The organism is Clostridium sp. AT4 (genome assembly GCF_001517625.2).
Taxonomy (GTDB): Bacteria; Bacillota; Clostridia; order Lachnospirales; family Lachnospiraceae; genus Enterocloster.
Window position 1 is genome coordinate 461,373 of the sequence record NZ_LN999827.1, and the last position, 115,343, is coordinate 576,715.

Sequence of the window (115,343 nt, forward strand, 5' to 3'; positions counted from 1 at the left end):
AGCATCGGAACAGAGCGCCATAGCAGTTTCCAAAAGCTTCTCATCATCTGCCACATGCTCCACAACAGTCATCTTATTCTGTGTCAACGTACCCGTCTTATCCGAACAGATAATCTGTGTACATCCCAGAGTCTCTACTGCAGTCAGCTTACGGATAATGGCATTTCTGCGGGACATATTTGTAACGCCGATGGAAAGCACGATGGTAACAACTGCAGCCAGACCCTCAGGAATTGCCGCTACTGCCAGAGAAACAGCTACCATAAATGTACTTAAGATCGTATCGCCGGTAATGCCTTCTGCGCTTCCCTGTGCACGGAACAGGCCTACTGCAAAGATAACCACACAGATTCCCACAACCAGCATGGTCAGGAACTTGCTCAGCTGATTCAGCTTGATCTGGAGAGGTGTTTCCTCATCCTTAGCCTGAGCCAGGGCATCTGCAATCTTACCCATTTCCGTATCCATACCGGTCGCTGTGATAACAGCTTTTCCACGGCCGTATACAACGGTGGAGCCCATGTATACCATATTTTTGCGGTCGCCTAAAGGTACGTCCTTTTCACCGCCCAGATTTAACACTTGGATAATCTTGTCTACAGGAACGGATTCTCCGGTAAGGGCCGCCTCCTCGATCTTCATGCTGGCGCATTCAATAATACGGCCGTCCGCAGGAACGGAATCGCCTGCTTCCAGAATCACTACGTCACCCGGTACCAGCTCTTCACTCTTTAATGTAACAAGCTTTCCGTCACGCAGCACCTTACTGGTAGCTGCCGCAATTTCCTGCAAAGCTGCGATTGCCGCCTCTGCCTTGCTTTCCTGAACAACGCCCAGAACTGCATTGATAATAACTACCGCCATAATGATGATCACATCTGCAAAGGACTCACCCTCGTAGTAAGCGGTAATACCTGAAATAACAGCTGCCACGATCAGAATAATGATCATGGGATCTGCCAGTTCATCAAGAAATTTCTTAAGAAGGGAATCTTTCTTTCCTTCCTTCAGCTTATTGTGCCCGAATTTTTCCAGACGGCTGGCAGCTTCCTGAGAAGAAAGTCCCTCTTCTGAAGTATTCTGCTCCTTCAGCACATCCTGAATACTGGACAGGTACTCTTTCATTGCTTTTTCCTCCTTATTATCATATGGAAGTGTCTCTCTCATCATTCCCGTACTGCAGGTGCACTATACATCTGTCTCACAGGCGCATCTGTGCATTTCCATTTCATTGGTGCAAACAAAACGAGACTTACCAGAAGTCCTCCCCTCTGCTGAGAAGACTCCCGATAAGTCTCGTCATTTAAAACCAAGCCACGGACACGCTCCGATGCTGTTGACTTCGCTACACGGTTCCCGGCCTGAAAACTGCCGGTCAACTGCGCTGACTACTCCCTTACTGCCAATAATGCTATCACGGACATGGGAAACTGTCAAGATTCTATTTTCAGGAGTTTTTATGTTCCTCTAAAAAGCGGTCAATTTCTTCCCGTACAGGCATAGAAAGTGTTGTCCCCATCTTCTGTACGGATAATGCAGCAAGACCACTTGCAAAACGGACTGCCTCCCATATATCCCTGCCTTCTGAAAGTGCAGCCAGAAGGCCTCCGTTAAAGGCGTCACCTGCTCCTGTGGTATCTACTGCTTCCACCTTAAAGCACGGAATAATTTCCTCTCTTCCTCCGGATGAAACAAACACACCTCTTGAGCCAAGAGTAATCAGAACCTCTTTAACACCTCTGTCATAAAAATAGGCTGCTGCCTTTTTCGCAGACTCCAAATCTTTTACAGGGACTCCCGTAATCTCTTCTGCCTCTACTTCATTAGGCGTTACCATATACGCTTTTGATAAAAACTCATCTGTAACCGGCGCATAAGGAGCTGTATTTACAATCACCTTACAGCCATGTTTACATGCCAATTCAGCTACAAGCTCATTGGCCTCTTGATTTACCTCCAGCTGCAGCAGTACATATTCTGCTTCCTTAAGCACCGCTTCAATGTTCTTTACTTCCTCTTCTGTTATAGTACTGCACGCTCCGGGAACAATGATAATCTCATTCTGGCTGGTCTTTTCATCTACTAAAATCAAAGCACATCCTGTTTCTGTATCATCCGTTACAAACATATGAGACGTATCCATCTGAAGCTCTCTCATCGTATTGAAAGCAACCTCTCCAAAACTGTCCCGTCCGACTTTCGATATCATAGTTACATCGGCGCCTGCTTTATGGGCGGCAACTCCCTGGTTAAATCCCTTTCCTCCCGGTCCCATTTTAAAAACGGAACCCTTTACCGTCTCTCCCGGTACAGGAAGACGAGGGCTTCTTGCCATCAGATCTACTACAAAACTTCCAAAAACCGCTGCCTTACTCATATTCTTTCCTCCAATCCCCAATATCATTCTTTTGATTTGTCTGTCCCCTATCGTACCTTCTCTCTGATTTCCAGCGTCCTCTCCAGCCCCGGATACAGCACTCCCGCAATCACCAGTCCGCTGATCCCCTGGATCCCATTGGCAGGGAGACTCAAAAAAGCGGCTGCCGGACCATAGAGAAGGCTTTCACAGAGAAAGTATCCGCCTGTCACCAGCAAAATATCTGTTATGCCACCATACAGCACTGCCAGCTTCCCGCTTTTTCCTTTGCTCACTCCATGACAGTATACCACAGATGTGACTGCAGCCACAAGGCCTTTGACCACGAATGTAATGGGTACATAAATAAAATATCCGCCCAGGAAATCAGCCATACAGGAGCCAATTCCCGCGGCCAGAAATGCAGCCACCGGATCCAGAAAAATCCCCGACAGGATTACCGCGGCATCGCCCGGATGAATATATCCTCCGGTACCTGGTGTAGGAATTCGGATTGCCATGGTAAAAACACAGCTCAGCGCTGCAAACAGGGCTGCTGCTGCCAGATTTTTTACAGAATTATTCCGCATCATACGTTCCTCCTTGCTTTTTCATCATTTCCCGTATTATAGCAGAATTATGGACTGGTTAAAATAACCATTTTAGCTATTTTAAACCAGTCCAGTTCTGTATTTCCTATTATCTTTTCATCCCTGTCTTTGCCACGTTTTTCATCCTGTCCATACAGTGCTCAAAAAAACTCTTATATGCCTGACAAAAATAGTTCTTATAATAATTGCTTCCCTCCACAGGATCCCTGTAGCGCTGGCATCCGCCCCGGCAGAGGAAGAAATAGGGACATTCCCGGCACTGGGGATCCAGCTGGTGGGAGCGCTTTATAAAGCCAGTCTCCTGACGACGTTTATCCATCTCTTCCATCGTATTCTCATTGAAATTCCCCAGACGGTATTCATCCAGCATATAAAAATCACAGGGATAGACACTTCCGTCCGCTTCTACCACATACTGGATCCCGCACTCGCCTCTCTGGTCGCAGGCCTCAGGGTAATACCCCATCAAAAGGGCAATGTAATTTTCAAACTGGCGGATATAGGGCTGACGGTTTTTCTGCCAATCCTTATACCAGAGATCAAAGAGCCGGGTGAGGAATCTGCCATAGGTCTCCGGCGAAATAGCATATTCTGTCTTCTGATGGCCTTCGCCCAGAGGATCCAGACAGGCAATATACTGCTGATAGTTCCAGCCTCTGCGGCTGTACGCCTTATAGATCTCATCTATCCCTGCAGCTGTTTTTTCTGTCACAACCGTAAGAATATTATACTCCACGCCATAAGCATCCATAAGCGCTGCAGCTTTTGTCACCACATCATAAGTTCCGCTGCCCTTTTTATCATGGCGGCAGGCATCATGGGTTTCCTTCGTTCCGTCAACCGAAAGTCCTACCAGAAAATGATTCTCCGCCAGAAAACGGCACCATTCTTCATCCAGAAGATACCCGTTGGTCTGGAAGGCATTATGTACCTGTATTCCTCTGCGGTTATACTTGTTCTGAAATTCTACCGCTTTTCGGAAAAAGTCCAGCCCCCGCAGCGCAGGCTCTCCCCCCTGATAGGCATAATTAACCTGTCTCCGGGCATGGACCATTGTCCTGCGAATCACATTTTTTAATGTTTCCTCAGACATAAAACCATAGGATTCCTGCTCTCTTTTCTGCATTTCATCACAGTAAAAGCAGTAATCACAATGCATATTGCACATTCCCGATGAAGGCTTCATCAACACGCTCGAATCCGGCATCTTTCTCTCCCTGTCGCTTCGTTAGAATACTTCTTTAAGCACCAGATCCACTACCTTCTCAAAGGTCTGCTTTACCCTTGCGGCAGTTTCCACTACCTCTGCATGATTCAGTGGCTGATCCAGAATGCCTGCTCCCGGATTGGTAACGCAGGAAATCCCCAGTACCGGGATACCGCAATGGCCGCATACGATTGCCTCCGGTACGGTAGACATTCCTACAGCATCCGCCCCCAGAAGCCCTGCCATGCGGACCTCTGCCGGTGTCTCATAATTAGGGCCGGAGAACATCATATATACGCCCTCCTCCAGATGAATTCCATTTTCCTGTGCTTTTTCCTTCAGACGTGTTCTGAATCCTGCATCATATACGCAGCTCATATCCGGAAAACGGGGGCCATCCTCCTCAAAATTAGAGCCAATCAGAGGATTAGAACCGGAATAATTGATATGGTCTTTGATAACCATCAGTGTTCCCGGCTCATAGGACCGGTTTACGCCTCCGGCTGCATTGGTAAGAAGAACCTTTTTAACGCCCAGACACTTCATAATCCGAATTGGAAGAGTGATCAGTCTCTGACTGTAGCCCTCATAATAATGAACTCTGCCCTGCATGGCGATGACTTTCTTTCCCATGCAGGTTCCCAGCACGAACTGCCCTGCATGGCCTGCCACTGTGGATACCGGGAAATCCGGGATATCATGGTAGGAAATCTTTACCGGATTTTCAATCTTATCCGCATAATCCCCCAGTCCGCTTCCCAGAATCATGCCGATCTCGGGCTCAAAATCCGTCTTTTCGCGGATGATGCGGACAGAATCCTCAATGATCTTGATCTCTTTTTCAGTTGTCATGGCTAGCACCTCTTTCTAAGCTATTGCTTTAAATCCACCATAAAACAATATATGGACTCCATAGCTTGTTTTCATTTTAAACATTAGAAAGCCTTTTGTAAAGATTTGGCCTGACAGCTTTTTAATCCGCTACTCTCCCAGAACTCAATCCCTCCTTTTTCCTCTTGCGCCAAGATACTGTTTCCGATATTCTCCAGGCGTAACGGACATAAGCTGTTTAAACACCCGTTCAAAATAAGTCAGACTGTTGAATCCAAGGCGATTGGCTATTTCCGTCATAGTCATCTCACGATTCAGAAGATATTCCCTGCTGGCTGCGATTCTGAATAAATTCACATATTCGGAAACTGTAAAATTTGTTACCTCTTTAAAAATACGGCACAAATAGGATCGGCTCATATAAAATCTTCCAGCCAGTTCATCAACATTTTCATGCTCCTCATAATGACCGGCAAGATAATCCGCAATCATACATACCCTTTTCTGCTTTTCCAAAGACCCCTGCATTGACGCTGAGTGAAAATTCTTTTCTCTGAATTTTTCCAGCTGGCTGCTACACACCAAGAGATTTAAAATCAACATTCTCAGCCTCAATTCTCTCTGTTCAGTTCCCCGATCCGTAATCGTTTTTTCTATTTTTTCAAAAACATCACGAATCTCCTCACATTTTCCTGTCTGAAAAACACCACAGCGCTGGGAAAACACCCGTTCCATATCTATACCCACCGCCTGACAGATTGGCGCAAATTCCGCCTCCTTTATCTCAATCAATATCCGGTCATGATATCTTCCTCCGATTATATTCAGCTTTGGAATACGCCTTTTATCTATAAAGGCAACACTTCCTGCCGCCATTTTTACACACCGGATTCCCGATTCAAAATAATACCTCTCTCCGTCTATTATATATTGAATCTGGTACTCGTTTCTGAAATAACCTACATTTTTTGTAAAATCTCTGTCTCTTTTCACTCTGCTGACTGCAAATCCTGAAAAGCACTCCCTGTATATGATTTGAAACACAGCAAACCCTTTCTTTTACCATCCAGCATGCAGCTATCCTTTCACACCCCCTGCAGATATTCCCTCCACAAATTCATTCTGAGCCAGGAAAAATACAATCAGCGTAGGAAGAAGAGCGATTATCGAGCTTACCAATACCCTGTTCCAGGCCGTTCCTGCATCTGCATCCATAGACATTTTCATAAAGATAGATGCCGGATACCGGCTGACTGTCTTTACATAGATAAGAGGCCCCTGAAAATCATTACTGGACCACATAAACTGAAACAAAGCGCAGGAGACAAGAGAAGGCTTCAGCATGGGCACAATTACCCTGCATAATGTCTGAAATGTATTGCATCCATCAATTTCCGCAGCCTCTTCCAACTCTCTGGGAACCCCACGCAAAAACTGGAGCAGCATAAATACAAAGTATGACTCAACTGCAAATAAGGTAGGAACGATCAAAGGAGCATATGAATCCGTCCATCCCCAACTGCTGAACATAATATACTGCGGAGCATTTAAAACAACCTGGGGCAAAAACAGTGTAGCAACCATTAAACCGCACATAAGATTACGGCCCGGATATCTGAATCTTGAAAAACTATATGCGGTCAATACAGAGGAAATCAGTGTGAAAACCACCTTGGGAATTACAATCATATATGTATTGAGCATAGATTTCCACAATGTAATCTGCCCACCCACCGGTTTTCCCAATCCGTCAAAGGCATCAAATACCCACTTTTTCGGAAAGATAGCCGCACTCGAAAAAATTTCTGCATTTGTCTTAAATACGGCGAAGCACATCCACACTAGCGGATATACCATAATAATTCCAACTATGATCAGAATAGCATACTGAACTATATTTTTCCATGTCTTTTTCTTCATGTTCAACTTCATCAGCGTCCACCATCCTCATCTGAATAATATACCCATTTCTTTTGACTCATAAAAGCTACCAAAGACAGTCCGCCTACTACTGTAAATAATACCCAAGCCTGAGCCGATGCCATTCCCATATCAAATTTAAGGAAAGCATTGTTGTAAATCAGAAGCGAAATCAATGTAGTGGCTCCGTTTGGTCCTCCATTTGTGATAACATACGGACCGTTAAATTCCTGAAATGCCGCGCAAAGCTGTGTAATCAGGTTATAAAAAATAACCGGACTTATCATTGGAATTGTAATTTTAAAAAACTGCTTCCATTTGTTTGCTCCATCTATACTGGCCGCTTCATACAGATCCCTGGGCACTCCTTTTAAGGCAGCGAGAAAAATAATCATAGAAGAACCAAATTGCCAAACTCTAAGAAGACAGATTAAAAACAACGCATATCCCGGATCTCCCAGCCATGATGGCCCTTCAATCCCCAAAACCATCAGCAGATTATTAATTACGCCCTGTTTCTGAAACAGAGCTTTCCATAATACAGCTACTGCAATAGAACCGCCTAAAACAGACGGAATATAGTAAGCGGTTCGAAAAAATCTTACCCCTTTTAAATTGAAGCAAAGAATATACGCTATAAACAATGCTGCCGTCAGTTTTAATGGCACTGTCAAAAATGCATATTTAAAGGTTATGGTTAAAACCTTCAGCATCTGAGGGTCTGTAAATATCTGCCTGTAATTGTCCAGAGTGTACCAATATGAGCTTTTCTGCAAATTCATATCTGTAAAACTGTAATATAAAGATGATAAAAACGGATATCCCTTAAACACCAAAAAACCAATCAGCCAGGGGACTGCATACAAAAATCCGATCCTCATCCTTCTTCTTTCCCTGGCAGAATACAAACTTTTGTTCTGTTTCTGTATTTTCACACCGATCCTCCTCTTAATTATGCATGGTGGCACATCATATGATTGATGTGCCACCAACACCTGCATAATACCCGGTTTTATTCTGTACTATTTGGACATTTTGGCATTCATGCCATCCAGAAGCATTTTAGCTGCCCCCTTAGCATCTGTCTCTCCATATGCAAATGCATTAAATACTTTATCGTATAAGCCTTCTGTTGTCGCCTTGTACTCGCTGCACTCGAAATACTCATCCATCGGGAATGTATTATCTTCAAGAGCATACTCTGTTGCCATTTTAGTCAGCTCATCCACATTTCCAGATGCTTCCAAAGCTTCCAGACCTGCTTTCGAATAAGGGATTCCTCTTTCATTTGCCATAAGAGCTACACCCTCAGGATCGTTTAACATGAACTCAAGAAGAGCGGCTGCTTCCTTGGGATATTTACAGGTTTTGGTAATTCCGAATGTCATAGATGCTCTGAACATACCGCCTTTATGCGGGAATCCTTCAAACATATGGGAAGTTACCATAGCCTCCGGATTAGGAAGAGCAGCCTTGGGATTTGCAGAGGATGTATTCCATGTGTATACGCCTGCCCATTTTCCCCCTGTCCATACTGGCGACTGCTCAACAGGATTGGCTGCATTATCTGCAATCATCTGCAGAGTGGGAATTACATGGGCTTCCTCCAGAGACTGAATCATCTCAAAGCCTTCTGCAATTTCCTCCTCGGTATAATTGCACTGATTGCCTGTTACCCACTCTTTTCCATACTTTGACTCAAGATACCATACCATGAATAAAGAGCGATCCAACGTATTAAGCATCATTGGATAATATTCATCACCCAGCTTTTCTTTAAAGGCAGAGCCGGATGCCAAAAGATCATCCCATGTTTTCGGAATAGGAACTCCTGCCTGATCAAACGTATCTTTATTCCAGAACATCACTCTAGCTGCCATGGAAACCGGAACCGCCCTCAGTTCCCCGTCTACTGTATAGGGTTCAAGGTTTTCAAACTGGCTCAAATCCAGATAATCGGACAGCTGATTTAAGTCGTAGAAAACTTCTCCATCTCCGCCAAACATAGTATGCCAGAACGGCCCCATCTGCACAATATCGTCTGCCTTTCCCTGAGAAAACGCCAGTCCCATTTTAGATTCCCAACCAGTCCATCCGCCAAAGCTTGATTCCACCTTAATATTGGGATATTTTTTCATGAATGCCTCGATTGCCTTCTGCGTAGCTTCATGACGGCTTTCTCCTCCCCACCAGCTGATAGTAAGGGTTATGTCCTCTGTGGTAAGTCCCTCTTCCCCTGCTGCTTCCGACGTCTCCACATTTGCTGCCGCAGCCTCACTGGTCTTTGCCTCACTCTCTTCGCTTCCCGGCTTTACCGCCTTACCGGCACAGGCTGTCATAGACATTGCCATTGATGCAGTTAATACTGCTGCCATAGATTTCTTTAATAATTTTCTCATTGAAATAACCTCCTGCTTTATCTCTTTGCGGACATTCTGATTCCGCATTTAATACAACGCTTTAATCCCTTCTGCCCGTACTGTCCAGTTTTCAGGAAAACCCGGCATTTTTTTTCCACAGCCTCTGTAACCGGCTGCCATCATGGCCAGAGCATAGAGAAATGATCCATTACCCGGAAGGTACAAAGGAAGATCCTTCCTGTATCCCTGTTTATTGTGACCGTTTAATACATATTCATTTTTCTGTGTATCTTTCAAAAGAATATCTACAGCCAGATCCCCCAGATCCAGACGAACGGCTGTCATTGCCATTACGGCAAAATCCCACCCCCAGGCAGTGTTAAAATCCCAGACCTCGAGAACCTTCTGAAGCGTCCGTTCTACCGTTTCCCGATCCAGGCGGTCGCCCCTGAGTATTCCACAGGCCATCAGCATGGACGGATGATCCTTTGCGTGATTTATATAAGTATCGGCACCATTCTCATGGGCAAGATAAACTCCCTCCGCAGATGCCGGAAGCGCCATAGCCTCGCTTACCATCCCCCATCTGCTGTTCCCCTTTCTTCCAGAACGCTTTGCCCATTCATCAGCAATATTCAAAGCTTCTCTCCAGTATTCCAATTCAAATACCGGATTAAGAGTTGTTTCCGGATCGTGAGTTTCCTGTACCGGAATCAGCGGAGGCCGCAGCTCATATACGTTTTTCTCACTGTTCCATTCTGCAAAATCTGCCATAAAATCAGCGGTTTCTCTGACAATTCCATAATATTTTTCCACCAGCTCTTCAGATGGTTCTGACTGATAAAGCAATTCCAGCATAAAAATAATGTGGGGCTGCTGCCAGATCAACAGCGGAGCAATCGGAGATGGCGAATCTTCTCCATCACAGCCTACCATCTTGGGCCAGCGTATCCCCTTATATCCGTTTCTCTCCGCATTTTCTTTTGCTTCATCCCGGTGCTCTATGTACCATTCAAAGGATTTTTCAAGCAGTCTCCCCTGAGAATAGGCCGGTAGAAAAGCGCTATGCCAAAAATGCATCTCAAGATGAAACTTACCGTACCAGCTGTTGCAGCTCAATCCCGTTTCAGCCGGCGGAAGGCTTCCTGTGCATTGCAGCCGAAGAAGATACAATGAAAGAATTTCCCTGCGCTCCAGTTCATGAGCTCTGGTATCCTGTGTTTCCCCAAAATCAATCAGGCCGGTATTTTCCCAGTAATCCCTCCAAAACACTTCGCTTTCTTCACAGCACTTATTAAATGTCGCGAACTGCCTGGGCACTGCGCGGTCAGTTAAAATAGTGATCTCCGCTTTTGCTGCATCAAATCGAATTGAGAAACGATGTTCCTCCTCCTGTATCATCTGCGCTCCATCCAGTTCTATCATAACCTGATACAGTAAATCATCCATAACACGATTTATCAGATACCGTTTTTCTCCAAGAGAAACCAGATAGCTTCCATGTCTGGATGGAGAAGTCCAGTCCGAACCTGTTATATCCGGAGAACCGTAGGGAAATTCCAGTTCCAGGCTCATATTTTTTTTCAACGATTCCCCTGCTTCTATCCTCAGTCCAAGCCGGTTGCTGTTTCCGCTGCATACAGTCTGTACCTTTACCGCTTCCCTGCTGAGCTGAAAACAGCTATTTAAAATACCCGTATACAAATCCAGTTCCTGATGGACCTCTGTAATCTGCCCCGAGGAAATCCTTCGTCCATTTACCCGGAACCCCAAACGGTAAAGATTTATCTTATGAGGATTTTTTCTCAGCCAGTCATAAACCTTCTCGTTCTTCTCCGTTTTTTTCACCGGATAGCGAAATGTACGTCCTTCGCGTTTATAGGAAGTCATCTCCAGATCTTTAAGACTGTACACACGTCCATGGTCACTCTCTGTATGCCATCCAAAATTTCCCATTGTACAAAGAGGAAATGCATCTCTATACTCTTCATACAATGTTTGAACTCCCGTTACATCCGCTGTAAAAACGAACTCTCCATTCCCCACGGAAAGCGGAGAATCATATGCTGGTTCGTACAATATTATGTTGTGTTTTTTTATCAATTTATATCGGTTTATCATCTATTTTTTAGAGTTTTTTACTGTTTTCTCTTTCCTTTCTTTGTTTCCATTAGTATATATCGTCATTTTTATTTTTTCAATATTCCCGCCTCATTGTGGCCCAATACTGAAAATCCGCATCAAATTCAAACTATATTTACTGCCTCTTTCCAAAAAAAGAACGGTCATTTTCACAAAAGAAAAGCCGTTCTTTCCAACACTCAGAAGAAAATCTCTGCCTGTATATTTCTGATTTTACCGATTCTCAATCTCCATCAGCATATTCACCCGTCTCTCATGTCTGCCGCCTTCAAACTCAGCGTCCAGCCATGCTTCGGTGATCATCTTTGCCATCTCGCTTCCCACTACTCTGGCGCCAAAGGCAAGGACGTTGCTGTTATTGTGCATACGGGACAGCTTTGCGCTGTAGGGTTCGCTGCATACACAGGCGCGCACGCCCTTTACCTTATTAGCTGCCAGTGAAATGCCTACGCCGGTGCCGCAGATCACGATACCCAGATCTGCTTCTTTGGAAGCCACAGCCCGTCCTACCTTTTCACCATATACAGGGTAATCGCAGCTTTCTGTAGAATTGGTACCCAAATCAATAACCTCGTAGCCTTTTCCCTCTACAAACTCCTTAATAATATTTTTAAGCTCAATGGCTGTATGGTCGTTTCCCATTGCAATTTTCATTTTCATTTTCTCCTCATTCTCTCAAAAAATTCCTCCATCCGGTCAAGCCGGGAGGTCATGGACATAAGCAGCAGATCTGCCGCAGTAAGCGCTGCCATGGCTTCTGCCACCACAACTGCCCTTGGAACGATAATGGGATCGTGACGTCCATGGATCTCGATCTCCCGTTCTTTCCCGCTCCGGTCCACCGTGGACTGAGGCTGGGCAATGGACGGAGTAGGCTTAAAGGCCGCCCGTATTACAACCGGGCTGGAATCGCTCATCCCTCCCAGGACGCCACCGGAGTGATTGGTTCGCTTGGCCGGGTGGCCCGCACTGTCAATGCAGAAGCTGTCGTTATCCTGTGAACCGGTGGATACTGCCGCCTCAAATCCGTCTCCGATCTCAACGCCTTTCACTGCTCCAATGGACATCATGGCTTTTGCCAGAGCCGCATCCAGCTTGTCAAACACCGGCTCTCCCACGCCTGCGGGAAGCCCCTCGATCACACACTCTACCACACCGCCGCAGGAATCCCTTCGAGCCATCATATCCTCTAAATAACTCTCTGCTTCCTTTGCCGCAATGTCATCAGGCATATAAAGACGGTTTTCCCACATTTTGGAAATCTCCATCCGGGACCGGTCGATGCTTACAGGGCCGATTGCGCTGGTATAAGCAAAAACCCTTACCCCAAGGCGCTCCAGAAGCTTTGCGGCCACTGCTCCGGCTGCTACCCGGCCAATGGTCTCCCGTCCGGAGGAACGGCCGCCTCCTCTGTAATCCCTGAAGCCATACTTTTGATCAAAGGTGAAATCTGCATGACCGGGGCGGTATACATCCATGATATTGCTGTAATCGTGGGATCTCTGGTCTGTATTCCGCACCTCCAGGGCAATCGGCGTTCCGGTTGTCTTTCCTTCAAAGACGCCAGAAAGGATTTCCACCTGATCGCCCTCCTGTCTGGCTGTGGTAAAGCGGCTCTGCCCCGGCTTTCTCCGGTCTAAATATCTCTGAATATCTTCTTCATCTAAGGGCAGACCTGCCGGACAGCCGTCTATGACCACGCCAATGCCCTTTCCATGGGACTCTCCCCAGGTGCTGACGCGAAAAAGCGTCCCGTAAATTGAACCCGCCATGACTAATCTCCAATCTTTACAATCGCACAGCAGTTTGGTTCATTAACCGGAATGCTTCTTCCGCTCATGACCAGAAGTCCCTTCTCATAGTCTACCTTAAAGAAGGAAATGCTGCCGCTGTCATGGTTAATGGACGCAATATGCTTCCCATCCGGGAAAACAGCCACGTCCTTAGGATATTCGCCGCTGATCGGCAGGCAGCAGATCATGGAAAGAAGTCCTGTTTCCTCATCCCTGCTGTAGATACTTACCGTATTCTCTCCCGCATTGGTGCAGTAAACATACTTCTCATCCCAGGACATACGCATCGCGCAGGCTGCCGTAAGATTGCCCGGATTTTTCGTCGAGGTAGTAGAAATCGTCTGGATCTTCTCGATTACGGGAGCTCTGTCCCCTGTTTCATAAGTAAATACATCAATTACATTTTTAAGCTCGTACATCAGATAAAGGAAGCGTCCGTCCCTGCTGAACCGGAAATGTCTGGGCGCAGATTCCAGGTCGCAGCGGATGGCGTCTACCTGAACCATCTTCTGCTCCTTATCATTAAAGCGGTAAATCTTTACCTGATCCACTCCGTTGTCCACACTGAGGATGTATTTATTGTCCGGCATCCGGCGGGTGCATGTCACGTGAGGGCGGAAATTACGCTCTGCCACGCTTCCATATCCTTTATCATATACACCGTCCACGATCCCCCCTACAGAGCCGTCTTTGTTCAAGCTCAGGATCGTGGTCTTTCCGTCATGATAACCGGATACGAAGATAAACTTGTCCTCCAGATCGCTGCACAGATGACAGCCCCTCATTCCGCGGATGGGCGCGCTGTTTAAACGCGCCAGGGCGCCGTTCTGCAGGATCCGGAAAGACACCACTCCTTCATCGGCAATGGAATACAATGTCTTTCCATCGCTGGAGGCAATTACATAGGAAGAATTATTTACCTCCATCTCGCAGCGCTCCTTAAACGTTCCCTTCTCCACATCTACGTCAAATACTGTGATTCCCTTTGCTTTCCCGGTATAGGAGTAGGATCCCACATATGCCATATATCTGCCGCTCATACCTGTATTTACCTCCTGAATATAAGTCCGATTTTGTTAAAACCTATCATATCATAATTTTTATTATTTGTTAACCGCTAACTTTCAGAAAAGGTATTGACACCTGATTTATTTCATGTATAATGAAATTCGCCTTGTTTATTATTACTAAACTTTTTGATTATTTATATATTGGGTTAGTATTGCTAAACTTTTTGTATATTTTGCAGCCGTGCAGGGAGGAATTGTATGGATATCGGAAACAGACTGAAGGAGCTTCGTGTCTTAAAGGGACTGACTCAGGAGGAGCTGGCCGACCGCTCGGAGCTTTCCAAGGGGTTTATCTCTCAGCTGGAACGCAATCTGACCTCTCCCTCTATCGCTACTCTGATGGATATTCTCCAGTGTCTGGGAACTTCTATCGGGGAGTTTTTTACGGAAGAGCCTGAGGAACAGATCGTATTCGGCACTCAGGACTACTTTGAAAAAGTAGATCCTGAATACAACAATGAAATCAAATGGATCATTCCCAATGCTCAGAAAAACACCATGGAACCCATTCTCTTAACGCTCAAAGCCGGCGGTTCTACCTACCCGGATACACCTCATGAGGGAGAAGAATTCGGCTATATTCTGAAGGGTTCTGTTTCCATCCATCTGGGAAAAAAGACATACCATGCCAAAAAGGGAGAATCCTTCTATTACACAGCAGATAAAAAACACTATCTTTCAAGCAAAAACGGCGCCATGCTCATCTGGGTAAGTTCACCTCCCAGTTTTTAATACGGCCTCCGTTGTAAAAAAGACAATGTTATGACCCACTTCACTTTATAAAGGAGAAAAGACAAATGAGCCAGCCATTGATTGATTTACAGCACATCTCAAAAAGCTTTGACGGCGAGCTGATCCTGGATGATCTGAATCTCTCCATCAAGGAAAACAGCTTCGTCACCTTACTTGGCCCCAGCGGCTGCGGAAAGACCACTACTCTGCGTATCCTGGGAGGCTTTACCAGTCCCGATACCGGAAAGGTTCTCTTTGATGGTCAGGATATCACAAAGCTTCCGCCCAACAAGCGGCAGTTAAATACGGTTTTTCAGAAATATGCCCTGTTTCCTCATATGAGCATTGCGGACAATATTGCCTTTGGCCTGAAAATAAAAAACAAGCCCAAAAGCTATATTGATGACAAAATCCGCTACGCATTAAAGCTGGTCAATCTCTCCGGCTACGAAAAGCGCGATGTAACCTCTCTCTCCGGCGGTCAGCAGCAGCGTATTGCCATTGCAAGAGCCATTGTAAACGAACCGAGAGTGCTGCTCCTTGACGAGCCTCTGGGCGCTCTGGATTTAAAGCTGCGCCAGGATATGCAGTATGAACTGATCCGCCTGAAAAATGAGCTTGGCATCACTTTTATCTATGTAACCCACGATCAGGAAGAGGCTCTTACCATGTCAGACACCATTGTTGTTATGAACCAGGGCTATATCCAGCAGATGGGATCTCCGGAGCAGATCTACAATGAGCCGGAAAATGCCTTTGTAGCCGACTTTATCGGCGAAAGCAACATCGTCCACGGCATCATGCTTCAGGACGAGCTGGTTGAGATCTTTGGGGCAAAATTTGCCTGTGTGGATAAGGGCTTTGGCACAAATAAGCCAGTGGATGTCGTGATCCGTCCTGAAGATATCGACCTTGTAGAACCGGAAAAGGGCACGCTTGTCGGCACAGTGACCCATCTGATCTTCAAGGGTGTTCACTATGAGATGGAAGTTACTACCCCGGACGGCTTTGAGTGGCTGGTTCACTCCACTGATATGTTCCCCGTTGGAAAGCAGGTGGGAATCCATGTAGATCCCTTTGATATCCAGATCATGAACAAGCCTGCGTCTGAGGATGAGGAGGCGCTGGGAGTCGATGAATAAGGAAAAGAAATATCTCGATCTGGGGAAATCCCTTCTCTCCGGCCCCTATCTGGTCTGGATGACCGGTTTTACTATTATTCCTCTGCTCATGATTCTCTGGTATGGACTGACGGGACGTGACGGAGCTTTTACATTGGAAAATATCCTGTCAATCGCAGAACCGGATCATATGAAGGCTCTGGTGCTGTCTCTGGGTTTATCCCTGATCAGCACTCTGCTTTGCCTTTTTCTTGCATATCCTCTGGCTATGATTTTAAGAGGACGGGGAAATAAGGCCGGCAGCTTTATCGTATTTATTTTTATCCTCCCCATGTGGATGAATTTTCTGCTGAGAACCCTTGCATGGCAGACGCTTCTGGAGAAAAACGGCGTAATCAACGGAATCCTTTCCTTTTTCCATCTGCCCGGTATCTCCATTATCAATACTCCGGCAGCTATTGTACTGGGTATGGTATACAACTTCCTGCCCTTTATGGTTCTTCCGATTTATAATGTACTTGCCAAGATTGACGACAGCGTTATCAATGCGGCTCAGGATCTGGGAGCCAATACCTTCCAGACCTTTATAAAGATCTGGCTTCCTTTAAGCCTTCCGGGAGTCATCAGCGGAATCACCATGGTATTTGTGCCTTCTCTGACCACATTCGTTATCTCAGACCTCTTAGGCGGCAGCAAGATCCTTCTCATCGGAAATGTAATCGAGCAGGAGTTCACACGCGGAAGCAACTGGAACCAGGGAAGCGGTCTTTCCCTGGTGCTGATGATCTTTATTCTGATCAGCATGGCTATGATTGCCAAATATGACAAAAATGGAGAAGGGAGCGCATTCTGATGGTAAAAAGCAGAAAAATGATACGGAAGATCATTTCCGATTTCTATATGGTGCTTATCCTGATCTTTTTGTACGCACCCATCCTCACTATGATGATATTGTCCTTTAACCAGTCCAAATCCAGAGCACGGTGGGGCGGTTTTACTCTTGACTGGTATCTGCAGATGTTTGACAGCCGCTCCATTATGAGCGCCCTGTCAACCACCCTGATCATTGCCTTTGTTTCAGCCCTTGCGGCAGCTGTTATCGGAACAGCGGCAGCTATTGCCATTCAGTCTATGAGGCTGGTTCCCAGGACAATTATTATGGGAATCACAAACATTCCCATGCTGAATGCAGATATCGTTACAGGCATTTCACTGATGCTGTCCTTTATTGCCTTTGGCGTATCATTAGGCTTTAAAACCGTGCTGATCGCTCATATCACCTTTAATATACCTTATGTGATTTTAAGCGTCATGCCCAAGCTGAAGCAGACGGATAAGAGTACCTATGAGGCGGCTCTGGATCTGGGAGCCACTCCCCTTCAGGCATTTTTTAAAGTGGTCTTCCCGGATATTCTGCCCGGAGTGCTGTCCGGCTTCCTTTTATCCTTTACCATGTCTCTGGATGATTTTATTATCACCCATTTTACAAAGGGCGCAGGCATCAATACTTTGTCTACGCTGATTTACAGCGAGGTACGCAGGGGCATTAAGCCATCCATGTATGCCCTTTCCACAGTCATTTTCCTGACTGTACTGATCCTTCTGCTGATCGTAAATTTCCGTTCCTTTAAGAAAAAGGACTGAAATAATTCATTACTATTAAAAAGGAGAGCGACCCATGAAACGAACACCCATCCTCCTCACAGCAGGAGCACTGGCTGCCCTGATGACCGCAGGTCTTCTGACCGGCTGCGGCGGTTCCGGCAAAAATGGTTCTTCGGGAGATGACAACAAACTTTATGTATACAACTGGGGCGAATATATTGACGAAAGCGTCATCGACGACTTTGAAAAGGAAACCGGTATTCAGGTGGTCTACGACGTATTTGAAACCAACGAAGAAATGTATCCTGTAATTGAAGCCGGAGGCGTAAGCTATGATGTGGTATGTCCCTCCGACTATATGATCCAGAAGATGATCGAAAACAACCTTCTGGCTGAAATCAACTTTGACAATATCCCCAATTACAAAGAAATCGGACAGGAATATCTGGATATATCCAAAGGTTTTGACCCGGAAAACAAATATTCCGTTCCCTACTGCTGGGGTACCATGGGAATCCTCTACAATACGCAGATGATCGAGGAGCTGGGCGTTCCTGCTCCCACCAAATGGGCCGATCTGTGGGATGAACGTCTGGAGGGAGAAATTCTCATGCAGAACAGCGTCCGCGACGCCTTTACCGTAGCTTTAAAGAGCCTTGGATATTCCTTAAATACCCAAAATCCTGATGAACTGCAGCAGGCAAAGGATGAGCTGATCCGCCAGAAGCCTCTGGTTCAGGCTTATGTAATTGATCAGGTAAGAGATAAGATGATCGGCGGAGAAGCAGCCGTGGGAGCCATCTACTCCGGAGAAATGCTCTATATCCAGAATGCAGTTAAGGAGCAGGAAGCTGATTTTACTCTGGAGTATGTAATTCCGGAGGACGGAACCAACTACTGGGTTGACTCCTGGGTCATTCCCGCCAATGCAGAGCACAAAGAAAATGCAGAAAAATGGATTGACTTTCTGTGCCGCCCCGATATCGCAAAGAAAAATTTTGAGTACATTACCTATGCCACTCCCAACAAAGGTACCTATGAGCTGCTGGATGAGGAGCTGAAACAGAATAAAGCTCTGTTCCCGGATCTCTCCGCTCTCACCAACTGTGAAATCATACAGTACCCCGGCGAAGAAGCCGACGCCCTTTATAACGAGCTCTGGAAAGAGGTCAAGGCAAACTGACGGACTGCTGCGGCTGTCCCATCTACGCGTTTACTAATGGAGGATAAGAATGAAAAAGAAAACAGCTGTTTCACTGGGCATGCTCTCTCTGGCCCTTGCCGCCGGTCTTCTCACTGCCTGCGGTTCCGGCCAAAAAACCGGGGCTGAGGAAGGCTCCGGCGAAGACAACAAATTATATGTATACAACTGGGGGGAATACATTGACGAAAGCGTAATTGACGAATTTGAGGAAGAAACAGGAATCGAAGTCGTATACGACCTTTTTGAAACAAATGAAGAAATGTATCCCATCATAGAAGCGGGAGCGGTAAAGTACGATGTGATCTGTCCTTCCGACTATACCATCCAGCGTATGATCCAGAATAACCTGCTGGCTGAAATCAATTTTGACAATGTACCCAATATCAAAGAAATCGGCCCGGAATATATGGATATGGCAAAGGATTTTGATCCGGAGAACAAATACGCAGTTCCCTACTGCTGGGGTACGGAAGGAATCCTCTACAATAAGCAGCGCTTTGATGAGCTTGGCATCCCATATCCCACCAAATGGGCAGATCTGTGGAATCCTGAGTTAGAGGGCGAGATCCTGATGCACAATACCCTGCGCTATGCATTTATGGCCGCATTAAAGATCAAAGGCTACTCTTTGAATACCACAGACCCGGATCAGCTGGCTGAGGCCAGAGATATGCTCATTGAGCAGAAGCCCCTGGTTCAGGCCTATGTAATCGACCAGGTAAGGGACAAGATGATTAACGGCGAGGCTGCTGCTGCCATGCTTTATTCCGGTGATCTCCTTTATATTCAGGATACCGCAAAGGAGCAGGGTTCTGAATTTGATCTGGAGTATGTGCTTCCCGAAGAGGGAACCTCCTACTGGATCGATTGCTGGGTCATCCCTGCCAATGCAGAGCACAAGGAAAATGCCGAGAAATGGATTAACTTCCTGTGCCGCCCTGACATTGCAAAGAAGAACTTTGAATACATTACCTACGCTACCCCTAACAAGGGCGCCTTTGAGCTGCTGGACGAGGAGCTGCAGAATAACAAGGCTGTGTTCCCGGATCTTTCCCAGCTGAAAAACAGCGAGAGCGTTCAGTATCTGGGCGAGGAAGTAAATGATATGTACAATGAGATGTGGAAGCAGGTAAAAGCAAACTAAACAGCTGTCTGTGAAAGAGCCGGGCATATCATCAGTGGACAAAATGAATCATGGTTTGCTTGTCAATCCTTTTCTTCTATGATACACTGAAGAGGTAGCAGTTCCCGTTTTTCAGGCAGACGGGAAAGAAAACCGTAAGGGGGAATGTTTGTTTTGAAAATACAGGAATCCGCTGAAAACTACCTGGAAACGATCTATATGCTGAGCCGCCATAAACCCTATGTCCGCTCCATTGATATTGCAAATGAACTGAGTTTTTCAAAGCCCAGTGTCAGCGTAGCTATGAAAAACCTGAGGGAAAACGGCTATATCCGCATGGATGAACAGGGTCACATCACACTTACTGAGACTGGACAGTCCATTGCTGACGTTATGTACGAACGCCATATTCTTTTGTCCAACTGGCTGATCTATCTGGGTGTGGATCCTCAGACAGCTGCAGAGGATGCCTGCCGTATGGAGCATGTAATCAGTCCGGAAAGCTTTGAAGCAATTAAGAAACATATTACCCAGGGAAATGAGCTTCCAAAGGAGCTTAAGGAGGAATCTATTCATGCTTAAAGACCTTGTAAAAAGCTGCCGCTCCTATCGGCGGTTCTATGAAGATATATCCATTCCGCAGGAAGAGCTGACAGATATGATCGATACGGTGCGCCTTACAGGCTGCACAGCCAACTGTCAGCCCCTAAAATACCGCATCATCCGTACTCCGGAGGAATGCGCGGCAATTTTTCCCAGTCTTTCCTGGGCAGGCGCCCTGAAAGACTGGGACGGACCGGAAAAGGGAGAACGGCCCTCTGCCTATATCGTCATTCTCTGTGATCTGACTGTGGCCAAAAATAAACAGTGGGATGAGGGAATCGCCGCCCAGACGCTCATGCTGGCAGCTGCAGAAAAGGGCTATGGCGGCTGCATGATCGGAAGCTGCAGGCGCAGTGAGATTCTGTCCATTTTAAAGCTTAATCCGGAAAACTATTCTGTGGGCCTGGTTCTGGCCCTGGGAAAACCCAAAGAGGAGGTCCGGCTTGTACCTGTAGGGGACGATGGAAGCACAACGTACTACAGGGATGAAAATCAGGTGCATTATGTTCCCAAGAGAAGTCTGGAGGATGTGCTGGTTTGATTTCTTCCGTTTTACAGAGATGAATTCTGCTTTTGACATTTTCATATGACACCTAAAAAGGACGCCGTTCTGCCTGAGCAGATGCGTCCTTTTTTCATTCCATTATATCGTTTTTATCTACCAATCAGCTTCATAACCAAAGGAATCTGTCTATATAATTACCCCTTCAGAGCCCTCATGGCATTCAAAATCGCGATCACGGACACTCCCACATCCGCAAACACAGCTTCCCACATATTAGCCGCGCCAAAGGCTCCCATCGCCAGAACGATCAATTTCACGCCCAGGGCAAAGACGATATTCTGCATCACAATTCGGAGTGTTTTACGAGAAATACGGACAACGGCTGCAATCTTTCTGGGATCATCATCCATAAGGACAATATCAGCCGCCTCGATAGCTGCGTCCGATCCCATGCTTCCCATAGCGATTCCCACATCTGCACGGGAGAGCACCGGGGCATCATTGATGCCGTCGCCTACAAAGACCAGCTTCTCCTTTCCCTTGCATTCTGCCAGCAGTTTTTCTACCATATCTACCTTGTCGCCGGGAAGGAGTTCTGCATGAACCTCATCCAGGCCGATTTCCTTTGCCACTGCTTCCCCGGTTTCCTTTCGGTCTCCGGTAAGCATCACTGTCTTTGCAGCACCGGCCTTTTTAAGATCACGCATTGCTTCAGGAATGCCTTCTTTTATTACATCGGAAATAAGAATGGAACCCAGAAAGTTTCCTTCCTCTGCCAGATAAACCACCGTTCCCACGCCCGGACATGGCTTATAGGCAATATTTTCCATCTTCATCAGACGGTCATTTCCTGCCAGCACAGTGCGTCCGTCTGCCTTTACACGGATTCCATGACCGGGAATCTCCTCTGCATCTGCGATCCTCGTATGCTCAAAAGAATGCCCCCAAGCTTCACGGATAGACCTGGAAACAGGATGGTCGGAGGAGCTTTCTGCCAGGGCTGCCAGTTCTAACAGAGCCAGCTGGGAAGCCGACCAGCCGTCAGCTTTATCTGTATCCTGCCTTTTCTCTATTGTTTCCTGATCCGCATCCCCGGACGGATAAATGCCTGTCACCTTAAATTCTCCCTTAGTAAGGGTTCCCGTCTTGTCAAATACCACTGTATGGACATTTGCAAGAGCCTCCAGATAATTACTTCCCTTTACCAATACACCTTTTTTAGAAGCCGCTCCGATTCCGGAAAAGAAGCTCATGGGAACGGAAATGACCAGTGCACAGGGACAGGAAATCACCAGGAAAGTACAGGCTCTGCGTATCCCTTCGCTCCATGTCTGTCCAAAAAACAGCGGAGGAAGAATAGCAAGAACTACTGCCGCAATCACCACAACCGGGGTATAATACCTTGCAAACCGGGTAATAAAGTTCTCCACCGGCGCCTTTTTGCTGCTGGCATTCTCTACCAGTTCCAGAATACGTGCTACTGTGGAATCGTCAAATTCTTTCGTAACCTCTACCCGCAGCAGTCCGCTTCCATTGACGCATCCACTGATCATCTCATCTCCTGCTCTGACTCTTCTCGGGACGGACTCTCCTGTAAGAGCAGATGTATCGATCATGGAGTCTCCGGAAATAACCCTTCCGTCCAGAGGGATCCTCTCTCCGGCCTTTATGACAATTATATCCCCCACTGATACATCATCCGGATCCACCTGCTTTAGCTGTCCGTCTTCTTCAATATTGGCATACTCCGGGCAAATATCCATCAGGTCTGAGATTGACTGGCGGGAACGGTTTACGGCATAATTCTGAAACAGCTCCCCTACCTGATAAAACAGCATCACCGCAACTGCTTCTGAGTACTGTTGTACCGCAAATGCTCCTACTGTAGCCAGAGCCATCAGAAAGTTTTCATCAAACACCTGTCCGTTTCTGATATTGCGCAGAGCCCGGTAAATAATGTCCCATCCGATGAAAAAATAGGGGATCAGATACAGCGCCGGCCATACCGGGCTTTTCTCCCTAAACGGCAGAAGTCCCAAATGCTCTGTTACTGTGAGGGCAATATAGATTCCAAAGGTTCCAAGGATACGTATAAGCATACGCTTCTGCTTTACTGTCATGTTCCGTTATTCCTCCTGATGCATCATTCTCAACGGCTCTACATCTGAATTGTACAGTCCGGCTCTACTTTTCTGCATACAGACTGCACTTCCTCCATAATCTCATCAAAACGGCTGTCATCCGCTTCAATCGTCATCTTCTGAGTCATAAAGCTCACATTGGCATCCCTTACCCCGTCAATCTTTTTAATGGCGTTTTCCATCTTTGCAGCACAGTTCGCACAGTCTAAATTAGTTAATTTGAATTTCTTTTTCATGTTCTTATTTTCCTCCATTTTTATATTCTTACTCTGATATGTGATCCATACCCTGACTGAGTATGGTCTTTACATGGCTGTCTGCCAGAGAATAAAATACGGCCTTTCCTTCCCGCCGGTTCTTCACCAGACGGTTCTGCTTTAAAATCCTAAGCTGATGGGAAATAGCGGACTGATTCATGTTTAAAAGCTGGGCAATATCGCACACGCACATCTCTGATTCAAACAATACATACAAAATCTTAATCCGTGTGGAATCGCCAAACACCTTAAAAATCTCCGCCAGATCGTACAGCTGATCCTCATCCGGCATCTTATCAGTCACGGACTTTACCACATCCTCATGAACCTGATAAAAATCACAGCACTCTACATCATTTAATGCCATCTTTTTCCTCCTTTCCTCTCCTTCGGCCACTTAACATATGAATAAATGTTCATATGCTTATATAAACAGTATAGTTCTTTTTTTCTGAATGTCAATAGTTAAATTTAAAAAATAAAAAAGCAGTGCCCTGAGATCTCATTTCTCAAAAGGCACTGCCTCAAATTTTAAAATATTACTGTTTTTCTTCTTCCGCAACCTGGATTCCCAGTTCTTCCAGCTGTTTTCCATCTACAGGAGCAGGAGCTTCCGTCATCAGGCAGGATGCGTCCTTCACTTTAGGGAAGGCAATCACATCACGGATGCTGTCTGCGCCTACCATCAGCATAACCATACGGTCAAGACCATATGCCAGACCTGCATGAGGTGGAACACCATACTTGAATGCCTTTAACAGGAAGCCGAACTGTTCCTGTGCACGCTCAGGAGTAAAGCCCAGAACCTCAAACATCTTTGACTGGATATCGGCCTGATGGATACGGACAGAACCGCCGCCCATTTCCACGCCGTTTAATACGATATCGTATGCCTTTGCACGGACACGGCCTGGATCAGAGTCAAGGTACTGCAGATCCTCCTCCATCGGCATGGTAAATGGATGATGCATTGCCACATAGCGGTCCTCTTCCTCAGAATACTCAAGAAGCGGGAACTCAGTTACCCACAGGAACTTAAAGTCATCTTTTTTCAGCAGATCCAGCTGTCTTGCCAACTCCAGACGCAGGTTGCCCAACACGTCGAATACAACCTTGTCCTTATCTGCTGCAAAGAGAAGGAGATCGCCCGCTTTTCCGTCCATGGCAGCGATCAGGGCAGCCATTTCCTCTTCCTTCATAAACTTTGCAAAGGAAGACTTAAAGGTGCCGTCCTCATTGATGGCAATGTATGCAAGACCCTTTGCCCCAAAGCCCTTTGCATACTCTACCAGAGCGTCGATTTTCTTTCTAGGCATATGGCCCTGGCCCTCAGCATTGATGCCGCGGACAGAACCGCCATTTTCCAGAGCGCCCTTAAATACCACAAATTCGCAGTCCTTCACAACCTCGGAAACGTTCTTTAATTCCATTCCAAAGCGCAGATCCGGCTTGTCGGAACCGAAGCGGTCCATCGCCTCTCTCCATGTCATGCGCTGGATGGGAAGCTGCAGCTCATAACCGCAGATTTCCTTAAAGAGCTTCTGTAAGAGACGCTCATTTACATCCAGAACATCATCTACATCCACAAAGGACAGCTCCATATCGATCTGTGTAAATTCCGGCTGGCGGTCTGCACGCAGATCCTCGTCGCGGTAGCAGCGGGCCAGCTGGAAATAACGGTCATAGCCGGATACCATTAACAGCTGCTTAAACAGCTGGGGAGACTGGGGCAGAGCATAGAAGGAACCGGGATGCACACGGCTGGGAACCAGGTAATCTCTTGCGCCTTCAGGGGTGCTCTTAATCAGAGTAGGAGTCTCAATCTCAAGGAAGCCCTCTTCTGCCAGAAATGCTCTTGTGAGAGTTGCCACGCGGCTGCGGGTAATCAGATTGTGCTGGATATCAGGCCGTCTCAAATCAAGGAAACGGTACTCCAGACGCAGCTCTTCCTTTGTCTTGCTCTTCTCCTCAATAGGGAAGGGCGGTGTCTCAGACTCAGCCAGGATCCGCAGGGAATTGGCACGGATCTCGATGGCTCCTGTAGCCAGATTTTCATTTACAGCGCCGGAACGGGCCTCTACGCGGCCTTCTACTGCCACTACAAACTCGCTTCTTAACTTCTCAGCCTTTGCGAAGTTCTCAGCGCCGCAGTCATTTTCCTCGAAAATCAGCTGTAAAATACCGGAACGGTCTCTTAAGTCTACGAAAATAATGCCGCCTTTATTTCTGCTCTTCTGAACCCAGCCCATAACGGTGACATTTTCACCGATCTGCGCTGCAGTTACCTCTGTACATCTGTGGGTACGCTTCAACCCAGCCATTGATTCTGCCATGATTATTCTCCTTTATCATCGTAAAGATTTATCGCATTCGCGCATTTTCGCCCTTAATGCTTCAGGCTCTCTCTGTAAAACTCCTTAAACTCACCATAGCCCTCTTTGCCAAGCTGCTCCTTCTGGAACTTCTTGTTTTTATTCATCTGGGCTACCAGCACCTGAACGCCGTTCTTTCTCTCCTCCATGGCCTCACGGATCACTGCTGCCAGAGCTGCGGAATCGATGCCCTTTTCAAAGAGATATGCCTTCTTTTCTCCGGCTCCCGGAACGGTAAAGCCGTTATCTAAGAGGATGGTGACAATGCGCTCAAAGCCGATGGAAAAGCCGCAGGCCGGCGTTTCCATTCCGGTGAACTTTCCGATCATCTTATCGTAGCGTCCGCCGCCGGCAACAGAACCGCCGAAGCCCTCCATGGATACCTCGAAAATAGTGCCTGTGTAGTAGGACATACCACGAACCAGAGTGGGATCAAATACAAGTCCAAACTCAGTTTCAGCCACATCCTTAACGGTCTCCATAATGTGTACCAGTCCCTGGCACACTGCCGGATCCATTACATCCTTTAAAGTCTCGCCCAGAGCCTTCACGCCCTCTGCGTCTCTCGTAACGGTGCGGAGAAGTTCCAGATAACGGTCTACGCTTTCCTTTGCGTTTCCATTTTCCAGAAGCTCCTTCTCCACGCCCTCAAAACCGATCTTGTCCATCTTATCCAGGGTGATGAGCACACTGTCCATGGCCTCCTCAGAGAAACCGCAGTAGCGGGCCATGCCAAAGAGGATGCCACGGTCATTGATGCGGACGGTAAATCCATTGTCCGGGCAGATCTTTCCAAGAGCGGTTGTGGTCGCTAAGATCAGCTCGATCTCTGCCAGATTGGTAGCGTCGCCTAAAATGTCAATATCGCACTGGGTAAACTGGCGGAAGCGGCCCTTCTGGGGACGGTCTGCCCTCCACACGCTTCCCATCTGCAGCGCCTTAAAGGGGCTTGGAAGGCTGGATGCATTGTTTGCATAATAGCGGGACAGCGGCAGTGTCAGGTCGTAGCGCAGACCGCTGTCGGTTAGATCATTTTCATCCTGTGCGGTTTCCAGATTTAACTTGTCGCCTCTTTTTAATACCTTGAAAATCAGTTTTTCATTGTCTCCGCCCTGCTTGCTGGTCAGGTTCTCAATGTGCTCTACACAGGGAGTTTCGATCTGGGAAAAGCCAAAGCTCTTATAGGTTTCACGGATCTGGTTCATAACATACTCACGGATCTGCATCTCGGCAGGCGTGATATCCTTCATTCCGGTTACTGGTTTTTTCGTTAACGGCATAGTATTTTCTCCATAATTTGCGTTTTGTTTCGTGATTACTATTGTAGTGTACTTTTTCTATTTTGCAAGTGTTTTGAGGAAATTCGCGGGAAATCAGGGCTGGAATATACCGTTTACCCCAATATCCTCTCCTTCCGCCCGATCATCTCATCAATCCTGCTGATATACTGCTCTACTTCCTTCACATTCTCGCACCGTTCCCTGCGGTTTTCTGCAGGGAATACAACCTTTGTGGTGGTGCCTGCGCCGCAGGCGGCGATGGTCTGAAGCTCCTCCATGATGAGGATATTGTAAATGCAGGCTTTGCCGGGAAGGGAATAGCCTACGTTTTCAAAATTTCCGGCCATGTTTTTCTGGCGGTAAAGATAATAGGGTTCCATGCCAAGGCGACGGGCGCAGGCCTCGCTCATGGCGATCATCTCAGGTGTATTGTTTATCTTTAAGCCGCCGTACTCTTCCTTAAACATATTTAAACGGGCAGCCCGCTTGATGGCCAGGGAATGAACCGTAAGAGAATCGGGCCTGAGAGCCTCGATCTCTTCCAGTGTGTGGCGTACATCGTCTAAATCCTCCTCCGGAAGCCCCATGATCAGATCCATATTGATATTGTCAAAGCCCAGCTCTCTTGCCATGAGGAACTTTTCCTTTACCATCTCCACCGTATGGCGGCGGCCAATGAGGTCCAGAGTCTTCTGGTTCATAGTCTGGGGATTTATGGAAATCCTGGTGATGCCATGATCTCTCAGCACCCGAAGTTTTTCCTCTGTGATACTGTCAGGCCGCCCTGCCTCCACCGTAAATTCCAAAGCATTCTCCGTATCAAACAGCTGATCCAGCTTTGTCAGGATCGCATCAATGTCCTCTGCTGGCAGAGCAGTCGGGGTTCCGCCTCCAAAGTAGATAGTATCCAGAGGGCGTCCCTTCATCTTGTCTGCCACATATTCCATTTCCTTAAATAATGCTTCCAGATAAAGGCCGGTGCGCCCCTTCCATTTGCTGATGGGGTAAGAGGTAAAGGAACAGTAAAGACAGGTGGTGGGACAGAATGGAATTCCCACATACAGGCTGTATCCCCTGTCATAATCCAACGGCTCTAAAAGCATTTTCTCCCTTGCGGCAATTTCAATGCTCAAATCAATCTTTTCATCGCTCGCCAGATAGTTTTTTTTCATAAAGGAGCGGATCTCTTCCTCCTTCCAGCCCTCCTCCAGACGGCTTAAAGCAATCTTGGTGGGCCGGATTCCCGTGAGGGACCCCCAGGGCAGCTCATGGCCGGTGCGTTCTGTGAGCATACAGTAAAATAGCTGCTTTACCACATTTTTCGTCTCGCTGTGATCGGAAAGATCCGAATATCCTCTGGAGGATGACGCAAGGTGAAAGTCCTCCAGTCCTTCCGGCACTGGAAAATAAGGACTGCAGCCTGCGGCCTCTCCCTCTTTTATCTGTTCCCAGAGGGCAATCCCTACATTCCATTCCTGTCCAGCCGCATCCTCCTCCGAGGCAGTGCAGCCGTCCTCTTCCTTCTGTATGAGACGGGTCTGCACATAAAAATCCACTCCGTCTTTTATTTCATGGGCATATGTTTCGCCCGGATAAAAAGACATCAGAAGTTCTCTGATGTCCTGTTCGTATGCATTATCCTGTATCAGTAAACCGATCATTTTGTTCCTGCTTTCTACTTTCTATCTATAGCATGCAATAGGATTGTTCTGCGCCTCATAACCAATGGTAGTGGGCTCTCCATGGCCCGGATAGACCATAGTATCTCCCGGCAGTATAAACAGCTTCCTAAGTACAGAATCCACCAGCGCTCTGCTGCTTCCTGTCGGCAGATCTGTCCGTCCATAGGAATCCTGGAACAGAGTATCTCCAGACAGAAGCACCTCTTCTTCCGGCAGATAATAGCACACAGAGCCTGCGGTATGGCCGGGAGTTGCAATGACTTTCCACTTATATCCCAAAAGCTCCAGCTCATCCCCGTCATGTACCAGCCTGTCTGCATGAAAACTCAGAGAATGGCCTGTAAAATGAGCGGTCAGATTCAAAGACGTATCCGCCAGCATACCATCCTCGGTTTCCGATGCATAGATGGGAATGGTAAAGGCCCTTGCTATCTGAAGAGCCGCTCCGATATGGTCAAAATGCCCATGGGTCAGAAGCACAGCCTGAAGCTTTATCCCAAGCTCACTGCATTTATTTAAAATATAATCTCCGTTGTCTCCGGGGTCTACTGCCACAGCCTCTTTGGTTGTATCGTTGTAAACCAGGTAACAGTTCGTGCTTACCGGCCCCAATACGCAGGTTTTGATTCTGAAATCGCTCATACGCATCCTCCTTTAGCCCGTGGTTCTCTGGATATCCAGCACGCCTTCAATCTGGCGGATCTTATCTGTGATCCGGTTCAGTTCTTCCGTGCCGTGAATGTCAAAGGTCATGATAATGGTTGCCTTGCCCTGCTTGCTGGTTCTCACATTCATAGAAGTAATATCAATCTGCTTCTCTGTAAATACCTTGGAAATATCCGCAAACATGCCAATGCGGTTATTGGCGAAAATCTGAATTTCCGTAGAGTACTGCTCCGTACTTCCCGCTGTTTCCGCCACCTGCCATTCTGCATCGATCAGACGAACTCTCTCTTCCTGAGGAAGATTGATCACATTAATACAATCTGTACGGTGGATCGACACACCGCGGCCTCTGGTGACAAAGCCTACGATCTCATCGCCGGGAACCGGATTGCAGCAGCGTGAAAAACGCACTGCCAGGTCATGAAGTCCCTTCACCACAATGCCGCTCTTATTTTTGCGCACCGTCGCTTCTCCGGAGCGGCCGTCTGTATCGGCAATGCCGCCCAATACGTCTGCATCTGTGATCTCACGCTTGCGCTTCTTCTCCCGCTCCTCCATCATCTTATTGATGACCTGGCCTTCCTTCAGGCCGCCGTGGCCGATGGATGCCAGCACGGAATCCCAGTCCTTAAAGGCATACCGGTGCATAACCTTTTCCATAAACTCCGGTTTTCCAAGCTCCGCCCAGTTGATGCCCTTGGCCTTGCAGTAGCGCTCTACCGCCTCACGGCCCCGGATGATATTGTCCTCCTTCATCTGGGTCTTAAACCACTGGTTAATCTTGTTTTTGGCCTGGGTGCTCTTTACCACCTTCAGCCAGTCGCGGCTGGGACCCTTGCAGTTCTGGGAGGTGACAATCTCGATCTGGTCGCCGTTCTGGATCACATACTCAATGGGAACCAGCTTTCCGTTTACCCTTGCTCCTACCATCTTGTTGCCAACCGCACTGTGGATGCAGTAGGCAAAGTCAATAGGCGTAGAGCCGCTTGGAAGGGTCTTTACATCACCCGAGGGCGTAAAGCAGTATACACTGTCGGAAAACAGATCCAGATCGCCCTTTACCATATTTAAGAATTCTTTGGAATCATCCGTATCCTTCTGCCACTCCAGGATCTGGCGCAGCCAGCTCATCTTTTCTTCTTCCTTGCCTGCTGCTACCTGTCCGCTGCCGCTTTCCTTATATTTCCAGTGAGCCGCAATACCGTACTCCGCCGTGCGGTGCATTTCGTAGGTACGGATCTGGATCTCAAAGGGCTGTCCTGTGCTGCCAATGAGCGTAGTATGGAGAGACTGGTACATATTTGGCTTCGGCATGGCGATATAGTCTTTAAAACGACCAGGTATCGGCTTATACATCTCGTGGATGACACCAAGAGCCGCATAGCAGTCCTTTACCGTTTCTACCATGATGCGCACGGCAAAAAGATCGTAAATCTGATCCAGGGTCTTGTTCTGCTTGACCATCTTTTTATATATGCTGAAGAAATGCTTCACCCTGCCGCCTACGGAAGCCTCGATGCCCGCCTCGTCCATATGCTCTTTTACCTCAGATACAATGGACTGGACAAAGGCCTCTCTGGCGTCCTTTCGCAGATCCACCTTTTCTACCAGATCGTAATACACATCCGGATGGAGGAATTTTAAGGACAGGTCATCCAGCTCGATCTTAATCTTGGAAATACCCAGACGGTCTGCAATGGGAGCATAGATCTCCAGTGTCTCTCTGGCCTTTTCCTTCTGCTTCTCCGGCTTCCAGTATTTTCCAGTCCGCATATTGTGGAGACGGTCTGCCAGCTTGATAATGATGACGCGGATATCCTTTGCCATGGCAAGAAACATCTTCCGCAGGTTCTCCGCCTGGATCTCCACCTTATCCTTGTCCCAGTTTAACTGGGTCAGCTTGGTAACGCCGTCTACCAGAAAGGCTACCTCAGAGCCAAACTCCTTTGTCAGCTGCTCAAGGGTCATAATGGTGTCTTCAACCACATCATGGAGAAGGCCCGCTGCAATGGTCTCCTTATCCATTTCCAGATCAGCCAGAATGATCGCCACGCAGAGCGGATGGATAATATAGGGCTCTCCTGATTTGCGCTTCTGCTCCTTGTGAGCCTCATCAGCGATTTTATATGCCTTTTCGATCATGGTAAGATCATCCGACGGATGGTACTTTCGGATGGCGCGGATCAGATCCTGATACAGTACCTCCGGACTGGTAAAATCAGCCGGCGCTTCCAGTTCAATATCCAGTTTTTCTTTTGTTCCCTCTTTTCCCATATGTGTGGTCACCTTTTTCTTAGAAATAATTAGTTATCATTATAATTTTATTTCTGTGAAAAAGCAAGGCCGTCCTTGAAAATATGGCGTCCATGACCGAAACAAATAAAAATTCAGGGATATCCATACATCCTTTTCATGTACGGTTATCCCTGAATCCATATGTTTATTTCATGCTGTCAGCGCCAAACGGGTCTTTATGACAATTCCAGCTTTCCCGTATAGAGCTGATAGTACGTTCCCTTTAAGCGGATCAGATCCTCATGGTCTCCCCGCTCGATGATCCGTCCATGATCCAGCACAATGATCGCGTTGCTGTTGCGGATGGTGGACAGACGGTGGGCGATCACAAATACGGTGCGCCCCTTCATCAGATTGTCCATACCTTTCTGCACAATACTCTCGGTTCTGGTATCAATACTGGAGGTTGCCTCGTCTAAGATCAATACTGGCGGATCTGCCACCGCAGCCCTGGCGATAGATAAGAGCTGTCTCTGGCCCTGGGACAGCTCCTCGCCGTCTCCGCTTAACATGGTATCATAGCCCTGAGGCAGCATACGGATAAACTGATCCGCATGGGCCAGCTTTGCAGCCGCATATACCTCTTCATCTGTAGCATCCAGCTTTCCGTAGCGGATATTTTCCCGGATCGTTCCTGTAAATAAATGGGTATCCTGAAGCACGATTCCCAGAGAACGCCTTAAATCGTCCTTCCTGATCTTCGTAATATTGATGCCGTCATAACGGATCTTTCCATCCTGAATATCGTAAAAACGGTTGATCAGGTTGGTAATGGTGGTCTTTCCGGCTCCTGTAGAGCCTACAAATGCCAGCTTTTGACCAGGCTTTGCAAACAGGCTGATATCATGGAGGATCACCTTTTCATCATCATAACCAAAGATCACATTCTCAAACCGAACGTCGCCCGTAAGCTCTGTATAGGTCACACTGCCGTCGCCGTGGGGATGCTTCCAGGCCCACATGCCGGTACGCTCCTTACATTCAGAAATCACCCCGTCCGCATCCTTTCTGGCATTGACCAGAGTTACATAGCCTTCATCCTTTTCCGGCTTCTCATCAATCAGGGCAAAAATACGTTCCGCGCCTGCCAGAGCCATGATAATGGCGTTAAACTGCTGGGCCACCTGCATAAAGGGCTGGGTAAAGCTCTTTGTAAACTGCAGGTAGGAAGCCATCACACCCAGGGTAATGCCGCCGACTCCCAGCACAGACAGGAAACCTCCCAGCACTGCCGTAAGCACAAACTGCATATTTCCAATGTTTCCGATCACAGGCCCCATAATGTTGGCAAAGGTATTGGCCTGAGAAGCACATTCAAAAAGCGCTTCATTTAGTTTGTCAAACTCCTCCTCGGATTTGCGCTCATGGTTAAATACCTTAACCACTCTCTGGCCGTTCATCCGCTCTTCCACAAAGCCTGTTATGTCCGCTACAGCCACCTGCTGGCGCACAAAATATTTTCCGCTGTTTCCTCCGATCTTTCTGGATACGAAAAGCATGACAACAATAACCAGTACAGCCAGCACCGTAAGAGCAGGGCTTAACACCAGCATGGAGATAAAAGTTACTACGATCGTAAAAAAGGAAGACAGCGCCTGGGGGATGGACTGGCTGATCATCTGGCGCAGCGTGTCTGTATCGTTGGTGTAAAGACTCATGATAGAGCCAGTTGTATTCTGATCAAAATACCGGATCGGAAGGGTCTGCATGTGCTCAAACATATCGTCACGGATCCGTTTTAACACACCCTGTCCGATATAGACCATCAGTCTTGTATAGGTAAAGGTGGCAAGTACGCCCGCAACGAAAATACAGGCCAGCGTTCCCAGAGCCCGGTACAGCCCGGCAAAATCCGGCGTCTGCTGTCCGATCAGCGGGATAATAAAGTCGTCCAGCAGAAATTTCAGCGACAGAGATACGGAAATGCTTGCTCCTGAACTGATAAAGATACAGATAAATACCAGAAAAAAGCGCAGCTTATACGTTTCTGTCACATATTTTAAAAGACGCTTTGCGGTCTGAGCCGTGTTTTTGGAAATCTGTAGTTTCTTACTGCTCATTCTCTTCGCCTCCCTTCATCTGAGACTCATATACTTCACGGTAGATCTCATTGGTGCGCAGAAGTTCCTTGGAGGTACCTACGCCCACGATCCGTCCTTCATCCAGAACAATGATCTGATCTGCATCCTCGATCGAGGAAACCCGCTGGGCGATAATGATCTTTGTGGTATCGGGAATCTCCTCCCTGAAGGCCTTTCGGATAAGAGCATCCGTCTTTGTGTCTACCGCACTGGTGGAATCATCAAGGATCAGGATCTTGGGCCGTTTTAACAGTGCTCTTGCAATACACAGACGCTGCTTCTGACCGCCGGATACGTTATTTCCGCCCTGAACGATCATGGTATCATAACCGTGAGGAAACTCCTTCACAAATCCGTCTGCCTGAGCCAGACGGCATACCCGCTCCACTTCTTCATTCGAGGCCTTTTCATTGCCCCATCGGATATTTTCATAAATACTTCCTGTAAACAGCACATTTTTCTGAAGTACCATAGAAACCTGATCTCTCAGAACCTCCAGATCGTACTCCCTTACATCGATTCCTCCTACCTTTACGCTTCCCTTCGTTACATCATAAAGTCTCGGGATCAGCTGGACCAGAGTAGATTTGGAGCTTCCGGTTCCTCCGATGATGCCTACGGTCTGTCCCGGCTTAATGGAAAGGTTTACATCCTTTAAGGAAAGAGGGCCGCCCTCGCCGGCATAGCTGAAATCTACATGCTCAAAGGTGATGCCTCCATCTGAAACCTCCTTCACCGCCTGCTCCTTTTCCTGCATCTCAGGCACTTCCGTAAGAACGCTGGTAATACGGTCTGTGGATGCCTCAGCAATCATGATCATAACAAATACGAAGGTTACCATCATAAGAGACATCATGATCTGCATGGCATAGACGATTACGCTTGTCATCTCTCCGGTCTCCATGGTTCCAAAGACGATACTCTTGCCGCAGATCGCTACCAGAAGGATGATTACCGTATAAACTACGGTCTGCATCACCGGAGCATTCCATGCCACAATCCCTTCAGCCTTTGTAAAAAGTCTGTAAACGTATTTGGAAATGTCATGGAACTTTCCGATTTCATGGTCTTCTCTTACAAAGGATTTTACCACTCTGGAAGCGTTTACATTTTCCTGTACAGAATTATTTAAAATATCGTATTCATCAAAAACCTTTACGAAATGGGGATGGGCCTTCTTTGCAATAAAAATCAGGGCGCCGCCCAGAACGGGGATCACAACTAAAAATAAAAGCGCAACCCTGGGATTGATGGTCAGAGTCATAACCCATGATAAAGCTACCATGATGGGCGCTCTGGCTAACAGGCGCAGGCTCATCATATAAGCCATCTGAACATTGGTAATATCCGTAGTCATACGGGTTACAAGACCTGAGGTAGAGAAATGGTCGATATTCTTAAACGAAAACTCCTGAACCCTGTAAAATATATCATGGCGCAGATTTTTTGCATATCCCGCCGCCGCGATTGCCGCCGTCTTTCCGGCTGTTACGCCGAAATACAGGGCAAGCATTGCCATCACAACCAGTATGAAGCCCCTCTGGATGATGTAAGGCAGATTGCCTCCTGCGATTCCAATGTCAATGATCTTTGCCATTTCCATGGGGATCATAACTTCTAACAGCACCTCCAGCAATACAAATATGGGAGTCAGTATAGACTGCTTTTTGTATTCCCGGACCGATTTTAAAAGTAATTTATTCATCCTTTTCCTCTTCCTCCTTTATGTTTTTATTTGTTTTAGACGCTTCCTCCTCCGCTCTTACAAGATTGCCGAACATCCGGCACATCACACTGCGCCAGATATGAAGCTCTTCTTCCGGGATTCCCTCCATAAGAAGAGCTTCCGTTCTCCCCAGCTGCTCTAAAATCTGGGGACGCAGTGCCTCTGCCCTGGCTGTCGGCACAATGCGCTTGAGCCTTGCATCCTGAGGAACGCTTTCTCTCCTGATGAATCCATTTTTTTCCAAAAGTTTCAGGATCCCTGTTACCGTTGATTTGCGGATACGGAACTCTTCCTCGATATCCTTCTGATACACATCCGTATGAAGGGTCCGCAGAAGGATAAACTTCATAATATGCCGCTGAGACCCGGTCAATCCCTCATCCATCAGCTCCTCCTGGATGTTCCTGCGCTTTAACTGATGAGAGAGCATATGGATCATCCTTCCCATATGCATTGTTTCCATTCTGCATTCCATATCCTGCATCATTTCACCTCTTCGTATGCACTGCTTTCAGATAGTTAGCGTCCTAACTTTTGGTATTATACAGACTTAAAAATTTAATGTCAAGATAGTTTCACAGGGGAAAATGTGAAAAATATGTGTTCAAAAAAGCGTCCATCCCATTTTTCAACAGAATGAACGCTTCTGGACGGAAAATTACTTTCCCTCATAAACGATTGCAGAGTCCACTGCATAATCCTTTAACTTCTCTCTGCCCTTTAATCCGGCCAGTTCCATTACAAAACAGATTTTTACCACCTGGCCTCCCAGCTGTTCGATCAGCTTTATGATCGCCTCTGTAGTGCCTCCGGTGGCGATCAGATCGTCTACGATCACAACCTTCTGGCCCGGACGGATGGCGTCCTTATGGATCTCGATCTCTGCAGTTCCGTATTCTAGTTCATACTCTGCAGAAATGGTCTCGCAGGGAAGCTTTCCCTTTTTGCGCACAGGCACAAAGCTCTTATGCTCTGCATAGGCCACCGGTACGCCGAAAATAAAGCCTCTGGACTCCGGCCCAACGACTACGTCATAATCCAGATCCTTCACCATGGCGCGCAGGCTGTCTACCGCCAGCTGCAGTCCGTCTGCATCCTGTAAAATAGAGGTTACATCCCTGAAAATGATTCCAGGCTCCGGGAAATCGGGAATGCTTCTTACATATTCTTCCAGTTTTTTCATGTCTGCCTTCTCCTTTTGTTTGATCTGCAATCGGTTCACGGACTATTCTTCCTTCAGGTTCCGTACCGTATCCCGTATGATAAGCTTATTATCCAGATAAATTCTCCTGTTATCCACAATTCCATCGTCCAGACGGCGCAGAAGCACTCTGGCGCCCTCTCTGGCGATATCGCCCATGTTTCTCTCCACCGTAGTCAGATGCATATCGGAATAACCGGACAAATCCCAGTTATCAAAGCCGATCAGAGAAACATCTCCCGGCACAGACAGCCCCGCCTCATCGATCGCTGTCCTTGCTCCAAAGGCCATCTCATCATTAAAACAGAGAATTGCCGTAGGCTCATAGGAAAGGAGCTGTTTTGCTGCGCTGTAGCCGCTTCCGTAACGATAGTTTCCATTAATCATAGGCACCTGATCGGGATCCAGCCCGTGCTTTCGCATGGAGATCCGCCAGCCTCTGTGGCGCAGGCGGGTAGAATCCAGCTCTGGCCTTCCCTCGATGACTGCCAGCTTCCGATGGCCATTATCCAAAAGGTAATCCATGGCCCGTTCCATGGCCCTGGCCTCGTCTGTTGTCACATTGGGCGCATCGATATCCACGGAACGGCAGATAACCGTCATGGGAATCTTCTTTGACAGAACCTCATCCATAAATTCCATATCCTCATTTTTCTGGGACAGGACAATGATCCCGTCAAAATAGCTGGGATTTAAGGTACCCGGTTCATGCATATCAATACCCTTTACCACTACATTATACTTGCTTCCCGTAATACTGTAAACCCCTGTAAGTACATCGTGAAGCACATAGGGAGAAGTCATTTTGCTGATCGTTGAAAAATACAGTCCGATCACATAGGAACGTGATTTTTTCAAGTGGATCGCTGCCTGATTGGGTACATATCCCATTTCAGACGCCAGACGGCGGATCCTGTCTCTTGTCTCGGAATATCCCCCCACTCCGTTTAAGGCCCTGGAAACCGTTGAATAGGAAACCCCCGCCTTTTTAGCGATATCCTTGATCGTTACTGCCACTTTATCCCCTCCGTTTTACATATTCCCGATATTTTCTGTGACAACTGCAGGCCCTTCCTGGCCGCTTATCTCCACATCCTTTAATATAAGCTCTTCGATATTATTTGCATAGATTCCCTGGCGGCAGGTGGTCTTACTGCAGCCCTCCATCATGGCCGGCTGGCCGCACATAGGTTCATCTGCATAAGTTACCCGCACATGCTCCATCTCTACCCGTCCGATCTTCTTTTCCGGCAGGCCGTACATATAGGCAGCAGCCACATGGCAATTTCTGGCCTCAATATTTCTAAAGGTAAGGGTAGCGATCTCCGGCAGGCGGTCATCCACCGGTCCGGCTTCCTTGCTGCGAACATACTCAGAATGGCCATCCGGATCGCAGAAATAGAAACAATTGATCACAAAGGGAGTCATTACATGATCCATTGTGATATTTTCAAATAAAATACCCTGAACTACCGCATCCTTTCCACGTCCTCTTCTGGTCTTGATCCGCAGTCCCCGGTCCGTATGAAGGAACATACAGTCTCTTACGGTCAGATTCTTCACGCCTCCGGCCATCTCGCTTCCGATGGTAATGGAGCCGTGGCCGTCGCGCATACAGCACTGGCGGATGGTTACATTTTCACAGGGACGCTTATAGGTAGATCCCATATAGATTTTTCCTGATTTTAAAGCAATACAGTCATCGCCCAGAGAGAAATACACACCTGTAATTTCCACATTTTTACAGGACTCCGGATCCAGGCCATCAGTGTTGGGAGAATCCTTTGGATTTAATACCTTCATGTCCAGGAAACGAAGGTTGTCGGAAAAATAAGGATGGAGATTCCAGCTTGGGCTGTTCTGTACCGTGATACCCTGGAGAACTACATGTTCACACCGCTCTAAAAATACCATTCTGGGGCGGAATGCGCCGTTCATGATCTTGGGATCCTTCCACCAGTTCTCTCTGTCTGCATTTCCATCTATCGTTCCCTGTCCGTAAATCGTTACATTTTTTACGTTCACACCTGTAATAATAGCTGTAAACATAGGAAGAGGATTTCCCTCCCAGGTACCCAGATTGTACTCATCCTTTTCATTATAACTCTGGATCATCCCTTTGAACACAGGAAAACGGCTGCGGTCTGTAAAAGCAGACAATACGGCTCCCTCATCCAGCTCAATGGAAACATCATCCTTAAGGAACAGAGAGGAGATCCGGTAGGTTCCTGCCGGGATCAGCACACGGCTCTCTTTCGGGCAGGCCATGATCGCTGCCTGGATAAAAATCGTGTCATCGCTCTCCCCATCTCCCTTTGCGCCAAAGTCACGGACATTTAAGGTAACAAACTCATAGTCTGTAGCAAAGTAGGACATAATCCTCTCTCCGGCCTCATTGACCGCCTCTACTTCGTACTGGGTATCGGGAGTCAGATGATACAGGCTGGTGACCGCCTTGTCTGTTTTTGCCGCCTCTTTGTGATTTAAGTAGATAGTCCAGGAAGAGGCTGTATGGTAGCGTCCTCCGTCTTCAATTTCAATTACCGCACATCTTGCGTTCTTGTAGATTACTTTTAATTCCATAGCTTTTGTCTCCTTTAACAAAAATAGAGGAATCCCCCGAAAGAGAATCCTCCGTTTTTTAATGTACCATGCAACATTTAACCCTTTACACCGCCGGCTGCGATACCGTCAATAAAGGAATCCTGGGCGCAGAAAAATACCACCAGGGAAGGAATAATGGAAATCAGGGACATTGCCAGAATCCGGTTCCACTGGAAGCCTACGTCGCCGTCCATAGACATACGCAGATATACGGAGTTGGTATATTTATCCATATCAGCGATATAGATCAACGGGCCCTGGAAGTCATTGTTGGTCCACATGAACTGGAACAGCGCACAGGATACCAGTGATGGCTTTAACATAGGCACGATTACATACCACAGTGTTTTTAAGGTGTTGCAGCCGTCAATCTTAGCCGCCTCCTCCAGCTCTTTTGGTACGCCTCGTAAGAACTGGATCAGCATGAATACAAAGTAGGTATCAGCTGCAAATAAGGACGGGATAACCAGAGGCAGGTAGGTATTTACCCACTTCCAGTTGTTGAACATGATGTACTGAGGTGCGTTTAATACAACCTGAGGAAGGAACAGGGTAGACATCAGCAGTGCAAAAAAGATGTTCTTTCCTTTAAAGTTGAAACGTCCAAAGCCATATGCTGTGATCGTTGCGGATACAACGGTAAAGATAACCTTCGGAATAACGATCTTGTAGGTATTGATCAGAGATTTAACCAGATCGATCTTTCCTCCGTAACTCTTAAATGCATTGTCATAGCCGTCGAATACAGGATTCTTCGGGATAAACCATGCGCTGGTGAAGATCTCGGAGTTGGTCTTAAAGGTTGCTCCCACCATCCAGATCAGAGGATACACCATGATAATCCCTACCAGGATCAGAAGGGTGTAGCGGATCACAGTACTGATTTTTCTTCTTGTCTCTCTTGTCATCTGATTCTACCTCCCATCCTCATCTGAATAGTAAACCCACTTCTTCTGGCTGACAAATGCAACAACGGTCATAGTCATAGTAATCAAGAACAGGATCCACGCCTGGGCGCTTGCCATACCCATCTTGTGGCGGAGGAATGCGTTGTTGTAGATCAGCATGGAGATCAGTGTGGTTGCTCCGTTTGGTCCGCCCTTGGTTACAAGGAACGGTCCGTTGAACTCCTGGAATGCCTGGCATAACTGGGTAACCAGGTTGTAGAAAATAACCGGTGTGATCAGGGGTACGGTAATCTTAAAGAACTGTGTCCACTTGCCGGCGCCGTCGATAGAAGCCGCCTCATAAAGATCCTCAGACACACCCTTTAAGGCTGCCAGGAAGATAACCATGGCGGAACCGAACTGCCATACACGGAGAAGTACGATCACCATCAGGGCGCTCATGTCTCCGGCCATCCAGTTGATCTCCGGGATACCGAACGCGCCTAAAACGGTGTTGATCAGGCCGTCTGTGTTAAATACAGCTCTCCACAGGATAGCGATCGCGATGGAGCCGCCCAGAATGGAAGGGATGTAGTAAGCGGTTCTGAAGAAGTTTACGCCCTTTAACTTAAAGTTTAAGATGTAGGCAATAAACAGAGCGAACATCAGCTTTAAGGGCACGTCAAAAATGGCGTATTTAAACGTTACCACAAAGGCGCGGATGATATCGGGATCCGTAAAGATCTTCTCGTAATTCATCATGCCGTACTTGGTAATGCCATTGAAAAGGTCGTAGTTGGTGAAGCTGTAAAAAAGGGATGAGAGGAAGGGATATACCTTAAACAGGATAAAACCAACCAGCCAGGGCAGAATGTACAGAAGGCCGATATTCAGCGCCCAGAATCCTTTCTTGTTTTTCATACGGTTACCTCCATAATATTTCGTACTTTTATACGCGGTCCGCATACTTTTCTGCCAGGAGAGTGCCCAGGGCGCAGCCCTTTTTTATGGCGTATGCGAGCTGCTCGCCGGAAGCCTCTTTGGAAGCTTCCAGATGTTTTCTTATGCCTTCACGGAACATGTCCTGGAGCGCTCTGTAATGCTCATAGATCTCCGGAGACATCTCCTCTATCATGTCGATCAGCAGGACCAGATCTGCCTCGCTGAGAGTTTTCTGTGTTTTAAAATAAGTAACAATACTGCTGTAATTTTCTTTGTTTTTAACTGCTTCTCTGATTTCTTTTTCTGTCATATTCACTGTTCCCCTCAAAGGGAGGCAGCGTCTGAAAGGGACGCTGCCGTTTATTTCTTGCGGATTAGTAGTTGCTGTAGCACTCATCAATGCCCTTAAGCAGTTCCTCGGCAGCCTCGGCAGATGTCGTGTTGCCTGCGGACAGCTTACCGAATACCTTGTAGTATACGCCGTCAGGGTTAGCCTTTAAGTCATTATGCTCGAAGTAGGGATCCAGAGGGAACTTGCTGTATGCAGTCACCTTGGAGTTTGCTTCCTTAACCATCTCATCGCCGATTCCCTTCTCATTGAGAATCTCAATTGCCTTCTTGGAGCAAGGGATACCTCTCTCAGTACCGGAGATTTCGATGCCTTCATCCTCATTTAACAGGAAGTTGATCAGCATGGCTGCTTCCTTCGGATGCTCAGAATTTGCTGCAACTGCAAATGCCATGGATACCTTGGTAAATCCGCCGTTGTGATCGCCGAACTTGATGAAGTCGCCGATTACCAGCTCCTGTCCAGGCTTATCTGTACTCTCTGCGATCGCCTGCTGGAACTTGCTTACAGAAGAATCCCACTCAAGGATACCTGCATACTTACCGTTGATCCACTTAGCGTTCTTGTCAAGAGAGTCTGCCATATCGCCCTGAAGTGTAGCCAGAGTAGGAATTACATGATTCTCTTCCAGCTTTGTGATGAAATCCATACCTTCCTGGATCTCTTCCTTTGTATACTGAACAGCTCCGTCCTCTACCCAGGCCTTGCCGTACTTGCTCTCTAAGTAGTATACCAGGAAGATCGCACGGTCGTACTCGCCCAGTGCCAGAGGATAATAATCGTCGCCGTATGCCTTAAATGCCTCTCCGGCTGCCAGTAAGGATGCCTCGTCTGTAGGAAGCTCGCATCCGATCTCATCAAATGTGGTCTTATTCCAGTAGAACAGACGGCCTGTCAGAGAAATCGGAACTGCCATCAGCTTTCCGTCTGCCTTACACTGATCCAGAACCTCCTGGTCAAACTGTGTCAGATCGATCACATCGCTGTACTCGTCCAGATTTACGAAATTCTTGCCGTTTCCGCTGTAGGAGGTAATCCAGTTCCAGTTGATCTGCATTACGTCAGCTGCATTGCCGCCCTGGATTGCCAGAGCCTGCTTCTCTTCCCAGCCGGTCCATGCGCCATACTCAGCCTCAACCTTGATGTTTGGATACTTTTCCATGAAAGCTGCGATTGCCTTCTCAGTTGCCTCATGACGGGCATCACCGCCCCACCATGAAAACTTTAAGGTAACTTCCTCATTGCTTGCTGCGCCATCGCCGCCCTCAGCTTTACCTGCTGCAGTTGTATCTGTAGATGCGGACGTACCGCCGCAGGCTGCCAGAGATAATGCCATGGTAGATGCCAGAGCCAGAGATACTGCTTTTTTGAAATTTCTCTTCATTTTACTCTCTCCCTTTCTTTTCCCCTTCGCATACACATTTTGCAAAGGTTTGCAACATTGTTCTGAAAATTGTGCACATCCGCTAGGTAAGCGTTTACAAATTTGTATACTTTTAAGCAAACGTGCTTATTTCTCATGGTAATTTCATAATATCATTAACCCTATCAGTTGTCAATTATGTATTGTGTATATTTTTACACTTTCTTTTTATGCAATATGTCTAGTTTTCTTCTCTGTTTTTTTGTGATAAGATGGTTTCAAGACAGAAAATGATATTTTTGGTGGTAATGCAAGTATTTTTTACCAAATTAAGGGAGAATAGATCCAGACAGTCATGGCATTTATTACCCGTTTTTGGGCTGCAAACGTTTACATATCATTTTCTTTCATACTGTCTTTAAAAACCCTTATATATGTGTTACTATTTTTAAAGGATAAAGGAGAATTATATCATGATGAAGATTTTGGACCATTACATTGACCAGCTGTTAGACAAGAGTACGCCTCAGGCTCCGGTCTGGAACATCGAAAAGATCAAAAACGGCGGAGCTTCTACCTGGAACTACATTGACGGCTGTATGATCAAGGCCATTCTTGAACTGTACCATATTACCAAAAATGAAAAATACCTGGAGTTTGCCGATGCCTTTATCGACTACTTTGTACAGGAGGACGGCTCCATCACTTCCTATGATCCAAAGGAATATAATCTGGACAATGTAAATGCCGGCAAAACCCTTTTCGATCTCTATGAGCTTACCGGACGGGAGAAGTACCGCAAAGCCATCGACACGGTATACAGCCAGCTGAAAGGGCAGCCAAGAACCACAACAGGCAACTTCTGGCACAAGATGATCTATCCAAACCAGATCTGGCTGGATGGCCTGTATATGGCCCAGCCCTTCTATATGCAGTACGAAGTAACCTATAATAATGGTGCCAACTGCCGGGACTCCTTTGAGCAGTTCCTTCATGTATATGACCTCATGAAAGACACACGCAACGGCCTGTACTACCACGCATATGATGATTCCAGAGAATCCTTCTGGTGCGACCCCGTCACAGGCCTGTCAGACAATTTCTGGCTGCGCGCACTGGGCTGGTATGCCATGGCCCTGATCGATACCATGGAGGTAATGCCGGGATCCATGGCCCAGGAGAAGGAAAAGCTGGGCGCTATTTATAAGGAACTGATCGATGCCATGCTGCCCTATCAGGACAAGGAAACCGGTATGTGGTATCAGGTTGTAAACAGAGGCCGCATTAAGCCAAACTATCTGGAAACCTCCGGCTCCGCCATCTTCGCCTATGCGATCATGAAGAGCGTGCGTCTGGGCTATCTGGATGAAAGCTATTTTACCTTTGGAGAAAGGGCATTTACCGGCATCTGTGAAACATATCTCTCTGAAGAAAACGGAGAACTTCAGTTAGGCGGCATCTGCCTGGTTGCAGGACTTGGAAATAAAGAAATGCGGGAAGGCACCTTTGACTACTATATGAGAGAACCCATTGTAAAAAATGAGGCAAAAGGCGTAGCCCCTCTGATCCTTGCTTACATTGAAATCCTGCTCCGCGAAAAGGCAGGCACACAGGAGTAGATTTTATGCTGAAAGAAGAACGACAGGCACTGATCTTAAACAAGCTTCATACATCAGGAAAGGTTGTGGTAAGCCAGCTGGCAGCCGACCTTAAGGTTTCCGAGGATACAGTCCGCAGAGATCTGCTGGATCTAGATCAAAAAGGACTGCTAAAACGGGTGTTTGGAGGGGCAATCCCTCTGGAACGTCCGGTCATCGGTTTTTTCGACCGGGAAGAGGCAGACGTAGAGCTGAAGCAGAAGCTCGCCGAAAGAGCCCTGGGCTTTCTGGAACCCGACCAGCTGGTAGCCATTGACGGCAGCAGCACCAATCTGCAGTTTGCTAAGAATATCCCTCCCGATATGAAACTTACGATTTTAACAAACAGCTACAGCATCGCCCATGTGTGTTCCATGAAGGAGCAGGTAAAGGTGATCGTTCTGGGCGGGGATCTGTTAAAGGATTCCATGACAACCGTAGGTGAAACGGCAGCTGCTCAGGCAGCCGCCTACCATCCGGATCTGTGTTTTATGGGCGTTTATGCCGTACACCCCGAATACGGCATGACGATTCCCTATCCTGAAGAGGTAAGTATCAAGAGCCAGCTGATCCGATCCTCCAGACGGGTCATCGCTCTGGTGGATCCCGTGAAGCTGAATACCGTATCACGATATCATGTATGCGGGATTGAAGCCTTTACAGCCCTTATTACAGACGGATCTGTGGAAGGCGAGATGGCTTTGGGATACCGGAACCGGGGACTGGATTTTATATAAAAACGGCCTGCAAAGCCTCTCTTTGCTCTTTTTGCGTTTGTTTGCGTTAGTTTTTCTTTAATGCGTGCGTTAGTTTGCGTTTTTAATAATTTATGTATTCACATGATTTTATTTTTGCGCAAATTAACGCATTTTTTTGCGATATTATGCTTGACATTGTGCTGTATGGCGCTATAATAAATGTATAAACCAGTATGAAATACAGCAATTTGAGGAGGATTTTGTTTATGAGATTTTTCGTTGATACTGCTAATGTAGAAGACATCCGCAAGGCAAACGATATGGGGATCATCTGCGGAGTTACAACCAATCCGTCTCTGATCGCCAAAGAAGGCCGCGACTTTAAGGAAGTAATCTCTGAGATCACATCCATCGTAGACGGCCCTATCAGCGGCGAGGTAAAAGCTACAACCACAGACGCAGAAGGCATGATCGCAGAAGGCCGCGAGATCGCTGCCATCCATCCAAACATGGTTGTAAAAATCCCCATGACCGTAGAAGGCTTAAAGGCTGTAAAGGTGCTTTCCGCAGAAGGCGTTAAAACAAATGTTACTCTGGTATTTTCTGCTGCACAGGCACTGCTGGCCGCCAGAGCAGGAGCGACTTATGTATCTCCTTTCTTAGGCCGTCTGGATGATATCTCCATGCCGGGCATTGACCTGATCTACGATATCACGGAGATTTTCCAGATGCACAATATCGAAACAGAGATCATTGCAGCCAGCGTGCGCAATCCAATCCATGTGATCGACTGCGCCAAAGCCGGAGCAGATATCGCTACCGTGCCCTACAAGGTGCTGGAGCAGATGACAAAGCATCCCCTTACCGATCAGGGAATTGCAAAATTCCAGGCAGATTATAAGGCTGTGTTTGGCGAATAATAATATGAAAAATGCCAGCTCCGTTTTCGCTTGCGGGGCTGGCATTTTTCATATTAAAACAGTTTCTGTTACATGATCCGCACATGCTTCAAAGCGCCTGTCTTTGAAAACTCGGTCCATTCGCACACATTTACGGCATGGTCTCCGATGCGCTCCAGATATTTGGCGACCATCAAAAGATCGATTCCCTGATCTGCCTGATCCGGCGATGTTTTCAGCAGGCTGATCACATCTGTCTTTACCTGATTAAACAGGCTGTCTACTCGATCATCCATACGGATGATTTTTTCAGTTTCTTCCAGATCCTGGGAAATAAAGGCCTCTACCGCATCGTGAACCATTTTCCTGGCTTCTTCCGCCATAAGAGGAAGATGCTTTACAATGTGATAAGCGTGTTCGCTTTTAATCCTCAAGATCAGCTCTGCTATATCGGAAGCATGATCTCCGATACGCTCCAGATCCGTAACCACCTTTAAAGCGGTGGAAATCTGGCGCAGGTCGCAGGCTACGGGCTGTTGGCGCAGGATCAGAGACAGGCAGCGGGATTCTATAGCCCGCTCCATATCATTAACCGTCCGATCCCCCTTGATGACATCTTCTGCAAGTGTATAATTCTGATCCTCAAAAGCCACAAAGGTCTGCTCAATGGCCTTTTCCACCATGAACGCCATTTCTCTTAAATCCTTATTCAACTCTTCCAACTCATGTTCATAAGTTATGCGAACTGTCATATCTTTTCCTTTCCGCCGCGGTTTTACTGTCTATCAGCCGAAACGTCCTGTAATATAGTCCTCTGTACGCTTATCCTTTGGCATGGTAAACAATTCGTTTGTACAAGCATATTCTACCACCTCTCCTACAAGGAAAAAGGCTGTATAATCTGCAATACGGGCCGCCTGCTGCATATTATGAGTTACAATAGCCACTGTATATCTGCTCTTTAAATCATCCATCAGATCCTCGATCTTCAACGTGGAAATGGGGTCCAGGGCAGATGTAGGCTCATCCATAAGAAGAACCTCCGGCTCTACCGCCAATGCCCTTGCAATGCACAGACGCTGCTGCTGGCCACCGGACAGTCCCAGAGCAGATTTCTTTAAACGGTCTGAAACCTCATCCCAGAGAGCCGCCCCACGCAGACTTCTCTCCACTATCTCGTCCAGTTGAGCCTTATTTTTAATCCCGTGGATCCTGGGGCCATAAGCAATATTGTCATAGATACTCATTGGAAATGGATTGGGCTGCTGAAAAACCATTCCCACCTTTTTGCGCAAAAGAGTCGTATCTACCTGGGGATCATAAATATTTTCATCATCCAGAAGAACCGTTCCCTCGATTTTTACATTGGGAACCAGATCGTTCATTCTGTTTAATGTTTTTAAAAAGGTCGATTTTCCGCAGCCGGAAGGCCCGATAAAGGCTGTAATCTTATTTTCATATAAATCCAGATTAATATTTTTTAAAGCATGATTTTCTCCATAGTACAGATTTAGATTCTGTGCGGAGATTTTTACCTTGTTTTCCACAGTTTTTCTCCTTTTGACTGCCTCCGGCGCTTATCGGGTTTCCACATTAAAGCGATGGGACAAATATTTTGCAAGACCGTTAATACCCAGAACGATTACCAGAAGTACCACAGCTACTCCAAATGCCTCATTATATTTTGCCTTCTGCATAAACAGATACAGCTGAATCGTCAGCGTTCCTCCGGACTCAAAAATCTTGCCAAGAATATTTTTGGGCAGATAGTAACCGCTTCCTGCAGTGAATAAAAGAGCCGCAGATTCTCCTACAATACGTCCGATAGCCAGGATCACGCCCGTAACAATACCCGGCATAGCACTGGGAAGAAGAATCGTACGGATCATGTACCATTTGGTAGCTCCGATCCCAAGAGCGCCATGACGGTAACTGTCCGGCACCGTCTTTAAAGCCTCCTGTGTCGTTCTCGTGATCAGGGGAAGGATCATCAATGTCAGCGTCAGGGAACCGGTAAGAATGGAATAACCCAGACCAATGGTATTTCCAAAAAATACCATTCCAAAAAGTCCAAAGATAATGGAGGGAATACCCGAAAGGGTTTCTGTCGTAAATTCGATCATCCGGACAATCTTCCCCGGCTTTGCATATTCATTCAAATAAACGGCAGAACCTACGCCAATGGGAGTAGCGATCAACAGTGTAATTACCACTATGTAGATCGTATTAATAATATTTCCCAGAATACCAAAGGTTCCCTTGACCGCACTGGAAGCAGTGCTTAAGAAAGACCAGGTCACATGAGGAATCCCTCTTACAAATGTATATCCCAGAATGCCCACAAGAATAAGCAGAGAAACAGCGGTACAGCCATAAATAAGACCTGTGAGCAGCATATCTGACGAACGGACATGCTTTCCGTAAATGCTTTCTCTAACTTCAGAATATTTATTAAGCCTGACGGCTGCTTCACCTGTCATTCTTCTTATCTCCCTTCTTAAGAATTCCTGTAAGGCTGATATTGATCAGCATAATAAATACAAAAAGTACAAGTCCAATAGTAAAAAGCACCTGCCTGTGGAGACCGGAAGCGTATCCCATTTCAGCCACAATAGCGGTTGTCAGGAAACGGACAGAATTAAAGGGCAACGGAAGGTTCACCGAGCTTCCGGATACCAGACTGATGGCCATAGCTTCTCCAATGGCGCGGCCCGTTCCCAGTACAATAGCTGTGATAATACCTGACTTGGCCGCCGGAAGCACCACATGGAAAATTGTCTGGATCCTGGTAGCGCCCATTGCCAGAGAAGCGCTTCTGAAGTGCAGAGGCACAGCTCTCAGAGCAGACTCGCTGATGTTGATCACTGTAGGAAGAATCATCAGAGCCAGCACCAGCACTGCTGAAATCAGGTTTGCTCCTCCGGTAAACTGATGATCTGTTCCCTTAAAAATGATCAGCTCCAGCTTATACATCAGCGGATTTAAAATCAGAATACCAAGAAGTCCATAAATAACAGACGGAATTCCAGCCAGAAGTTCTACTGCCGGGCGCACTACAGATACAATCTTTTTCGGTGCGATTTCCGCCAGAAACACAGCGGTCATCACTCCAATAGGAACTCCGATGAGGATCGCAAGGAAGGTTCCCACAATAGAAGTCAGGATAACATATAAGATACCAAAGCTGGGATCTGCGGCATCCGGCTTCCACACAGAACCGAACAGGATATCTGTAAGACCCACCTGAAACAGGGCGGGAGTGCCGCTGATAATCATATACAGTGTAATGGATGCAACAGCCAGAACAGCGAAAAAGCCGCAGGCGGTGAAAATCACCTGTGCAGCTTTTTCTACGCCGGACTTGCTGCCATGATGGGAACGTATGGAACAGGTTTCCGTTGTCATTGCAGATCGTCTCCTTTCCAGCCCGGATTATTTCTCTACAGAAATCAGTCCTACAGACTTTACAAGTTCAGCGCCTTCCTCAGAATAAATGAAGTCAAACAGAGCCTTTACCAGATCATTCTGCTCAGAAATCTCACCCTTGGTAGCCATTACGAAGGGACGGCTTAAGAAGTAGGCTCCAGCCTTAATGTTTTCTTCTGTAGGCTCTGCGCCCTCCAGCTTTACTGCTTTTACCGTATCATCCAGTACGTCTAAGGACACATAGCCTACGGCTCCGGGAGTAGAAGCAACCTTTGCCATGACAGCTCCTGTGCTGTCCAGCTCATTTGCATATTTGCACTTATCTTCCAGCTCTAACAGTTCTTCAAAAGCGGTTCTGGTACCGGAACCAGACTCACGGCCTACGACTACGATCGGAGCGTCATTTCCGCCTACATCCTTCCAGTTGGTTACTGTTCCGTCATAAATGCCGGCCAGCTGATCCTTTGTCAGATCTTCTACCGTATTAGAAGGATCAACAACCACTGCAATACCGTCGATTGCTACTATATTCTCAGCGATTCCCTTTGCTTTTTCCTCGTCTTTTAAGTTCCTGGAAGCGTTTCCGATATCTGCTGTTCCATTTGCAGCTGCCTCAACGCCTGCACCGGATCCTACAAACTCTGCCGTCACAGTGACCTTAGGATATTTTTCCATGAATGTTTCACTGAGTGCATTTGCGAACTTCTCCATAGAAGTAGAACCTACCATGCTGATGGTTCCGCTTAAATCAGCAGCAGCCTCTGTTTTCTCCTCTTTCTTTGCTTCCGTGGTATCAGCAGCCTTGCTGTCTGCCGCTGTTGTTGTCTGTGCCGCTGTTGTCTCTTTAGAAGAACTTCCGCAGCCTGCCAGCATACCTGCTGCCATCACTGCTGTACCAACTGCTGCCAGAATCATTTTGCTGTTCTTTTTCATAATATTCTTTCCTCCACGTTGCGCTCTGCGCTTTATTTTCATTGTGTTGTGTTCTTCGCTACATGGAGGAGTATACAAAAGTTTTACATTGAGAGAAAGCAAGGAAAGGTATAAGTTTTGTAAATTCTATGTAAACTAACGCGTTTTATGGAAAAATAACAAAAAAATACCGGCAAAAGCAGTCTTTGCTTTTCCGGTACTACAGTCTATTTTTTCGCGCCTGTGTTTTTTATAAAATCATGGCCGCATTTGGGACAGCGGATGCTGACCTTCCCATGATTTCTGGGAATACGTATCTTCTGTTTACAGCCTGGACAGCTGAAAATCTTATATCTGCGTCTCTCCTCCAGATGGAAGCGCCAGCCTTTTAAGCGCTCTGAAACCTGAAAATGCAGACGGAGATAGGCATTATTTTCCTGACTGCGCCTGGTAATATTCCGTGAAAAAATCCGAAAATACAGAATCGCCAAAAGGACGATCAGCACACTGCGGAGCAATGAGCCGAGCCAGTAGGAGCGTATAAAAAAGCTTACTGCTGCCAGTACAACGATCACAAGCGACAGAAATCTTCCCAGCTGGTCTGCGCCGTATCGGCCGATCATAAAATGCCGAAACTTCTCTTTTAGGTTTTGCATGGAATGTATCCTTTCTTACACTAAACGGATATTTCATACAGATCCGTCAATCCGTGCCATTCTATTTTCCCTTTCTATCCGCCGGCAGATCTGATTAAATTCATTTTCCGGGGGCGGAGGCAGGGGCAGGGGGCTTGTATTTCTCATCGCCTCCTCAAACTCCTTTAAAATCTGTTCATCTGAAAAGCCGCTTATGATTCCCGGCTCTCTCTGCATACGATCCTTTTGATCTGGTTTTTTGCTGTTAAATTTTCCCACGGGTCACCTCTGTTTACCAAATCTCCTTATATTCCCTGATGCTTTAGGGTTGACTTTTTGCAGTTAACGCTTACTATAGTACTATAGCACCTCTGTTTTGCCGTGCTGTTACAGATACTCATTCAGGAGGTCAATTATGAAAAAAATCATTCTGACCGGCGGCGGCACTGCCGGCCATGTCACTCCAAACCTGGCCCTGCTTCCATCTCTTAAGGAAGCCGGATACGAGATCCGCTATATCGGTTCTTATCAGGGAATCGAGCGAAAACTTATTGAAAATGCAGGCATTCCTTATGACGGAATCTCCTCCGGTAAGCTGCGCCGGTATTTTGACCTGAAAAATTTTTCAGATCCCTTCCGTGTGATCAAGGGCTATGCCGAGGCAAAACGCCTCTTAAAACGCTATAAGCCGGATGTTGTATTTTCAAAAGGCGGATTTGTAGCCGTTCCGGTTGTACTGGCCGCGAAACACTATAAAATCCCCACCATTATCCATGAATCTGATATGACGCCGGGACTGGCAAATAAAATCTGCATCCCCTCTGCCGCAAGGGTTTGCTGCAATTTTCCCGAAACTATGAAATATCTTCCCGCCGACAAGGCAGTTCTCACCGGCTCTCCCATCCGCGCAGAGCTTTTAAAGGGAGAACGGACTTCCGGACTGGCTTATGCGCACTTAAAAGAAGAGAAACCAGTCCTGCTGATCATAGGAGGCAGTCTTGGGTCTGTGGCTGTCAACACCGCTGTGCGCCGTATACTGCCCCGTCTTCTGCCCTCTTTCCAGATCATACATATCTGCGGTAAGGGCAATCTGGATGAATCTCTCATCGGCACCGAGGGATATGTGCAGTATGAGTATGTAGACGCTCCGTTAAAACACCTCTTTGCAGCGGCAGATATCGTTATTTCCAGAGCCGGAGCCAACTCCATCTGCGAGCTTTTAGCCCTCCGCAAGCCCAATCTGCTGATCCCGCTGTCCGCAGCTGCCAGCCGGGGCGATCAGATCTTAAATGCGAATTCCTTTGCAAAACAGGGCTTCAGCAAAGTCTTAGAGGAGGAAGCCATCACAGATGACCGTCTCTGTGAGGCAGTGAATGAGCTCTATGCCAATCGTTCCTCCTATATCAGCGCTATGGAAACAAGTAAGTTAAACCATGCAGTGGAAACCATCATGACGCTGATCAATGAATGTTCCGCAGGGAAATAGTCGCTTCTACGGCCACATTTCATTTCTGAGAAGGGTTTCCATATGCTTTCTGATACGGCTCACTCTGGAGTAACAGGCCTTTTCTGAAATATTCAGGATCTGGCATACCTCCTCTGTGGGCCTTCCCTGTATCAGTTTTAAATTTGCCACCTTCTGCCAGTTATCAGGCATATTCTCAATTGCATCCAGTATGGCGATACATCGCTCTTTACTGGCTACATACTCCGGAATACTCTGCTTTCTATTCTGTATCCTGAAGTCTTCCATTATAAAATCATCATTATCTACATCCTCACAGGTTCTGTTTTCAAGCCTTCTGCGGTAATCTACACAACGGCTTTTCACAATCCGGCCAAGAAGTATCCTCTTGCCCGTTTCTGTCTGCTCCAGAGAATAATCATACTGGGCATAGGAAACAAATGTATCCTGAACGATGTCGTCTATATAATCTACAGGAATATTATATCCATAGGCAAGTCTGCGGACGGTACCTTCATACTCCTGGTACATCTGCTCAAACCGCCTTCTGGCTTTTTCATCCATCTTCTTAATCATTCCTGCTTTCGAAAACTGCCTTTTATTTTTTCTGCCAGCTCTGTAAGATCATCTCCGGAAACAGCTCCGGGTGTCCAGCTGACTATATTGGGTCCCCCCTCATAGCGGGGGATCACATGCATATGAAAATGCATCACGGTCTGTCCGGCTGCCTCTCCATTATTCTGAACCAGGTTAAAACCTGCACAGCCTAATCCTTCTTTCATCGCTGCGCCGACCTTTGCTCCTATAGCAAGCACTTTCGCAGCTGTTTTCTCATCCAGTGCGCATACATCCGCAAAATGATTCTTGGGCAGAATCAGGGCATGGCCTCTGGTCGCCGGTCCCAGATCCAGAATAACCCGAAACATATCATCTTCATATACTGTTGCGGACGGTATCTCTCCGTTTGCAATTTTGCAGAAAATACACTTATCGTCTGTCATTTTGACATTCCTCCCTCCTGCGGCCCGAACCGCTTTTCATACCATACGATAAAAGCATATCCGGAATGATTATCCATTTTCAATGTCGTTTACAATCATTTCCAGATATGCTTAATATTAACATAACTTTAATCTCTTGTTAAGTGGGTTGCATTCCCAATATGGAAAATTCTCCCCATCCCCTGTAAAAATCGCCCAATTAAGGAAGAATTATGTAAATTTTTCACAGTACAAATTTACCGTCATTTGGATTGCCTCTGCTCTGGTTACAACTCGGTTCATATCCTGGCAGGTATCTTTGATCCATCCCAGTTTTTCTGCCTCCCGGATGCATTCCAGACTTCCAATCCTTCTCTGCTGTTTGGGGCGGAATGCCCTGACAGTAAAGCTTATGAGTTCTCCCAGTGTCAGCGGATCATCCGGACGGAAGCGATCATCCGGTGTAGTCTCTGGATCAATAAGGTTTTCATCCCAGGCCGCCTGAATCTGCTCCGCATCATACTCATAACGGCTTAAGTCACAATACTCACCCTGCCAGGGGCGTCTGAGCGTTGGTTTCACTGCTTTCAGGAACAGAAATACAAACTGCGCCCGTGGCATTTCCTCCAAGGGATGGAGATATCGCACGCAGGGGTCTAAAAGACCGTATTTCATCGCCTGCTTGAGCATTTCCACATCCTTTTTGGTCAGGCTGCGGCAGTCCTCATAGGGGAGCTCCGGCAGATCCATGCTCAGATTAGGCCGCTCCTCGATCCTGCTGCTTTCTGCCTGTCCCTGAGGACGAAGGGACAGATCCGGTTCCCAGCCACCAGAAACGGTATGGTTCATATGACTGCACAGCGGCTCAATTCTCAGCCTCCGTATTTCTTTTACCATCATATCGGCCAGAAGAGCTCCGCCGTAATCATTTACATGGGTGGTATCATTAAAATAATTCTGGCAGGTCTCCGGCCCCATGGAACAGAATGCTTCAAAAGTCAGGCTGTGAAGGTCAATCACAGGAACGTTCATCTCCTGCCCCACACGTCGGATACTGTCTGCATGAGCCTCCAGCAGATCATACCAGCCCTTTTCGTCCCGAACCGGAATCCGGCTCATAGGGGTAACAAGCACCAGTACAGCGCCCAGCCTCCTGGTTTCCATTACATAGCGGCGAACATTGGACGCAAACTGATCATAGGCCTTTAAATTCCTGCGCTTCTGGTCATTTTTCCGTAGCATTTTCAAAGCATTGATCTGTAAATCTGTACTCTGCCATCTCTTTTACCTGCGCTTTTTTATGATTATATTTCTATCATACAGCTGCCGCAGGGCTCCAGATCCACTTCCTTTACGGCACCGCCCAGGGTGATCTTCAAGTGCTGAGGCCGATCAGAATTATTGACTGCCACTGCCTTTCCTGAACAGTGGAAATAGGCTGCTTCACAATATATGTTATCTCCCAGCTGCGCTTTTTCCTCTTCCTTTCCCGCTGCCTTTAAGAGCAGTTCCAGAAGAAAACGGCTGTTTTCAACGCTGTATGTAAAATGTGACAGGTAAATGCCGCAGCCCTTTCCATAAGGGTGATAGGTCAGCTTAGGGCTATGTACCTCTTCTCCAATCGGGCTGTAGGCCACATCCTCCGCCAACACCTGTACATTAAAATCTGTAAGATAAATACCTTCCGTTCCTTTCAGGCTTCCTGCAATCGAATCAAGCTCTTTTTTGCTGAATACACTGTCATCTCCAAAGAATTTCTCTGCCTTTTTATAAGAAATCCGCCCATGACAGCACCGTTCGCCCGTATCCTGATCTACGCCCAGCACATCTGCAAGACGGAAATTCGTCATATATCCTTTTATCATAGAAGGCTGGCATACTCCCAGGATACATCCGCCCTCCTCTGCATAGCTTCTGAGTTTTTCCAGTACCCGGCTGTCGTTCCACTGCTCTCCGCCGCTCCATGCGCTTCCTGCAAAGCCTGCATTGATAATTACATCATAGTCAGAAAGCTCCTGCTCCCTTATATCCTCAAAATCAATGTAATCCACCTTTACCGGCCAGCCGGACAATGCCTCATTGATATGTATCAGATCATTCTGCCAGGTCTCATGGAAATGGCCGGAAAGTGTCCAGGAGCGTGTTTTTCCCCAGGCAGTCAGCACTCCCACATGAAGGCGCAGAAGCTGGGGCTCTCCCTCCTCATGAAGAGCCTTTATGGCTCTGAATTCATCTGCAGTCCGGCTGATATATTCCACAAAATCAGGATAATCCTCTAACAGATGCAGGTACCCTCCCAAACCGATCCGGTCAATTTTTGCCCGGAGCATGGCTCTTCTTGCCGCAATCCAGTATTTTTCAGCATCTCTTTTGGGATCTCCATTTCCGGAAAAGGTAGGCGCCCCTCCAAGTCCCACAGGGAACAGATAGGGATGAAGGCGAACCTCATGAACCGGAGCGTCCACACCTGCACACAGGCGGACCTCATAGCCTGAAAAGATACATTTGATGATACCGTCAAATCCAAATTCTGTAAATGTTGGGAAATAAGGCTCCAGTCCTACCCAGCTGTCATCATAAAACACATAGGCCTCTTTTCCATAGGAATGAACCAGATCTACCAGCTGCTTTCCAAAAGAAATCACAAAACGGTTGGTGAATTTCATATAATCCAGCTGCTTTTTGCCGGGAGCCATATGAGTCGCGTGAAGGCGTCCCTGATTGATAAAATCCTCAGAGGTCAGGCCATAGCCGTATTCCTTCTCAAACTCCTTCAAAGCCCTGGGGCTTACGGTGAAGTCATAGGAGCCCCAGTCTGTGAAATGGTTTCTATGGCGTTCATCCTCTCCCCAGATCCAAACGAAGTTGTAGAAAAGAGAGGTAAAACGTACCACCGTGGTATCCGGATTTTCCCCGCACCAGTTTTTCAGCCAGGAAAGCAGATATTCCTGCGTATCCGGGTAACGGGGATCAACGGGCATCAGATGCTCTTTATCCCAGTGATTTGTAACATGATTATACATATTGATCTCTTCCCAGATCCGATATGCTAGGAAATTCACCGTATAATCGTGATATGCCCTGATTCCTGCAACCGTCACAGTGCCCTGCGCCTCATCAAAGGTCCACTGCTCTCTGGGAACCTCTACATTGTCCGTGCGGTCAAACACCTGCCAGAATTCCAGAGAATCCTCTGAACCATTTACAAGAAACTGCTCCTTAAAATAGCCGTCCAGAAGGCCGATTATTACTGTATCTGCTTTTGCAGTTTTGGGAGCAGACATGAGAAATGTCTGCTGCAGACGGTCCATATGGGCTCTGGCCCATTCATTGTGGTCCCGGATGATGCAGATCGTGGAATAGATCTCATAGCCTGCATTTACGATTTCATCTGAAAGCCTGGTTCCGTCTGAATCACGGATCACATCTGCCCCCCATTGATCTGCCAGCTCCAGTGTCAAAGCCTCGCAGCCTGCCTCTCCCGGAAGTGTAAAGCTGCCCTTTGTATGCGGATATTTTGTATGTTCCATTTTCTCTGCCTGCCCTTTGGCACTCTCCCTCCTACAGCGCTCCGTCGCCTGTAAATTTTTCATAATTAAGGACCGTACCGAAGAATGCCAGCGCCATTCCCTGGCCCCATCCCTGGATCCAGCGTTTGGAAATGCTCCGGTATCCCTCTCTGTCCTTCATCACTGCTGTTCCGCCGGATACATTCATTACCTTTCCATCCTCAGAAATATTTTCCAAAATTCCTGTGATGGCTTTGTTAATATATTTAATATGAAGAGAATTTCCCTTTAACACCATAGCTGCTGCGATTCCGGCAGAGGCAGAAACCTCCTCATAGGACTCCGGATCATCCAGAATGGTTCTCCAGAGGCCATTTTCCGTCTGCAGCGTCTTTAAAACAGCCAGCTGTTCATTTAAACTTCCTACTATTTCCAGATACTTTGGATAGAGATAGCACTGAGGAAGGATATGAGCCACCTGAGACATGGTAAAAGCAGCCCAGCAGTTGGCTCTTCCCCAGTAAAATCCGCTCATGTGATCCTTTGCAATATTGTCATATCCATGATACCAGAGGCCGGTGCGCTCATTCTGCAGATACTGGATATGCCAGTACCACTGGTTTAAAGCATCCTCCACCAGTTCTGGATGTTCAAACATAACGCCTGCCCGCAGCATGAAAAATGCAGCCATAAACAGGGTATCTGCCCAGCACTGCTCCGGAAAATCATTATTTGCAGATACTGTGTGCTGAAGAACATGATCCCCAAAGCGCAGAGCATGGTTTGTGAGGTAATCCAGCTTATCGTCTATGATCTTTTTATAAGTCTCATCACCCGTTTCCTTATAGAGCGTCAGAAGCACATGACCCATGGCGCAGGTATTTACCGTAAAGTCCGGAAGCCCTAGGCTGATCAGCTCATCTACCCTCTCTTTTACCATATCAAGGTACTTCTTATTTCCTGTCGCTTCATAGGCCTCCGTTATGCCGTAATAAGCTACACCGCAGGGCCAGTCCCAGGTCATATCCATGTTCATGGTGCGCTCTGCCACTTTGTCTACAACCGCCTCAAGCTGAGCTTTATCATAGTTCAGTTTCATTTTCCTTTCCTTTCTGTACCGGGCAATTTTGTGTCTATACCTCGGTTTTTGTCCATTTTAATACGGTATTTTCTCTTTTTCTATCACTATATTGCTCTTTTATCATCCCTTTAGTCCAGATGTGCTGATTCCCTCTACCAGATATCTCTGGAAGAAAATAAAAATCAGAACGGAAGGAAGAATAGAAAGAGAGGCCATGGCAAACATGGCACCATAGTCGGAGGATGAGCCGGGATCGCAGAACAGTTTTAATGCCAAACTCACCGGATACTTGGCTGACTTATTTACATAAAGCAGTGCGGAAAGGAAATCATCCCATCTCCACATAAAGGAGAAAATCCCAGCTGTAACAAGAGCCGGTTTAATCAGAGGCAGGATGATCTTTGTAAAAATAGATACATAAGAACAGCCGTCAATCTTTGCGGCCTCATCCAGATCTCTTGGGATTCCTGAAATAAAGTTAGAAATCAGGTATACGAAAAAGCCCTGGATAGCAAAGAAATAAGGAACGATCAGCGGCATATAGCTGCCCACCCAGTTAAGTTTCTGATACCACAGATACTGAGGGATCATAAGAACCTGGGCCGGAAGCATCATGGATAAAAGCATGGCGGAAAACAGAAGCTTTTTCCCCTTAAACTTAAATCTGGCAAATCCGTAAGCAACGATGGCAGAAGAGATCACTGTTCCAATGGTAGCCACTACTGAAATAAACAGGGAATTTTTAAAAAATGTGGCGAATGTTACCTTCGCAAAGCCTTTCCAGCCATTTATATAATTTTCAAAGGTAAATGTTTCCGGAATCAGGCTTCCTGCTGTCTGAAAAATGGTATTGGTTGGTTTAAAGGAGCTCATTACCATCCAGATCAGAGGATAAATCATAACCAGGCCAACAGCAAATACCAGTATATGATAGATAACCGCTTTGACTGCTCTTTTCTCTTTCATTGCTTAACCCTCCTCATATACCCAGAATTTTTTGGTTGCAAACAGCAGCAGTGTAATAGCTCCGATAATAGCAAGCATTACCCAGGCTAAAGCAGCACCGTAGCCGGTATTGTAAAACTCAAAGGATTGCTGATACATATAAACGGTGTAAAACAGCGTGGAATTCATGGGCTTTCCCTGGGTGATAATGTAGCTCTGAGTAAATGCCAGAAATCCATTGATCATCTGCATCACCAGATTAAAGAAAATGGTAGGAGTAAGAAGAGGAAGGGTAATCCTGAAAAACTTCTGGATTCCATTGGCTCCATCTACCTCTGCCGCCTCATAAAGCTCCTTTGAAATCTGCTTTAACGCAGATAAAAAAATCAGCATGGAGGATCCAAACTGCCATACAGCCAAAAGAATCAAAACCCAGATGGCAGTTTTTGTATTTCCCAGCCATGCAAAGGTAGTTTCAATTCCTACAGCGCCCAGCAGACGGTTAACTACACCATCCGTAGCAAACATTCTCTTCCACAGAATCGCCACAGCTACGGAACCTCCGATAATAGATGGAAGGTAGTAGGCTGCACGATAAAAGCCGCTCATCTTTGAATTTTTTAACAGCAGCATTGCTACGATCAGCGCAAAGACCAGTCTTAAAGGCACAGATACCAGTGCAAAATAAAAGGTAACGCCGATTGCTTTATAAAAGGTCTCATCCTGAAACATCTTCACAAAATTATCCAGTCCTGTAAATACAGGCGGAGAAAGAATATCATATTTGCAGAATGAGTAGTAAAGGGATATTCCCATTGGTACGATCATAAACAGCAAAAATCCAATGGTAAATGGAAGGGTGAAAATAATACCTGCCGTACTTTCTTTGCTTAAGGCTTTTTTGAATGGATTCATCCTATTTCCTCCTCTAAAAACTTCTGCCTGCATACGTTTATAACCGCAGCAGGCAGAACCCTAAGAAACCTGTTTTATTTCTATTTCTGAAAATGAAATTTATTATTTGGAAGCCATAATCTCATTTCCTTTAGTAAACAGCTCCTGTGCTGCCTCCTCTGATGTCATCTGGCCATATGCCACCTTCTCCTCTAACTGCAGCAAAAGCTCTGTAACCTCGCTGGAGCCGTTTGGCATTGGAGGATCAATCTGTGAAGAAGCAGGTGATACAACCTCATTGATAAACTTAATACTTTCCTGAATCGCAGGATCAAGGCTTGGAGACAGTTCGGCAGCTACCTTCTCAGACAGCGGCACTCCGCGTTCTGCCAAAAGAATATTGTTTGCATCCATACTGTTGATCCAGTAGTCGATAATCTTTACTGCTTCCTCCGGATTTGCTGCATTGGCAGATACAGAGAAAAACTGAGCAGGCTTCAGGAAATCCGATTTAGCCGGATCAGCAGAAGGCCAGGTAGTAATGCCGATTTCAGGCATATCCTCCGGCTTGCAGTTCTCATATGCCCCAATCTGATTAGACCAGCAGAATACACACCAGGATCTGGAATCTTCACTTGCACCATATACGAAAGGATCCTGTTCTACAGAGCCTGGGGTAATCTCAGCGTAGATGCTCGGATCTACATGCCAGCCTTCCTTTACGCCATCCTCAAATACCTTAAAAATGGGTACAAATTCATCTGCGCTTTCCACATTTAATTTGCCTTCACCATACATAGAATGACCGTTTGCACGAATCATGTACTGGACGATTTCCTGCGTTACGCCGTATGCCATATTGGTACGGTAGCCTGTTTTTTCCTTAACAGTTTTGCAGACCTCAATAAACTCATCCAGAGTCATATTATCCTTGATCGTAACACCTGCTGCATCTGTTACTGCCTTGTTGTACAACAGGGCCGGTGCGTTAATGCCAATGGGTACGGCATAAAGCTTTCCGTCTACCTTACCGGAATTTAAAACATCTGCATTCGCATCATCCAGGTTCAGAGTACCATCTTCCACATAAGGAGTCAGGTCTAAAAGCAAGTTATTCTTTGCATACTGATCCAGATATGCATAATCCATCTGAACTACATCCGGAAGGGAATTTCCTGCAGATGCAGTTGCCAGTTTATTCCAGTAATCACCCCATTCAGAAAACTGTCCGTCCAGTGTAACTCCTGGATTCAGCTCTGTATATTTATCTAATGCTGCCTGCGTTCTTTCATTGCGGACCTGATTGCCCCACCATGCAACAGTCAGGCTCTTTTCACCACCATCCGCTGCTTCAGAACCGGCTGCTTCTGTCTTGGCTGCTCCATCAGCCGAAGCCTCTTCTTGCGCTCCTCCTGAACACCCAGTCAGACTCATTGCGGCCATCAGACCTGCCATCACCAGTGCAATGTTTCGTTTTTTCATAAGACATACCCTCCTGTTTTATTGTGCATCCGCTGTCTGCACCTTTAAGCTTCGTTTCAACTGCTGATTTTATTATACTCCTCCCTTTTCCGATTCCGTGATAGGTAAAACCGATATTCGTGTTCAAAAAACAGACCTGTTTTCTGTATTGATTGCATAACTTCTGATTTATATGTATACTAAATCCTGTTACAGAATTACACATCTTTTACAGGAAAGGCATCCCTTATGAGCTATGGTTCCCACGGTTTTATATCCTTTGCAGCCCGTTCAATCCGGTATCGATTAAACAATCTTCCTTTATTTCAGAAGATACTTTTTATTGTGTTAAATAATGTATTTCTCATTATGGTTCTCTCACTCTTTGGTCTACGCCTATACACAGGAGCCTACAATGAACTTCTTTATAAGACCACAGCCGGCAATCTGACCCACTCAGCCTATACGATTTCTGACAGCCTGAAAAGTATTGAAAACGTATCCTCTACCATCCTTGCTGCTCCAGAAATCCAAATTTCTCTCTCTGCTATTGCAGAGCTCAATGACCGGGCCGCCTGGACAAACGCCAACCGGGTCATCATCAATTCTCTTCAGACCTATCATTCCTCTGTAAAAGACAACGGCGCATCTTTTCTGATGATCCAAAATGAACATTTCCATAATTCTACTTATACCATGTGGAAAAGCAAGCTTTCCGAAGAGCGCCTTCAGGAGGCTATCGAGGTGGCTGAACAAAAAAAGGGCGCTGTGGTATGGATCCCCGCTGATCCCGGAAGCAATGCCCTCCTCATGAGCCGCGAAATCCGGAAGGTAGATAATCTTTCTCTGAAGCATCTGGGAACTCTGGTGGTTTATGTAGATTTAAATAATATTATCCGCAAGGCAAACGCTGCTGCGACTCAATACTCCGACAGCCAGTATATTCTTTGCAGCAAAGACCAGAAAATCTATGTGCCGGAAGAATTTTCTGATTCTCTTGCGGACAAGATCATTTCTTCCTCTTCAGAAAAATACCAAACGTTAAAACTGGATTCTCATACCTATTTTACAGTGCATAATACGATTCCCGGTTACGGACTGGAATACTACAGCCTGGTTTCCTATGATGAAATCATACATACCCTTCACACCTCTGCGGCATTTATTCTTTTTATCCTGTTTGCAGGCGTTGTCCTGATTGTTTTTATTTCCTATTGCCTGATCCGCTCTATTTTAAAACATTTTAAAATTCTGCTGAAAAAAATGGACAAATTCAGCCGGGATGAAGCAGCGCTTTTAAGTACAAAATACGATTCCGAATATGCCTACCGCAAGGATGAAATCGGGCGGCTCCATCAGGGTTTTGAACGTATGACCGCACGAATCCAAAATCTGGTAAATACAAATTATGTTAATGAAATCCTTGCAAAAGAGGCACAGATTAAAGCCTTAGAATCCCAGATCAATCCCCATTTTCTCTACAATACGCTGGAATCCATCAACTGGCGGGCAAAGGCGGTCAACAATCGGGAGATTTCTCTTATGACAGAATCCCTTGGCTCTCTTCTGAGAGCTACTTTAAGCAACAAAAAATCTCTTGTTACACTGTCCTATGAGCTTAATCTGATTCTGTCCTATATCACGATCCAGCAGATCCGTTTTGAGGAACGCCTGGACTACCGGGAACAGGTTCCCGATGGACTGAAAAATGCCTTGATTCCTCCCCTTACGCTGCAGCCTCTGGTAGAAAACGCCATACACTATGCCTTAGAAGAAATGACTGAAACCTGCTATATTACCATTTTAGCTGCAGAAACAGATAAAACAGGAAAAAACGGGGAGCGCTGTATCCGCATCTCTGTAACGAACAGCGGCTCAAGCTTTGATGAAGATCTCCTGGAACTGCTTAAACAGCATAAAAAACAGCCCAGCCGTTCCGGAATTGGTCTTTTAAATATTGACAAACGTATTAAACTGTTATTTGGTGAAGACTATGGTTTGTCCCTGTTTAATCAGGAAGACTGCGCCGTAGCATCCATTACTATTCCATATCGCACGGAGGAAACTGTCTCATGTTAAAACTTATTATTACTGATGATGAACGCATCATACGTGAAACCATTTCCACAATTATCAATTGGAAGCAATATGATATTGAACTGGTAGGCCTTTGCAAAAATGGTCTGGAAGCCTATGATACAATCCTGGATGAAACGCCGGATATTGTATTGACTGATATAAGAATGCCCGGAATGGACGGTCTAGAGCTGATTCGTCGGATTTCCGAAACAGATCTGAACACCCAGTTCATTATCCTCTCTGGTTACGGAGAATTTGAATATGCGAAAATGGCCATGAAATATGGAGTCCGCCATTATCTGCTCAAGCCCTGCAGTGAAGTGCAGATTCTTGAAAGCATACAGGAAATTGCTCAGGACTGTTACCGAAAAAGCAGTCTGGAACGCTCCTATCCCGCTATGAGCAGTATAAGGCACAATGTTATTTTTACAATCCTTAACAATGCCATCTGCCAAAACCGTCCTTATGATGAAATTATGCGCGCCTATGATCCGTATATGGATTTTTATTTTTCATCCTATCATCTTTTCTATATCTATTTTCTGGAACAGAAGGATCTGGAGGAGTTTTTACAGCAGCTTAAACCCTATGCTGACAGCCATTTTCCCGAAGTTACCATACATGGCATCTACGTCAACTGTACGCTGCTGCTGTTTTTTAAGGAATTTGCAGGAAATTATCAGGATCTGTCCCAATTTTTTTCCAGCATAAAATTCCCCGGACGCAGCCCTTCCCTTGAAACAGAGGATTTGTCCTTTAAAAATCTTCAGACTCTTCTGGAAACTGTTTTAGATAAAGTAAAACGTTTCAGTATGATCTACTATATCAATGACTTCCGCATCCTATCCAGCTGCAACTACAGCTTCATTATGGAAGAAGCGGAAAAACAGCTGTCAGAGGCTTTGCAAACTGGACGAACAGAGTCTGCCGACAGTCTGATTAACTTGCTTTCAGAAGTAACTGATCTGTCATTTCTCAAGCAGCTTTCCAATTCCCTGTTGCTGAAAATCACAGCTTCTGACAACCGTCTTTCCACCATTGATCTGACGGAATGGCTTTTAAATGTAAACAGAGAACGGAATTTAGAGCAGCTTAAGCTTACCCTTGCAGAAAAGCTGAGAAAGCTTTTATCGGCTAAGCCTCAGACTTCCTCCATCAGCGCCATGACCCAGCAGATCTGCGACTATGTAAACGAACACCTCTCTGATCCCAACCTGACCTTAAAGCGGATTGCAGAGCAGCATCTGTTTATGAACACAGACTATGTCAGTAAAAAATTTCAAAAGGAAACTGGCACCCGTTTTTCCAGCTATCTCACCGATGTCCGAATCGAACGGGCCAAACAGCTGCTTGTCTCTGCCGAAAGCGATAAGATTCAGACCATAGCAGAGCAGGTGGGCTGCGGAAACAGTCCGCAGTATTTTTCTCAGCTGTTTAAGAAAAAAACCGGCATGACCCCCAGTTCCTATATAGCCCGCCTTCACGGTGAAGGGTGAGATTTTTTATACTGCATAGGAGTCTGAGCGGTAGCCTTGCGGAATACCCGTTCAAAATAGGGAAGGCTTCCAAATCCTGTTTCCATTGCTATCTCTGTCATAGTCAATGACGTCTCCCTGAGCAGAATCTGGGCCTTTTTAATGCGGCAGATATTTTGATATTCATTGACTGTAAAACCTGTAACTGTTCGGAAAATCCGTGTCAAATAGGAACGGCTGATAAAAAAATGGGCTGCCAGATCATCTAGGCAGAGTTTTCCTGCGGAATGATTCTGCAGATAAATCGCAATTTCATGAACCTTCTGATACATTCCCGTATGAACTATATTGGTCTGTCCTGGCTCCTTCCATCCTTCCGCCTCTGCCCTGCTTCTGGTTCGTATCAGAATCAGAAGCAGCTGAGCCGTATACAGCCGCACCATCCCCTCCGCCGTTCTCTTTTCCGTATCTGACCATCCGGGTGCACTTTGGGACATACTCATTTCGTTTTTTACCTTTTCCAGCTGCTCCAGCACCTGTTTCCATTCGCCGTCCGAAAAACAGGTAATTCCCCGATACTGCTCTCCAAACTCCAAAAGTCCCCGGAAACCGCAAAGTTTCAAAAGGCAGCTTAAAGCTTCTCCCTCTAGCTGCAAAAGAAACCGGTGATGACTTTTTCCGTTTCCTGCCGGACAGGTTTTATGAATCTGGTTTTGATCGACCAGAATCGCCATCTGCTCCTTCATGTGATAGGTATCCTGCTCTACAAAGTAAAACCGCTCTCCTTCTAAAAGGAAATACAGCTCCAGACTCTGGTGAAAATGACGGCTTACCATGGAAAAACTGTGCCTGCGCACTGCTTCTTCTGCAAAAATACCGGAAATCTCCTCCTGAAATAAAATTTCCGGTTCCTCTCCCAACTGTTCGGAGGTGAGATAGATCGTATCCTTTTCTGTATTTTCTCCCATCTTCTGACCTGCCTACTTTATTTTTCTGCTATTATACTGCAAGTTCTTCCGATTTTCTACGCTTTTTGTAGCCGATTAGATAATAACATTAAAAAATCATCTGATTTTATTAGCATTCACCACATCCATTGAGTAAAATATAAATCAGCAAATACTTATAAACATTCGTACAGAGATTTTTAGGAGGGTAAGATCATGAACTACAGCAATAACAAAGTATCGGATATTCAAATTGCCTATATCGGAGGCGGTTCCAGAGGCTGGGCCTGGACCTTTATGACGGATCTGGCTCTGGACGATCAGATCAGCGGAACCATCAGACTTTATGACATTGACCGTCAGGCAGCGGAAAACAACGCAGTGATCGGAAATCACCTTATGAGCCGGGAGGACGCAAAGGGTGACTGGAAATTTGAAGTAAAGGACAGCTTACAGGATGTTCTGACAGGCTGTGACTTTGCCGTTATCTCCATCCTTCCAGGTACCTTTGATGAAATGGCGTCCGATGTTCATCTTCCCGAACGCCTCGGCATCTATCAGTCTGTAGGCGATACTGCCGGCCCCGGAGGAATGATCCGCGCTCTGCGCACGATTCCTATGTTTGTAGAAATCGCAGAAGCCATCCGGGATTACGCACCGGACTGCTGGGTTATCAATTACACCAACCCCATGTCCCTGTGTGTAAAAACCCTTTATCATGTATTCCCTGAGATCAAAGCCTTTGGCTGCTGCCATGAGGTATTTGGCACACAGAAGGTATTAAAGGGAATCTACGAGGAAGAAACCGGTGACACGATTGAAGACTGGCACGATGTTCATGTAAATGTAGTGGGAATCAATCATTTTACCTGGTTTACAGAAGCAAACTATAAGGGTGTTGATCTTTTCCCCGTATATAAAAACTATATTTCCAAACACTTTGAAGATGGCTATGAACTTGAAGGTGAAAACTGGATGAATTCTTCTTTCAAATGCGCTCACCGGGTAAAAATGGATCTCTTTAACCGTTTCGGTCTCATTGCTGCCGCAGGCGACCGCCATCTGGCTGAATTTATGCCCGGAAACGAATACCTGAATGATCCAGAAACCGTACATTCCTGGAAATTCGGCCTGACTACCGTGGACTGGAGAAAGAACGATTTACAGAAGCGCCTGGAGAGAAGCCACAGACTGGCAAATGCTGAGGAAGAAGTAACTTTAGAGCCTACAGGTGAGGAGGGCATCCTCTTAATCAAAGCCCTTTGCGGTCTGGATCGTTTTGTAAGCAATGTAAACATCCCCAATACAGCCCTTCAGATCCCCAATCTGCCTGCTAACGCCCTGGTGGAAACGAATGCGCTCTTTGACTTAGACAGCATTCATCCGGTTGCCGCAGGTGCACTTTCTGAAGACGTGAAAGCTCTGATCATGCCTCATGTAGAAAACCATGAGCGCATCTTAAAGGCTGCCCTTACCTGTGACGAAGAACTGGTAGTAACCGCCTTTATGAACGATCCGATCGTAAAGGGCAAAAATCCTTCCGAACAGGAAATCCGGGAACTGGTTCACGATATGCTTGTAAATACAAAAGCTTACCTGCCGGAGGGTTGGAAGCTGTAAAAACAGGCTTATTTCCACACAAACCGCAGATCCGCAATCCGTACCTCATCTCCCGGATTCAGTTCTGCGGTTTCATTGGCCGCCAGCAAAACACCTGCTACGGTAGTTCCGTTCGTAGAGTTTAAATCAGTGACTGTAATTTTGTCTTCTGTACGGTCAAGGCGGAGATGAAACCGACTGACTGTTTTATAATCGAGAACATAATCTGCCAGTTCTTTATGCTTCCCAATAACAAAGGGATAATAGGGAATTTCTATGGAGGATATTTCCGGATGGAGGGCTGTAAGGCCGTGACACTCTTCTGCTTCCGGATGGACGGACAAAACCGTAGTCTGGAAATCCTCCGGAGGCGGGGAAGCTATTGAAGCAGCGTTTGTTCTTAAAGAAGACTCTGTACTGCTGTTTTCTATTTCTTCCTCTGCCCCCTCCTCATCTTCATACAGAATACGCCAGGGATCCTCTTCATCCCTGGTATTTTTTATCTGTTTCTCTGTATCCGCCGGTTTCTTTTCTCTTCTTTCCCAGAAAATGACTGCCAAAATCGTAAAAACCTCTGCCACAGCTGCGCCTATGACCAGATAAAAGCTGAGATTTAAAAGTGTTTCTATTCCTCTCAGAAACCAGATTCCCAGAGAGATCAGGCTGAACATGCCTGCTGTGGCTGCCATACGTTTTAAAAGCTGTTTTCCAATATTTTTTTCAGACTGCCTTTTCTTTTCGCATAATTCAGTCTGTCCGGCAGCCTCCTGCGGTAAATCCGTGGAAGTTTGCCGCGGCAAAGCTGTTTTATTCGATCTTCCTTCTGCTTTTTGCAATGCTCCCGAAGTATCCCGTACTTCATCCTCCCCGGTCTTTTGTATCCCCTTAATCCGTTCCGCCTTTTGACCAGCCTCCTGCGGCGGACGGCCTGTTTTCTCCTCAGCCACAATCTTTACCAGATCTTCAATCCCATAATTTTCCTTTAAGCTCTCCTGATACAAACCATAAGCCAATACCACACAGTCCTTGTCCCTATGATCCACATGTTTTAAAAGGTATTGGAGAAAATGGCTGAGTTCTGCTGCAAAATCTCCCTTTCCTCCCGGAACTGCACAGAGCCCTATTTCAAAACGCTCTGGTTCCGCATAGATCAATTCCGGCGTTAGAAGAATCCCTCCACTCTCTAAAAGATATTTTTCCATCTCCTCCAAAGCCCGGTAAAGCTGCCAGAACAAACTTCTGACCTGCTCCCCTGTCATTGCATGAGTTTCCAATATCCGCTCCAGCGGCTGGCGGGATGTGATATCGTAACAGTAAATTTCCCTTCCTTCTTCATAACGCACTCTCATGGGAAGCAGTCCCCGGATTCTGTTCTGTTCCAGCATTCCTGCCTCCCAGGCTCCCTTTTCCCTCTGCTCCTCATCTTCTGTTTCAATGGTAAGATAGCTGCGCTTCATCTCACGGATATAGCTGATCTTCATCCTCTTCCCCCAGTTTCTCTATCAATGTAATCTTCCGCAGAAATGTTTCCGGGCGAAAGCGTCGGAGCCGGATCTCCTTTTCCCAGTTTTCTGCCCGCCCTGCCGCACGAATCCATTTCCCCTCTTCTCTCAGAGAAAGCCGGTCATCCTTCATGTGGAGCCTCAATCCTTTGTTTTTCTGAAAAAAGGCCTCTATTTCTTCTAAATCCACAGTTTTCTCATGACGTGCCTTTTCTGCCGCCTCATGAACGGTCATTGCACACGATACCTGATCATGGATTCTGCCTGCCTCTGTAATGATCGTACCAATCCCAAATAAAATCACTGCCATCACACCGGCTGCTTCCACGGTAAAGCTTCCCTTTAAATGCTTTTCCATTTTCCTGCCTCCCCTCTGTCACCAAAAAAGTAAAAACACCGCTGCCAAAAGAACAAAGGGTAAAAAGGGAAGGCGTTCCTTTCCCCGATCTGCTGCTTTATCTCCTTTCCATATCCGACGAACCATGAGAAAGGAGCTCACAGGAAAACACAGCAGAAGACTGGCACTAAAAAGAAATACTGTCTTTATAAACCCCAGATAACATCCGGCAGCCAGAAAGAAAAAACCATCCCCAAGACCCACGGCCTCCTGGGTAACATAGGCCAGGGAAAGAAGAAAGATCCCTACACAGGCCGCTCCCAGCAGCTGTAAAACAGCATAGGCCGGAGTACAAACTGCCCTCCAGCTGCCCAAAGCACCCGATACAGCCGCAAATCTTCCTGCCTGCAAGAGAATCCCCGTGGCTCCTCCAACAATGAACGTTCCGATATGAATGGAACCCCATTTTAAATCCTGCCAGGCCGCCAGAGCTGTGAATGTCCAGAAAGCTGTTACGATTGCTGTTTCAAACCACTGTTCCATTATTTGCTTCCCCTTCCGCAATAACTGCACTCCCCCAGATGCTCCACTTCGCTTAAGGGCACGGTCTGCACATACGCACGAATCGCCCCGCACTGTCCCGTACTGTGATATCTTGTTCCCCATGGCATGATAAAAAAAGGCCCTTTTGAATCAGCCGCTTTGCAGGATGGACATGGATAATACCGTTTCCCCTCCTGATTACGCAGTCCATCCATCTCACCTGCCTGCACCTGTTTTAAATCATTAAACAGATAATGACAGTTCCTGTTTCTATGATACCGTGTCGAATTACGGCCAACATAAACCATTTCCTCCATTTCGTCCTCTCCCGGCAGCAAATTTCCCTTTCGGTTTCCCTCTGCTCCGGTCCACAGACGTCTGACACACACCGCTTCTGCCTTTATGCTGTCTATACGAAATACAGAAAATGGAAGCGGCATCCTGTATGTCATTACAATACGAACCATGTCATTTTCTATAGCTGTTCTCATAAACGAAACATCTCTGACCCATTTTTTATCTATCCGTCCCAAAACCATTGCTTCAATCCCTGCCTGGGCAGCAAATCCAAAAATATCTTTCATACCATCTGGGGCCAGCTCATCCCTGCTCTCATCCATCTGCCCCTCTCTTTCCTTTCCCAAAAGCCAGGCGCTGTATGCATACTGGCTGATTTCTTCCCCCACAGTTTCTACCGCTGCCTGAATCTGTCTCTGCCGGTCCATCATCCTCATAGGGATCAGAAGTATGACACAGAGAAACACAAACAAAGGAAATACCAGTGCCGCCTCCAGCGTCAGACTGCCGCGGATTCGATTGCCCGCATGATATTTCTTTATATGACAAGGAATCCGTTTCATCTGAAAGGCCCATGAGGATACTCTCTTTTCGGAAACTCGGATCCTTTTTAAATAGTTCTGCATATCTGTGTCTGTTCGTACTTGGAGAGGTGCGATTTTCATTGAATGATGGTTCTGACAGGTATGTTCCTGATGGATCATTGATCGTAAGGAGTAGCGTGTTATATGAAGTTGTATTGGATTCCGAAAAAAGAGCATCCTCATGAGCCTCCTTTCCTAAAAATTATCTGTTTTATTCATCATCCAGATAGCTGCCGGAAACAGCCATCCGTATTTTTTGTCTGTCTTTCCACGGACCGCCGGAAAAAAACACAGGTTTTCCACAAAACTCCGCTTCCATTTCCACCATGCAGGTACAACCTGCCATGCAGAAATCCGGTTGTTCCGTTCTGAGTTCTGTCTGTATCACATCCATCATACGGTAAACCCGTTCTTCACTGTATCCGCCAAAAAGCATCAGCCGAAGATAGCCTTTGTGATCCAGACCATCTTCCTCTTTCTCCCCTTTCCCTATCCCATCCGGCAGACGGCCTTTGGCCCCCAGATCAAGAAGGCCCTGTAAATCCAGCTTCCACTGAGAACTGCTTTTTACAAGAGGTACCTTTCCGCCTTCCAAAAGACAGCGCACATCCGCCAGCGCCTCCCCCAGCGCCCAGACCGTCATAATGAAAAATGACAATACCGCTGCAAGCGGAGCCATCCCTGTACCTCCTGCAATCACTATGGCAAGGGAGCGGGCTTCCTCCCTTTTAACAGGATCCCTCAGAATATGAGCCAGATTCATCCCCTGGCGCAATGCTGTCAGACGAAGGACAGAAGCCTCCAGATTCTCCCTGTCTTTCTCCTTCCCATACAGAATATACTCCAGCTGGTAAAAGGATGGCGGCTCTGGCTTAAAGGCAGAAAAATAACGGATCCCGTATTCAGACACGAGAAGGCGGTCCAAAAGAGTTTGTACGCCAAGGTTACGCTTCCCTTCTCCGGCTGGATTACCTGGTGTTCTCTCCTTTGAAGGAAACCCATTCAGCTTTAAACTGCGCCCTGATACGACCGTCCCTTCCGGAAGTACCAGTTCCAAAATCCCTTTGGACGCCAGATCGCCGATCCGTTCCAGCCATCCCTCCTTTTCCTTATCCTTTACGCCAAATTCCATTCCCAGGCTCAGCATGGGATATCGTGAAAAATGACTGCGCACCGGGGCCCACAGAGCTTCTTCATCCAGTTCGTCATCTTCATCATCCGGCTCCCAGCTGTCAATATAATCCATGACATCCTCCGCTTCCCGGATAATATTTTCCAGAAAAAGGATATTTTCCTGGCTTTTTTCCCGTAAAGCCCCAATCTCCATCCGCCTCTGCCCATCCTTTTCGGTATATGTTTTATACTGGGCGAATTCCTCCCTTAAAGCCTCTCTTGATCCATCGCTCAGATCCTCTCTTGACTCAAAATCCTGCCGGCTTTCCTTCAAAGCTTCGTTTAAACGGTCCGCTCTCTTTTCATAGGCCGTTACCAGAGAAGGAAGCTTTTTTAATATTTTTATCATGCTCTCTGCCCTGCGGATCAAGCCGCTTCCATCCAGATCGTCCAGACAGCGCTTTCCCTGTTCCCAGTTCTGTCTTTGTTCTTCAAGCCTCCCGTTTATCTTTTCCAGCGCTGCCTCCACACGGACCGCTTCTCTGGTATGGCCTTCATAGCGGACAGAACAGACATTTATCCCCTCTGCATCCTTAAACTGGCTGAGCATTTCTCTGGCTCCATTTTCATCCATGCTGTCCCAGATCATGTCTATAAGCCCAAACTTCATATAGTCCAGGATTTCCTGCTCAAAGTAGGCTCCCTGTCCCTCTGTAAGCATTACTGCATCCTTCCTGTCTGTGTCCACAAGAGTTACCGGATACCAGTTTTCCGCCTCTGCATAAGGAGCAAAAAAATCGCCAAATTCCTGTTCCAGTCTTTCCTTTTCCCCTGTTTCAAGTCCCAGGATCCGGTAATTCTCCCACAGCCCCCTGTGGTACTGCGCCATCACCGAATCCATAGAAGAATCTGCCGCCATCTGCAGATACAATCTGGCTCCCGTCTCTCTGGCCGATTCCACAACTACCAAAAGAAGCGTCATGATACTGACCAGGATCATCGTGAGAAAGACCGTCACTTCCCCCCTGTACCTCATCAGTAAACCTCTTTGGATTTGCTGTTGATCTGTTTGAAAATGTTTTCCAGCAATGTATTGATCTGCTTCTTAAAAATGATTACAAGGCCTATAAGGACTACCAGTATCAGCACCAGCTCAATCACCCCCACGCCGGATTCATCTGCCGCAAACGCCCTAATGTCCTTTAAATTTTCTCTGTCCTTCTGTAATTCCATACGCTCTTTCCTCCTTCTCGTTTATTTGATCAATCTGTTCTTTATCCAAAGGCCAGCCAGGCAGGAACGGCAATCATTACCATTACTACTGCCAGCAAAAGAAACAGGGGAATTAAAAGTCTCGTTCCGGCTTCCTCCCCCAGCCGTCTGGCCTGATGTTTGCGCTGTTCAAAGGCATCTGCCATTTCCAGGCGCAGCCGTTCCCTTAAGCTTCTGGCCCCGTTTTTCCGGCTCTGCTCCAAAAGGGCAGCCAGCTTCATATACGGCTGCAGGCCACAGCGGCTTCCAAATTCATAAAATGCCTGACTTTCAGAAACACCGCTTTTTAACTGGCTCTCCGTCAGAACCATTTCTTCATATATATACCGCTTCTGGTGCACCCCATGTTCCACCGACCGGCGGTAATCAACAGCAATCCGTTCCCAGGCACTTCGGATACTCATTCCTGCCCCCAGAAAAATGATAAGACGCGATAAAACCTCTGAATAGTCAAGGAGCATCTGCTGTCTGCGGCGTTCCTCCTGTTTTTTCAGATCCACCGTTTCCTTAAGCGTTATCAAAAACGCTCCCGCCAGACCAAGTGCCGTAAGAGAAAGGATGGGCGGAAGCCCTCCCGGAATATCATAGCTCAGCCGATTCCCCTCCTGAAACTGAGGCAGGGAAAATGCACTTTCATACCGACTGTCCTGCTCCATCTCTTTTATCTGCTCTTCCAGATCTTTTGCAGCCCTCTGAACCGGCGTCATAAGAGGCGGTTTTATCCTTACAGGAATTTCATATTCTCTGGGCCAGTTCCCGTCTGTGAGCCGCACAAAAAGCACTGCCTGCTCCCCTTGCTCCGGCACTCCCTCCCCATGTATCTGTCCGTCTGATCCTAAAAGATCAGGAGAGCCGGATCGCCAGCTTAAATCTACCCCATATTCCGGGAGCTCTGAAATAAGCTTTAAAGGCAGCCGCACCTCTTCCAGTGAAGGATTATCCCCTAAAATATACCCCGGAAGTTCCCCTATAACCTGCTCATAAACTGCCTCAGCCTCCTTCTCTGTATATTGCTCTGCCTCAAGGATCAGTTCCAGACGCTCCGGCTCCCTGCTGTCTGCCAGCCCCCTTACTTCCAGCAGATATGTCTCTTCTTCCTGTCCCAAAGGATTTCTGTTTAAAATGTATCCGTCCTTTAAAACCGGATCAAATCCCCCTGAATACTGGGCTAAAATACCTAAAAACAGTCCTGCGGCCGCACATGCCAGCTGCTTTTTCCAGCGTGACATTGTTTCCCTTTTCCAGAAGCCTTCCCTTCTCCCACTCCATTTCTTCAATTCTTTGCCCCCTTATATCTCAATATCCAGAATCTTTCCAGACAGCATGACTGCTCCCATATAAAAAGCCAGACATAAGGTCATAATCAGTCTTCCCATCCAGGTTCCATACATAATGTCAAAAAATCCCGGAGAGGTGAAATCAATATAGAGAATCATTCCAAAAGGAATGCCATTCATGATTTTCTGTTCAAAGATCCGTGCCGCTGTCATGGTCTGTATTTCTTCCTGAACCTGGATCTTATCCCGGATTACCCCCGCGCTCTGCCGGATGATCTCTACCAGCTCCCCACCGCTTCTGCGGGCCATTCCAAATACCTGAGCAAAGTGATCCACATCCTGAATCCCGCTCCGTTCTCCAAATTCGGCAAGAAGCTGCTCCACCGGCCGGTTCATCCGAACCCCTGCTGCCAGACGTTCAAATTCTTCTGTGATCATAGCGTCTTTTCCGTACAGCGCTTCCAATTCCCGCACGCTCATAAAAAGACCATTTTCCAGCGAATATCCTGCGCTTAAAAAAGAAGATAAAACCTGGATCGCCTCTTTAAACTGCAGCGTCAGCTGCCGCAGCCTTTTCTTTTTCAGATCCTTCTTTTTATAAATAGGATACAAAAAACCAAGAGGCATAAGGAGAATAAAGGCAAAAAAACTCCGGTAAAACACATAGGCAGTAAGACCGCAAAGCCCCAGTCCGATTGCCGAAAGCCCCATATATTCTTTAGCAGACAAACGGTAAACCCGGTAATCCTCTCCATCCGGAGCCCGGGGCTTCGGGCTGCCCCGCAGGGAAATCCTCCTGCCTGGCTGCCCTTTTCTCCCGGTTTTCACGGCAGTTTTCTCCCATTTTTTCCCTTTTGTCCTAACAATTTCCTGTATCTCCAAGCTTTTCCCTATTTTTAAGTTCACCCGTCTTTTCAAGCCGCCCTGTTTCTCTGTCATATCTGTACAGCTCCTCTGTTTCTATTTCTCCCATAGATATACCTCTTACCTCCACAATGGAAAGTACCTTTCTGCTTCCGTCTCCCAGCCGTCCCAGATGAACCAGAATATCCAAAGCCGAAGCGATCTGGCTTCGGACCGCCTCCAGCGGCAGTCTGGCTCCCATTAAAACCATAGTTTCCAGACGGTTCAGCATATCTCTGGCTGAATTGCTGTGGCCCGTTGAGAGAGAACCCGGATGGCCTGTGTTCATAGCCTGCAACATATCCAGAGCCTCGGCGCCTCTTACCTCTCCCACGATGATCCGATCCGGATTCATCCTCAGCGAAGCCCGGATTAACTGGCTGATGGTAATCTGTCCCTTTCCCTCTGTATTGGCGTCCCTTGTCTCTAAACGCACCAGATTGGGAACCTGAGAAATCTGCAGCTCTGCCGAATCTTCAATGGTAATTACCCGCTCCGTTCTGGGAATAAAGGATGACAGGGCATTTAAAAATGTCGTCTTTCCTGAATTGGTTCCCCCGCTGACAAAAATATTGTACCGGGCAGCTACCAGCCCTTCCAGAAACTGTGCCGCTTCCTCTGTAACAGCCCCAACGCCAATCAGCTTTTCCATCGTGATCGGTTCCGGAAACTTTCGTATAGTCACCACCGGGCCGTCCAGCGCAACCGGAGGCAGCACGATATGAACGCGGGAGCCATCCTCCAGACGGGCATCTGCAATGGGCGAAGACACATTTACCACCCGGTTTACACGCCCTACGATCTGCTGGATAATATCCTCCAGCTGCTCCGGCCGTTCAAATCTCCGTTCCCACAGAGCTGTTCCGTCTTTTCTTTCGATAAAAATCTTCCCGGCTCCATTTACCATGATCTCTGTTACATTTCTGTCATCTAACAGCTCCTGTAAGATGTCCAGACGCCGAAAACTGTCATAAAGGCTGCTCCTGAGCCACAGCCGCTCTTTAAGAGGCAGAAATAGTTCCTGCCCTTTTTCCCGGATCGCACGGTCAATCTGTTCGTAAAGCTCATCATCCTCCATGCGGCTGCATTCCTGAAGCTGTTCCATAATCTTCTGGCGCAGCTCTTCGCGGATTCCCTCCCTTGGATTTCTTTCAGTCATTTCCCCCTCCTCCCTCTAAAAGAGCCCGGACAAAATCTCCCATCTCTCCCCAGAGAAGCTGATCCATGCAGTTTTCCATGCTGCTCAAAGGCCGTGTCTTTGGAAGACGGAGACGGCAGATTTTTTCTTTAAGGGAAACCGCGCCTGCAGCTGACAGATACCTGTCAAATGCCTGCAGCTTGGCCCTGGATACCGGATCCTCTAAAACCGGCAGATACACCCCGTCACAGCAGTCCAGCAGCGCCGCCGATCCCCTTCCCATGTGGCCCATATCCACTACCAGCCGCCTGTATCCGCTTTCCCTGGCAATACGCCTTAAAAGAAGGGCTAATTCCTCGGGCTCCATCTGGTCCAGATCTTCCCCATAAGCTGCCGGCGGGATCATGTCAACCTGTCCCACAGAGCACACCATGGCCCGGAGCTTCATCCAGTTAAAGCTTCCCTGACGGCAGAGATAAAGCACATCCGAAAAATCCTGATTCACTTCTCCTCCCAAAATAGCCTCAAATCCTGCAAATTCCTCCAGGCTGATAAAAAGTACCGATTCCGTTCTGGACAATACCTGGGCCAAGGTCAATGCAAGGGCTGTTTTTCCGCAGCGGTTCACCGGAGAGTACACACCCAAAATCTGCGCACCCATTCCCGAAAGAGCCAGTGCAGGCTCCGGAGGAGCTGTACAGTAGCAGGTCATGACCTCCCGCAAAATCCCTTCTCCCGACTGAAACCGATAAATAGAGGGTTCCTCCTTCCCTATGGAAAACTCTCCGCCGCAGAGCACCATTTTTAAACCTGCTTTCACTTCATCTGCGGCCGCTTTTACAGTCTCTCCTACTAAAAGAATTTCAATTTCATGGCTGTCTCCGTACTCTTTTAACCGTTCCAGATTCGAAAAGGCCATCGCTGTAAAAGGAATGGTCTCCCTCCGGTTTACATACTCTGCCAGCCTTCTGGCATAAAGCGCATCCTCATCATACACCGCCATTATTTTTACCATCTTTACTCCTCCTGCTGTATTTCTGATTTTCTTCCCTTCTCTGCCTTACCCGGCCTGTGGATGCCACGCCTCCTCTGCCATGCGCCTCCTCCCACTGCCTCAGGCTCCCCGTTCACAGCCTCTGCCATATCTCTGCCGCGGCTGCTCCCACAAAAAAGCAGGCTCCCAGCGGGATGACCGCCTCTCTTCCGTCCCTTGAGGGATCATAATATATTTCCATCATTCTGCTTTGAAAACTGTGCCTGATATAGGCTGATAAATAAAGAAATCGTTTGACCATGCTGCCCTGCCGCAGCATTTTAAGAAGAGCCAGAACTGCTCCTAACATAAATCCGATCGTTAAGGCCTTTAGACCATCCCGAACCCCCAGCCATGCAGTAAACAAGGCTGCCATTTTTACATCCCCAGCTCCGATCATCCCCCTTCGGTATATGGGAAATCCCAATATCACCACTGTAATCAGACGGATCACAAAACCGGCCGCAAACAAACTGCGTTCTGCCATACTTCCCTCTCCCCAAGTCAGCGCTCCGCTGATTCCGGCGATCAACGCAAATCCCAGATATCGGTTGGAAATCCTGTACTCCCTGATATCTCCTGCCGCAGCTGCTGCCATAAAAAGCCAATATAAAAATTTACATACAAAATACAGACTATATTCCTCCTTCCAGAAAAAACGACGCATACTGCCCTGAAACCCCTCTGTTTGCGCGTCTGTCCTCTGCTGTGATCTGCTTAAAAATCTGAAATTCTCTCCCCGACAGGGGATGGACTCTCATAAGAATTACAAAATTAGAATTAAAAATAGAATTTTGAAATGAATGTTACTACATTATGCCCCACCCTCCGACAAAAGTCAAGGGCTATTTTCATTTTACACCATATTTTTCCCTTCATCTGTTCATTTTATCAAATTGTGTCGTTCTAATGAATAATTTATCACTTTTTCCATTTTATTTTTTATGCATTTTACCCATTTTATCTTGACCCGCATTCATCACAATGGTAAAATAGCATTAGTTTAAAATTTTAAACCAAAGGAGGAGATCAAAGGATGACCACTGCGGCAGAACTGCAGAAGCAGTTTCATTCCTGTATGCCTATATTCATTGCCCTTGGTGATAAAGTCCGGCTTTCCATCATAGAAGCCCTAACGGAAAATGCCATGGCACTGGATTCACCAGGCGTATCGGTGGATTTTGCAGATCACGCTATGAATGTAAACGAGATCACCCGGCGCACCAGCCTGTCGCGTCCGGCCATCTCCCATCATTTAAAAATATTGAAAGCCGCCGGACTAGTAGATGTCCGCGAGGACGGCACTGCCAATTACTACTATCTCACCCTCCGGGAGCCTACCAGGCAGCTGATGGAACTGGGTTTCCGGATTGAAGAATTTATACTTTAAAAAGACTTCGGTTCTATTCCCCAATCCTGCATATAATGGTATTTTTCGGATATACTGACTGTGTTACCGGTAAATCCGTCAAAATCCGCTCTGCCGTTTTGGGCAGACGCGCAGGGAGATAATATTCTATGAGTGATTGGATGAAGGCCGTTTGCCAGACCGCAGCAGCCACTCTTAAAAAACAGGATCCGCAGCTTCTTCGCCTGAGGGCCGAGATTGAAGATACCAGACATGCCATTGAAACGGCCAGAAACCATTTTGAGCAGGAAGTAGATCCTACACTGATCGACTGCTGTATTTATGAATGGAATGCAGCGCAGCTGCGTTACCAGTTCCTTTTAAGAAAATTTAAAAGCCGGGAGCTTTGACTCCCGGCAGAATTGCGAGGACAACAACTATGAGCACTTGGTATGAAAAAGCAGTTTTTTATCATATGTATCCCCTTGGTATGACCGGTGCCCCAAAGCAGAATACCGGAACAGAACAGACAGACCGGTTTGATGAGCTGGAATTATGGATTCCACATATAAAAGCGCTGGGCTGCAATGCCATTTACATAGGCCCCCTTTTTGAATCCACCAGCCATGGCTATGATACCAGAAATTACAAACAGACCGACCGCCGTCTGGGCTCCAACGAAGACTTCCGTCATTTCATTTCCCTCTGCCATGAAAACGGGATCAGAGTCGTCGTAGACGGGGTATTCAACCACACGGGACGGGAATTTTTTGCCTTCAAAGACATTCAGGAAAAGAAATGGGATTCCCCCTATAAAGACTGGTACAAGGGCGTAAACTTTGACTGGTCAAGCCCTCTGGGAGACCCTTTCGGCTATGAGGCCTGGCAGGGACATTTTGAACTTCCCTGTCTCAACCATGCCAATCCCCAGGTCTGCCGGTATCTCTTTGACGTGATCTGGTTCTGGGTCGACACCTTTGACATTGACGGCATCCGTCTGGACTGCGCAAACGTACTTGATTTCCATTTTATGGAAGAAATGCGCCGGGAAACGAAAACCATGAAAGAGGATTTCTGGCTCATGGGAGAAGTCATCCACGGAGACTATGGCCGCTGGGTCAATGACCATATGCTCCACTCTGTAACCAACTACGAACTCCACAAGAGCATTTACTCCGGCTTTAACGACCACAATTTCTTTGAAATCGCCCACAATGTACGCCGTCTGGAGGCTATCGGACGCAGTCTGTACACCTTTGTAGACAACCATGATGAGGATCGAATTGCCAGTAAGCTTCGTACAAAGGAGCATCTGCTTCCCGTATACACCTGCCTGATGACCCTTCCGGGCATCCCATCCATCTACTACGGAGGCGAATGGGGAATCGAAGGGAAACGGACGCCCTCCTGCGACGACGCCCTGCGGCCTGCCATTTCACCAGATGCGTTTGATTCCCTCCGCTGTACCCTTACAGACCGTATTTCAAAGCTGAGTATCATTCATCAGGAGAATGAAGAGCTTCATATGGGACGCTATCAGGAACTGCTTTTAACCAACCGTCAATACGCCTTTGCCAGACACGGTGAACACAGCCTGATCATTACCGCTTTAAACAATGACGATAACGAAGCTGTATTAAATATTCCTGTTCCCATGGCTGCCTCTCAGGCTGTAAATCTTCTTGAGGATGGCGAGATCCTCCCCATTCGAGACGGAAAACTGCAGATTACATTAAAGGGCTGTGACGGAGCAGTTCTTAAGATCAAGGGGGAACCGTAATATGGCTGCAAGAAAAAGCACACCGGCAAAACCAACCGCTGCCGCAAAAAAAACAGGAACTTCTTCCAGAGCTTCAGCGCCTGCCGGAACAGGTATGATCTCGGAGCTGGACTGCTATCTCTTCGGAGCCGGCACTCATTATGATATTTACCAGAAACTGGGGGCTCATCCCATGACTTTTAAAGGAAAATCAGGGATTTATTTTGCCGTTTGGGCTCCGCATGCAGAGCAGGTTCATCTGGTAGGCGACTTCAATGGCTGGAACCCTGATGCCAATCCCATGAAAAAAATCTCTGATATGGGAATCTGGGAATACTTTAACCCAGGTATGAAAACAGGTGAACTCTACAAATTTGCCATTACTACCGATACGGGAAAAATCCTTTATAAGGCCGATCCCTTTGCTTTCAGCGCAGAATACAGACCCGGCACCGCTTCTGTAACAGCCGACCTCTCCGGCTTTTCCTGGGCAGATACAGACTGGATCACCAAGCGGGCTCAGAAAGACCCTGAAAAGCAGCCCATGAGCATCTATGAAGTTCATCTGGGCTCCTGGCGTAAAAAGAACCGCCCGGAAAAAGATGGCTGCTATACATATATCGAGGCCGCCCATGAGCTGGCTGCCTATGTGAAGGAAATGGGATACACCCATGTAGAGCTTATGGGAATTGCGGAACATCCCTATGACGGCTCCTGGGGCTATCAGGTAACCGGATATTTTGCGCCTACCTCCCGATATGGCTCGCCAAAGGATTTCATGTATTTTGTAAATTATCTCCATAAAAACGGTATCGGCGTCATTTTGGACTGGGTACCTGCCCATTTTCCAAAGGACGCCCACGGACTGGCTGATTTTGACGGCCATCCCCTCTATGAATATGAAGATCCGCGCAAGGGCGAACATCCGGACTGGGGCACAAAGGTTTTTGATTACGGAAAAAACGAGGTCAAGGACTTCCTCATCAGCAATGCCCTTTACTGGGTAGAGCAGTACCATGTGGATGGTTTGAGAGTGGATGCAGTTGCTTCCATGCTCTATCTGGACTATGGCCGCCAGGACGGACAGTGGGTACCCAATATCTACGGCGGAAACCAGAATCTGGAGGCCATTGAGTTTTTCAAGCACTTAAATACTGTCGTTCAGGGACGCAATCTCGGCGTACTGATGATCGCGGAAGAATCTACCGCCTGGCCCAATGTGACAAAGCATCCGGAGCAGGACGGACTGGGCTTTACCTTTAAGTGGAACATGGGCTGGATGCACGATTTTCTGGAGTACATGAAGCTGGATCCCTATTTCCGCAAATATAACCACAACCGGATGACTTTCAGCCTGACTTATTTTAACAGCGAAAATTATATCCTGGTGTTGTCCCATGACGAGGTAGTTCATTTAAAATGCTCCATGATCAACAAAATGCCCGGTCTGGGAGAAGACAAGTTTTCCAACCTGAAAGCCGGATATACCTTTATGCTGGGCCATCCGGGCAAAAAGCTGCTCTTTATGGGACAGGATTTCGGCCAGTGGCATGAATGGGATGAAAAGGTGGCTCTGGACTGGCATCTGGCAGATGAAGACAGCCACAGAAAGCTTCAGGAATACGTCCGTGATCTGCTGCACATTTATAAAAAATATCCCTGTCTGTACCGTCTGGACAATGACTGGAACGGTTTTGAATGGGTAAATGCCAACGACGGGGACCGAAGTATTTTCAGCTTTATCCGCAGAGATGAAACCGGCAAAAAGAACCTGTTGTTTGTTATAAATTTCACACCCGTAGCCCGTCCCGACTACCGGGTAGGAGTTCCTAAAAAATGTAAATATACGCTGCTACTGGACAATGAACACGGTGCCTACAAGGCTTCTCAGTGTCCTTCCTACACATCCGTCAAGGGAGAATGCGATGGAAAGCCCTATTCTGTGGCCTATCCTCTCCCCGCTTATGGTACGGCCATCTTCCGATTTTAAGTAAAAGGGAATTGTTACCAGTGTATTTCCCAAAAGTACGTTAAAAATTTATCAAATTTAGTATGTACTTTTTACCGCCCTTGTAGTAGAATAAGTACAGTGCGGCGGGAAACCGGCGCAGTACCGTATATAATGTGTGGAAGGAGAGTATGATTATGGCAAGAGAATTAGTTTTCACAAGTGAAAAGAAAACCGTTTATCGTGACGGCAGCACTGCCATCAAGGAATTCTGTGATGGATTCCCGAAAGCCGAGGTTCTGAATGAAGCCCTGTGCAACGCGCGGGTGGAGGATATCGAGGCGCTCAACGTTCCTAAGATCCTGGGGGTTTCTGTTGTTGATGGAAAATGGTCCATCCTGAAGGAATACGTAGAGGGAAAGACCTTACAGCAGTTAATGGATGAAAATCCGGACAAGCTGGAAGAATACATGGAAGGCATGGTGGATCTCCACCTTCTGATCCATAAGCAGGCCTGCCCTCTGTTAAACAAACTGAAGGAAAAAACCATCCGCGCCCTCAAATCCGTGGAGCAGCTGGACGACAGCACACGCTATGAGCTGATGACCAGACTGGACGGAATGCCCAAGCATACCAAGCTCTGCCACGGCGATTTCAATCCATCCAACATCATCGTAGGTGATGATGGCAAATGGTATGTCATTGACTGGGTACATGCTTCCCAGGGAAATGCCAGCGCCGATGTGGCGAGAACCTACCTTCTGTTAAGCTTAAAGGACCGCAAAAGAGCGGAGCTGTACATGGATCTGTTCTGCGAAAAAACCGGTACAGAAAAACGCTATGTGCAGGGCTGGCTCCCTGTAGTAGCCGCAGCTCAGCTGGCCTATAAGCGTCCTGAGGAAAAGGAGCTCTTAGAGAGCTGGATCAATGTATTTGAGTATCAGTAAACAGTAGACCGATCTTACATATCACATTATTTAGGGTTCAAAAAGGCCCTCCGAAGCTGATTTCGGAGAGCCTTTTTCTTTATGTATCTTCCCATTCGCTGGAATCAGACGGTATTTCCTCCGCTATTCGTTCCGCCTTCCTCTCCCGCCGTTCCACAGGAAAAGCTACCTGGGCTTTAAACAGATCGCCGTCAATACTGATGATAAACTCTCCCTTCTGAAGCTGTGTTAAGCTTCTTGCAATGGAAAGTCCCAATCCGCTGCCTTCTGTGGTTCTTGCCACATCGCCCCGTACAAATCGCTCTGTAAGCTCATCCGGACTGATATTCAAAGGCTTTTCAGAAATATTCTTGATCGTAAATACGGCCTTATCTCCCTCTTCTCTTACGTCTACATAGACGCGGCTGCCCTCCTGGGCATATTTAAAGGCGTTCGTATACAGATTTTCCAGAACTCTCCACAGGCGCCTTCCATCTGCCCGGATCATAATGATCTCCTCCGGCAGCGTCTGGATCAGCTCCAGACGGCGCAGAGCAAAACGCTCTTCAAACTCACCGTTTGTCTGCTGAACCAGCTCTACCAGGTTAATATCCGAAACCTCCAGCTTCAGATTGCCTGAACTGGCCTTTGAGGCTTCTACCAGATCTTCTGTCAGCGTCTTTAATCTCTGAGACTTCTGATCCAGCACCTCCAGATAAGCGGCGATTTTGGGATCCTGGATTTTCTGCCGCTTTAAGAGATCTACATAGTTAATAATAGAAGTAAGAGGCGTCTTGATATCATGGGACACATTGGTGATCAAATCTGCCTTTAACCGCTCGCTTTTTACCTTTTCCTGAAGAGCAGTGTCCAGACCGCTGGTAATATTATTGATATGCTCTCCCATTTTCTTTTCCTTGCCTGTGAGCATGGAAGTGTCCAGACGGTAGCCCGTATCTCCGGTAGAAATGGTACTGATGGCCTGATCCAGCAGATCTCTCTGGCAGGCTTCCCTAAACAGCCGGTGAAATACCCAGCCGTCGAGCCATACAAACAGCACAAGCACAACATAATACATGATCCGGTAGCTGATCCGTTCTCCTCTGGTTGTAAATAAAAAGAGAATCAGCCACATCATAAAGCCGTTGCAGCCTAAAAAAGTAAGATAACACAGCGCTCCGCCTACTGCATAGCTGGTCTTTTCCCGATAAGCTTTAAATGCCGCAGTCCCTCTTTTTCCAAGACTCCCCGTCCAAAGCGTTCCGGCCTTGTATCGGCGCAGAAGACTGAAACCGCAGGGAACTGCACAGCTGTAAATGATCAGATATCGAAGCATCTTATTCCAGAAAGGCAGATGTTCCTCACTGAAAAAAAGACCGATTACCATCATTCCAAGCCGTTTCCCCCACAAAAGGAGCACCGCTGCTGCTACAGCCCCCAGGAGAATGCATACCTCCGTAGGAATCCGGTCAACCGGATAAAGGCGTATCTCGCTGTCCAGATTGTCTGTATGTCCCGACAGGAACACCAGCCATACTAACGCCGCAAACAGACCGATGAATCCGACAATTACTCCGCCCATTCCCATAATAAACGCATTTCTCACACTGCGGTACTGGGCAGACTCTTCGGAATAGCTGTCAACATAAGGATATGTGGTATCAACCGAAACCACCAGATAATTCTGGTCATTATTATTCGGATTCCATGTTTCCAAAAGAGCAGCCGCATTCTGGGGAATGACCGCCAGATTCGTATCCATACGAATGGTATTTCCGGGAATAAACAGGTATTTTCCAAATCCTCTCAGCTCATCCAGCGAAAGTTCCGGTACATTGGTATACACCGTTTCCACTCCTTCATCGCTCTTATAAACTACCCGGAAGCGCACATTGGTCTGGTGCTCCATGAAATTGTAATAAATAGAATAATACTGTCCCAGACATTCCAGAATATCCAGAGCCAGTTCTTCCTTTGTCATCCGGGTTTCCATTTCACCCATGCTCAGAAAATCAAAGCCTGTATTCAAAAACTGGACTGTAACCTCCATGTCGTCATCGTCCATGGACATAGGGGAACCCTGAACCGTAAAGTTTTCTCCCAGATAGTAGCCCCTGATCCTGGCATACCGGACGATCTGATCCAGTGTCCAGTCCTCATCTACCCCCGGCCCATCCGTAAGCCGGACAATGGGCTTGCTCATATCCAGCTGTCCGTTTGTTTCAAAGAGATCCTTATAGCCGATATATGTAAAAATATTTTCTATATCTTTTCCCAGCTTCATGCTGAAGGTATCAGAGTCCTCGTAGGTTTCCTCATAGACCCAGCTGATCCCTCTTCCGTAGCCTCCGTTTAAATACATGGCGCTGATGCCCGCCAGGGCCATAGCGAGGAATATCACTGAAAGAAGGGATAAAACCACCTTCTGAATACGTATTTTCTTTCTGTTCTGCTCCATAGGTCCACCTACTGTTTTTCAATCTTGTATCCTACGCCCCAGACTACTTTAAGATACTTCGGCTCTCTTGGGTTAATCTCAATTTTTTCCCTGATATGGCGGATATGGACCGCTACTGTATTGTCTGCCCCGATTGCTTCCTCATTCCATATCTGTTCATATATTTCATCAATGGAAAATACCTTGCCCGCATTCTTTACCAAAAGCAGGAGAATATTATACTCGATAGGAGTCAGCTTAATGGGTTCTCCGTCTACTGTAACCTCTTTATTATCATCATTGATCTGAAGGCCGCCGCACTTGTAAACCTGATCCTGCTCCTGCTGGTTTAAGTTGCCAAGCTGTGTATAGCGGCGCAGCTGGGACTTGACTCTGGCAACCAGCTCCAGAGGATTAAACGGCTTTGTAATATAGTCATCTGCCCCGATATTCAATCCCAGGATCTTGTCTGTATCCTCAGATTTGGCAGACAGGATGATAATGGGGATGCTGCTGTTTTCCCTTACCTTAAGAGTCGTCCGGATACCATCCAGTCCGGGCATCATTACGTCCAGGATCAGCAGGTCTGCGGAGTTATTTTCCAGATATTCCAGGGCCTCATAGCCGTCATACGCCTTAATTACCTTGTAGCCTTCTCCTGTAAGATAAATATCAATGGCTTCCACAATCTGCTTGTCATCGTCGCATACTAAAATTGTCTGCATTTGTATTTCCTCCCATTTTTTTCCAAAACGCACACATCCGCGGGACATGTGCCGCGGATGTGTTATGGCTTTGCCTGACTCTTTCTTTCAGAGATTCTCTGTAGCTTTTAGAAGATTCTCCATGCACAGATAAAGTTGTTTCTCCACCACTGGCTTAAGCTTCTGTGTACTACGCGGCCGTTACTGGAGGATGCGTCGATCACAGTCCCGCCTCCTGCCGCAATACCTACATGGCCGTTTACTACCACAATATCGCCGGCCTGAATATCATTAAAGTTGGTGATCTTCGTATAGCGTCCCACATTGCGCCAGCCGGAAGAAGTAAGGTAGCTCTGACGAACACCTACCTGATTCAGACACCAGTATACAAAACCGGAGCAGTCGAAGGCATTGGGACCCTTAGCTCCCCACACATAAGGACTTCCGATCTTGGATGAAGCCACAGATATCAAAGCAGATACGCCTGTACCGGAAGGTGCCTTCGGCGCAGAGGAAGAACCGCCCTGGCTGCCGTTATTTCCTGCCGGCTTCTTATTTCCGCCGCTTCCTCCCGTACTTCCTCCTCCAGTCTGTGCAGAGCTTCCTCCGCCGGAGTTTGCTGCCGGACGTCTCACATTGTCGCTGGTAAGCTTTGTCATGGTCTGGATGCCGACCTGACCATCTGCTGCCAGTCCGTTGCGGCTCTGGAAGTTTTTAACCGCCTGCTCTGTTACCTCTCCATAATATCCGGTCACATTGGCAGAGCTTAAATATCCATATTTGCTTAAAAGCTGCTGTACTCTGGTAACCGTTTCGCCCTGTTCGCCCAGCATCAATCCATTTGGACGAGCCGACGGATCATTTAAGGCAATACGGGTAGATGGACCCAGGTAGCCGTCTACGACCTGATCGTTTCTGGCCTGGAACTGCTTTACAGCAATCACTGTATCCTGTCCATAAGCGCCGTCCGGTGTGGTTGTAAGATATCCTAATTCCTTCAGACGCTGCTGGCAAGCTAAAACCACCTCACTCTTTTCGCCGTAAGACAGGAGGTTGGGGCGGACCTCATCGCTGTACAGAAGGTTATAGGTTTTCTGTCCTACCTTTCCATCCGGGCTTAGGCCATTGACCTCCTGAAGCTTAATTACAGCAGCTTCCGTGGAATCTCCAAAATTACCAGTTACCTGATCCGCCTTTGCCAGATAACCCAGCTCATAAAGACGCTGCTGGATCCGCTGTATATCGTCGCCCTGGGTTCCCTTGGAAACGGCATAATACTTGGCGTCCTCAGCCATCAGAGCCTCCCAGGTGGCATCTCCCACAATTCCATCCTGTGGCATCTCATTCTGCCTCTGGAAATGTTTTACAGCCTGAAGTGTTACCTGGCCGAAATAATCGGTAGGTTCATCATTATCCATAAATCCCAGATCCATGAGACGCTGCTGGAGCTTCTTTACGATCTCATGGCGGACGCCTTCCCTTAAGTACTCAGGAACCGGCTCCGCATTCTCCGGAAGCTCTACATCATCCAGATCGGGCAGGATCTGGCCGCTTAAGTTTAAAGGTGCGATAGCTTCTGTTTCCTCCTCAGGGGCTGCCGCCCGTGCCTGGGCCTGAGCCGGAGTTGCCGCTATCCCCCCTGCTGTCTGGTCTGCACAACCTCCCAGTGTGAGAGAGGCTGCCAGTATCCCTGAGGCCAGGGCATATGTAAGGTATTTTCTGTATCTAAATCTTTGGTTCATGAAATTGCTCTTGATCCTTCCTTTGTATGACTCAGCCTGAAATATGGCCGGATTTAACCATATGATACCGGATGTAAAATCCCGGTGTGCTGTCTCGTTCACTTTCAGTATCATATTATCATATTCCGATATAAATGGCGAGATTTTTTTACGGGATCAGCCCCCCTGACCGCTGAGGATGGCCTGATGCGTTCCTGCTTTTTCCACTTCTTTTAAATGGCTTCCGCTTAAAAAACGGCACTCTGGCAGCTGCCGCCTCAGCCTGTCCGCTCTTCTGGAAGGAGCGGATCACCTCGTCCAGCTGGCGGAATCGCTCCTCTTCTTTCCGGTCTGAGGACTGAAGCAAAAGCTCCATTTCCCCGGATAGCTTTTCGTTTACAAGACTGCTGATATCCTGACTGAGCTTCTCATTATTAACCTCCAGAGCCCGTCCGATGATCAGGTTCATAATCTGCTGGAACTGGGCCATTCGTTCCTCCATAGAAACAGCCGGGATTGTTTCTGCCTGAACCGGCCTTAATGCCGCCAGACGTTCCTCCTCCTTAAACCCTCTTAAAGCGGCATCCATATCCTTTTCCAGCAGTTCGTCCGTAAGCTGCGCTCCATTTTCCCCATCCTGATGCAGAACCTGGTTTAGGGCATGCTTAATGGCTTTCAGCTGATACCCCTTTTCCTTTAAGCTCTTTACCTGCCTAAACATACGGATATGAAAATCTGTATAATATCTGTGTCCCATCTCATTTCTGGGAATATCCAGCTCCAGTTCTTCCTCCCAGTACCTTAATACATGGGCTTCCACATCCACCTTTCTGGACGCGTCTGATATAAGATAATGTACTTCATCCATAACTGTTCTCTCCTTCACACTGCTTAATGTAACGATCCTCCGCCGTGCCCTGCGCGGTTCGGTTTGACCTTACTTTTAATGTATGCGTTGAGAACTGCTATTATGACTGAAATTTTAACCCTCTGAATTCCCGCCCTGAGGCCGTGCTGCATTGACGAACTTCGTGTACTCCGGCTTCCAGATTAGATTCACCGTTCCAATAGGGCCGTTACGCTGCTTTGCAATAATAACTTCAGCCTCGTTGGGATGCTCCGTATCTTTGTTGTAATAATCATCGCGGTATAAAAACATTACCACATCCGCATCCTGCTCAATGGCTCCTGATTCTCGAAGATCCGAAAGCATGGGCCTGTGGTCTGTACGGGTCTCGCAGGCACGGGACAGCTGGGAAAGAGCGATCACAGGCGCATGAAGCTCTCTGGCAATAGCCTTTAAGGAACGGGAAATCTCGGAAATTTCCTGCTGGCGGTTGTCATTTCCGCCCTTTTTGCTGCCGCTCATCAGCTGCAGGTAGTCAATGATCACAAGGCTTAGACCGTGCTCCAGCTTCATTTTCCTGCACTTGGATCGAAGCTCTGTGATGGAAATGCCCGGCGTATCGTCAATGATCAGCTTGGAATTTCCGATCACGCCGATTCCCTCTACCACTGCATCCCAGTCTGCATCTGTAAGAGTACCGGTACGCAGCTTCTGGGAATCTACGTTCGATTCCATAGACAGCATACGGTTTACCAGCTGTTCCTTGGACATCTCCAGGCTGAATACCATACAGGGCAGATTTTTCCGCACGGATACATAATCTACCACATTTAGCACAAAGGCCGTCTTTCCCATGGAGGGACGGGCAGCGATCAGGATAAAATCAGAGGGCTGAAAGCCGGACAGCTTGTAGTCCAGGTCAATAAAGCCGGACGGAATACCCGTAACTGTTCCCTGATTGCGGTAGGCGTCCTCGATCTTTTCCAGCACATTGATGGCAACCTGCTTGATGGGTACAAATTCCTGCCCGCCCTTATTCTGAAGAAGGTCAAATACCGATTTCTCCGTATCTGCCAGAATATTTTCCAACGGTTCCTTTCCCGCATAGCAGGCCCCTGCAATCTCCTCTGTGGTCTTGATCAGCCGGCGCAGCACAGCCTTTTCGCTTACAATATTGGCATAGGATTTTATATTGGCCGAGGTAGGCACCATGGTCATAATATCCCTGACAAAGTCAAGGCTGCTGACCTCAGGGGGGACATCCTTTTCCTTCAAACGATCCTGCAGAGTAACCAGATCCACCGGTTTTCCCTCGTTAAAAAGCTCTACCATAGCATCAAACATAATGCCGTACTGCTGCTGATAAAAATCACTGCCTGTTATAATCTCTGACGCCGCGATCACAGCCTCCCGGTCCATCAGCATGGAGCCGATTACCGACTGCTCCGCTTCCAGACTGTGGGGAAGCACCCGCTTAATCAGGGCTTCTTCCATGACTCTTTCCTCCTACTATAATATTTGCCAAACCTGCGCTCCGGAATTTTCTGTCCGGAAGCCTGCGAAAACAGGACGGCGCATCCCTTCCTTCCGGAATACGATACGCCGCCCCCTTTACGTCCTTTTTACGCTTCTACTACCTTCACAGCCAGCTTTGCAGTCACTTCCTTGTGAAGCTTAACTGCTACCTCAAAGCTTCCGATGGCCTTGATGGGATCGTTTAAAACGATCTTCTTCTTATCAATATCCAGCCCCAGCTGATCGGCTGCTGCCTTGGCAATTTCCTTGGAAGAAACAGCGCCAAAGGCTCTTCCGCCTTCTCCTGCCTTGATCGAAACAACCACCTTGGACTTTTCAATCTTCTCTCCCAGCTCCTTAGCCGCTGCCAGCTGCTCTGCTGCAACTTTCGCATCATTTGCCTTCTGAAGCTTTAAGTCGTTTAAATTCTTGGCAGTTGCCTCTACTCCCAGCTTTTTAGGCAGGATAAAGTTTCTCGCATAGCCGTCATTTACCTTTACAACCTGACCTTTTTTTCCAAGTGCCTTTACATCCTCTAATAATACAATTTCCATATTGATCCATCCTTTCTGTCTCTATGATACGTCGCCCTCTTCCAGCATCTGCCGGATTACTTCTTTCAGGCGGTCTTTTGCCTCCTGTATGGAAACGCCCTGCATCTGGGCTCCGGCGATGGTACGGTGGCCGCCGCCGCCCAGCTTCTCCATCATTACCTGTACATTGACCTCGTCAATGGAACGGGCGCTGAAATAAATGGTATTATTGTAATCGGTGAGAACCACGGAAGCTTTTATTCCCTTGATCTCAAGGAGTTCATTAGCCACCTGGGCTCCGGTAATCGTCGGACTGTCAAGCCCCTCTGCCGGGCACACGCTGATGGCAAACGCATCCATATACACCTCTGCCACCCGCACAGCCTCTGCCTTGGCCTGATAATCCTTCATATTTTCCCTGAACAGCTTGCGCACTCTCGTAATGTCCGCCCCGCTTCTTCGCAGGAAGGCCGCTGCCTCAAAGGTACGCACGCCGGTCTGATTTGTAAAATTCTGGGTATCAATCACAATACCCGCATACATGGCGTCTGCCTCTGCAGGCCGCACCTTGATGCCGTCTGCAATATACTGCAGCACCTCTGCCACCATTTCACAGGTAGAAGAAGCATAGGGCTCTACATAGGAAAGCACCGCATTGTCAATAACCTCGTTGCTGGTTCTGTGGTGGTCCAGCACAACGATCGTCCGCACCAGGCGCAGAAGGGACGGCTCATCTGTAATGCTGGGACGGTTTACATCCACCACCACAAGCATGGTGCCTGCATCTGCCAGCTCTGCCGCCTGAGGCCCTTTTAGGAACATATCGTCCGGATATTCCGCATTGTCCAGGAAGCGCTCCATCATGGGACGGACGGAGGAAGTAACCTCATTGAGCACAATATTGGCCTTTTTATTCATGGACATGGCGATCCGGTAAATGCCGATGGCTGCGCCGAAGGCGTCAATATCTGCCAGACGGTGGCCCATGATCAGCAGCCGATCCTTATTTTCCATCAGTTCCCGCAGGGCGTGGGCCTTTACACGGGCCTTCACTCGGGTTGTCTTTTCCATCTGCTGTGCCTTGCCGCCATAATACTGGATCTTATCCGAATCCTTTACGACCGCCTGGTCGCCGCCCCGTCCCAGAGCCATATCAATCGAGGTTCTGGCATACTCATAATTCTGAGCATAACTTTCACCGTTCATGCCGATACCGATACTTAAGGTCACGGCCATCTCATTTCCGATATTAACAGTCTTTACATCTTCCAGAATGGGGAAACGGGACTCCTGCATCTTAGCCATGTGCTGCTGGCAGATTGCAAAGAAATATTTATCCTTTTCAATCTTTTTTACAATGCCGTTCATGGAAGCAATATACTTGCTGATCTTACGGTCGATCAGGGCCGTAAGCAGGGATCGCCGCACTTCTTCCACGCTTTCAAGCGCTTCTTCGTAATTATCCAGATAAATCAGTCCTGCTACCAGTTTCTGATCATTGACCTGCTGTTTGTATTTTAACGTCTGGGTCTCATCCATGAGATAGACAGCCGTAATGCCGCCTTCTCCCGTTTCCAGACCATTATCAGCCACGGCCTGAGACAAGGAAGCAATCGCCAGCTCCCGCAGGTCTACCCGGTAATTTCTCTCCAAATATGAGCTGTGTATGCTCACTGTCTCTCCGCCTGTAGCCAGCATTTCCTTCGTAACCTCCGGAAACAGGGCCGTCAGATTAGGCGCTGCCGTCTTATCTTCCCCTAAGATCAATGAAAACTCGCGGTTCATCCACAAAAGACGCCCCGTCCGGTCTGCCACTGCATAGGGAACCAGCATTTCTTTCAGGATATCCTGCTTGCTCTGATCGTAAGCTTCCGCAAATGCGATCAGTCCTGCCAGGATTCCCCTTTTTCTGGAACAGTAAAGCCACAGCGCAATTCCAATATAGACAAGAGTAAAAGCCGAAACAATGATTCCCGCCGTAAACGACACCGCCCCCACAGCTGCCGCAAGCAGGACCATAAAGACTGTCAAATACAGCGGCCACTGCAGATATACGCGAAATGTCCACCGCATCTTTCCTTTATCTTTCATATCCTTCCTCCAATTTGTACCCGAAAATGGAATACGCCTATCTTATAGAGTATACCATATCTGCCCGGATTCGTCCATTGGAAAACGGATTTTGAAACGCAGGAGCTTTCATAAGCCTTTTCCAAACCGTAAGGCAAAATAAAAGATACGCACAAAAAACGGTTTACACGCAAAAAAGAATCGAATATAGTAGGAATGACAGCAGAGAATATCTTTAATACAGGAGTATTAGTGTGAAAGAAAGTAGAGGAAAGCCATAGATTGGCGCACTTGAATAAGCTGTCTAAAGCAGGCAACTTTTTGAAGTGTTATAGAGTTAGGAAATTAGTTCAAGAAGCGAATGGTTCATCAGGAGGAAGTAATCCTTCTCGTTGCAATAGTTTCCTGGCTTATTTGATAGCCTTCGCTTTTTGTTTTTCAACAAGAGCTACAGGCATATCGATTTTGTAAAGATCGCTCGGATTCCACTGCTCACCAGTAGACAGCATCTGGTAGATGGCGGTAAGAATCATACGGGCAATAGCGATAATGGCTCTTTTCTTGCCACGACGTTTAACAAGAGATTCATATTTCTTTTTGTAGTAAGGAGATTTGTCAGATTTTACGGCTGCATGAGCACACTGTACTAATGCAGGTTTGAGGTAGACTCCGGCACGTGTAATCCGGACAGATTTCTTCTTACCAGCAGATTCATTGCTGCCAGGTGTTAAACCAGCCCAGCAACATAAACGTTTGGAACTTGAGAACTGAGACATATCAGTGCCAATTTCGGAGATGATAGTGATTGCACTATCACGTTTGACACCCGGAATGGTACAGAGGAACTGGACAGCATTTTCAAAATCAGTGTTAGAAGAAATCATATTTTCTATCATTTTATCAACATCATTGATTTCGGCTGTGATATAATCCATATGTGCGCGGACAAGGCGCATACGGTATTTTTGGGCATCAGTCATCTGATATCCTTCGACGGATTCTATAACAGCATCTTCTTTGGATTTGAGGCTCCGAAGAAGTTTTGATGCGATTTCTTCGTGGTTAATGGATGAACCCGATTGTTCAAGCAGATAGTCGATAATGGATGTGGATGACTTCCCAAAGATATCGGAAACAACAGAATCTAATGCAACATTGCAAACAGTAAGAGCATTCTGATATCTATTCTTTTCACTTGAACGGCAGGAAACAAGCTTGTAACGATAGCGAGTGTATTCCCTGAGAATACGGACTTTCTTGCAGGGAATATAACTGCCTTTGACAAGTCCAAGACGGAACAAATCCCCAATCCATTTAGAATCTTTTGTATCATCTTTGTTGCCTTTCACCGCCTTTACCCATTTAGGATTGGCAATGACAACATTGATATCATCTTCCAGAAGATTAAAGACAGGAACCCAGTATTTACCTGTGGATTCCATGCAGACATCATGGCAATCATTGTCGAGAAGCCATTGCTTGAATTCAAGAATTGAATTGTTAAAGGTGGAAAAACGCTTCTTTTGGTAAGAAGGCTCAATGCCGCCGGTAGTTTTTACAATTGTGGCAACGAGAAAAGATTTGTGAACATCGACACCACAACAGGTTTGATAAGTAACTTTCATAGTCAGACTCCTTTCGTGAATGATAAGAAGCCATTGACTGAACTGCCACACAATTAAACGAAAGGCTTAAACAATTCTTAGTGTACGGATTCATGATGCCACTTATTTGTGCTTGAAAAGGCAGAACTTACACTGATTAATATGCTGTCTAAAACGAAGGAAGTTATTACAACTCCTCCTCCCGTGCTTTGTAGTGTAGCTTCTTGCAAACTATTTTACAGCACAGTGTAGAGAGTTGGAACACTTTCATTACTATTTGTGCCGCCAGCCGAAGGCGGCGGAATGGAGATTCATATGAAAAAATCAGACTTTATGAAAGAATTTATAGTAATAACCTTTGCCACCCTCATTGTTTCAGCCGCCGTGTTCTTCTTTCTGATCCCCAGTCAGGTGTCTGTAGGAAGCATATCCGGTCTGGCTATGATCCTCGGCAATATCATCCCTCTCCATATCTCCATCATTACTTTTATCCTTAACGGGCTTTTGCTGATAATCGGCTTTCTCCTGATCGGAAAGGAATTTGGCGCAAAAACGGTTTACACCTCTCTTCTGCTTCCATTATTTTTAAGGATATTTGAAATATGGTTCCCCGATTTTTCATCCATTAACGGCGATCCCTTTCTGGATATGGTCTGCTATATCTTTGTTGTAAGCATCGGACTTGCAATTTTATTCCGGGAAAATGCCTCCTCCGGGGGACTGGATATTGTGGCAAAGCTGTTAAACAAATATTTCCGCATGGACATGGGAAAAGCCATGGCGCTTCCCGGTATGTGCGTGGCCCTGTCCTCTATCCTGTTTTATGATAAAAAGCTGGTCGTTTTAAGCCTTTTAGGCACCTATTTAAACGGGCTTGTACTGGATCACTTCATATTCGGCCTGAATCTGAAAAAACGAGTCTGCATCATCTCTGAAAAAGAAGCTGAAATACGCAGTTTTATCCTAAACCGCCTTCACAGCGGCGCTACCATCTATGAAGGCCGGGGCGCCTATGACGGTCAGCCTAAAACAGAGATCATTACCATCGTGGATAAAAATGAATACGCCCTTTTGATGTCGTATCTTTTAAAAACAGACCCTTCCGCCTTTGTCACAGTTTACACGGTCAGCGAAGTAATCTACCGGCCGAAACCCCGCCAAATTTTATAAAATAATTTCATTCCCCCTCTTGATTTTTCCCCGCTCATGTGATATTATTATCACTGCTTATCAAACAAAGCATGGGCGAATTCCCGAGTGGCCAAAGGGGACAGACTGTAAATCTGCTGGCACTGCCTTCGGTGGTTCGAATCCACCTTCGCCCAGTTGCATACCAGAGTAAGCTTAAGAGCATCAGTGCTTTGCATGTAAAGGCTCTTGTTTTCAGCCCAAGTATGCATATACTCCTATATGGAATGCCGCAGTGGCGGAACTGGCAGACGCCCGGGACTTAAAATCCCGTGGGTAGTGATACCCGTACCGGTTCGATTCCGGTCTGCGGCATTAGTTAAAAATGGGAGAAACGTTGAATTTACAGCGTTTCTCTTATTTTTTTGTTTTAAAATGTTTGAACACCTTTGAACACTTTATGATGAAATACCAAGATTCTGAAAAGCAAGCCTGTCATTCTTCCTCTTATTGACATTCCGCAAGTAATGCAATGTTGTAGCTGTCTCACTATGTCCCATTAAATAACTAAGGGTTGTAAGATTATTTCCGTCAAAAGCTGTTGAAGCATTGTAAAAGCGGATTTTATGACTGGAATGATAAGGAACACCGGCTTCTTTGCAATATTTCTTCAAACGGCGATTAAAGCTGTCTGTTGTCATAATCTCGCCGTTGGGTTCAAAGACATATATTCCATTTGGATTTAATTCCTTTGCTTTGTGAAGAATTTTAAGTGCTTCGTCTGTAAGGAACTGTTTACGGAATCCATGAGAAGTATTTCCTTTCATTTGATTTACTACTTTTACTTTTCGGCTTGAGAATGTTAAATCATCATTCAATGTACGTTCACAGGTCGCCTGTCTGTGAAGATATACAAGCCTGTTATTGTAGTCAATATCTTCCCAACGGATAGCTTTTGTTTCTCCAACACGGATAAAGAGATAGAAAGATAACTGTATTGCAAGAGAATATGGTTCTATGATACACCGAAGATAATTTAATAACTTATGCGTATCATCACGGGAAAATACATTGTCACTTTGTACTTCTACTGGCTTATAGGTAAACTGTTTGAAATTCACATCAGAGACAGGATTATGTGATATAATTTCTTCTTCAATCGCATAACTCATGATTCCATTCAAAACAGAACGGGCATTACTGACTCGCTTGTGCGTGAACTGTCGGTCTTTTGTAGCTTCTCTGAAAAAGCGGATAAGCGTGATTGGTTTGATTTCGCCTATCTTCATTTTAACAAGTTCTGTATCTTTGAAAAATCTATTCCATTCAGATACATATTCTTGAATTGTTTTTGCTTTTACGGAAGTATAATCTCTTTTATACAAAAGCCATTCAGCATATAATTCTTCTAGTGTGACATTCTGACGGTTTTCAGCTTTCTGCTTTTCGATATAAAATCTGATGATTTCTTTTTCAAGGTTCTCTTTACTCTTCCTCTTAACAGGACGGCGTTTGTTAGGTTTGGTTTCATCGGGTAAATAAGTACGCCAGCTTTTTTCTGATTCCGAGTAATAAATTTCATATTTGTGATTCTTCAAGATTTTTTTATTTGCCATAATTTTAAAATCTTTGAAGACTTCATCTGTGGTCATGTTAGCACAGGTGGCTAACGTATTCAATAATGTTATATCTGAAAACGTAACGGGATTATCCATAAGATTCCCCCTTTACGCAAGGATTTTCTTTTTTAATTTTGATGTAGATAACACTGCTGTCCTTTAAGCATGAACCAGTAGATAAGAAAGCGTTGGTATCGTAAATTTGCCTTGTGTATTCTTTCTGAAAGACGATATTTTCTTTTTGTAAGTCATGTAAAATGTCTTCGGTCAGCATGACTTTTGTTTCGTGTGGAACTTTCAGATTTTGAGATTTAAAAAAGGCTTTTTTCTTATGTTCTTTCAAATCAAGGTCTTTTCCAAAATACTTGCTAAGATAACGACCTCTGTTTTCTTTGCTGTCTACATCAATGCGATTGATTTTAATAAATCCATGTGACCATAAATTCTGTAATTTTTCTTTTGCTATATACGGAAAATCAAAGAAAATAACATGATAATGGATTGCTCCACGCTTCTGTTTCTCCCACGTTGCAAGGTATTTTAATAACTGGGTTTTGGTATGGTACAAATAATAATTTAATCGCTGGATAAAATACTTAAATTCACGGTTAGTTATCAGGATTTCCTGAATGTTTTCTTTAAATGTCAGCGTTACAAATTTTGTTTTGTTATCAAAGTTGCAGTCAACAATACGGGCAATATCCCAACGAGCCTGTTCGTAATGTTTCTGCTTGCGTTTTAAACTGTCATATTGCTTATGAGCTGACATTTCATCAAATTTTTTTCGGTTACTTGTGTCTGTTAAATCTGCCTTTTCTTTCGAGTGAATAAAAATAGGGTTTTCGTAAATATATACTTCTTTTGTAGTAGGAGTTTCAATGATTTTCGTATTGTATGCAAAACACTCTTTTGTTTTGCTCACGAATCTCACCTCATATCCCAATTTTTGTAATGAATGTTCCGATTGTTTTCGGAAGATGTTGTTTTATATATCAAGTATAGTTAGAAGAAACTCTTCTCTCATGTAGGTCAGCCAGTCAGCACCTATGACGTTGTCCGGCACTGACTGTCTGACGTGAGAATGATTATTTCATTCCAGCTTTTCTGATATTGTCAGCCTCTGCCTTAACAGAAAGGCGTCCATTGTAGAGACTTGCCCATGTATGTAACCCCTCAAATGAGACAGGAACTTGTCCTTTCTGCTCAAGTTCTTCATTGGAGACAAGCTGGGTATTAGCTCTTACGCCGACCTTGACTTTTTCAAACTTTAACTTTGGAAGAAGAACGGTGTAGTAAAATCCTAATTTTTCCTTTGTAGAAAAGTCTACCCATTCAGAAACTTCTACTAACTGAAACTGTTCTTCCAACTTGTTAGGATTTAAAATAAAGTCATTTCCTCGAATCAATATATCACCTCCTTCGGAATATCTGATTATCAGATATTAAGATATTCATATAATACAACAGAAAAAATATAATGTCAAGAAAAATATCTAAATATCCGATAAAAAGATTGACAGACAAAAAATGTTGAAATATAATGGTGCTTATAAAGGAGGTTCAGTATGAATAAAATAAAAGAACTGCGGAAAGAAAATAATATTACAGTTGCAGAGTTGGCAAAGGAATTAGGGATATCACAAAGTATGCTGACAAATTATGAAAACGGGAATGGAACGCCAAGAGATGAATCCATATGGGAAAAGCTGTCGCAGATATTTGGAGTGAGTAAAAGTCACGTTATGGGATTGACTACAGATATTGAAACGACAAACAAGACAAAGCGGTTGAGAGTGGTCGTGGATATGTCTCAGCCAGTATCCATTCAACCTAAAAGTCAGACAGACCTTGATGTACTGACAAAGCTGGACTTAATAGACAGTGATGATATGGGAGAAGTGCTGAAGTTCTTAGATAAACTTTTAGCCCAAAGCAAATATGAGGGGCGGAGAGAAACACTGATAGAATACGTTGCAGAATAATAAACGTTTCCGAAGCCGTCCACTTGCCCAGCCGACCCGCCGCCCTGTTAGGAACCGTCGCTCTGGGCATCCTGCGGAACGTTAGTTTTTGAAAGAATACGAACAAAAAGGAATATGCATTGCAAGTTTTAAAAGGATAGCAGACAGCACCATGAATGAAGTGTTGTCATGCTATTCTTTTTTGCCATATTCAATCATTACCGTTTTGAAAGGTTCGCTGTGATCCAGTGGAAACCAAGCCGGATAGTAGAGGTTGATTTCAAGGGTGGTGGGTGTTCCATTGATTCGATTATGCTCTGCTTCAATTTCTTGAATGGTATCGTTGATTCCCCAATATTTATAAACAGTCACAGATAATCGGGTATCTCGTGTGTCTTGATTACTAAAGGACATACTGTTAGTGACATGATAATCGGGGAGTCTAATGTAATAATAAATTCCAGCCAGTAAGCAGAGCAATGTAAGTGTTGTTAGTACCTCACTATATAGTGAAAGAATTATTAAATATACTTTGTGTAGGGGTGATATGCATGAATTATGGACATTTGGAATTAAGGATAGAAGAACTGTTGCAAGAAAAAGGTATCAGCAAGAATACCATTTGTAAGGAACTGGATATACCGAGGTCAAATTTTAACAGATATTGCAGAAATGAATTTCAAAGACTGGATGCGAATTTAATCTGTAAATTGTGCCATTATTTTGGCTGTGAAGTCGGAGAAGTGATTATCTATGTAAAAGAATAGTGGAGTGTTGCTGTTAATGGCATGGAGTGAATAAAAGGGTATGCTGAGATATGGAAGTCTCTCATGCCTTTTTTGCTTGTGCATTTTATAAAATAGAATTATACTGTGAGTAGTGGAAACTGGACAAACTAGAATTTGTCGAGCTGGTTAGTTCGAGATAATTTTGAGTTTGTTAAGATGTGGTGCACTTGATGGAATCACAGGTACGACATCATATTATGGAGGATGAAATAGATGATAGGTTTGATTGTTGCGAGGTCAAAGAATAATGTTATAGGCAAGAATGGTAATATACCATGGAAAATAAAGGGAGAACAAAAGCAATTTAGAGAGTTAACAACGGGTAATGTGGTTATTATGGGGCGAAAGTCTTATGAAGAAATCGGTCATCCGTTGCCTAATAGAATGAATATTGTTGTTTCCACCACAACAGAGTATCAAGGAGATAATTTAGTTTCAGTTAAATCATTAGAAGATGCATTATTATTGGCTAAAGGACGAGATGTATACATATCTGGTGGATATGGACTATTTAAGGAAGCTTTGCAAATAGTAGATAAAATGTATATCACAGAAGTAGATTTAAATATTGAAGATGGAGATACATTCTTTCCAGAATTTGATATCAATGATTTTGAAGTTTTGATAGGGGAAACACTTGGTGAGGAAGTGAAATATACGAGAACATTTTATGTAAGGAAAAATGAATTGAGTAGATTTTGGATTTAGGGTGTTTTCATAAATATATTGCTTTTTATGCATATATAAATTGTTGTAAGACAAATTCCAGTTTGAGGGTGGAAATCTTTGAACACTTTTTGAACACCGAGACCGTGATGAAGTCTTCAAAGCCCCTTTCTATCAGTATTTGTGATTATTTGAAACGGTTCGATTCCGGTCTGCGGCATTTGATTTTAACCTCTGTTTCTTTTGAAACAGAGGTTTTTTGCTGTATATTTAACAGAAACAAAAGTGCTGCCGGAACGCAGATTCGTTCCTTCAGCGCTTTTTCTTTTTATATCCGTTTATTCAGAAACCTTTCTGGGCGTTCCTGTGATACGCAGATATTCCGAATCCCAGTCATAAGACGGAGGAAGAAGGGTATGGGGATTTCCCTTTATTTCCTTTGTAGGGGATACCAGACGGCACGAGCCGATATTTCCCTGCATCTCGCCCACAATCACCTTTTTGTCTTCCAGCTTCTTTTTCAGAGTAATGGAAGCACAGTTTCCTGCTGAGAAGCATACGATCTGCCCATCCTTCAGATGGGGTGCAATCCAGTCCGTAATGGCCTCGTGGCGTTTTGCCATAGCAGAGACAAGCACTACCTCAGCCTCCACCAGGGCTTCCTCTACATCAAACGTAATGCTGTAGATCACCGCATGGCCGGTTCCGCAGCTGCCAACCAAATCCACACCATTCCCATCTGCCTGAATGGCCTTTAAGCAAGTTATGTGCCAACATATTTACTCTCAAAAATCAGGGAAAAGCGGCATTTTTATCCAGATATGGGCATTAGAAGGATAATTTTTTGATATGAATATTGTTTTTCTTCCATCACGAACGATTATTTTTTAAAAAAGGGTACTGCAAACTCAATGTTTCCGTTTGCAATACCCTTTGAAATATTTTATGCAATTTCCTGCTCAAACTCCTCTACTGTAGAGGCCCTGGCAGCCTTTTTAAGCCATACCCCCAGCGTCTCCAGATCCGTTTCGCTGCGGATTCGCTTTTCCAAAGTTTCCGAAATTGGGCCTATATCATACCTTCTGCATTTCCCTTCTCAATTCCGACCGATAAAATGCTCATTTTTACGCCCTCCCATTCTTCTGATTCCTTTACCTCAGATACAACCTGATCCAGCTTTAAAGCACTTCCTCCCCACCCACAAACCGCGACTCGATCACCGGATAAAACGCCTCTGGCCGGGACACGAAGACAGCGCCACCATATGGCGGCATGATAACTTTCAACATCCCATTTTCCACACGGTAAAACACGATTCCTGCGTTATACCCATCCTCAAAGGTCAAGATCGGCCTGCCAAGGATCATATCGTCCGTAATTCCCAGCTGCCATACAGGGATCTCCATCACAGCCGGTTCGGGGCGGTTGGATATCACGGTAATGGTCTGGTGATCCCCGCTCATTCTTCCGTAGGCGATCTGATGCCGTCCTGCAAAAAGAGGTTTCAGCGCGCCTTTGCGCAGCGCCGGAATCCGCTTGTGGATTCCGGTCATATACCGGTGAAATTCAATCAGTTCCAGATCCTCCTTCCCCCAGGGATAGGTTCTTCTGCTGTCAGGGTCTGTCCATCCGCAGACGCCCGCTTCATCACCGTAATACAGAGTCGGAGCTCCGGGCCAGGTCATCTGGATGACTACAGCCTCCCTGAGAACCGGCTTTTTCACATGCTCCGAGGCACGCTCCGGCCCCATATTCCCCAAACGTCCTACAATCTGGTTCGTCCGGGTAAGAAAGCGGGAATGGTCGTGGTTGGAAAGCTGGTTCATGGCCGTGAAAATCGTATTTGTCTGCATCCGGCTCATGTGGTAATTCATTGCTCTGAAAAACGCCTCTCCATCGCCGTAAAGAGCGCCGTTATAACCGTCGCTGTGCTTCTCCATCCCTGTCAAAAACCAGGTCACGGGCTCCATAAACGCATCATAATTCATAATGGAATCCCACTGATCCCCCTGAAGCCAGCTGGCGGGATCGCCATAGTGCTCCGCCAGGATCAGAACCTCCGGATTTACTTCCTTTACAGCCTTTCGAAACATCTGCCAGAACGTATGGTTATACTCTGCCGTATGCCCCAGGTCAGCCGCCACATCCAGACGCCAGCCGTCTACGCTGTAAGGCGGGGAAATCCATTTTTTTGCCACATTTAAAATGTATTTTACCAGCTTTTCAGAACCCTCATAATTAAGCTTAGGCAGCGTATCATGACCCCACCAGCCGTCGTACGTCCTGTTTCTTGGCCATGCTTCATCACTGTCGTCGTGAAACTGGAAAAAGCTGTGGTACGGGCTGTCCTTGGCAAGATATGCTCCCGGCTCATAATCTCCGGAACGCTCGTAAATCTCCTCCACATCCAGCCATTTATTAAAGGAACCGCAGTGGTTAAACACACCATCCAGAATCACCTTCATTCCCCGTCTGTGGATCTCCTCAACCAGCTCCGCAAACAGGGCGTCGCTGGCTTCCAGATTTTCTCTGGCTGCCGCACGGGTCACATACCGCTCCGCCTGTCGGTTGTCCGTTCCATTTTTATCCACCAGCTTTCCTCCGTCTTTGACAATCCGGCCAAAATGAGGATCAATGTGCTCATAATCCTGGCAGTCATACTTATGGTTAGACGGCGATACAAAAACAGGGTTCAGATAAATAGCCTCCACTCCCAGGCTCTGTATATAATCCAGCTTGTCCCCGACACCTTTTAAATCTCCGCCGTAAAAGCAGCCTACATCCATGGTAGACGGATTTCTCCCCCAGTCTTTTACCCGGTATACAGGCTTTCCGATATATACATATTCCATAGATTCCACATCATTGTCCGGATCTCCATTGCAGAAGCGGTCTGTAAAAATCTGGTACATCACTGCTCCCTTAGCCCAGTCAGGCGTATAAAATCCCGGTGTGATTTTGAAATTAAATTCCGGATCTGCCTCATCCACCGGACCCAAACGGTTATACAGGCAGATCTCCTTATTCTTTTTCACTTTAAAATGATAAAGCACTTGATCGGAAGCTACTACGATCTCGTGCTCATAATAATCAAAATATGGATCAGAAGCTGTCTTCTTCATAACAGCCTCCTTCTCCCCTTCTATATAATATACCTGATCCGCGTCCGCTTTTGCGGTACGCAGCCGCAGACGTACCCGTTCCCCTTCTTTCGGCTCCATAGGGCTGCGGTAATCCTCTGTTTCTGCTGAAAACAGCGCCTCCCGATTGATCTTATTTGTTCCCTCTTCTTTCACAATGAATTCCTTACCTTTTCATAATGATTCATACTATTTTGAATTAGCATCTCTATTGTATCTGAATTTACTTAAATATACAAGGAAAATCCCGCAATCCGGTGAATGTCCCACGCGCACAAAGCCCGGATTTTCCTCATTGTTTTTATAAAGTGAAAAGCCTGGCGGGGTAGCCAGGCTTTTCAGGAGAAGGTATTTCGTTTCTTATGGGGTGTAGCAAAAACTATATAATGTATTGGGGGGGTTACGTCTATTATAATAGCACAGGCGGAGAAAAAAGTGTGCACAAACATGCATTTTTTTCTCCGCCCTTTACAGTCAAAATAACGATTGAATTTCGCAAATACGAATCAAGCTCCGTTTTTATGCTCAAAACGTTTCTGTTTTTTCTCAAACAAATGAAATCTAGCCTTTATGCCTTTACTTCAGTCTCAGCAAAAAGGCCCTCAAACTCATCCTGTCCGATCTTTTCCTTCTCGATCAGAAGAGCCGCACAGGAATGAAGCACATCCTCATGGTCGCAGATGATCTGCTTTGCCTTTGCATAGCATTCGTCTACAATCCTCTTTACTTCCTCGTCAATGACATCTGCAATTCCATTTCCATAAGACTTGGTATGCGCCAGATCACGGCCGATAAATACCTCATCCTCATCACTGCCGTACCGGATCATTCCCACACGTTCGGACATACCGTACTGGGTCACCATAGCTCTTGCCAGCTGAGTGGCCTGCTTGATATCCTGAGAAGCGCCGGTTGTCACATCCTTAAAGATCAGCTCCTCTGCAATGCGTCCGCCCAGATCCACCATGATGCTCTGAAGCATACGGCCTCTGGTGTTGAACATCTCATCCTTTTCCGGAAGAGGCATGGTGTAGCCTGCAGCCCCCATACCGGTAGGGATAATGGAAACCGTATGAACCGGCCCCACATCCGGAAGCACATGGAACAGGATCGCGTGGCCTGCCTCATGGTAAGCTGTGATCTTTTTATCCTTTTCGGAAATAACCTTGCTCCTTTTTTCAGCTCCGATCCCCACCTTTACAAAAGCCCGGTCAATATCATTTTGACGGATAAAACGGCGGTTTTCTCTTGCAGAAAGGATTGCTGCCTCATTCATCAGGTTTTCCAGATCCGCGCCTGTAAAGCCGGAGGTCGTCTGAGCTACCCGGTGCAGATCCACGTCCTCTCCCAGGGGCTTTTCCTTGGAATGAACCTTTAAGATCTCTTCCCTTCCCTTTACATCCGGCCGTCCCACAGCAACCTTGCGGTCAAACCGGCCGGGACGCAGGATCGCAGGATCCAGGATATCTACACGGTTGGTAGCCGCCATGACAATAATTCCCTCGTTGATCCCAAAACCATCCATCTCTACCAGAAGCTGGTTTAAGGTCTGCTCTCTCTCATCATGGCCTCCGCCCATACCGGTTCCTCTGCGGCGGGCTACTGCATCGATCTCGTCGATAAATACAATACAGGGAGCATTCTTCTTAGCTTCTTCAAAAAGGTCGCGGACACGGGATGCACCTACACCTACAAACATTTCCACAAAATCAGAACCGGAAATAGAGAAAAACGGAACTCCAGCTTCTCCGGCCACTGCCTTGGCAAGAAGGGTTTTTCCTGTTCCCGGAGGGCCTACAAGAAGAAGTCCCTTGGGGATCCTGGCTCCCACGCTGGTATATTTCTGAGGATTCTTCAGGAAATCAACTACTTCTTCCAGTTCTTCCTTCTCCTCCTCAAGTCCTGCTACCCGTGAAAAGTTCACTTTGCTGTCACGGCTGAGCCTTGCGCGGCTTCTGCCGAAATTCATCATTCTGGCATTTGCTCCGTTCCCGGCCGCCCCGCGGTTCATCATCGTAATAATCACAATTACCACAACAATAGAAAGGAGAAACGGCATCACAACAGTAAGCATGGTATTTTCCTGCGGTACGCCTTCTACTGCATAATCAATGTTGCGGTCCCTGAGCAGCTGTTCTACTTCCTTTACATCCGAAACGTTCTGACGGGCGATCCGGTCTCCCTCCAGAGTCAGGGTTACTGTACCCGTAGGTGCCTGGGGATTCTGGCTGATTACCGCCTCCTCCACCTTTTCCGTATCGAGAACCTGTAAAAACTCCTGATAAGTAAGCCTGTCTCCTGACCCTGCCGTAGACGTAAATTTAAACGCAAAGGCCAGCAGTACCAGCATCATAATGAGAAATACAAATCCTCTGAATGTCTGCTGCTGTCTCAATGTCTGCCTCCTTCAATCAAATGATGTAATACTCTGTACATACCAAAGGACATCAGTCCTCCTGCTCTACTACTCCGATGTAGGGCAGATTTCTGTACTTCTGGTCAAAATCCAGACCGTATCCCACTACGAACTCATCCGGAATGGTAAAACAGGTATAGTCTACCTTTACCTGCTTCTTCACACGTCGCTCCGGCTTGTCAAGAAGGGTGCACAGACGGATATCCGCCGGGCCTCTCTGTTTTAATACCTCGATCAGATATGCCAGTGTCTGGCCGGAATCAATAATATCCTCCACAATGAGAACATGTTTCCCCTCCAGCGGCTCATCCAGATCCTTGATGATACGCACTACACCGCTGGATACAGTGCCTGAGCCGTAGCTGGATACAGACATAAAGTCCATGGATACGGGAATGGTCAGTCTCTTGGCCAGTTCACAGGTAAAGAACACGCCTCCCTTTAAAATACAGATCAGATGGACGTGCTTTCCCTCATAATCTCTGTTAATAAGCTCTGCTACCTCATTGATTCTCTCGTCTACTTCCTTCTCTGTGAGCAATACGCGGATCTTATCTGCCATGATTTTATCCTCCGTTTTTAATCTTTTCTTTTTGCAGGCAGCTTCCTTTCCTCACTGTCGGGAAGTTCTGCCTGAAATACTCTTTTTGTCGCTTCGTCTATCTTGTAATCGCTGCTGATGCGGTATCCGATAACCCACATCACACGGTTTCCGTCTGCCAGAACAGGAATCCGGTCACGAAGCTCAGAAGGGATTTTTTCATCGATCATATACCTTCTGAGAGGCTTGTGAACCCCTGGCGAAAGGGCCAGCTCATCTCCTGGCTGTCTGGTCCTGATAACGGGCGTACCCTTTATTTTATCACAGTCAAACCATTTCGTATACATATTTTTAGGAATTGAAAGGCCTTTTTTGTAAGAAAATACAGTAAAAACCGGCTTTGGAAGAAAATCCAGCCCTTCTGATGCCCCCTCTTTCTCCCTGTTCTTCCCAGAAAATGCTTTTATTCCCCCAATCCGTATCCCCCCATATTCTCTCCTGGCCTCAAGACCATACGGAAGATCGATCCGGCGTCCTGGCTGCCGGTCAAACAGCTCCGCAGCAGCCTGACCGTGAACCAGTCCCAGATCCTTTGATGAACCAGCCAGCTCCTTTAAAACCTCCATCACTGCGTACAGCTGTAAAATGGCATCGGCCTCTTTGAACGGTTTTTCCGGCAGAAAAATGCTCCTGGTTCCATTATTCTCATCCAACGCCCATATCTCAAGCCACCGTCCTGCCTGCTGCCTTAAATAGCTGTCCGCCATTGCCGCCAGCTTTCCCATGCGCAGGATATTGGCCCCGGCTCCAGGATTGATCCGTTTCTCCACCGCCGGAAGGATCTCCCTGCGGATGCGGTTTCTGGTATAATGGTCTGTATGATTGGTGGAATCCTCCTTCCATGAAAACCCTCTCTCCCTCAGGTATTCCCGTATTTCTTCTCCGCTTACATCCAAAAGAGGACGGATCACATTTCCACGCACATAAGGCATCCCCTTTAACCCTCCCAGGCCGCTGCCGCGAAACAGGTTATATAAAATGGTTTCTGCCTGATCCCCGCTGTGATGGGCCACTGCTGTTTTCACTGAGGAGGTGCCTGCCCCTGGCTCCTCTGATTCCCACTTTTTTCCTTCTGACTCAAAGCTTTCATACCGCAGGATACGACCTGCCTCCTCTTCTGAAATCCCCTCTCTGTCCGCCAGTCCCCTTACATCTGCATAAATAAGGGAAAAAGGCACGGAAAGCTCCCGGCAGAGTTCCTCTGCAAACCGGCTGTCCCGGTCCGCCTCCTCTCCCCGCAGCCCATGATGGACATGAACGGCCCTCAGCCGAATTCCCAGAATATCTCTCAACTGAACTAGGATCCGCAGCAGGCATACCGAATCTGCGCCGCCGGACAGCGCCGCCATCACCCGGTCTCCCGGCTTCACCATATGATGTTCTTTTATCGTCTTTCTGACCCGTTCTGTCAGCTTATCCATTGTCTTCTCTTTCTACTCCTTTTTCCAGATTCCTGCTGTAAGCACGGTCATATCATCTCTGGCTCCCGGCACGAAGGAAAGGGCAAATTCCAAAATCCGTTCTGCCATCTCCTGGGGCGGCATAAAGTCCAGACTTTCCAGAAACTGGCACATAGCCTGCTCCTTATCCTCTCCCGGAAGGGCATCTAACACCCCGTCTGTCACCATGATAATGTGATCCCCATCCCACAGCTTTCTGGACAGCATCACCGGCTCCGCTTCACTTAAAATCCCTGCCGGAACCTGCCCTGCTTCCAAAACCTCTGCCCCCTCCTGTCCCAGCACAAAGGTAGGCGCTGCCCCCAGCTTCATAACATCCAGCACTCCTGTGTACAGATCCACGCAGCTCATGTCCAGAGCCGCCGGATGCTGCTCCGTTCCTGCCAGTAAAAGCACGGCATTTACCAGCTTAAAGGCTGCTCTGGGTCCAAAACCTGCTTCCAAAAGGTTTTCCGTCAGTTCTACCACTTGTCCGCTTTCCTCACAGGCCGGCTCACCGCAGCCCATGCCGTCGCAGAGACTGATCATGGCCTGACTTCCCGGACTTTCGCAGAAGGTATAATTATCCCCGGAACACCGTTCCCCCTGCTTCGGCACTCTGGCTGCCCCGTAAAGGAGCTGATACTCCCCATCCTCCTCAAAACGCACGGTTCCGCTCTGTCTTGTGATAATGCTGCGGCTGTCCTTTGCAGGGTTCCACCTCGTCCCGGGGATCACCTCGCTCATAAGCTCTGAGGCATCCTTTGCAGTCATGCACCGTCCGTTGGTGGTGCGGGCTGTAACATAAGCCTCTCTTCTTCCGCTTTCATACTCCAGGATGAGCATATTTTCCACCGCCACATGGCACCTGCGGAACAGCTTTTTCATTATGTATCCATATTCCTCCGTTATATCTGCCGCCTGATCGATCTGATGAGAAAATTCTCCCAGGATCAGGGACAGCTCGCGAAACTGGGATACCACTGCGTCACGGCTTTCCAGAAAACGGTTCTTCCAGGACAGATTCATGGCAGCACGGGCCAGACTGCGGTTTAACTGGGCCAGATAATCCTCTTTTTTGCGGCAGCCGGCCAGAAAAGGGCGGGGCATGTCCTCCTTTTCGATCTGTCCTTTCTGTTCAAATGCCCGGAGAAGATAATACAGATAATAACTGTCCTCCCGCTCACTCTCTGCATAAATACCGCATTGGCTGCAGTCCTGGCACACCATGGATGCGGAAGTCTGCATAGCAGCCAGCCCGTCATCTCTTGTCAGGCTTCCTGTCTTGTGCATCCCCTCGTCAAAAGCTTTTGCCAGCCGCTCCATGGATCTTGCCATATCCTCCAATTTCCTGGCTGTATAATAATTTACATCTGATCTGCTTCTTACTTCCCGTCTTCCCGACAACAAAAAAATCCCTCCAATCTGCGCTGACGGACTTCCAATACCAAAAAGCCCGCCTCTTATCCAGTATACGCAGACCGGAGAGGAAATATCTGTCATATTCAGTTAAAGGGTGCAAAAATCCTTCGACCCCATTCGACACACGACTTACTGTCTGGGCTTTAAAAGGATCTCATCCGGATTTACCAGACCCAGCTTTTCCTTTGCTACTTCTTCTGCATACTGCTTGGTCTGTACATAAATTTTGTATTCCTCAAGCTCTCTGGTCCTGTTTTCCTCATCCTGGACCTGACGGGCCAAATCCGCTTCCTTCTGTCTGTAATCCAGGTCTGCCTGCTTTAAAGAAGCCCCTTTTGCATTTACAGCCACAGCAAGAGAAATGACTACCATAGTTATACCTATGATTGCCATCCGATTTTCCCATTTGCCGCGTCTTAAACGCTTTGACCTCCCATAATATGCCATCCCTGTTCTCCTGACTCCCGCTCTCTACGATCCGGAATTATCCTTTCTTGTTATTTTAAACCATCTGCTAAACTTTTTCAAGCACCGGAAGAAGATACGGCTCACAAAACGATCATATGCCGCCATACCTAAAAATACACCTGCTACGGCATAAAACCGAAAGCTTCCGTCATTCTGTTCATACAGCAGCATAAATACGGCTCCTCCAGCATAGATCCAGTAAAAAAAATCTTCCATTCCCATAAAAAGGGAATTATGATGGATCAAAAGGCGCAGCAGCCTTAAGCTGTCATAGACGATCATAAGCCATCCTCCCATAACCAGGCTCAAGCCTGTAAGAAGAAGCTCATAGCGGATACGCTCGCTCATCTGCCCCCACCTCCTATCACTTAAAGAGGCGGGCAAACAGGGATTCTCCCGACCGCCGCAATGCTTCATTGGAACTGTAGGCAAAGCTTTCCACCGTTCCGTCCAGATCTACCTCTCCCTTTTCCAGAGTCAGACGGTTCACATGGAGATCCTTTCCCCGAATCGTCAAAAGTCCCATATCGGTATCCAGCACCACCTCATTTTCATCAAAGGACACACAGTCTGATACTCCGGTAATTCCGGCAGTCTTGCGATCCTGAATGGTGATCCGGTGGGGCCGGATGCTGCCAAGCGTTTCTTCCATACAAAAACCTCCCCATATATTCAGTTTAAGGGCAGTCCCTAAACCTAATATATGGGGAGGCGGGCCATTGTATGCCACAGCCTGTTCCGAACCCCGGCCATCAGACCTTTGACCTACAGATAACGGAACAGTTCCTTTGCTTCATCCTTTTTTACAGTTTCCTGTACATCCAGAACCTCAGCTCTTACAGCCTTTGCTCCGAACTGGATCTCGATAATATCGCCTGTTTTTACATTTAAGGACGCCTTAGCCGGTTTATCATTGACCAGGACGCGTCCTGCGTCGCAGGCTTCATTGGCTACAGTCCTGCGTTTGATCAGGCGGGAAACCTTAAGAAACTTGTCAAGTCTCATGAATTATTTATTAACCTCATCCTTTAATGCCTTGCCGGCCTTAAACTTTGGTGTCTTGGAAGCTGCGATGGTCATAGCCTCGCCTGTCTTGGGGTTTCTTCCCTCTCTTGCAGGTCTCTCAGCAACCTCAAAGTTACCAAATCCAACTAACTGTACCTTGCCGCCGTTTACTAACTCCTCAGTTACAACATCTGTGAACGCTTTAACTGCCTTCTCAGCATCCTTCTTGGAAATCTCTGCCTTCTCAGCAACTGCTGCGATAAACTCTGTCTTATTCATCAATTTTTCCTCCTAGATGACGGGAGTCCTGAAATGAAAGCGCCACCCGGCGCAGACCCGTTTTAAACAGTCCTTCAGGAATCCGCTTCTTTCGATAATGTCAGTTTTTACCTTATCATTTATATCTGTTTTGTTCAGATTTGTCAAGGTTTTTCAGTCTTCATCCGCTTTATTACTTTAAGTCTTGTAAATTCCTCTCTTTCCTTCTCCTCAAGGGCATTGGAAATGGTTCTGGAAAGCGCTTCATAATGGGGAATTGTGATGTTTTTTAAGGCATTGGCGCGCTTCTGGGTTTTCTTGATGGAATTAGCCAGGCGATAGGCAGAATTTTCCACCATGGAAAGCTTGATCGTAAGCTCCTTCACCCGTTCAAAGTGCTGTCTGGCAATGTCCAGAGACTCTGAAGTGTTATTAAAACCGTAAGCCACCTTCATAGGCCCCTGTTCATGACGCACCAGAGGGATTTCCGTTCCCATAATACTTCGTGCCTTGATCCCTACGCCGTCATCTACAGGCATGGACATGCCGATCTCCTGGACATAGTTGATCCCAAGCTCAATATTCGCTTCCTGGAGAGCCTGGTACGCAGCCGTAAACACAGCGTCGATCTCCGACTGGATTCCCTTTGCCTCATCAATTAACCCCATCAGCTCCCGGATCAGGATATTTCTCTTTTTATCCATAAGACCATAGCCCATAGTGGCAAGCTTCAGGGAATTTTTAGCCGCGATCAGATTTCCTTTGGTGGGAAATGTATTCGGATCCATGCTGCGTCACCTCACCTTTTCTCGTAAAACTGATCCAGAACCTTTGTATCAATACGGTCCAGTTCCTCTCTCGGAAGCATCCGAAGAAGCTCCCAGCCGATATCCAGGGTTTCTGTCATGGAACGGTTCTCATAGTGGGTCTGGCCGATAAAACGGCTCTCAAACTCCCGTCCGAATTCCAGATACTTTTTATCAAGAGGCGACAGCTCGTCCTCACCGATTACAGAAGCCAGCGCTCTTGCGTCTCCCACCTTGGCATAGCAGGAGAAAAGCTGGTTTGCCACATCCTGATGATCTGCCCTGGTATAGCCCTCTCCGATGCCGTCCTTCATCAGACGGGACAGGGACGGAAGAACGCTGATGGGCGGATATACAGACTGGCTGTTTAACTGCCGGTCCAAAACGATCTGCCCTTCTGTGATATATCCCGTCAGGTCAGGGATGGGATGGGTAATATCATCATTGGGCATAGTCAAAATAGGGATCTGAGTCACAGAGCCGTGACGGCCTGCCACAATCCCCGCTCTCTCGTAAAGAGAAGCCAGATCACTGTAGAGGTAGCCTGGGAATCCCTTTCTGGAAGGGATCTCACCCTTGGATGAGGAAACCTCACGCAGCGCCTCCGCATAGGAGGTCATATCCGTCAGGATAACCAGAATATGCATCCCCTTCTCATAGGCCAGGTATTCTGCCAGAGTCAGGGCGATCTTGGGAGTGATCAGCCTCTCTACCACCGGATCGTTTGCTAGATTGATAAACATGGCAACGTGCTCGGAAACGCCGCTCTCCTCAAAGGTTCTGCGGAAGAAATCCGCCACGTCATGCTTTACGCCCATAGCTCCGAAAACAATGGCAAAGGACTCATCCGAACCTTCTCCCAGAGACGCCTGCTGTACGATCTGGGCTGCCAGCTGGTCATGGGGAAGGCCGTTTCCTGAAAAGATCGGCAGCTTCTGTCCCCGGATCAGGGTCGTAAGCCCGTCAATGGCGGAGATGCCTGTGCGGATGTAGTTTCTGGGATATTCTCTGGAAACGGGATTTAGGGGCTGTCCGTTGATATCCAGACGCACATCGGAAATAATGTCTCCCAACCCGTCAATGGGTTCTCCGATTCCGTTAAAGGTCCGTCCCAGCATCTCCTCAGACACGGCAATCTCCATAGGATGTCCCGTAAGCCTTGTATGGGTATTCCGCAGAGCCATACCGTCTGTCCCCTCAAAAACCTGAATAATTGCCTTATCTCCATATATTTCGATAATACGGCCGATCTTTTTCGTGTTTCCGGCTACGGTCATTTCCACGATCTCATCATATGCCGCATTCTGAACGCCCTCCAGAACCACCAGAGGGCCATTGATCTCACTTAAACCTAAATATTCAACTGCCATCTGAATCCTCCTTATGCGTTGCGCTCCACTACATTTTCATAGAACCGGTCTACCTGGGTCTTATACTCGTCAAACAGATCCAGACGGTCATTAGGTACATCGTACTTGATGGAAATGATACGGTCAAAAATAGGATCCTCCTTCAGGACGGACATTGGCATACCCATGGAAATCAGGGTCTTTGACTTCTTGTACAAATATAAAATAATCTCCATCATCTTAAACTGCTTCTTAAGGGGTACAGAGGTATCCTCTTTATGAAAGGCATTCTGCTGCAGAAAGCCCAGACGGATCACTCTGGCAATCTCCAGGACCAGCTTCTGATCATCCGGCAGAACATCAGAACCAATCAGCTTTACAATCTCCATCAGGCTGCTCTCCTGTGTCAGAAGAGCCATGAGACGGTTGCGGTAATCTACAAACTTCTGGTCTACGTTGTCCATATACCAGGAGGACAAATCATTTACATACTCGGAATAGCTGGTAAGCCAATGGATCGCCGGAAAATGCCTTGCATAGGAAAGACTCTTATCCAGTCCCCAGAAGCAGCGCACAAAACGCTTGGTGTTCTGGGTCACAGGCTCGGAGAAATCGCCGCCCTGGGGTGACACAGCTCCGATAATCGTTACAGAGCCTTCTGTTCCGTTTAAATTGCGCATCATGCCTGCTCTCTCATAAAAGGCAGACAGACGGGATGCCAGGTAAGCCGGGAATCCCTCCTCTGCAGGCATCTCCTCCAGACGGCCGGACAGCTCTCTGAGCGCCTCAGCCCACCGGGAGGTAGAATCGGCCATAATAGCCACATGATATCCCATATCCCTGTAATACTCAGCCAGGGTCAATCCGGCGTACAGGCTTGCCTCACGAGCCGCCACAGGCATATTGGAAGTATTGGCGATCAGTGTGGTGCGGTCCATCAGAGGATTTCCGCTCTTTGGATCGATCAGTTCTGAAAACTCCTCCAATACCTGAGTCATCTCATTTCCGCGCTCGCCGCAGCCGATATAGATGATCACATCTGCATCGGACCACTTGGCGATCTGATGCTGTGTCATTGTCTTTCCGGTTCCGAAACCGCCGGGAATGGCAGCCGTACCTCCCTTTGCCAGAGGGAACATGGTATCCAGGATACGCTGTCCCGTAATCAGAGGGCGGGTAGCCGCAAAACGCTTGG

General features: G+C 46.8%; 109 protein-coding genes and 2 tRNA genes (2 of these 111 cut by a window edge). 26 read left to right on the top strand and 85 right to left on the bottom strand.

Features of this window, described 5'->3' with window-relative positions; all coding sequences use genetic code 11:
• From BN3656_RS05325 to BN3656_RS05385, 13 genes are all read right to left on the bottom strand, one after another.
• Nucleotides 1-1,125 carry the 5' portion of a cation-translocating P-type ATPase gene (locus BN3656_RS05325; protein WP_081422856.1) on the bottom strand. Its footprint begins 1,524 nt before the window's first position, so 1,125 of the gene's 2,649 nt are visible here — the first part of the coding sequence; its start codon is at nucleotides 1,123-1,125; its stop codon lies beyond the left edge, outside the window.
• A 322-nt stretch (nucleotides 1,126-1,447) separates the two neighbouring features.
• Nucleotides 1,448-2,377 carry a ribokinase gene (gene rbsK / locus BN3656_RS05330; RefSeq protein ID WP_066544945.1) on the bottom strand — a complete coding sequence of 310 codons (930 nt, stop codon included), beginning with the start codon at nucleotides 2,375-2,377 and terminating at the stop codon, nucleotides 1,448-1,450.
• Nucleotides 2,378-2,424: 47 nt separating this feature from the next.
• A complete protein-coding gene (locus BN3656_RS05335; protein ID WP_331467874.1) occupies nucleotides 2,425-2,949 on the bottom strand; it encodes an ECF transporter S component in 525 nt (174 codons plus the stop codon).
• 106 nt (nucleotides 2,950-3,055) lie between these two features.
• Entirely contained in the window at nucleotides 3,056-4,174 is a 1,119-nt protein-coding gene (locus BN3656_RS05340; RefSeq protein ID WP_066544951.1) for an anaerobic sulfatase maturase, read from the bottom strand.
• A 21-nt stretch (nucleotides 4,175-4,195) separates the two neighbouring features.
• Nucleotides 4,196-5,026 (bottom strand): purine-nucleoside phosphorylase, encoded by an 831-nt coding sequence (locus BN3656_RS05345; protein WP_066544952.1) that lies wholly within the window; start codon nucleotides 5,024-5,026, stop codon nucleotides 4,196-4,198.
• Nucleotides 5,027-5,170: 144 nt separating this feature from the next.
• On the bottom strand, nucleotides 5,171-6,049 hold the full coding sequence (locus tag BN3656_RS05350) for an AraC family transcriptional regulator (RefSeq protein WP_066544953.1): 879 nt from the start codon (nucleotides 6,047-6,049) through the stop codon (nucleotides 5,171-5,173).
• Nucleotides 6,050-6,082: 33 nt separating this feature from the next.
• Entirely contained in the window at nucleotides 6,083-6,937 is an 855-nt protein-coding gene (locus BN3656_RS05355) for a carbohydrate ABC transporter permease (protein WP_066544954.1), read from the bottom strand.
• Nucleotides 6,937-7,806, bottom strand: coding sequence for a sugar ABC transporter permease (locus BN3656_RS05360; RefSeq protein ID WP_066545314.1), 870 nt, complete (start codon nucleotides 7,804-7,806; stop codon nucleotides 6,937-6,939). The genes BN3656_RS05355 and BN3656_RS05360 overlap by 1 nt, the downstream gene beginning before the upstream one ends.
• A gap of 141 nt (nucleotides 7,807-7,947) precedes the next feature.
• A complete protein-coding gene (locus BN3656_RS05365; protein ID WP_066544957.1) occupies nucleotides 7,948-9,324 on the bottom strand; it encodes an ABC transporter substrate-binding protein in 1,377 nt (458 codons plus the stop codon).
• Nucleotides 9,325-9,372: 48 nt separating this feature from the next.
• Nucleotides 9,373-11,280, bottom strand: a complete 1,908-nt coding sequence (locus tag BN3656_RS05370; RefSeq protein ID WP_066544959.1) for a hypothetical protein — start codon at nucleotides 11,278-11,280, stop codon at nucleotides 9,373-9,375.
• Nucleotides 11,281-11,640: 360 nt separating this feature from the next.
• Entirely contained in the window at nucleotides 11,641-12,081 is a 441-nt protein-coding gene (gene rpiB, locus BN3656_RS05375) for a ribose 5-phosphate isomerase B (protein ID WP_066544961.1), read from the bottom strand.
• Between the two features lie 2 nt (nucleotides 12,082-12,083).
• Nucleotides 12,084-13,199: a chorismate synthase gene (gene aroC / locus BN3656_RS05380; RefSeq protein ID WP_066544963.1), complete on the bottom strand. Its 1,116-nt coding sequence runs from the start codon at nucleotides 13,197-13,199 to the stop codon at nucleotides 12,084-12,086.
• Between the two features lie 2 nt (nucleotides 13,200-13,201).
• Entirely contained in the window at nucleotides 13,202-14,260 is a 1,059-nt protein-coding gene (locus BN3656_RS05385) for a beta-propeller fold lactonase family protein (protein WP_066544966.1), read from the bottom strand.
• A 228-nt stretch (nucleotides 14,261-14,488) separates the two neighbouring features.
• Between BN3656_RS05385 and BN3656_RS05390 the strand changes: the two genes are divergently transcribed.
• From BN3656_RS05390 to BN3656_RS05425, 8 genes are all read left to right on the top strand, one after another.
• Nucleotides 14,489-15,022, top strand: coding sequence for a helix-turn-helix domain-containing protein (locus tag BN3656_RS05390; protein ID WP_066544968.1), 534 nt, complete (start codon nucleotides 14,489-14,491; stop codon nucleotides 15,020-15,022).
• Between the two features lie 65 nt (nucleotides 15,023-15,087).
• Complete coding sequence (potA, locus tag BN3656_RS05395) at nucleotides 15,088-16,164, top strand: spermidine/putrescine ABC transporter ATP-binding protein (protein WP_066544970.1); 1,077 nt, start codon at nucleotides 15,088-15,090, stop codon at nucleotides 16,162-16,164.
• On the top strand, nucleotides 16,157-16,996 hold the full coding sequence (locus BN3656_RS05400) for an ABC transporter permease (protein WP_066544971.1): 840 nt from the start codon (nucleotides 16,157-16,159) through the stop codon (nucleotides 16,994-16,996). The genes potA and BN3656_RS05400 overlap by 8 nt, the downstream gene beginning before the upstream one ends.
• Complete coding sequence (locus BN3656_RS05405; RefSeq protein ID WP_066544973.1) at nucleotides 16,996-17,787, top strand: ABC transporter permease; 792 nt, start codon at nucleotides 16,996-16,998, stop codon at nucleotides 17,785-17,787. Before BN3656_RS05400 ends, BN3656_RS05405 begins: the two co-directional genes overlap by 1 nt.
• Nucleotides 17,788-17,821: 34 nt before the next feature.
• Nucleotides 17,822-18,931 (top strand): ABC transporter substrate-binding protein, encoded by a 1,110-nt coding sequence (locus BN3656_RS05410; protein ID WP_066544975.1) that lies wholly within the window; start codon nucleotides 17,822-17,824, stop codon nucleotides 18,929-18,931.
• A 49-nt stretch (nucleotides 18,932-18,980) separates the two neighbouring features.
• Entirely contained in the window at nucleotides 18,981-20,096 is a 1,116-nt protein-coding gene (locus tag BN3656_RS05415) for an ABC transporter substrate-binding protein (RefSeq protein WP_066544977.1), read from the top strand.
• A gap of 153 nt (nucleotides 20,097-20,249) precedes the next feature.
• On the top strand, nucleotides 20,250-20,657 hold the full coding sequence (locus BN3656_RS05420) for a metal-dependent transcriptional regulator (protein ID WP_179297077.1): 408 nt from the start codon (nucleotides 20,250-20,252) through the stop codon (nucleotides 20,655-20,657).
• The gene (locus tag BN3656_RS05425; protein WP_066544980.1) at nucleotides 20,650-21,219 is read left to right on the top strand and encodes a nitroreductase family protein; all 570 of its coding nucleotides are present in this window, start codon (nucleotides 20,650-20,652) and stop codon (nucleotides 21,217-21,219) included. Before BN3656_RS05420 ends, BN3656_RS05425 begins: the two co-directional genes overlap by 8 nt.
• A 158-nt stretch (nucleotides 21,220-21,377) precedes the next feature.
• Here BN3656_RS05425 and BN3656_RS05430 read toward each other — a convergent pair whose 3' ends face one another.
• The 18 genes from BN3656_RS05430 to BN3656_RS05515 all read right to left on the bottom strand — a co-directional run bounded on the left by BN3656_RS05430 (nucleotide 21,378) and on the right by BN3656_RS05515 (nucleotide 43,050).
• On the bottom strand, nucleotides 21,378-23,303 hold the full coding sequence (locus tag BN3656_RS05430; RefSeq protein ID WP_066544983.1) for a heavy metal translocating P-type ATPase: 1,926 nt from the start codon (nucleotides 23,301-23,303) through the stop codon (nucleotides 21,378-21,380).
• A gap of 38 nt (nucleotides 23,304-23,341) precedes the next feature.
• A complete protein-coding gene (locus tag BN3656_RS05435; RefSeq protein WP_066544984.1) occupies nucleotides 23,342-23,560 on the bottom strand; it encodes a cation transporter in 219 nt (72 codons plus the stop codon).
• A 28-nt stretch (nucleotides 23,561-23,588) separates the two neighbouring features.
• Complete coding sequence (locus BN3656_RS05440; RefSeq protein ID WP_066544985.1) at nucleotides 23,589-23,948, bottom strand: metalloregulator ArsR/SmtB family transcription factor; 360 nt, start codon at nucleotides 23,946-23,948, stop codon at nucleotides 23,589-23,591.
• Between the two features lie 172 nt (nucleotides 23,949-24,120).
• Nucleotides 24,121-25,914: an aspartate--tRNA ligase gene (gene aspS / locus BN3656_RS05445; RefSeq protein ID WP_066544987.1), complete on the bottom strand. Its 1,794-nt coding sequence runs from the start codon at nucleotides 25,912-25,914 to the stop codon at nucleotides 24,121-24,123.
• A gap of 53 nt (nucleotides 25,915-25,967) precedes the next feature.
• Nucleotides 25,968-27,233, bottom strand: coding sequence for a histidine--tRNA ligase (hisS, locus tag BN3656_RS05450; protein ID WP_066544988.1), 1,266 nt, complete (start codon nucleotides 27,231-27,233; stop codon nucleotides 25,968-25,970).
• Between the two features lie 113 nt (nucleotides 27,234-27,346).
• A complete protein-coding gene (gene hemZ / locus BN3656_RS05455) occupies nucleotides 27,347-28,894 on the bottom strand; it encodes a coproporphyrinogen dehydrogenase HemZ (RefSeq protein WP_066544993.1) in 1,548 nt (515 codons plus the stop codon).
• A gap of 21 nt (nucleotides 28,895-28,915) precedes the next feature.
• Nucleotides 28,916-29,557 carry an MBL fold metallo-hydrolase gene (locus BN3656_RS05460; RefSeq protein ID WP_066544994.1) on the bottom strand — a complete coding sequence of 214 codons (642 nt, stop codon included), beginning with the start codon at nucleotides 29,555-29,557 and terminating at the stop codon, nucleotides 28,916-28,918.
• Between the two features lie 12 nt (nucleotides 29,558-29,569).
• Nucleotides 29,570-31,855 carry a bifunctional (p)ppGpp synthetase/guanosine-3',5'-bis(diphosphate) 3'-pyrophosphohydrolase gene (locus BN3656_RS05465; protein WP_066544999.1) on the bottom strand — a complete coding sequence of 762 codons (2,286 nt, stop codon included), beginning with the start codon at nucleotides 31,853-31,855 and terminating at the stop codon, nucleotides 29,570-29,572.
• Nucleotides 31,856-32,052: 197 nt separating this feature from the next.
• Nucleotides 32,053-33,936, bottom strand: a complete 1,884-nt coding sequence (locus tag BN3656_RS05470) for an ABC transporter ATP-binding protein (RefSeq protein WP_066545004.1) — start codon at nucleotides 33,934-33,936, stop codon at nucleotides 32,053-32,055.
• Entirely contained in the window at nucleotides 33,926-35,662 is a 1,737-nt protein-coding gene (locus tag BN3656_RS05475; protein ID WP_066545005.1) for an ABC transporter ATP-binding protein, read from the bottom strand. Before BN3656_RS05475 ends, BN3656_RS05470 begins: the two co-directional genes overlap by 11 nt.
• The gene (locus tag BN3656_RS05480) at nucleotides 35,655-36,146 is read right to left on the bottom strand and encodes a MarR family transcriptional regulator (protein ID WP_242962943.1); all 492 of its coding nucleotides are present in this window, start codon (nucleotides 36,144-36,146) and stop codon (nucleotides 35,655-35,657) included. The genes BN3656_RS05475 and BN3656_RS05480 overlap by 8 nt, the downstream gene beginning before the upstream one ends.
• Nucleotides 36,147-36,341: 195 nt before the next feature.
• A complete protein-coding gene (locus BN3656_RS05485) occupies nucleotides 36,342-36,866 on the bottom strand; it encodes an adenine phosphoribosyltransferase (RefSeq protein ID WP_066545009.1) in 525 nt (174 codons plus the stop codon).
• A 42-nt stretch (nucleotides 36,867-36,908) separates the two neighbouring features.
• A complete protein-coding gene (locus BN3656_RS05490; RefSeq protein ID WP_066545010.1) occupies nucleotides 36,909-37,901 on the bottom strand; it encodes a LacI family DNA-binding transcriptional regulator in 993 nt (330 codons plus the stop codon).
• A 15-nt stretch (nucleotides 37,902-37,916) separates the two neighbouring features.
• Nucleotides 37,917-39,467, bottom strand: a complete 1,551-nt coding sequence (locus BN3656_RS05495) for a glycoside hydrolase family 28 protein (protein WP_066545011.1) — start codon at nucleotides 39,465-39,467, stop codon at nucleotides 37,917-37,919.
• Between the two features lie 77 nt (nucleotides 39,468-39,544).
• Complete coding sequence (locus tag BN3656_RS05500) at nucleotides 39,545-40,396, bottom strand: carbohydrate ABC transporter permease (RefSeq protein WP_066545013.1); 852 nt, start codon at nucleotides 40,394-40,396, stop codon at nucleotides 39,545-39,547.
• A gap of 6 nt (nucleotides 40,397-40,402) precedes the next feature.
• A complete protein-coding gene (locus BN3656_RS05505) occupies nucleotides 40,403-41,296 on the bottom strand; it encodes a sugar ABC transporter permease (RefSeq protein WP_066545017.1) in 894 nt (297 codons plus the stop codon).
• Nucleotides 41,297-41,324: 28 nt separating this feature from the next.
• Entirely contained in the window at nucleotides 41,325-41,627 is a 303-nt protein-coding gene (locus BN3656_RS05510) for a hypothetical protein (RefSeq protein ID WP_066545019.1), read from the bottom strand.
• Between the two features lie 64 nt (nucleotides 41,628-41,691).
• Nucleotides 41,692-43,050 carry an ABC transporter substrate-binding protein gene (locus tag BN3656_RS05515; protein WP_066545021.1) on the bottom strand — a complete coding sequence of 453 codons (1,359 nt, stop codon included), beginning with the start codon at nucleotides 43,048-43,050 and terminating at the stop codon, nucleotides 41,692-41,694.
• Between the two features lie 455 nt (nucleotides 43,051-43,505).
• Here BN3656_RS05515 and BN3656_RS05520 point away from each other — a divergent pair, with 455 nt between their 5' ends.
• The 3 genes from BN3656_RS05520 to fsa all read left to right on the top strand — a co-directional run bounded on the left by BN3656_RS05520 (nucleotide 43,506) and on the right by fsa (nucleotide 46,284).
• Nucleotides 43,506-44,648, top strand: a complete 1,143-nt coding sequence (locus BN3656_RS05520; protein ID WP_066545317.1) for a glycoside hydrolase family 88 protein — start codon at nucleotides 43,506-43,508, stop codon at nucleotides 44,646-44,648.
• Nucleotides 44,649-44,653: 5 nt separating this feature from the next.
• A complete protein-coding gene (locus BN3656_RS05525; RefSeq protein ID WP_066545023.1) occupies nucleotides 44,654-45,403 on the top strand; it encodes a DeoR/GlpR family DNA-binding transcription regulator in 750 nt (249 codons plus the stop codon).
• Nucleotides 45,404-45,630: 227 nt separating this feature from the next.
• Nucleotides 45,631-46,284, top strand: coding sequence for a fructose-6-phosphate aldolase (gene fsa / locus BN3656_RS05530; protein WP_066545026.1), 654 nt, complete (start codon nucleotides 45,631-45,633; stop codon nucleotides 46,282-46,284).
• 68 nt (nucleotides 46,285-46,352) lie between these two features.
• Here the strand turns inward: fsa and phoU are convergent, their stop codons facing one another.
• From phoU to BN3656_RS05565, 7 genes are all read right to left on the bottom strand, one after another.
• Nucleotides 46,353-47,015, bottom strand: coding sequence for a phosphate signaling complex protein PhoU (phoU, locus tag BN3656_RS05535; protein ID WP_066545028.1), 663 nt, complete (start codon nucleotides 47,013-47,015; stop codon nucleotides 46,353-46,355).
• A 33-nt stretch (nucleotides 47,016-47,048) separates the two neighbouring features.
• On the bottom strand, nucleotides 47,049-47,810 hold the full coding sequence (gene pstB, locus BN3656_RS05540; RefSeq protein WP_066545031.1) for a phosphate ABC transporter ATP-binding protein PstB: 762 nt from the start codon (nucleotides 47,808-47,810) through the stop codon (nucleotides 47,049-47,051).
• Between the two features lie 30 nt (nucleotides 47,811-47,840).
• Nucleotides 47,841-48,743, bottom strand: a complete 903-nt coding sequence (gene pstA, locus BN3656_RS05545) for a phosphate ABC transporter permease PstA (protein ID WP_066545032.1) — start codon at nucleotides 48,741-48,743, stop codon at nucleotides 47,841-47,843.
• On the bottom strand, nucleotides 48,733-49,668 hold the full coding sequence (gene pstC / locus BN3656_RS05550; RefSeq protein WP_066545033.1) for a phosphate ABC transporter permease subunit PstC: 936 nt from the start codon (nucleotides 49,666-49,668) through the stop codon (nucleotides 48,733-48,735). The genes pstA and pstC overlap by 11 nt, the downstream gene beginning before the upstream one ends.
• A 27-nt stretch (nucleotides 49,669-49,695) precedes the next feature.
• A complete protein-coding gene (locus BN3656_RS05555; RefSeq protein ID WP_066545034.1) occupies nucleotides 49,696-50,622 on the bottom strand; it encodes a phosphate ABC transporter substrate-binding protein in 927 nt (308 codons plus the stop codon).
• 206 nt (nucleotides 50,623-50,828) lie between these two features.
• Nucleotides 50,829-51,257, bottom strand: coding sequence for a hypothetical protein (locus tag BN3656_RS05560; RefSeq protein ID WP_066545035.1), 429 nt, complete (start codon nucleotides 51,255-51,257; stop codon nucleotides 50,829-50,831).
• A 33-nt stretch (nucleotides 51,258-51,290) separates the two neighbouring features.
• Nucleotides 51,291-51,515 (bottom strand): hypothetical protein, encoded by a 225-nt coding sequence (locus tag BN3656_RS05565; RefSeq protein WP_066545036.1) that lies wholly within the window; start codon nucleotides 51,513-51,515, stop codon nucleotides 51,291-51,293.
• Between the two features lie 136 nt (nucleotides 51,516-51,651).
• On the opposite strand from BN3656_RS05565, the gene BN3656_RS05570 reads away from it, so the two are divergent.
• Nucleotides 51,652-52,722, top strand: coding sequence for an undecaprenyldiphospho-muramoylpentapeptide beta-N-acetylglucosaminyltransferase (locus BN3656_RS05570; protein ID WP_066545038.1), 1,071 nt, complete (start codon nucleotides 51,652-51,654; stop codon nucleotides 52,720-52,722).
• A gap of 6 nt (nucleotides 52,723-52,728) precedes the next feature.
• Here the strand turns inward: BN3656_RS05570 and BN3656_RS05575 are convergent, their stop codons facing one another.
• From BN3656_RS05575 to BN3656_RS05610, 8 genes are all read right to left on the bottom strand, one after another.
• The gene (locus BN3656_RS05575; protein WP_066545041.1) at nucleotides 52,729-53,277 is read right to left on the bottom strand and encodes an RNA polymerase sigma factor; all 549 of its coding nucleotides are present in this window, start codon (nucleotides 53,275-53,277) and stop codon (nucleotides 52,729-52,731) included.
• The gene (locus BN3656_RS05580) at nucleotides 53,274-53,702 is read right to left on the bottom strand and encodes an HIT family protein (RefSeq protein ID WP_066545043.1); all 429 of its coding nucleotides are present in this window, start codon (nucleotides 53,700-53,702) and stop codon (nucleotides 53,274-53,276) included. The genes BN3656_RS05575 and BN3656_RS05580 overlap by 4 nt, the downstream gene beginning before the upstream one ends.
• Nucleotides 53,703-53,912: 210 nt before the next feature.
• Nucleotides 53,913-54,929 (bottom strand): hypothetical protein, encoded by a 1,017-nt coding sequence (locus BN3656_RS05585; protein ID WP_066545048.1) that lies wholly within the window; start codon nucleotides 54,927-54,929, stop codon nucleotides 53,913-53,915.
• A 56-nt stretch (nucleotides 54,930-54,985) separates the two neighbouring features.
• Entirely contained in the window at nucleotides 54,986-57,211 is a 2,226-nt protein-coding gene (gene gnpA, locus BN3656_RS05590) for a 1,3-beta-galactosyl-N-acetylhexosamine phosphorylase (RefSeq protein ID WP_066545052.1), read from the bottom strand.
• A gap of 31 nt (nucleotides 57,212-57,242) precedes the next feature.
• Entirely contained in the window at nucleotides 57,243-58,289 is a 1,047-nt protein-coding gene (locus BN3656_RS05595) for a glycoside hydrolase family 88 protein (RefSeq protein WP_066545053.1), read from the bottom strand.
• Between the two features lie 102 nt (nucleotides 58,290-58,391).
• The gene (locus tag BN3656_RS05600) at nucleotides 58,392-59,237 is read right to left on the bottom strand and encodes a carbohydrate ABC transporter permease (protein WP_066545055.1); all 846 of its coding nucleotides are present in this window, start codon (nucleotides 59,235-59,237) and stop codon (nucleotides 58,392-58,394) included.
• 3 nt (nucleotides 59,238-59,240) lie between these two features.
• Nucleotides 59,241-60,131 carry a sugar ABC transporter permease gene (locus tag BN3656_RS05605; protein WP_066545056.1) on the bottom strand — a complete coding sequence of 297 codons (891 nt, stop codon included), beginning with the start codon at nucleotides 60,129-60,131 and terminating at the stop codon, nucleotides 59,241-59,243.
• A gap of 102 nt (nucleotides 60,132-60,233) precedes the next feature.
• Nucleotides 60,234-61,592 (bottom strand): extracellular solute-binding protein, encoded by a 1,359-nt coding sequence (locus BN3656_RS05610; RefSeq protein WP_066545058.1) that lies wholly within the window; start codon nucleotides 61,590-61,592, stop codon nucleotides 60,234-60,236.
• Nucleotides 61,593-61,820: 228 nt separating this feature from the next.
• Between BN3656_RS05610 and BN3656_RS05615 the strand changes: the two genes are divergently transcribed.
• Together BN3656_RS05615 and BN3656_RS05620 are read left to right on the top strand one after the other, a co-directional pair.
• A complete protein-coding gene (locus BN3656_RS05615; protein WP_066545062.1) occupies nucleotides 61,821-63,650 on the top strand; it encodes a histidine kinase in 1,830 nt (609 codons plus the stop codon).
• Nucleotides 63,644-65,146: a response regulator gene (locus BN3656_RS05620; RefSeq protein ID WP_066545064.1), complete on the top strand. Its 1,503-nt coding sequence runs from the start codon at nucleotides 63,644-63,646 to the stop codon at nucleotides 65,144-65,146. The genes BN3656_RS05615 and BN3656_RS05620 overlap by 7 nt, the downstream gene beginning before the upstream one ends.
• Here the strand turns inward: BN3656_RS05620 and BN3656_RS05625 are convergent.
• Nucleotides 65,131-66,093 carry an AraC family transcriptional regulator gene (locus BN3656_RS05625; RefSeq protein ID WP_066545066.1) on the bottom strand — a complete coding sequence of 321 codons (963 nt, stop codon included), beginning with the start codon at nucleotides 66,091-66,093 and terminating at the stop codon, nucleotides 65,131-65,133. The two genes, BN3656_RS05620 and BN3656_RS05625, sit on opposite strands and share 16 nt — an antisense overlap.
• A gap of 195 nt (nucleotides 66,094-66,288) precedes the next feature.
• Between BN3656_RS05625 and BN3656_RS05630 the strand changes: the two genes are divergently transcribed.
• Complete coding sequence (locus BN3656_RS05630; protein ID WP_066545067.1) at nucleotides 66,289-67,692, top strand: alpha-glucosidase/alpha-galactosidase; 1,404 nt, start codon at nucleotides 66,289-66,291, stop codon at nucleotides 67,690-67,692.
• Nucleotides 67,693-67,700: 8 nt separating this feature from the next.
• On the opposite strand, the gene BN3656_RS05635 is transcribed toward BN3656_RS05630, so the two are convergent.
• The 12 genes from BN3656_RS05635 to BN3656_RS05685 all read right to left on the bottom strand — a co-directional run bounded on the left by BN3656_RS05635 (nucleotide 67,701) and on the right by BN3656_RS05685 (nucleotide 78,337).
• Nucleotides 67,701-69,152 (bottom strand): DUF6382 domain-containing protein, encoded by a 1,452-nt coding sequence (locus BN3656_RS05635; RefSeq protein ID WP_066545068.1) that lies wholly within the window; start codon nucleotides 69,150-69,152, stop codon nucleotides 67,701-67,703.
• On the bottom strand, nucleotides 69,130-69,531 hold the full coding sequence (locus BN3656_RS05640) for a hypothetical protein (RefSeq protein ID WP_066545069.1): 402 nt from the start codon (nucleotides 69,529-69,531) through the stop codon (nucleotides 69,130-69,132). The genes BN3656_RS05635 and BN3656_RS05640 overlap by 23 nt, the downstream gene beginning before the upstream one ends.
• 18 nt (nucleotides 69,532-69,549) lie before the next feature.
• Nucleotides 69,550-70,053 (bottom strand): hypothetical protein, encoded by a 504-nt coding sequence (locus BN3656_RS05645; protein WP_066545070.1) that lies wholly within the window; start codon nucleotides 70,051-70,053, stop codon nucleotides 69,550-69,552.
• On the bottom strand, nucleotides 70,053-70,913 hold the full coding sequence (locus BN3656_RS05650; protein ID WP_066545318.1) for a pilus assembly protein: 861 nt from the start codon (nucleotides 70,911-70,913) through the stop codon (nucleotides 70,053-70,055). The genes BN3656_RS05645 and BN3656_RS05650 overlap by 1 nt, the downstream gene beginning before the upstream one ends.
• A gap of 232 nt (nucleotides 70,914-71,145) precedes the next feature.
• A complete protein-coding gene (locus BN3656_RS05655) occupies nucleotides 71,146-73,083 on the bottom strand; it encodes a DUF5702 domain-containing protein (protein WP_066545071.1) in 1,938 nt (645 codons plus the stop codon).
• Entirely contained in the window at nucleotides 73,083-73,280 is a 198-nt protein-coding gene (locus BN3656_RS05660) for a Flp1 family type IVb pilin (RefSeq protein ID WP_066545073.1), read from the bottom strand. The genes BN3656_RS05655 and BN3656_RS05660 overlap by 1 nt, the downstream gene beginning before the upstream one ends.
• Before the next feature lie 41 nt (nucleotides 73,281-73,321).
• Complete coding sequence (locus BN3656_RS05665) at nucleotides 73,322-74,596, bottom strand: hypothetical protein (protein WP_242962944.1); 1,275 nt, start codon at nucleotides 74,594-74,596, stop codon at nucleotides 73,322-73,324.
• 12 nt (nucleotides 74,597-74,608) lie between these two features.
• Nucleotides 74,609-75,424 carry a type II secretion system F family protein gene (locus BN3656_RS05670; RefSeq protein WP_337434217.1) on the bottom strand — a complete coding sequence of 272 codons (816 nt, stop codon included), beginning with the start codon at nucleotides 75,422-75,424 and terminating at the stop codon, nucleotides 74,609-74,611.
• A 31-nt stretch (nucleotides 75,425-75,455) separates the two neighbouring features.
• On the bottom strand, nucleotides 75,456-76,658 hold the full coding sequence (locus BN3656_RS05675; RefSeq protein ID WP_066545076.1) for a CpaF family protein: 1,203 nt from the start codon (nucleotides 76,656-76,658) through the stop codon (nucleotides 75,456-75,458).
• Entirely contained in the window at nucleotides 76,651-77,652 is a 1,002-nt protein-coding gene (locus BN3656_RS05680; RefSeq protein ID WP_066545079.1) for a hypothetical protein, read from the bottom strand. The genes BN3656_RS05675 and BN3656_RS05680 overlap by 8 nt, the downstream gene beginning before the upstream one ends.
• A 2-nt stretch (nucleotides 77,653-77,654) precedes the next feature.
• Nucleotides 77,655-77,780 carry a hypothetical protein gene (locus BN3656_RS16975; protein ID WP_278283689.1) on the bottom strand — a complete coding sequence of 42 codons (126 nt, stop codon included), beginning with the start codon at nucleotides 77,778-77,780 and terminating at the stop codon, nucleotides 77,655-77,657.
• Nucleotides 77,765-78,337 (bottom strand): A24 family peptidase, encoded by a 573-nt coding sequence (locus BN3656_RS05685; protein ID WP_066545082.1) that lies wholly within the window; start codon nucleotides 78,335-78,337, stop codon nucleotides 77,765-77,767. The genes BN3656_RS16975 and BN3656_RS05685 overlap by 16 nt, the downstream gene beginning before the upstream one ends.
• Nucleotides 78,338-78,706: 369 nt before the next feature.
• Here BN3656_RS05685 and BN3656_RS05690 point away from each other — a divergent pair, with 369 nt between their 5' ends.
• The 5 genes from BN3656_RS05690 (at nucleotide 78,707) to BN3656_RS05710 (ending at nucleotide 83,672) form a co-directional block, all read left to right on the top strand.
• Nucleotides 78,707-79,060 carry a metalloregulator ArsR/SmtB family transcription factor gene (locus BN3656_RS05690; RefSeq protein ID WP_066545086.1) on the top strand — a complete coding sequence of 118 codons (354 nt, stop codon included), beginning with the start codon at nucleotides 78,707-78,709 and terminating at the stop codon, nucleotides 79,058-79,060.
• A 128-nt stretch (nucleotides 79,061-79,188) separates the two neighbouring features.
• Nucleotides 79,189-79,428 carry a YaaL family protein gene (locus BN3656_RS05695; protein WP_066545087.1) on the top strand — a complete coding sequence of 80 codons (240 nt, stop codon included), beginning with the start codon at nucleotides 79,189-79,191 and terminating at the stop codon, nucleotides 79,426-79,428.
• 29 nt (nucleotides 79,429-79,457) lie between these two features.
• Complete coding sequence (locus tag BN3656_RS05700) at nucleotides 79,458-80,798, top strand: alpha-amylase family glycosyl hydrolase (protein ID WP_066545088.1); 1,341 nt, start codon at nucleotides 79,458-79,460, stop codon at nucleotides 80,796-80,798.
• A 94-nt stretch (nucleotides 80,799-80,892) separates the two neighbouring features.
• Nucleotides 80,893-82,767 carry a 1,4-alpha-glucan branching protein GlgB gene (gene glgB / locus BN3656_RS05705; protein ID WP_066545321.1) on the top strand — a complete coding sequence of 625 codons (1,875 nt, stop codon included), beginning with the start codon at nucleotides 80,893-80,895 and terminating at the stop codon, nucleotides 82,765-82,767.
• Nucleotides 82,768-82,922: 155 nt separating this feature from the next.
• The gene (locus BN3656_RS05710) at nucleotides 82,923-83,672 is read left to right on the top strand and encodes an aminoglycoside phosphotransferase family protein (RefSeq protein ID WP_066545090.1); all 750 of its coding nucleotides are present in this window, start codon (nucleotides 82,923-82,925) and stop codon (nucleotides 83,670-83,672) included.
• A 79-nt stretch (nucleotides 83,673-83,751) separates the two neighbouring features.
• Here BN3656_RS05710 and BN3656_RS05715 read toward each other — a convergent pair whose 3' ends face one another.
• The 8 genes from BN3656_RS05715 to BN3656_RS05750 all read right to left on the bottom strand — a co-directional run bounded on the left by BN3656_RS05715 (nucleotide 83,752) and on the right by BN3656_RS05750 (nucleotide 95,103).
• Nucleotides 83,752-86,109, bottom strand: coding sequence for a HAMP domain-containing sensor histidine kinase (locus BN3656_RS05715; RefSeq protein ID WP_066545092.1), 2,358 nt, complete (start codon nucleotides 86,107-86,109; stop codon nucleotides 83,752-83,754).
• Between the two features lie 8 nt (nucleotides 86,110-86,117).
• On the bottom strand, nucleotides 86,118-86,813 hold the full coding sequence (locus BN3656_RS05720; RefSeq protein ID WP_066545094.1) for a response regulator transcription factor: 696 nt from the start codon (nucleotides 86,811-86,813) through the stop codon (nucleotides 86,118-86,120).
• Between the two features lie 107 nt (nucleotides 86,814-86,920).
• A complete protein-coding gene (locus BN3656_RS05725; protein ID WP_066545323.1) occupies nucleotides 86,921-88,534 on the bottom strand; it encodes a peptidoglycan-binding protein in 1,614 nt (537 codons plus the stop codon).
• 148 nt (nucleotides 88,535-88,682) lie between these two features.
• On the bottom strand, nucleotides 88,683-89,381 hold the full coding sequence (locus BN3656_RS05730) for a MerR family transcriptional regulator (RefSeq protein ID WP_066545098.1): 699 nt from the start codon (nucleotides 89,379-89,381) through the stop codon (nucleotides 88,683-88,685).
• 114 nt (nucleotides 89,382-89,495) lie between these two features.
• Complete coding sequence (gene dnaB / locus BN3656_RS05735; protein WP_066545101.1) at nucleotides 89,496-90,854, bottom strand: replicative DNA helicase; 1,359 nt, start codon at nucleotides 90,852-90,854, stop codon at nucleotides 89,496-89,498.
• A gap of 128 nt (nucleotides 90,855-90,982) precedes the next feature.
• The gene (gene rplI / locus BN3656_RS05740; protein WP_066545103.1) at nucleotides 90,983-91,429 is read right to left on the bottom strand and encodes a 50S ribosomal protein L9; all 447 of its coding nucleotides are present in this window, start codon (nucleotides 91,427-91,429) and stop codon (nucleotides 90,983-90,985) included.
• Between the two features lie 21 nt (nucleotides 91,430-91,450).
• Entirely contained in the window at nucleotides 91,451-93,499 is a 2,049-nt protein-coding gene (locus BN3656_RS05745) for a DHH family phosphoesterase (protein ID WP_066545106.1), read from the bottom strand.
• Between the two features lie 389 nt (nucleotides 93,500-93,888).
• On the bottom strand, nucleotides 93,889-95,103 hold the full coding sequence (locus BN3656_RS05750) for an IS110 family transposase (protein ID WP_066545109.1): 1,215 nt from the start codon (nucleotides 95,101-95,103) through the stop codon (nucleotides 93,889-93,891).
• Between the two features lie 294 nt (nucleotides 95,104-95,397).
• On the opposite strand from BN3656_RS05750, the gene BN3656_RS05755 reads away from it, so the two are divergent.
• The 3 genes from BN3656_RS05755 to BN3656_RS05765 all read left to right on the top strand — a co-directional run bounded on the left by BN3656_RS05755 (nucleotide 95,398) and on the right by BN3656_RS05765 (nucleotide 96,585).
• The gene (locus tag BN3656_RS05755; protein ID WP_066545325.1) at nucleotides 95,398-96,252 is read left to right on the top strand and encodes a YitT family protein; all 855 of its coding nucleotides are present in this window, start codon (nucleotides 95,398-95,400) and stop codon (nucleotides 96,250-96,252) included.
• Between the two features lie 73 nt (nucleotides 96,253-96,325).
• Nucleotides 96,326-96,407 (top strand) — tRNA-Tyr (locus tag BN3656_RS05760).
• A gap of 92 nt (nucleotides 96,408-96,499) precedes the next feature.
• A tRNA-Leu gene (locus BN3656_RS05765) sits at nucleotides 96,500-96,585 on the top strand.
• 83 nt (nucleotides 96,586-96,668) lie between these two features.
• On the opposite strand, the gene BN3656_RS05770 is transcribed toward BN3656_RS05765, so the two are convergent.
• The 3 genes from BN3656_RS05770 to BN3656_RS05780 form a co-directional block, all read right to left on the bottom strand.
• Nucleotides 96,669-97,925 (bottom strand): tyrosine-type recombinase/integrase, encoded by a 1,257-nt coding sequence (locus tag BN3656_RS05770; RefSeq protein ID WP_004845968.1) that lies wholly within the window; start codon nucleotides 97,923-97,925, stop codon nucleotides 96,669-96,671.
• On the bottom strand, nucleotides 97,918-98,751 hold the full coding sequence (locus BN3656_RS05775; RefSeq protein ID WP_173794097.1) for a Rep protein: 834 nt from the start codon (nucleotides 98,749-98,751) through the stop codon (nucleotides 97,918-97,920). The genes BN3656_RS05770 and BN3656_RS05775 overlap by 8 nt, the downstream gene beginning before the upstream one ends.
• A 163-nt stretch (nucleotides 98,752-98,914) precedes the next feature.
• Nucleotides 98,915-99,235 carry a hypothetical protein gene (locus BN3656_RS05780; RefSeq protein WP_033143689.1) on the bottom strand — a complete coding sequence of 107 codons (321 nt, stop codon included), beginning with the start codon at nucleotides 99,233-99,235 and terminating at the stop codon, nucleotides 98,915-98,917.
• A gap of 159 nt (nucleotides 99,236-99,394) precedes the next feature.
• On the opposite strand from BN3656_RS05780, the gene BN3656_RS05785 reads away from it, so the two are divergent.
• The gene (locus BN3656_RS05785) at nucleotides 99,395-99,811 is read left to right on the top strand and encodes a helix-turn-helix transcriptional regulator (RefSeq protein WP_066545110.1); all 417 of its coding nucleotides are present in this window, start codon (nucleotides 99,395-99,397) and stop codon (nucleotides 99,809-99,811) included.
• Between the two features lie 171 nt (nucleotides 99,812-99,982).
• On the opposite strand, the gene BN3656_RS16795 is transcribed toward BN3656_RS05785, so the two are convergent.
• Nucleotides 99,983-100,162, bottom strand: coding sequence for a hypothetical protein (locus BN3656_RS16795; protein WP_235816115.1), 180 nt, complete (start codon nucleotides 100,160-100,162; stop codon nucleotides 99,983-99,985).
• Nucleotides 100,163-100,341: 179 nt separating this feature from the next.
• Here BN3656_RS16795 and BN3656_RS05795 point away from each other — a divergent pair, with 179 nt between their 5' ends.
• Entirely contained in the window at nucleotides 100,342-100,557 is a 216-nt protein-coding gene (locus BN3656_RS05795; RefSeq protein WP_066545111.1) for a helix-turn-helix transcriptional regulator, read from the top strand.
• A 234-nt stretch (nucleotides 100,558-100,791) separates the two neighbouring features.
• Nucleotides 100,792-101,286 carry a trimethoprim-resistant dihydrofolate reductase DfrF gene (dfrF, locus tag BN3656_RS05800; RefSeq protein WP_002322211.1) on the top strand — a complete coding sequence of 165 codons (495 nt, stop codon included), beginning with the start codon at nucleotides 100,792-100,794 and terminating at the stop codon, nucleotides 101,284-101,286.
• A gap of 296 nt (nucleotides 101,287-101,582) precedes the next feature.
• Here the strand turns inward: dfrF and BN3656_RS05805 are convergent, their stop codons facing one another.
• The 14 genes from BN3656_RS05805 to BN3656_RS05870 form a co-directional block, all read right to left on the bottom strand.
• Nucleotides 101,583-101,972 carry a hypothetical protein gene (locus BN3656_RS05805; protein ID WP_066545113.1) on the bottom strand — a complete coding sequence of 130 codons (390 nt, stop codon included), beginning with the start codon at nucleotides 101,970-101,972 and terminating at the stop codon, nucleotides 101,583-101,585.
• A 450-nt stretch (nucleotides 101,973-102,422) separates the two neighbouring features.
• The gene (locus BN3656_RS05810) at nucleotides 102,423-104,540 is read right to left on the bottom strand and encodes a glycoside hydrolase family 13 protein (RefSeq protein WP_066545118.1); all 2,118 of its coding nucleotides are present in this window, start codon (nucleotides 104,538-104,540) and stop codon (nucleotides 102,423-102,425) included.
• A 412-nt stretch (nucleotides 104,541-104,952) separates the two neighbouring features.
• On the bottom strand, nucleotides 104,953-106,779 hold the full coding sequence (ftsH, locus tag BN3656_RS05815; protein ID WP_066545121.1) for an ATP-dependent zinc metalloprotease FtsH: 1,827 nt from the start codon (nucleotides 106,777-106,779) through the stop codon (nucleotides 104,953-104,955).
• A gap of 52 nt (nucleotides 106,780-106,831) precedes the next feature.
• Nucleotides 106,832-107,362, bottom strand: coding sequence for a hypoxanthine phosphoribosyltransferase (hpt, locus tag BN3656_RS05820; protein WP_066545123.1), 531 nt, complete (start codon nucleotides 107,360-107,362; stop codon nucleotides 106,832-106,834).
• 17 nt (nucleotides 107,363-107,379) lie between these two features.
• Nucleotides 107,380-108,822: a tRNA lysidine(34) synthetase TilS gene (gene tilS / locus BN3656_RS05825; protein ID WP_066545124.1), complete on the bottom strand. Its 1,443-nt coding sequence runs from the start codon at nucleotides 108,820-108,822 to the stop codon at nucleotides 107,380-107,382.
• 12 nt (nucleotides 108,823-108,834) lie between these two features.
• Entirely contained in the window at nucleotides 108,835-110,250 is a 1,416-nt protein-coding gene (locus BN3656_RS05830; protein WP_334302641.1) for a SpoIIE family protein phosphatase, read from the bottom strand.
• 141 nt (nucleotides 110,251-110,391) lie between these two features.
• On the bottom strand, nucleotides 110,392-110,709 hold the full coding sequence (locus tag BN3656_RS05835; RefSeq protein ID WP_066545126.1) for a septum formation initiator: 318 nt from the start codon (nucleotides 110,707-110,709) through the stop codon (nucleotides 110,392-110,394).
• A 24-nt stretch (nucleotides 110,710-110,733) separates the two neighbouring features.
• On the bottom strand, nucleotides 110,734-111,078 hold the full coding sequence (yabQ, locus tag BN3656_RS05840; RefSeq protein WP_066545127.1) for a spore cortex biosynthesis protein YabQ: 345 nt from the start codon (nucleotides 111,076-111,078) through the stop codon (nucleotides 110,734-110,736).
• 16 nt (nucleotides 111,079-111,094) lie between these two features.
• Nucleotides 111,095-111,382, bottom strand: a complete 288-nt coding sequence (yabP, locus tag BN3656_RS05845) for a sporulation protein YabP (RefSeq protein ID WP_066545128.1) — start codon at nucleotides 111,380-111,382, stop codon at nucleotides 111,095-111,097.
• 113 nt (nucleotides 111,383-111,495) lie between these two features.
• Nucleotides 111,496-111,735, bottom strand: coding sequence for an RNA-binding S4 domain-containing protein (locus tag BN3656_RS05850; protein WP_066545130.1), 240 nt, complete (start codon nucleotides 111,733-111,735; stop codon nucleotides 111,496-111,498).
• Between the two features lie 3 nt (nucleotides 111,736-111,738).
• Nucleotides 111,739-112,014, bottom strand: coding sequence for an HU family DNA-binding protein (locus BN3656_RS05855; RefSeq protein WP_066545132.1), 276 nt, complete (start codon nucleotides 112,012-112,014; stop codon nucleotides 111,739-111,741).
• A 143-nt stretch (nucleotides 112,015-112,157) separates the two neighbouring features.
• Nucleotides 112,158-112,781, bottom strand: coding sequence for a V-type ATP synthase subunit D (locus tag BN3656_RS05860; protein ID WP_066545133.1), 624 nt, complete (start codon nucleotides 112,779-112,781; stop codon nucleotides 112,158-112,160).
• A gap of 11 nt (nucleotides 112,782-112,792) precedes the next feature.
• Nucleotides 112,793-114,169 (bottom strand): V-type ATP synthase subunit B, encoded by a 1,377-nt coding sequence (locus BN3656_RS05865; protein WP_066545138.1) that lies wholly within the window; start codon nucleotides 114,167-114,169, stop codon nucleotides 112,793-112,795.
• A gap of 11 nt (nucleotides 114,170-114,180) precedes the next feature.
• Nucleotides 114,181-115,343: the 3' portion of a V-type ATP synthase subunit A gene (locus tag BN3656_RS05870; RefSeq protein ID WP_066545142.1), read on the bottom strand. Its footprint extends 604 nt past the window's final position; 1,163 of the gene's 1,767 nt are visible here — the last part of the coding sequence; its start codon lies beyond the right edge, outside the window — the gene reads right to left on this strand; the stop codon is at nucleotides 114,181-114,183.

What these genes read in the sequence shown, in the direction of transcription:
- rbsK (WP_066544945.1), bottom strand. Translation starts at nt 2,377, where the DNA reads ATGAGTAAGGCAGCGGTTTTTGGAAGTTTTGTAGTAGATCTGATGGCA.
- BN3656_RS05335 (WP_331467874.1), bottom strand. Translation starts at nt 2,949, where the DNA reads ATGATGCGGAATAATTCTGTAAAAAATCTGGCAGCAGCAGCCCTGTTT.
- BN3656_RS05340 (WP_066544951.1), bottom strand. Translation starts at nt 4,174, where the DNA reads ATGCCGGATTCGAGCGTGTTGATGAAGCCTTCATCGGGAATGTGCAAT.
- BN3656_RS05345 (WP_066544952.1), bottom strand. Translation starts at nt 5,026, where the DNA reads ATGACAACTGAAAAAGAGATCAAGATCATTGAGGATTCTGTCCGCATC.
- BN3656_RS05355 (WP_066544954.1), bottom strand. Translation starts at nt 6,937, where the DNA reads ATGAAGTTGAACATGAAGAAAAAGACATGGAAAAATATAGTTCAGTAT.
- BN3656_RS05360 (WP_066545314.1), bottom strand. Translation starts at nt 7,806, where the DNA reads ATGAGGATCGGATTTTTGTATGCAGTCCCCTGGCTGATTGGTTTTTTG.
- BN3656_RS05365 (WP_066544957.1), bottom strand. Translation starts at nt 9,324, where the DNA reads ATGAGAAAATTATTAAAGAAATCTATGGCAGCAGTATTAACTGCATCA.
- rpiB (WP_066544961.1), bottom strand. Translation starts at nt 12,081, where the DNA reads ATGAAAATTGCAATGGGAAACGACCATACAGCCATTGAGCTTAAAAAT.
- aroC (WP_066544963.1), bottom strand. Translation starts at nt 13,199, where the DNA reads ATGGCGGGTTCAATTTACGGGACGCTTTTTCGCGTCAGCACCTGGGGA.
- BN3656_RS05385 (WP_066544966.1), bottom strand. Translation starts at nt 14,260, where the DNA reads ATGAGCGGCAGATATATGGCATATGTGGGATCCTACTCCTATACCGGG.
- BN3656_RS05390 (WP_066544968.1), top strand. Translation starts at nt 14,489, where the DNA reads ATGGATATCGGAAACAGACTGAAGGAGCTTCGTGTCTTAAAGGGACTG.
- potA (WP_066544970.1), top strand. Translation starts at nt 15,088, where the DNA reads ATGAGCCAGCCATTGATTGATTTACAGCACATCTCAAAAAGCTTTGAC.
- BN3656_RS05400 (WP_066544971.1), top strand. Translation starts at nt 16,157, where the DNA reads ATGAATAAGGAAAAGAAATATCTCGATCTGGGGAAATCCCTTCTCTCC.
- BN3656_RS05405 (WP_066544973.1), top strand. Translation starts at nt 16,996, where the DNA reads ATGGTAAAAAGCAGAAAAATGATACGGAAGATCATTTCCGATTTCTAT.
- BN3656_RS05410 (WP_066544975.1), top strand. Translation starts at nt 17,822, where the DNA reads ATGAAACGAACACCCATCCTCCTCACAGCAGGAGCACTGGCTGCCCTG.
- BN3656_RS05415 (WP_066544977.1), top strand. Translation starts at nt 18,981, where the DNA reads ATGAAAAAGAAAACAGCTGTTTCACTGGGCATGCTCTCTCTGGCCCTT.
- BN3656_RS05425 (WP_066544980.1), top strand. Translation starts at nt 20,650, where the DNA reads ATGCTTAAAGACCTTGTAAAAAGCTGCCGCTCCTATCGGCGGTTCTAT.
- BN3656_RS05430 (WP_066544983.1), bottom strand. Translation starts at nt 23,303, where the DNA reads ATGACAGTAAAGCAGAAGCGTATGCTTATACGTATCCTTGGAACCTTT.
- BN3656_RS05435 (WP_066544984.1), bottom strand. Translation starts at nt 23,560, where the DNA reads ATGAAAAAGAAATTCAAATTAACTAATTTAGACTGTGCGAACTGTGCT.
- BN3656_RS05440 (WP_066544985.1), bottom strand. Translation starts at nt 23,948, where the DNA reads ATGGCATTAAATGATGTAGAGTGCTGTGATTTTTATCAGGTTCATGAG.
- aspS (WP_066544987.1), bottom strand. Translation starts at nt 25,914, where the DNA reads ATGGCAGAATCAATGGCTGGGTTGAAGCGTACCCACAGATGTACAGAG.
- hisS (WP_066544988.1), bottom strand. Translation starts at nt 27,233, where the DNA reads ATGCCGTTAACGAAAAAACCAGTAACCGGAATGAAGGATATCACGCCT.
- hemZ (WP_066544993.1), bottom strand. Translation starts at nt 28,894, where the DNA reads ATGATCGGTTTACTGATACAGGATAATGCATACGAACAGGACATCAGA.
- BN3656_RS05460 (WP_066544994.1), bottom strand. Translation starts at nt 29,557, where the DNA reads ATGAGCGATTTCAGAATCAAAACCTGCGTATTGGGGCCGGTAAGCACG.
- BN3656_RS05465 (WP_066544999.1), bottom strand. Translation starts at nt 31,855, where the DNA reads ATGGGAAAAGAGGGAACAAAAGAAAAACTGGATATTGAACTGGAAGCG.
- BN3656_RS05470 (WP_066545004.1), bottom strand. Translation starts at nt 33,936, where the DNA reads ATGAGCAGTAAGAAACTACAGATTTCCAAAAACACGGCTCAGACCGCA.
- BN3656_RS05475 (WP_066545005.1), bottom strand. Translation starts at nt 35,662, where the DNA reads ATGAATAAATTACTTTTAAAATCGGTCCGGGAATACAAAAAGCAGTCT.
- BN3656_RS05480 (WP_242962943.1), bottom strand. Translation starts at nt 36,146, where the DNA reads ATGGAAACAATGCATATGGGAAGGATGATCCATATGCTCTCTCATCAG.
- BN3656_RS05485 (WP_066545009.1), bottom strand. Translation starts at nt 36,866, where the DNA reads ATGAAAAAACTGGAAGAATATGTAAGAAGCATTCCCGATTTCCCGGAG.
- BN3656_RS05495 (WP_066545011.1), bottom strand. Translation starts at nt 39,467, where the DNA reads ATGGAATTAAAAGTAATCTACAAGAACGCAAGATGTGCGGTAATTGAA.
- BN3656_RS05500 (WP_066545013.1), bottom strand. Translation starts at nt 40,396, where the DNA reads ATGACAAGAGAGACAAGAAGAAAAATCAGTACTGTGATCCGCTACACC.
- BN3656_RS05505 (WP_066545017.1), bottom strand. Translation starts at nt 41,296, where the DNA reads ATGAAAAACAAGAAAGGATTCTGGGCGCTGAATATCGGCCTTCTGTAC.
- BN3656_RS05510 (WP_066545019.1), bottom strand. Translation starts at nt 41,627, where the DNA reads ATGACAGAAAAAGAAATCAGAGAAGCAGTTAAAAACAAAGAAAATTAC.
- BN3656_RS05515 (WP_066545021.1), bottom strand. Translation starts at nt 43,050, where the DNA reads ATGAAGAGAAATTTCAAAAAAGCAGTATCTCTGGCTCTGGCATCTACC.
- BN3656_RS05520 (WP_066545317.1), top strand. Translation starts at nt 43,506, where the DNA reads ATGAAGATTTTGGACCATTACATTGACCAGCTGTTAGACAAGAGTACG.
- BN3656_RS05525 (WP_066545023.1), top strand. Translation starts at nt 44,654, where the DNA reads ATGCTGAAAGAAGAACGACAGGCACTGATCTTAAACAAGCTTCATACA.
- fsa (WP_066545026.1), top strand. Translation starts at nt 45,631, where the DNA reads ATGAGATTTTTCGTTGATACTGCTAATGTAGAAGACATCCGCAAGGCA.
- phoU (WP_066545028.1), bottom strand. Translation starts at nt 47,015, where the DNA reads ATGACAGTTCGCATAACTTATGAACATGAGTTGGAAGAGTTGAATAAG.
- pstA (WP_066545032.1), bottom strand. Translation starts at nt 48,743, where the DNA reads ATGACAGGTGAAGCAGCCGTCAGGCTTAATAAATATTCTGAAGTTAGA.
- pstC (WP_066545033.1), bottom strand. Translation starts at nt 49,668, where the DNA reads ATGACAACGGAAACCTGTTCCATACGTTCCCATCATGGCAGCAAGTCC.
- BN3656_RS05555 (WP_066545034.1), bottom strand. Translation starts at nt 50,622, where the DNA reads ATGAAAAAGAACAGCAAAATGATTCTGGCAGCAGTTGGTACAGCAGTG.
- BN3656_RS05560 (WP_066545035.1), bottom strand. Translation starts at nt 51,257, where the DNA reads ATGCAAAACCTAAAAGAGAAGTTTCGGCATTTTATGATCGGCCGATAC.
- BN3656_RS05570 (WP_066545038.1), top strand. Translation starts at nt 51,652, where the DNA reads ATGAAAAAAATCATTCTGACCGGCGGCGGCACTGCCGGCCATGTCACT.
- BN3656_RS05575 (WP_066545041.1), bottom strand. Translation starts at nt 53,277, where the DNA reads ATGATTAAGAAGATGGATGAAAAAGCCAGAAGGCGGTTTGAGCAGATG.
- BN3656_RS05580 (WP_066545043.1), bottom strand. Translation starts at nt 53,702, where the DNA reads ATGACAGACGATAAGTGTATTTTCTGCAAAATTGCAAACGGAGAGATA.
- gnpA (WP_066545052.1), bottom strand. Translation starts at nt 57,211, where the DNA reads ATGGAACATACAAAATATCCGCATACAAAGGGCAGCTTTACACTTCCG.
- BN3656_RS05595 (WP_066545053.1), bottom strand. Translation starts at nt 58,289, where the DNA reads ATGAAACTGAACTATGATAAAGCTCAGCTTGAGGCGGTTGTAGACAAA.
- BN3656_RS05600 (WP_066545055.1), bottom strand. Translation starts at nt 59,237, where the DNA reads ATGAAAGAGAAAAGAGCAGTCAAAGCGGTTATCTATCATATACTGGTA.
- BN3656_RS05605 (WP_066545056.1), bottom strand. Translation starts at nt 60,131, where the DNA reads ATGAATCCATTCAAAAAAGCCTTAAGCAAAGAAAGTACGGCAGGTATT.
- BN3656_RS05610 (WP_066545058.1), bottom strand. Translation starts at nt 61,592, where the DNA reads ATGAAAAAACGAAACATTGCACTGGTGATGGCAGGTCTGATGGCCGCA.
- BN3656_RS05615 (WP_066545062.1), top strand. Translation starts at nt 61,821, where the DNA reads ATGAGCTATGGTTCCCACGGTTTTATATCCTTTGCAGCCCGTTCAATC.
- BN3656_RS05620 (WP_066545064.1), top strand. Translation starts at nt 63,644, where the DNA reads ATGTTAAAACTTATTATTACTGATGATGAACGCATCATACGTGAAACC.
- BN3656_RS05625 (WP_066545066.1), bottom strand. Translation starts at nt 66,093, where the DNA reads ATGGGAGAAAATACAGAAAAGGATACGATCTATCTCACCTCCGAACAG.
- BN3656_RS05630 (WP_066545067.1), top strand. Translation starts at nt 66,289, where the DNA reads ATGAACTACAGCAATAACAAAGTATCGGATATTCAAATTGCCTATATC.
- BN3656_RS05635 (WP_066545068.1), bottom strand. Translation starts at nt 69,152, where the DNA reads ATGAAGATCAGCTATATCCGTGAGATGAAGCGCAGCTATCTTACCATT.
- BN3656_RS05640 (WP_066545069.1), bottom strand. Translation starts at nt 69,531, where the DNA reads ATGGAAAAGCATTTAAAGGGAAGCTTTACCGTGGAAGCAGCCGGTGTG.
- BN3656_RS05645 (WP_066545070.1), bottom strand. Translation starts at nt 70,053, where the DNA reads ATGGAACAGTGGTTTGAAACAGCAATCGTAACAGCTTTCTGGACATTC.
- BN3656_RS05650 (WP_066545318.1), bottom strand. Translation starts at nt 70,913, where the DNA reads ATGAAACGGATTCCTTGTCATATAAAGAAATATCATGCGGGCAATCGA.
- BN3656_RS05655 (WP_066545071.1), bottom strand. Translation starts at nt 73,083, where the DNA reads ATGAGGTACAGGGGGGAAGTGACGGTCTTTCTCACGATGATCCTGGTC.
- BN3656_RS05660 (WP_066545073.1), bottom strand. Translation starts at nt 73,280, where the DNA reads ATGGAATTACAGAAGGACAGAGAAAATTTAAAGGACATTAGGGCGTTT.
- BN3656_RS05675 (WP_066545076.1), bottom strand. Translation starts at nt 76,658, where the DNA reads ATGACTGAAAGAAATCCAAGGGAGGGAATCCGCGAAGAGCTGCGCCAG.
- BN3656_RS05680 (WP_066545079.1), bottom strand. Translation starts at nt 77,652, where the DNA reads ATGGTAAAAATAATGGCGGTGTATGATGAGGATGCGCTTTATGCCAGA.
- BN3656_RS16975 (WP_278283689.1), bottom strand. Translation starts at nt 77,780, where the DNA reads ATGGCAGAGGCTGTGAACGGGGAGCCTGAGGCAGTGGGAGGAGGCGCA.
- BN3656_RS05685 (WP_066545082.1), bottom strand. Translation starts at nt 78,337, where the DNA reads ATGCGTCGTTTTTTCTGGAAGGAGGAATATAGTCTGTATTTTGTATGT.
- BN3656_RS05690 (WP_066545086.1), top strand. Translation starts at nt 78,707, where the DNA reads ATGACCACTGCGGCAGAACTGCAGAAGCAGTTTCATTCCTGTATGCCT.
- BN3656_RS05695 (WP_066545087.1), top strand. Translation starts at nt 79,189, where the DNA reads ATGAGTGATTGGATGAAGGCCGTTTGCCAGACCGCAGCAGCCACTCTT.
- BN3656_RS05700 (WP_066545088.1), top strand. Translation starts at nt 79,458, where the DNA reads ATGAGCACTTGGTATGAAAAAGCAGTTTTTTATCATATGTATCCCCTT.
- glgB (WP_066545321.1), top strand. Translation starts at nt 80,893, where the DNA reads ATGATCTCGGAGCTGGACTGCTATCTCTTCGGAGCCGGCACTCATTAT.
- BN3656_RS05710 (WP_066545090.1), top strand. Translation starts at nt 82,923, where the DNA reads ATGGCAAGAGAATTAGTTTTCACAAGTGAAAAGAAAACCGTTTATCGT.
- BN3656_RS05715 (WP_066545092.1), bottom strand. Translation starts at nt 86,109, where the DNA reads ATGGAGCAGAACAGAAAGAAAATACGTATTCAGAAGGTGGTTTTATCC.
- BN3656_RS05720 (WP_066545094.1), bottom strand. Translation starts at nt 86,813, where the DNA reads ATGCAGACAATTTTAGTATGCGACGATGACAAGCAGATTGTGGAAGCC.
- BN3656_RS05725 (WP_066545323.1), bottom strand. Translation starts at nt 88,534, where the DNA reads ATGAACCAAAGATTTAGATACAGAAAATACCTTACATATGCCCTGGCC.
- BN3656_RS05730 (WP_066545098.1), bottom strand. Translation starts at nt 89,381, where the DNA reads ATGGATGAAGTACATTATCTTATATCAGACGCGTCCAGAAAGGTGGAT.
- dnaB (WP_066545101.1), bottom strand. Translation starts at nt 90,854, where the DNA reads ATGGAAGAAGCCCTGATTAAGCGGGTGCTTCCCCACAGTCTGGAAGCG.
- rplI (WP_066545103.1), bottom strand. Translation starts at nt 91,429, where the DNA reads ATGGAAATTGTATTATTAGAGGATGTAAAGGCACTTGGAAAAAAAGGT.
- BN3656_RS05745 (WP_066545106.1), bottom strand. Translation starts at nt 93,499, where the DNA reads ATGAAAGATAAAGGAAAGATGCGGTGGACATTTCGCGTATATCTGCAG.
- BN3656_RS05750 (WP_066545109.1), bottom strand. Translation starts at nt 95,103, where the DNA reads ATGAAAGTTACTTATCAAACCTGTTGTGGTGTCGATGTTCACAAATCT.
- BN3656_RS05755 (WP_066545325.1), top strand. Translation starts at nt 95,398, where the DNA reads ATGAAAAAATCAGACTTTATGAAAGAATTTATAGTAATAACCTTTGCC.
- BN3656_RS05770 (WP_004845968.1), bottom strand. Translation starts at nt 97,925, where the DNA reads ATGGATAATCCCGTTACGTTTTCAGATATAACATTATTGAATACGTTA.
- BN3656_RS05785 (WP_066545110.1), top strand. Translation starts at nt 99,395, where the DNA reads ATGAATAAAATAAAAGAACTGCGGAAAGAAAATAATATTACAGTTGCA.
- BN3656_RS05795 (WP_066545111.1), top strand. Translation starts at nt 100,342, where the DNA reads ATGAATTATGGACATTTGGAATTAAGGATAGAAGAACTGTTGCAAGAA.
- dfrF (WP_002322211.1), top strand. Translation starts at nt 100,792, where the DNA reads ATGATAGGTTTGATTGTTGCGAGGTCAAAGAATAATGTTATAGGCAAG.
- hpt (WP_066545123.1), bottom strand. Translation starts at nt 107,362, where the DNA reads ATGGCAGATAAGATCCGCGTATTGCTCACAGAGAAGGAAGTAGACGAG.
- tilS (WP_066545124.1), bottom strand. Translation starts at nt 108,822, where the DNA reads ATGGATAAGCTGACAGAACGGGTCAGAAAGACGATAAAAGAACATCAT.
- BN3656_RS05835 (WP_066545126.1), bottom strand. Translation starts at nt 110,709, where the DNA reads ATGGCATATTATGGGAGGTCAAAGCGTTTAAGACGCGGCAAATGGGAA.
- yabQ (WP_066545127.1), bottom strand. Translation starts at nt 111,078, where the DNA reads ATGAGCGAGCGTATCCGCTATGAGCTTCTTCTTACAGGCTTGAGCCTG.
- yabP (WP_066545128.1), bottom strand. Translation starts at nt 111,382, where the DNA reads ATGGAAGAAACGCTTGGCAGCATCCGGCCCCACCGGATCACCATTCAG.
- BN3656_RS05850 (WP_066545130.1), bottom strand. Translation starts at nt 111,735, where the DNA reads ATGAGACTTGACAAGTTTCTTAAGGTTTCCCGCCTGATCAAACGCAGG.
- BN3656_RS05855 (WP_066545132.1), bottom strand. Translation starts at nt 112,014, where the DNA reads ATGAATAAGACAGAGTTTATCGCAGCAGTTGCTGAGAAGGCAGAGATT.
- BN3656_RS05860 (WP_066545133.1), bottom strand. Translation starts at nt 112,781, where the DNA reads ATGGATCCGAATACATTTCCCACCAAAGGAAATCTGATCGCGGCTAAA.
- BN3656_RS05865 (WP_066545138.1), bottom strand. Translation starts at nt 114,169, where the DNA reads ATGGCAGTTGAATATTTAGGTTTAAGTGAGATCAATGGCCCTCTGGTG.